Annotated in this window: 104 protein-coding genes, 4 tRNA genes and 2 riboswitches (1 of these 110 running past the window's edge); of the genes, 49 read left to right on the top strand and 59 right to left on the bottom strand. The window is 68.0% G+C overall.

Annotated features, from left to right (window positions below; genetic code table 11):
- The 7 genes from AC07PZ_RS18400 to AC07PZ_RS18370 form a co-directional block, all read left to right on the top strand.
- Positions 1-138, top strand: partial view of a DUF2244 domain-containing protein gene (locus tag AC07PZ_RS18400; protein ID WP_495296798.1) — the end only. 339 nt of this gene lie to the left of the window's left edge; the window shows 138 of its 477 coding nt (coding positions 340-477); its start codon lies off the left edge, out of view; it ends in the stop codon at positions 136-138.
- A gap of 68 nt (positions 139-206) precedes the next feature.
- Positions 207-1,388, top strand: coding sequence for a cytochrome c oxidase subunit II (gene coxB, locus AC07PZ_RS18395; protein ID WP_495296571.1), 1,182 nt, complete (start codon positions 207-209; stop codon positions 1,386-1,388).
- 40 nt (positions 1,389-1,428) lie between these two features.
- Positions 1,429-3,072, top strand: a complete 1,644-nt coding sequence (ctaD, locus tag AC07PZ_RS18390; RefSeq protein WP_495296570.1) for a cytochrome c oxidase subunit I — start codon at positions 1,429-1,431, stop codon at positions 3,070-3,072.
- 13 nt (positions 3,073-3,085) lie between these two features.
- The gene (locus AC07PZ_RS18385; protein ID WP_495296569.1) at positions 3,086-3,196 is read left to right on the top strand and encodes a cytochrome oxidase small assembly protein; all 111 of its coding nucleotides are present in this window, start codon (positions 3,086-3,088) and stop codon (positions 3,194-3,196) included.
- Positions 3,197-3,209: 13 nt separating this feature from the next.
- Positions 3,210-3,845: a cytochrome c oxidase assembly protein gene (locus AC07PZ_RS18380; protein ID WP_495296568.1), complete on the top strand. Its 636-nt coding sequence runs from the start codon at positions 3,210-3,212 to the stop codon at positions 3,843-3,845.
- The gene (locus AC07PZ_RS18375) at positions 3,842-4,051 is read left to right on the top strand and encodes a DUF2970 domain-containing protein (protein WP_495296567.1); all 210 of its coding nucleotides are present in this window, start codon (positions 3,842-3,844) and stop codon (positions 4,049-4,051) included. The genes AC07PZ_RS18380 and AC07PZ_RS18375 overlap by 4 nt, the downstream gene beginning before the upstream one ends.
- Positions 4,052-4,102: 51 nt before the next feature.
- A complete protein-coding gene (locus AC07PZ_RS18370) occupies positions 4,103-4,984 on the top strand; it encodes a cytochrome c oxidase subunit 3 (protein WP_495296566.1) in 882 nt (293 codons plus the stop codon).
- 71 nt (positions 4,985-5,055) lie between these two features.
- Here the strand turns inward: AC07PZ_RS18370 and AC07PZ_RS18365 are convergent, their stop codons facing one another.
- Entirely contained in the window at positions 5,056-5,277 is a 222-nt protein-coding gene (locus AC07PZ_RS18365) for a twin transmembrane helix small protein (RefSeq protein WP_495296565.1), read from the bottom strand.
- A 33-nt stretch (positions 5,278-5,310) separates the two neighbouring features.
- Between AC07PZ_RS18365 and AC07PZ_RS18360 the strand changes: the two genes are divergently transcribed.
- The 5 genes from AC07PZ_RS18360 (at position 5,311) to AC07PZ_RS18340 (ending at position 9,707) form a co-directional block, all read left to right on the top strand.
- On the top strand, positions 5,311-6,177 hold the full coding sequence (locus AC07PZ_RS18360; protein WP_495296564.1) for an SURF1 family protein: 867 nt from the start codon (positions 5,311-5,313) through the stop codon (positions 6,175-6,177).
- The gene (locus AC07PZ_RS18355) at positions 6,164-6,844 is read left to right on the top strand and encodes a redox-active disulfide-containing membrane protein (protein ID WP_495296563.1); all 681 of its coding nucleotides are present in this window, start codon (positions 6,164-6,166) and stop codon (positions 6,842-6,844) included. The genes AC07PZ_RS18360 and AC07PZ_RS18355 overlap by 14 nt, the downstream gene beginning before the upstream one ends.
- A gap of 16 nt (positions 6,845-6,860) precedes the next feature.
- Complete coding sequence (locus tag AC07PZ_RS18350) at positions 6,861-8,087, top strand: COX15/CtaA family protein (RefSeq protein WP_495296562.1); 1,227 nt, start codon at positions 6,861-6,863, stop codon at positions 8,085-8,087.
- A gap of 73 nt (positions 8,088-8,160) precedes the next feature.
- Complete coding sequence (gene cyoE, locus AC07PZ_RS18345; protein ID WP_495296561.1) at positions 8,161-9,075, top strand: heme o synthase; 915 nt, start codon at positions 8,161-8,163, stop codon at positions 9,073-9,075.
- An 8-nt stretch (positions 9,076-9,083) separates the two neighbouring features.
- A complete protein-coding gene (locus AC07PZ_RS18340; protein ID WP_495296560.1) occupies positions 9,084-9,707 on the top strand; it encodes an SCO family protein in 624 nt (207 codons plus the stop codon).
- Positions 9,708-9,770: 63 nt separating this feature from the next.
- Here the strand turns inward: AC07PZ_RS18340 and AC07PZ_RS18335 are convergent, their stop codons facing one another.
- Positions 9,771-10,769, bottom strand: a complete 999-nt coding sequence (locus tag AC07PZ_RS18335) for a Bug family tripartite tricarboxylate transporter substrate binding protein (RefSeq protein ID WP_495296559.1) — start codon at positions 10,767-10,769, stop codon at positions 9,771-9,773.
- 109 nt (positions 10,770-10,878) lie between these two features.
- Positions 10,879-11,820, bottom strand: a complete 942-nt coding sequence (rpoH, locus tag AC07PZ_RS18330) for an RNA polymerase sigma factor RpoH (protein WP_495296558.1) — start codon at positions 11,818-11,820, stop codon at positions 10,879-10,881.
- Between the two features lie 205 nt (positions 11,821-12,025).
- Between rpoH and AC07PZ_RS18325 the strand changes: the two genes are divergently transcribed.
- Entirely contained in the window at positions 12,026-13,003 is a 978-nt protein-coding gene (locus AC07PZ_RS18325) for a zinc-binding dehydrogenase (protein WP_495296557.1), read from the top strand.
- 12 nt (positions 13,004-13,015) lie between these two features.
- Here the strand turns inward: AC07PZ_RS18325 and ftsY are convergent, their stop codons facing one another.
- Positions 13,016-14,302, bottom strand: a complete 1,287-nt coding sequence (gene ftsY, locus AC07PZ_RS18320) for a signal recognition particle-docking protein FtsY (RefSeq protein WP_495296556.1) — start codon at positions 14,300-14,302, stop codon at positions 13,016-13,018.
- 29 nt (positions 14,303-14,331) lie between these two features.
- On the opposite strand from ftsY, the gene AC07PZ_RS18315 reads away from it, so the two are divergent.
- The 7 genes from AC07PZ_RS18315 to pxpA all read left to right on the top strand — a co-directional run bounded on the left by AC07PZ_RS18315 (position 14,332) and on the right by pxpA (position 20,943).
- Positions 14,332-15,828, top strand: coding sequence for a M16 family metallopeptidase (locus AC07PZ_RS18315; protein ID WP_495296555.1), 1,497 nt, complete (start codon positions 14,332-14,334; stop codon positions 15,826-15,828).
- A 14-nt stretch (positions 15,829-15,842) separates the two neighbouring features.
- Positions 15,843-17,189 carry a M16 family metallopeptidase gene (locus tag AC07PZ_RS18310; RefSeq protein ID WP_495296554.1) on the top strand — a complete coding sequence of 449 codons (1,347 nt, stop codon included), beginning with the start codon at positions 15,843-15,845 and terminating at the stop codon, positions 17,187-17,189.
- Between the two features lie 61 nt (positions 17,190-17,250).
- A complete protein-coding gene (locus AC07PZ_RS18305) occupies positions 17,251-17,916 on the top strand; it encodes an RsmD family RNA methyltransferase (protein ID WP_495296553.1) in 666 nt (221 codons plus the stop codon).
- A 45-nt stretch (positions 17,917-17,961) separates the two neighbouring features.
- Positions 17,962-18,462, top strand: coding sequence for a pantetheine-phosphate adenylyltransferase (gene coaD / locus AC07PZ_RS18300; protein ID WP_495296552.1), 501 nt, complete (start codon positions 17,962-17,964; stop codon positions 18,460-18,462).
- A gap of 22 nt (positions 18,463-18,484) precedes the next feature.
- A complete protein-coding gene (pxpB, locus tag AC07PZ_RS18295) occupies positions 18,485-19,138 on the top strand; it encodes a 5-oxoprolinase subunit PxpB (protein ID WP_495296551.1) in 654 nt (217 codons plus the stop codon).
- Positions 19,135-20,154 (top strand): 5-oxoprolinase subunit C family protein, encoded by a 1,020-nt coding sequence (locus AC07PZ_RS18290; protein WP_495296550.1) that lies wholly within the window; start codon positions 19,135-19,137, stop codon positions 20,152-20,154. Before pxpB ends, AC07PZ_RS18290 begins: the two co-directional genes overlap by 4 nt.
- A gap of 48 nt (positions 20,155-20,202) precedes the next feature.
- Positions 20,203-20,943: a 5-oxoprolinase subunit PxpA gene (gene pxpA / locus AC07PZ_RS18285; protein ID WP_495296549.1), complete on the top strand. Its 741-nt coding sequence runs from the start codon at positions 20,203-20,205 to the stop codon at positions 20,941-20,943.
- Positions 20,944-20,987: 44 nt separating this feature from the next.
- Here the strand turns inward: pxpA and AC07PZ_RS18280 are convergent, their stop codons facing one another.
- On the bottom strand, positions 20,988-21,698 hold the full coding sequence (locus AC07PZ_RS18280; protein WP_495296548.1) for an alpha/beta fold hydrolase: 711 nt from the start codon (positions 21,696-21,698) through the stop codon (positions 20,988-20,990).
- A 62-nt stretch (positions 21,699-21,760) separates the two neighbouring features.
- Here AC07PZ_RS18280 and AC07PZ_RS18275 point away from each other — a divergent pair, with 62 nt between their 5' ends.
- The 3 genes from AC07PZ_RS18275 to AC07PZ_RS18265 are packed head-to-tail and all read left to right on the top strand — an operon-like array spanning position 21,761 to position 24,454.
- Positions 21,761-22,441, top strand: coding sequence for a histidine phosphatase family protein (locus AC07PZ_RS18275; RefSeq protein WP_495296547.1), 681 nt, complete (start codon positions 21,761-21,763; stop codon positions 22,439-22,441).
- Complete coding sequence (locus AC07PZ_RS18270; protein ID WP_495296546.1) at positions 22,438-23,376, top strand: nucleoside hydrolase; 939 nt, start codon at positions 22,438-22,440, stop codon at positions 23,374-23,376. Before AC07PZ_RS18275 ends, AC07PZ_RS18270 begins: the two co-directional genes overlap by 4 nt.
- Before the next feature lie 28 nt (positions 23,377-23,404).
- Positions 23,405-24,454, top strand: a complete 1,050-nt coding sequence (locus AC07PZ_RS18265) for an adenosine deaminase family protein (RefSeq protein WP_495296545.1) — start codon at positions 23,405-23,407, stop codon at positions 24,452-24,454.
- On the opposite strand, the gene AC07PZ_RS18260 is transcribed toward AC07PZ_RS18265, so the two are convergent.
- Genes AC07PZ_RS18260 through AC07PZ_RS18240 form a run of 5 tightly spaced genes read right to left on the bottom strand, consistent with a single transcriptional unit; the run spans position 24,411 to position 28,607 of the window.
- The gene (locus tag AC07PZ_RS18260) at positions 24,411-25,190 is read right to left on the bottom strand and encodes a GntR family transcriptional regulator (RefSeq protein WP_495296544.1); all 780 of its coding nucleotides are present in this window, start codon (positions 25,188-25,190) and stop codon (positions 24,411-24,413) included. The two genes, AC07PZ_RS18265 and AC07PZ_RS18260, sit on opposite strands and share 44 nt — an antisense overlap.
- A complete protein-coding gene (locus AC07PZ_RS18255; RefSeq protein WP_495296543.1) occupies positions 25,180-25,998 on the bottom strand; it encodes an ABC transporter ATP-binding protein in 819 nt (272 codons plus the stop codon). Before AC07PZ_RS18255 ends, AC07PZ_RS18260 begins: the two co-directional genes overlap by 11 nt.
- Before the next feature lie 13 nt (positions 25,999-26,011).
- Positions 26,012-26,779, bottom strand: a complete 768-nt coding sequence (locus AC07PZ_RS18250; RefSeq protein ID WP_495296542.1) for an ABC transporter permease — start codon at positions 26,777-26,779, stop codon at positions 26,012-26,014.
- A complete protein-coding gene (locus AC07PZ_RS18245) occupies positions 26,776-27,465 on the bottom strand; it encodes an isochorismatase family protein (protein WP_495296541.1) in 690 nt (229 codons plus the stop codon). The genes AC07PZ_RS18250 and AC07PZ_RS18245 overlap by 4 nt, the downstream gene beginning before the upstream one ends.
- Positions 27,465-28,607, bottom strand: a complete 1,143-nt coding sequence (locus tag AC07PZ_RS18240) for an ABC transporter substrate-binding protein (RefSeq protein ID WP_495296540.1) — start codon at positions 28,605-28,607, stop codon at positions 27,465-27,467. The genes AC07PZ_RS18245 and AC07PZ_RS18240 overlap by 1 nt, the downstream gene beginning before the upstream one ends.
- A gap of 139 nt (positions 28,608-28,746) precedes the next feature.
- Here AC07PZ_RS18240 and AC07PZ_RS18235 point away from each other — a divergent pair, with 139 nt between their 5' ends.
- Positions 28,747-29,019 (top strand): DUF2164 domain-containing protein, encoded by a 273-nt coding sequence (locus AC07PZ_RS18235; protein ID WP_495296539.1) that lies wholly within the window; start codon positions 28,747-28,749, stop codon positions 29,017-29,019.
- Positions 29,020-29,065: 46 nt separating this feature from the next.
- Here the strand turns inward: AC07PZ_RS18235 and AC07PZ_RS18230 are convergent, their stop codons facing one another.
- The 6 genes from AC07PZ_RS18230 to AC07PZ_RS18205 all read right to left on the bottom strand — a co-directional run bounded on the left by AC07PZ_RS18230 (position 29,066) and on the right by AC07PZ_RS18205 (position 35,224).
- Positions 29,066-29,767: a phosphoribosyltransferase gene (locus tag AC07PZ_RS18230; protein ID WP_495296538.1), complete on the bottom strand. Its 702-nt coding sequence runs from the start codon at positions 29,765-29,767 to the stop codon at positions 29,066-29,068.
- Positions 29,768-29,843: 76 nt separating this feature from the next.
- Positions 29,844-30,662, bottom strand: a complete 819-nt coding sequence (locus tag AC07PZ_RS18225; protein WP_495296537.1) for an ATP-binding cassette domain-containing protein — start codon at positions 30,660-30,662, stop codon at positions 29,844-29,846.
- Complete coding sequence (locus AC07PZ_RS18220; RefSeq protein WP_495296536.1) at positions 30,659-31,774, bottom strand: ABC transporter ATP-binding protein; 1,116 nt, start codon at positions 31,772-31,774, stop codon at positions 30,659-30,661. Before AC07PZ_RS18220 ends, AC07PZ_RS18225 begins: the two co-directional genes overlap by 4 nt.
- Positions 31,771-32,658: an ABC transporter permease gene (locus AC07PZ_RS18215; protein ID WP_495296535.1), complete on the bottom strand. Its 888-nt coding sequence runs from the start codon at positions 32,656-32,658 to the stop codon at positions 31,771-31,773. Before AC07PZ_RS18215 ends, AC07PZ_RS18220 begins: the two co-directional genes overlap by 4 nt.
- A complete protein-coding gene (locus AC07PZ_RS18210) occupies positions 32,655-33,632 on the bottom strand; it encodes an ABC transporter permease (RefSeq protein ID WP_495296534.1) in 978 nt (325 codons plus the stop codon). Before AC07PZ_RS18210 ends, AC07PZ_RS18215 begins: the two co-directional genes overlap by 4 nt.
- On the bottom strand, positions 33,632-35,224 hold the full coding sequence (locus tag AC07PZ_RS18205; RefSeq protein ID WP_495296533.1) for an ABC transporter substrate-binding protein: 1,593 nt from the start codon (positions 35,222-35,224) through the stop codon (positions 33,632-33,634). Before AC07PZ_RS18205 ends, AC07PZ_RS18210 begins: the two co-directional genes overlap by 1 nt.
- Positions 35,225-35,322: 98 nt before the next feature.
- Between AC07PZ_RS18205 and AC07PZ_RS18200 the strand changes: the two genes are divergently transcribed.
- Positions 35,323-36,507, top strand: a complete 1,185-nt coding sequence (locus tag AC07PZ_RS18200) for a M20 aminoacylase family protein (RefSeq protein WP_495296532.1) — start codon at positions 35,323-35,325, stop codon at positions 36,505-36,507.
- Here AC07PZ_RS18200 and AC07PZ_RS18195 read toward each other — a convergent pair.
- On the bottom strand, positions 36,488-37,873 hold the full coding sequence (locus AC07PZ_RS18195) for a tetratricopeptide repeat protein (RefSeq protein WP_495296531.1): 1,386 nt from the start codon (positions 37,871-37,873) through the stop codon (positions 36,488-36,490). The genes AC07PZ_RS18200 and AC07PZ_RS18195 overlap by 20 nt on opposite strands.
- Before the next feature lie 179 nt (positions 37,874-38,052).
- Here AC07PZ_RS18195 and AC07PZ_RS18190 point away from each other — a divergent pair, with 179 nt between their 5' ends.
- Positions 38,053-38,613: a murein hydrolase activator EnvC family protein gene (locus AC07PZ_RS18190; protein ID WP_495296530.1), complete on the top strand. Its 561-nt coding sequence runs from the start codon at positions 38,053-38,055 to the stop codon at positions 38,611-38,613.
- Between the two features lie 103 nt (positions 38,614-38,716).
- On the opposite strand, the gene AC07PZ_RS18185 is transcribed toward AC07PZ_RS18190, so the two are convergent.
- The 5 genes from AC07PZ_RS18185 to AC07PZ_RS18165 all read right to left on the bottom strand — a co-directional run bounded on the left by AC07PZ_RS18185 (position 38,717) and on the right by AC07PZ_RS18165 (position 44,122).
- A complete protein-coding gene (locus tag AC07PZ_RS18185) occupies positions 38,717-40,204 on the bottom strand; it encodes an ABC transporter substrate-binding protein (RefSeq protein ID WP_495296529.1) in 1,488 nt (495 codons plus the stop codon).
- 80 nt (positions 40,205-40,284) lie between these two features.
- The gene (locus tag AC07PZ_RS18180; protein ID WP_495296528.1) at positions 40,285-41,142 is read right to left on the bottom strand and encodes an ATP-binding cassette domain-containing protein; all 858 of its coding nucleotides are present in this window, start codon (positions 41,140-41,142) and stop codon (positions 40,285-40,287) included.
- Positions 41,139-42,125, bottom strand: coding sequence for an ABC transporter ATP-binding protein (locus tag AC07PZ_RS18175; protein WP_495296527.1), 987 nt, complete (start codon positions 42,123-42,125; stop codon positions 41,139-41,141). The genes AC07PZ_RS18180 and AC07PZ_RS18175 overlap by 4 nt, the downstream gene beginning before the upstream one ends.
- Before the next feature lie 151 nt (positions 42,126-42,276).
- Positions 42,277-43,161, bottom strand: coding sequence for an ABC transporter permease (locus tag AC07PZ_RS18170; RefSeq protein WP_495296526.1), 885 nt, complete (start codon positions 43,159-43,161; stop codon positions 42,277-42,279).
- A 10-nt stretch (positions 43,162-43,171) separates the two neighbouring features.
- Positions 43,172-44,122, bottom strand: a complete 951-nt coding sequence (locus AC07PZ_RS18165) for an ABC transporter permease (RefSeq protein WP_495296525.1) — start codon at positions 44,120-44,122, stop codon at positions 43,172-43,174.
- A 144-nt stretch (positions 44,123-44,266) separates the two neighbouring features.
- Here AC07PZ_RS18165 and AC07PZ_RS18160 point away from each other — a divergent pair, with 144 nt between their 5' ends.
- Positions 44,267-44,569, top strand: a complete 303-nt coding sequence (locus AC07PZ_RS18160) for a YfhL family 4Fe-4S dicluster ferredoxin (protein ID WP_495296524.1) — start codon at positions 44,267-44,269, stop codon at positions 44,567-44,569.
- 20 nt (positions 44,570-44,589) lie between these two features.
- Here AC07PZ_RS18160 and AC07PZ_RS18155 read toward each other — a convergent pair whose 3' ends face one another.
- The 8 genes from AC07PZ_RS18155 to AC07PZ_RS18120 form a co-directional block, all read right to left on the bottom strand.
- Positions 44,590-44,997, bottom strand: a complete 408-nt coding sequence (locus AC07PZ_RS18155; protein ID WP_495296523.1) for a hypothetical protein — start codon at positions 44,995-44,997, stop codon at positions 44,590-44,592.
- A 58-nt stretch (positions 44,998-45,055) separates the two neighbouring features.
- Entirely contained in the window at positions 45,056-45,706 is a 651-nt protein-coding gene (gene pth, locus AC07PZ_RS18150) for an aminoacyl-tRNA hydrolase (RefSeq protein ID WP_495296522.1), read from the bottom strand.
- 78 nt (positions 45,707-45,784) lie between these two features.
- A complete protein-coding gene (locus AC07PZ_RS18145; protein WP_495296521.1) occupies positions 45,785-46,462 on the bottom strand; it encodes a 50S ribosomal protein L25/general stress protein Ctc in 678 nt (225 codons plus the stop codon).
- A 169-nt stretch (positions 46,463-46,631) separates the two neighbouring features.
- Positions 46,632-47,606, bottom strand: a complete 975-nt coding sequence (locus tag AC07PZ_RS18140; RefSeq protein WP_495296520.1) for a ribose-phosphate pyrophosphokinase — start codon at positions 47,604-47,606, stop codon at positions 46,632-46,634.
- 177 nt (positions 47,607-47,783) lie between these two features.
- Positions 47,784-47,860, bottom strand: a tRNA-Gln gene (locus AC07PZ_RS18135).
- A gap of 69 nt (positions 47,861-47,929) precedes the next feature.
- Entirely contained in the window at positions 47,930-48,799 is an 870-nt protein-coding gene (ispE, locus tag AC07PZ_RS18130; RefSeq protein WP_495296519.1) for a 4-(cytidine 5'-diphospho)-2-C-methyl-D-erythritol kinase, read from the bottom strand.
- The gene (locus AC07PZ_RS18125) at positions 48,796-49,305 is read right to left on the bottom strand and encodes a lipoprotein insertase outer membrane protein LolB (protein ID WP_495296518.1); all 510 of its coding nucleotides are present in this window, start codon (positions 49,303-49,305) and stop codon (positions 48,796-48,798) included. Before AC07PZ_RS18125 ends, ispE begins: the two co-directional genes overlap by 4 nt.
- Positions 49,306-49,319: 14 nt before the next feature.
- The gene (locus AC07PZ_RS18120) at positions 49,320-51,140 is read right to left on the bottom strand and encodes a tetratricopeptide repeat protein (protein WP_495296517.1); all 1,821 of its coding nucleotides are present in this window, start codon (positions 51,138-51,140) and stop codon (positions 49,320-49,322) included.
- Between the two features lie 82 nt (positions 51,141-51,222).
- Between AC07PZ_RS18120 and mutM the strand changes: the two genes are divergently transcribed.
- Positions 51,223-52,038, top strand: coding sequence for a bifunctional DNA-formamidopyrimidine glycosylase/DNA-(apurinic or apyrimidinic site) lyase (gene mutM / locus AC07PZ_RS18115; protein WP_495296516.1), 816 nt, complete (start codon positions 51,223-51,225; stop codon positions 52,036-52,038).
- 38 nt (positions 52,039-52,076) lie between these two features.
- Positions 52,077-53,171 (top strand): A/G-specific adenine glycosylase, encoded by a 1,095-nt coding sequence (gene mutY, locus AC07PZ_RS18110; RefSeq protein ID WP_495296515.1) that lies wholly within the window; start codon positions 52,077-52,079, stop codon positions 53,169-53,171.
- Here mutY and rapZ read toward each other — a convergent pair.
- The 3 genes from rapZ to AC07PZ_RS18095 are packed head-to-tail and all read right to left on the bottom strand — an operon-like array spanning position 53,140 to position 56,597.
- Positions 53,140-54,015 carry an RNase adapter RapZ gene (gene rapZ / locus AC07PZ_RS18105; protein ID WP_495296514.1) on the bottom strand — a complete coding sequence of 292 codons (876 nt, stop codon included), beginning with the start codon at positions 54,013-54,015 and terminating at the stop codon, positions 53,140-53,142. The genes mutY and rapZ overlap by 32 nt on opposite strands.
- Entirely contained in the window at positions 54,012-55,700 is a 1,689-nt protein-coding gene (recN, locus tag AC07PZ_RS18100) for a DNA repair protein RecN (RefSeq protein WP_495296513.1), read from the bottom strand. The genes rapZ and recN overlap by 4 nt, the downstream gene beginning before the upstream one ends.
- Positions 55,701-56,597 carry an NAD kinase gene (locus AC07PZ_RS18095; protein WP_495296512.1) on the bottom strand — a complete coding sequence of 299 codons (897 nt, stop codon included), beginning with the start codon at positions 56,595-56,597 and terminating at the stop codon, positions 55,701-55,703. It lies immediately after the preceding gene.
- 28 nt (positions 56,598-56,625) lie between these two features.
- Here AC07PZ_RS18095 and hrcA point away from each other — a divergent pair, with 28 nt between their 5' ends.
- From hrcA to greB, 4 genes are all read left to right on the top strand, one after another.
- Positions 56,626-57,630: a heat-inducible transcriptional repressor HrcA gene (gene hrcA, locus AC07PZ_RS18090; protein WP_495296511.1), complete on the top strand. Its 1,005-nt coding sequence runs from the start codon at positions 56,626-56,628 to the stop codon at positions 57,628-57,630.
- Between the two features lie 64 nt (positions 57,631-57,694).
- Positions 57,695-57,771 (top strand) — tRNA-Ile (locus tag AC07PZ_RS18085).
- A gap of 70 nt (positions 57,772-57,841) precedes the next feature.
- Positions 57,842-57,918, top strand: a tRNA-Arg gene (locus tag AC07PZ_RS18080).
- Between the two features lie 59 nt (positions 57,919-57,977).
- On the top strand, positions 57,978-58,541 hold the full coding sequence (greB, locus tag AC07PZ_RS18075; protein ID WP_495296510.1) for a transcription elongation factor GreB: 564 nt from the start codon (positions 57,978-57,980) through the stop codon (positions 58,539-58,541).
- Positions 58,542-58,575: 34 nt separating this feature from the next.
- Here the strand turns inward: greB and AC07PZ_RS18070 are convergent, their stop codons facing one another.
- The 4 genes from AC07PZ_RS18070 to AC07PZ_RS18055 form a co-directional block, all read right to left on the bottom strand.
- Positions 58,576-60,831, bottom strand: a complete 2,256-nt coding sequence (locus tag AC07PZ_RS18070) for a RelA/SpoT family protein (protein ID WP_495296509.1) — start codon at positions 60,829-60,831, stop codon at positions 58,576-58,578.
- A 91-nt stretch (positions 60,832-60,922) separates the two neighbouring features.
- Positions 60,923-61,126, bottom strand: coding sequence for a DNA-directed RNA polymerase subunit omega (gene rpoZ, locus AC07PZ_RS18065; protein WP_495296508.1), 204 nt, complete (start codon positions 61,124-61,126; stop codon positions 60,923-60,925).
- Positions 61,127-61,161: 35 nt separating this feature from the next.
- Positions 61,162-61,782, bottom strand: coding sequence for a guanylate kinase (gene gmk / locus AC07PZ_RS18060; protein ID WP_495296507.1), 621 nt, complete (start codon positions 61,780-61,782; stop codon positions 61,162-61,164).
- Between the two features lie 8 nt (positions 61,783-61,790).
- The gene (locus AC07PZ_RS18055; RefSeq protein WP_495296506.1) at positions 61,791-62,705 is read right to left on the bottom strand and encodes a YicC/YloC family endoribonuclease; all 915 of its coding nucleotides are present in this window, start codon (positions 62,703-62,705) and stop codon (positions 61,791-61,793) included.
- A 90-nt stretch (positions 62,706-62,795) separates the two neighbouring features.
- Between AC07PZ_RS18055 and AC07PZ_RS18050 the strand changes: the two genes are divergently transcribed.
- The 5 genes from AC07PZ_RS18050 (at position 62,796) to AC07PZ_RS18030 (ending at position 66,782) form a co-directional block, all read left to right on the top strand.
- Positions 62,796-63,803 carry a serine/threonine protein kinase gene (locus tag AC07PZ_RS18050; protein ID WP_495296505.1) on the top strand — a complete coding sequence of 336 codons (1,008 nt, stop codon included), beginning with the start codon at positions 62,796-62,798 and terminating at the stop codon, positions 63,801-63,803.
- 214 nt (positions 63,804-64,017) lie between these two features.
- Positions 64,018-64,746, top strand: coding sequence for a ribonuclease PH (rph, locus tag AC07PZ_RS18045; RefSeq protein WP_495296504.1), 729 nt, complete (start codon positions 64,018-64,020; stop codon positions 64,744-64,746).
- A gap of 4 nt (positions 64,747-64,750) precedes the next feature.
- Positions 64,751-65,350 carry an RdgB/HAM1 family non-canonical purine NTP pyrophosphatase gene (gene rdgB, locus AC07PZ_RS18040; protein WP_495296503.1) on the top strand — a complete coding sequence of 200 codons (600 nt, stop codon included), beginning with the start codon at positions 64,751-64,753 and terminating at the stop codon, positions 65,348-65,350.
- A gap of 77 nt (positions 65,351-65,427) precedes the next feature.
- On the top strand, positions 65,428-66,603 hold the full coding sequence (hemW, locus tag AC07PZ_RS18035) for a radical SAM family heme chaperone HemW (RefSeq protein ID WP_495296797.1): 1,176 nt from the start codon (positions 65,428-65,430) through the stop codon (positions 66,601-66,603).
- 91 nt (positions 66,604-66,694) lie between these two features.
- Positions 66,695-66,782 (top strand) — tRNA-Ser (locus tag AC07PZ_RS18030).
- Positions 66,783-66,837: 55 nt separating this feature from the next.
- Here the strand turns inward: AC07PZ_RS18030 and AC07PZ_RS18025 are convergent.
- The 5 genes from AC07PZ_RS18025 to AC07PZ_RS18005 all read right to left on the bottom strand — a co-directional run bounded on the left by AC07PZ_RS18025 (position 66,838) and on the right by AC07PZ_RS18005 (position 72,280).
- Positions 66,838-67,020, bottom strand: coding sequence for a hypothetical protein (locus tag AC07PZ_RS18025; protein ID WP_495296502.1), 183 nt, complete (start codon positions 67,018-67,020; stop codon positions 66,838-66,840).
- A 10-nt stretch (positions 67,021-67,030) separates the two neighbouring features.
- Positions 67,031-68,143, bottom strand: a complete 1,113-nt coding sequence (locus AC07PZ_RS18020) for a PepSY-associated TM helix domain-containing protein (protein WP_495296501.1) — start codon at positions 68,141-68,143, stop codon at positions 67,031-67,033.
- Between the two features lie 11 nt (positions 68,144-68,154).
- Entirely contained in the window at positions 68,155-70,605 is a 2,451-nt protein-coding gene (locus tag AC07PZ_RS18015; RefSeq protein WP_495296500.1) for a TonB-dependent siderophore receptor, read from the bottom strand.
- Between the two features lie 134 nt (positions 70,606-70,739).
- A complete protein-coding gene (locus AC07PZ_RS18010) occupies positions 70,740-71,768 on the bottom strand; it encodes a FecR domain-containing protein (RefSeq protein ID WP_495296499.1) in 1,029 nt (342 codons plus the stop codon).
- Complete coding sequence (locus tag AC07PZ_RS18005) at positions 71,765-72,280, bottom strand: sigma-70 family RNA polymerase sigma factor (protein WP_495296498.1); 516 nt, start codon at positions 72,278-72,280, stop codon at positions 71,765-71,767. Before AC07PZ_RS18005 ends, AC07PZ_RS18010 begins: the two co-directional genes overlap by 4 nt.
- A 227-nt stretch (positions 72,281-72,507) precedes the next feature.
- Here AC07PZ_RS18005 and AC07PZ_RS18000 point away from each other — a divergent pair, with 227 nt between their 5' ends.
- Genes AC07PZ_RS18000 through AC07PZ_RS17990 form a run of 3 tightly spaced genes read left to right on the top strand, consistent with a single transcriptional unit; the run spans position 72,508 to position 74,761 of the window.
- Positions 72,508-72,819: a DUF3649 domain-containing protein gene (locus tag AC07PZ_RS18000; RefSeq protein ID WP_495296497.1), complete on the top strand. Its 312-nt coding sequence runs from the start codon at positions 72,508-72,510 to the stop codon at positions 72,817-72,819.
- Between the two features lie 5 nt (positions 72,820-72,824).
- Positions 72,825-74,471, top strand: coding sequence for a PepSY-associated TM helix domain-containing protein (locus AC07PZ_RS17995; RefSeq protein WP_495296496.1), 1,647 nt, complete (start codon positions 72,825-72,827; stop codon positions 74,469-74,471).
- A complete protein-coding gene (locus AC07PZ_RS17990) occupies positions 74,468-74,761 on the top strand; it encodes a DUF3325 domain-containing protein (protein ID WP_495296495.1) in 294 nt (97 codons plus the stop codon). The genes AC07PZ_RS17995 and AC07PZ_RS17990 overlap by 4 nt, the downstream gene beginning before the upstream one ends.
- Before the next feature lie 3 nt (positions 74,762-74,764).
- On the opposite strand, the gene AC07PZ_RS17985 is transcribed toward AC07PZ_RS17990, so the two are convergent.
- A complete protein-coding gene (locus tag AC07PZ_RS17985; RefSeq protein WP_495296494.1) occupies positions 74,765-75,949 on the bottom strand; it encodes a serine hydrolase domain-containing protein in 1,185 nt (394 codons plus the stop codon).
- Between the two features lie 82 nt (positions 75,950-76,031).
- Between AC07PZ_RS17985 and AC07PZ_RS17980 the strand changes: the two genes are divergently transcribed.
- Complete coding sequence (locus AC07PZ_RS17980; protein ID WP_495296493.1) at positions 76,032-76,988, top strand: AraC family transcriptional regulator; 957 nt, start codon at positions 76,032-76,034, stop codon at positions 76,986-76,988.
- A 28-nt stretch (positions 76,989-77,016) separates the two neighbouring features.
- Here AC07PZ_RS17980 and AC07PZ_RS17975 read toward each other — a convergent pair whose 3' ends face one another.
- Positions 77,017-78,915 carry a diguanylate cyclase domain-containing protein gene (locus AC07PZ_RS17975; RefSeq protein WP_495296492.1) on the bottom strand — a complete coding sequence of 633 codons (1,899 nt, stop codon included), beginning with the start codon at positions 78,913-78,915 and terminating at the stop codon, positions 77,017-77,019.
- A 361-nt stretch (positions 78,916-79,276) separates the two neighbouring features.
- Here AC07PZ_RS17975 and AC07PZ_RS17970 point away from each other — a divergent pair, with 361 nt between their 5' ends.
- From AC07PZ_RS17970 to AC07PZ_RS17960, 3 genes are read left to right on the top strand one after another with little or no spacing between them, the layout of a single operon-like run.
- Entirely contained in the window at positions 79,277-81,514 is a 2,238-nt protein-coding gene (locus AC07PZ_RS17970) for an ATP-binding protein (protein ID WP_495296491.1), read from the top strand.
- Positions 81,515-81,532: 18 nt separating this feature from the next.
- Complete coding sequence (locus tag AC07PZ_RS17965) at positions 81,533-81,991, top strand: response regulator (RefSeq protein ID WP_495296490.1); 459 nt, start codon at positions 81,533-81,535, stop codon at positions 81,989-81,991.
- Positions 81,984-84,506: a hybrid sensor histidine kinase/response regulator gene (locus tag AC07PZ_RS17960; RefSeq protein ID WP_495296489.1), complete on the top strand. Its 2,523-nt coding sequence runs from the start codon at positions 81,984-81,986 to the stop codon at positions 84,504-84,506. The genes AC07PZ_RS17965 and AC07PZ_RS17960 overlap by 8 nt, the downstream gene beginning before the upstream one ends.
- Before the next feature lie 33 nt (positions 84,507-84,539).
- On the opposite strand, the gene AC07PZ_RS17955 is transcribed toward AC07PZ_RS17960, so the two are convergent.
- The 5 genes from AC07PZ_RS17955 to AC07PZ_RS17935 form a co-directional block, all read right to left on the bottom strand.
- Positions 84,540-85,013 (bottom strand): aromatic-ring-hydroxylating dioxygenase subunit beta, encoded by a 474-nt coding sequence (locus tag AC07PZ_RS17955; protein ID WP_495296488.1) that lies wholly within the window; start codon positions 85,011-85,013, stop codon positions 84,540-84,542.
- Positions 85,010-86,344 (bottom strand): aromatic ring-hydroxylating dioxygenase subunit alpha, encoded by a 1,335-nt coding sequence (locus AC07PZ_RS17950; RefSeq protein ID WP_495296487.1) that lies wholly within the window; start codon positions 86,342-86,344, stop codon positions 85,010-85,012. Before AC07PZ_RS17950 ends, AC07PZ_RS17955 begins: the two co-directional genes overlap by 4 nt.
- Positions 86,345-86,496: 152 nt before the next feature.
- Positions 86,497-87,972 carry an efflux transporter outer membrane subunit gene (locus tag AC07PZ_RS17945; RefSeq protein ID WP_495296486.1) on the bottom strand — a complete coding sequence of 492 codons (1,476 nt, stop codon included), beginning with the start codon at positions 87,970-87,972 and terminating at the stop codon, positions 86,497-86,499.
- 11 nt (positions 87,973-87,983) lie between these two features.
- Positions 87,984-89,984 (bottom strand): MacB family efflux pump subunit, encoded by a 2,001-nt coding sequence (locus AC07PZ_RS17940; RefSeq protein ID WP_495296485.1) that lies wholly within the window; start codon positions 89,982-89,984, stop codon positions 87,984-87,986.
- A gap of 1 nt (position 89,985) precedes the next feature.
- The gene (locus tag AC07PZ_RS17935) at positions 89,986-91,218 is read right to left on the bottom strand and encodes an efflux RND transporter periplasmic adaptor subunit (RefSeq protein WP_495296484.1); all 1,233 of its coding nucleotides are present in this window, start codon (positions 91,216-91,218) and stop codon (positions 89,986-89,988) included.
- A gap of 277 nt (positions 91,219-91,495) precedes the next feature.
- Between AC07PZ_RS17935 and AC07PZ_RS17930 the strand changes: the two genes are divergently transcribed.
- On the top strand, positions 91,496-93,820 hold the full coding sequence (locus tag AC07PZ_RS17930) for a TonB-dependent hemoglobin/transferrin/lactoferrin family receptor (protein WP_495296483.1): 2,325 nt from the start codon (positions 91,496-91,498) through the stop codon (positions 93,818-93,820).
- Between the two features lie 69 nt (positions 93,821-93,889).
- Here AC07PZ_RS17930 and AC07PZ_RS17925 read toward each other — a convergent pair whose 3' ends face one another.
- The 3 genes from AC07PZ_RS17925 to AC07PZ_RS17915 form a co-directional block, all read right to left on the bottom strand.
- The gene (locus tag AC07PZ_RS17925) at positions 93,890-95,131 is read right to left on the bottom strand and encodes an NAD(P)/FAD-dependent oxidoreductase (RefSeq protein WP_495296482.1); all 1,242 of its coding nucleotides are present in this window, start codon (positions 95,129-95,131) and stop codon (positions 93,890-93,892) included.
- Positions 95,132-95,148: 17 nt separating this feature from the next.
- The gene (locus tag AC07PZ_RS17920) at positions 95,149-95,499 is read right to left on the bottom strand and encodes a RidA family protein (RefSeq protein WP_495296481.1); all 351 of its coding nucleotides are present in this window, start codon (positions 95,497-95,499) and stop codon (positions 95,149-95,151) included.
- A 134-nt stretch (positions 95,500-95,633) separates the two neighbouring features.
- A complete protein-coding gene (locus tag AC07PZ_RS17915; protein WP_495296480.1) occupies positions 95,634-96,548 on the bottom strand; it encodes a LysR family transcriptional regulator in 915 nt (304 codons plus the stop codon).
- 183 nt (positions 96,549-96,731) lie between these two features.
- Between AC07PZ_RS17915 and AC07PZ_RS17910 the strand changes: the two genes are divergently transcribed.
- Together AC07PZ_RS17910 and AC07PZ_RS17905 are read left to right on the top strand one after the other, a co-directional pair.
- A complete protein-coding gene (locus AC07PZ_RS17910; RefSeq protein ID WP_495296479.1) occupies positions 96,732-97,715 on the top strand; it encodes a Bug family tripartite tricarboxylate transporter substrate binding protein in 984 nt (327 codons plus the stop codon).
- A gap of 70 nt (positions 97,716-97,785) precedes the next feature.
- Entirely contained in the window at positions 97,786-99,336 is a 1,551-nt protein-coding gene (locus tag AC07PZ_RS17905; RefSeq protein WP_495296478.1) for an amidase, read from the top strand.
- A 29-nt stretch (positions 99,337-99,365) separates the two neighbouring features.
- Here the strand turns inward: AC07PZ_RS17905 and AC07PZ_RS17900 are convergent, their stop codons facing one another.
- From AC07PZ_RS17900 to AC07PZ_RS17885, 4 genes are all read right to left on the bottom strand, one after another.
- On the bottom strand, positions 99,366-100,106 hold the full coding sequence (locus AC07PZ_RS17900; RefSeq protein WP_495296477.1) for a DUF1643 domain-containing protein: 741 nt from the start codon (positions 100,104-100,106) through the stop codon (positions 99,366-99,368).
- Between the two features lie 573 nt (positions 100,107-100,679).
- On the bottom strand, positions 100,680-102,149 hold the full coding sequence (locus AC07PZ_RS17895; RefSeq protein WP_495296476.1) for an efflux transporter outer membrane subunit: 1,470 nt from the start codon (positions 102,147-102,149) through the stop codon (positions 100,680-100,682).
- A gap of 1 nt (position 102,150) precedes the next feature.
- A complete protein-coding gene (locus AC07PZ_RS17890; protein ID WP_495296475.1) occupies positions 102,151-105,273 on the bottom strand; it encodes an efflux RND transporter permease subunit in 3,123 nt (1,040 codons plus the stop codon).
- A gap of 2 nt (positions 105,274-105,275) precedes the next feature.
- The gene (locus AC07PZ_RS17885) at positions 105,276-106,412 is read right to left on the bottom strand and encodes an efflux RND transporter periplasmic adaptor subunit (RefSeq protein WP_495296474.1); all 1,137 of its coding nucleotides are present in this window, start codon (positions 106,410-106,412) and stop codon (positions 105,276-105,278) included.
- Positions 106,413-106,528: 116 nt separating this feature from the next.
- On the opposite strand from AC07PZ_RS17885, the gene AC07PZ_RS17880 reads away from it, so the two are divergent.
- Entirely contained in the window at positions 106,529-107,206 is a 678-nt protein-coding gene (locus AC07PZ_RS17880; RefSeq protein WP_495296473.1) for a TetR/AcrR family transcriptional regulator, read from the top strand.
- Between the two features lie 3 nt (positions 107,207-107,209).
- Here the strand turns inward: AC07PZ_RS17880 and AC07PZ_RS17875 are convergent, their stop codons facing one another.
- The 3 genes from AC07PZ_RS17875 to bamA form a co-directional block, all read right to left on the bottom strand.
- The gene (locus AC07PZ_RS17875; protein WP_495296472.1) at positions 107,210-108,505 is read right to left on the bottom strand and encodes a D-amino acid dehydrogenase; all 1,296 of its coding nucleotides are present in this window, start codon (positions 108,503-108,505) and stop codon (positions 107,210-107,212) included.
- A gap of 104 nt (positions 108,506-108,609) precedes the next feature.
- Positions 108,610-108,724, bottom strand: a riboswitch (glycine riboswitch).
- Positions 108,725-108,813: riboswitch (glycine riboswitch) on the bottom strand.
- A gap of 57 nt (positions 108,814-108,870) precedes the next feature.
- Positions 108,871-109,200 carry a hypothetical protein gene (locus AC07PZ_RS17870; RefSeq protein WP_495296471.1) on the bottom strand — a complete coding sequence of 110 codons (330 nt, stop codon included), beginning with the start codon at positions 109,198-109,200 and terminating at the stop codon, positions 108,871-108,873.
- Positions 109,201-109,271: 71 nt separating this feature from the next.
- A partial coding sequence (gene bamA / locus AC07PZ_RS17865; protein ID WP_495296470.1) for an outer membrane protein assembly factor BamA occupies positions 109,272-110,768 on the bottom strand: 1,497 nt, incomplete at its 5' end.

Below are 110,768 nucleotides of genomic sequence, written 5' to 3'. Positions count from 1 at the left end.
ATCGAACCCCAGGCGAGCGACCGCTCGCTGATCGAGGTGTCAGGGCAGGGGCGTTCGGTCAGGGTGGGGCGCTACGTGCGCCCCGAACTGCGTGCGGCCCTGGCGCGCGAGATTCGCATGGCGCTACGCGGCGCTTAGCGTGGCGGGGGCCTCCGGCAATGGACGACAAGCCGGTCGGTAAAACGGAAATTGAAGAAGCAAACACGATGAAGAGCATTTGGCGCAACAAGTACAGGCTGTCGAATCTGCTGCTGGCGGCCGGCGCGGCATTCAGCGGCGCGGCACATGCGGTCAACGACCTGCCCGGCGGCCCGTCGGTGCGCCAGTTGAACATGCCGGTCGGGGTCACGAAGATCGCGCAGGAACAGCATTTCCTGCACACCGTGATGATGATCCTCTGCACCGTGATCTTCATCGCCGTGTTCGCGGTCATGTTCTATTCGATCTGGAAGCACCGCAAGTCGGTCGGCCACAAGGCGGCCAACTTCCATGAGTCGGTGGTGGTGGAAGTCATCTGGACCATCGTGCCCTTCCTCATCGTGATCGTGATGGCGCTGCCCGCCACCAAGGTGCTGGTCGCCCAGAAGGACACCACCAACGCCGACCTGACGATCAAGGCCACCGGTTACCAGTGGAAGTGGGGCTACGACTACATCACGGGCGAAGGCCAGGGCCTGGGCTTCATCTCGACGCTCGACAGTTCGCAGCGCGCGATGTCCAACGCCGGTGCCAAGGGCGACATTCCGGCCGACTATCTCTTCAAGGTCGACAACCCGCTGGTGGTGCCGGTCGACAAGAAGATCCGGATCATCACGACGGCCAACGACGTGATCCATGCGTTCGCCGTGCCGCAGTTCGGCATCAAGCAGGATGCGATCCCCGGTTTCGTGCGCGACACCTGGTTCCGTGCCGAGAAGATCGGCGACTACTACGGCCAGTGCCAGGAACTGTGCGGCAAGGAACACGCCTACATGCCGATCCACGTGAAGGTGGTCTCGGCCGCCGACTACACGAGCTGGGTCGACGTCAAGCGCAAGGAGGCCGCGGCCAAGCTGGACGATCCGAACAAGGTCTGGGCATTGCCCGAGATCCTGGCGCGCGGCGAGAAGGTCTACGCGGCCAATTGCGCAGCCTGCCACCAGGCCAATGGCAAGGGTGCGGGCCCGATCAAGCCGCTCGACGGCTCGGCAAAGGTGCTCGATGCCAACCATGCGACGCAGATCGACGTGCTGCTCAAGGGCCAGAACAACGGCGCGATGCCGTCGTGGAAGCAGTTGAGCGACACCGACATCGCTGCCGTGGTGAGCTTCACGAAGAACAGCTGGTCGAACAAGACGGGCCAACTGGTGCAGCCGGCCGAAGTGAAGGCCGAACGGGCGAAGCTGTAAAGCTTTCGACGCCCCGACGTAGAAACAGCAAGGAACAGACATGAGTGCAGTCCTCGACCCCCACGGTCACGCCCACCCCGACCACGATGGCCATGCGCACGACGACCACCATCACGGTGCGCCCGTCGGCTGGCGCCGCTGGGTGTTCGCGACCAACCACAAGGACATCGGCACGCTGTACCTGCTGTTCTCGTTCACCATGCTGATGGTCGGCGGCGTCCTGGCGCTGCTGATCCGTGCCGAGCTGTTCCAGCCCGGCCTGCAGTTGGTGAACCCCGAGCTGTTCAACCAGTTCACCACGATGCACGGGCTGATCATGGTGTTCGGCGCGATCATGCCGGCCTTCGTCGGCTTCGCGAACTGGATGATCCCGCTGCAGATCGGCGCGTCCGACATGGCTTTTGCGCGGATGAACAACTTCAGCTTCTGGCTGATGATTCCGGCGGCCATCATGCTGGTGTCGTCCTTCTTCATGCCCGGCGGTGCGCCGGCTGCCGGCTGGACGCTGTATGCGCCGCTCACGCTGCAGATGGGCCCGTCGATGGATGCCGGCATCTTCGCGATGCACATCCTGGGCGCTTCGTCGATCATGGGGTCGATCAACATCATCGTCACCATCCTCAACATGCGCGCGCCCGGCATGACGCTGATGAAGATGCCGATGTTCTGCTGGACGTGGCTCATCACCGCCTACCTGCTGATCGCCGTGATGCCCGTGCTTGCCGGCGCCATCACCATGACGCTGACCGACCGCCACTTCGGCACCAGCTTCTTCAATCCCGCAGGCGGCGGCGACCCGGTGATGTACCAGCACATCTTCTGGTTCTTCGGCCACCCCGAGGTCTACATCATGATCTTGCCGGCCTTCGGCATCATCAGCCAGATCGTGCCGGCCTTCGCCCGCAAGCGCCTGTTCGGCTACGCGTCGATGGTGTACGCCACCTCGTCGATCGCCATCCTGAGCTTCATCGTGTGGGCGCACCACATGTTCACGACCGGCATGCCGGTGACGGGCCAGCTGTTCTTCATGTACGCGACCATGCTGATCGCCGTGCCGACGGCCGTGAAGATCTTCAACTGGATCGCGACGATGTGGCAGGGCTCGATGACCTTCGAGACGCCGATGCTGTTCGCGGTGGGTTTCATCTTCGTGTTCACGATGGGCGGCTTCACCGGCCTGATCCTGGCCGTGGCGCCGATCGACATCCAGCTGCAGGACACCTATTACGTGGTGGCCCACTTCCATTACGTGCTGGTGGCCGGCTCGCTGTACGCGATGTTCGCCGGCTTCTATTACTGGTGCCCGAAGTGGACCGGCGTGATGTACAACGAGACGCGCGGCAAGGTGCACTTCTGGTGGTCGCTGATCTCGTTCAACGTCACCTTCTTCCCGATGCACTTCCTGGGACTGGCCGGCATGCCACGCCGTTACGCCGACTACCCGATGCAGTTCGCCGACTTCAACGCGGTGGCTTCGGTCGGCGCCTTTGCCTTCGGCTTTGCGCAGGTCTACTTCTTCTTCTTCATCGTGCTGCCCGCCATGCGCGGCAAGGGCGAGCCGGCAGTTGCCAAGCCCTGGGAAGCTGCGGAAGGCCTCGAGTGGGAAGTGCCGTCGCCGGCGCCTTTCCACACCTTCGAGACGCCTCCACGCCTGGACGCGACGGCCACCAAGGTCATCGGTTGAACGGCTGCGCGCGATGACACCTGAACAAAGGAAGAACAACAGGCGCATGGGGCTCACGCTGGCCTCGATCGCCGTGCTGTTCTTCGTCGGTTTCATCATCCGAATGGTGTGGCTCGGCCACTGAGCGGGAGCATCGCATGGGCATCGGCCAACGTATCCGCCGCGAGAACGTCCGCATGGTCGGCAAGCTGGTCGTGGTGGCTGCAGGCATGTTTGCCTTCGGCTATGCGCTGGTTCCGCTGTACCGCGCGATCTGCGAGATGACCGGCATCAACATCCTGGCGCTGTCCGAGCTGGATGTGCCCGGTGGTGCGTCGGGCGGCAAGAACGTCCGCGTTCCGGACAACACCCAGGTCGACATGAGCCGCACCATCACGGTCGAGTTCGACTCGAACGTGCGCGGTCTCTGGGACTTCAAGCCCGCGCAGGCGACGATGCAGGTGCATCCCGGTCAGCTCAACACGGTGATGTACGAGTTCCAGAACGTGCAGAACCGGCGGATGGCGGCGCAGGCGATCCCGAGCTACGCGCCGCAGCAGGCCGCGCCGTACTTCAACAAGCTCGAGTGCTTCTGCTTCAACCAGTACACGCTCGATGCCGGTGAAAAGAAACAATGGCCGGTCGCCTTCGTGATCGATCCGAAGATCTCGAAAGACGTGAAGACCATCACGCTGTCGTACACCTTCTTCGAGGTCGGCGGAAAGACGCCGCCGGCGCCCACCGCCGCGCTGGTGCCGAGCACCGTGCCGCCAACGGGCGAGGCGCGTTCATGAATGCGCCCGACGTGCCGCGCCGCGGGTCTCTCTGGCGAACCGTCAAGGCGGTAGCCTGGGGCTTCTTCGGTGTGCGCAAGAACAGCGCCTACCAGGAGGACATCGCCAAGCTGTCGCCGCTGCACATCGTGGCGGTCGGGCTGGTTGGCGTGCTGCTGTTCGTCGGTGTGCTGATCGTGCTCGTGAAGCTCGCCATCTCGTCCTGACAGAGACATGCCCCACAGATTCGAATCCAAAGAAAAAAGCCAGGAGCTGATATGAGTTCAACCACCCACGGCACCACGCCTTACTACTTCGTGCCCGGGCCGTCGCGCCATCCGGTCATGGCCGCGATCGGCCTGTTCTTCGTGATTCTGGGTGCGGGCCAATGGATCAACGGCCACGAGTGGGGCGCTTATTCGCTCGCCTTCGGCTTGCTGTGGTGGTGGACGGTACTCTATCAGTGGTTCCGCGAAGCGATCGGCGAGAGCGAGTCCGGCCAGTACAGCCACAAGATCGATCTGTCGTTCCGCTGGAGCATGAGCTGGTTCATCTTCTCCGAGGTGATGTTCTTCGGTGCGTTCTTCACGGCGCTGTGGTGGGCCCGGACGCATGCGTTGCCGGCGCTCGGCAGCCTCGACAACGCGTTGCTCTGGCCCGACTTCAAGGCCGTCTGGCCCAGCATGGCGGCCGGCGTGACCGGCTCACCGGCCGACATCGTCGAGCCCTTCCAGACCGTCGGCCCGTTCTGGTTGCCGACCATCAACACGGCGCTTCTGCTCAGCTCGGGCGTGACGCTGACCATCGCTCACCACGCGCTGCGCGCCGACCACCGTGCACAGTGCATCCGCTTCATGTGGCTCACGGTGCTGCTGGGCATCGTGTTCCTCTGCGTGCAAGGCTACGAGTACTACCACCTGTACACCGAGCTGAACCTCAAGCTCAGCTCGGGCGCTTACGGCTCGACCTTCTTCATGCTGACCGGCTTCCACGGCCTGCACGTGTTCATCGGCATGTTGATGCTGCTGTTCATCACGCTGCGTCTGCGCAAGGGTCACTTCACGCCCGAGCGTCACTTCGGTTTCGAGGGCGCAGCCTGGTATTGGCATTTCGTCGACGTCGTGTGGCTCGGTCTCTACGTGCTGGTCTACTGGCTTTGAGCGATCTCCACGGCACAACAAAAAAGCGCCGGAAGGCGCTTTTTTCATGGCGGCTCTGGAATGAGCACGATCTACTTGCCGACGGGGAGCCCGCCCGGGTGGAGGTAGCCCAATTTCCAGCCCAGCAGGATGCAGAGGAACAAAACCACCGACAGGCCGATCCGAACGGTGAGCGCGCGGGCCATGCCGCCGCTTTTGGGGCGCCCCTCGCGCCCGTCTTTCAACATGAAGAACAACGCGCCGGCAAGACTGGCCAGGATGCCCAGGAACGCAAGGGCGACGAGATATTTCATGAAGCTCATTATCGGCCGCCAGGCCCCGAACGCGTGCTGAACGCGAACGCCCCCACGCCAGGGCGCGGCCGCGCACGCTTCTGGATCATCACGGTCGCGGCGGTCGCGACGATTGCCGTCACGGTCTCGCTCGGCCGCTGGCAGTTGTCTCGCGCGGCGCAGAAAGAAGCGCTCCAGGCGGAGATCGACGCGCAGAAGAAGTTGCCGCCGATCCCGCAGAAGGAATTCCTCGGGCTCGAGAAGGGCACCGACGCGCTGCACCGGCCCGTCACGCTGTACGGGCTCTGGCTCGGCTCGCAGACGGTCTATCTCGACAACCGGCAGATGAATGGCGTGCCCGGCTTCTACGTCGTCACCCCGCTGGCGATCGAGGGCAGCGATCAGACCGTGATGGTCCAGCGCGGCTGGATCCAGCGCAATTTCAACGACCGGACGCAACTTGGCGAGGTCACGACGCCCGCCGGCCTCGTCGAAGTCACCGGCCTGGTCGCTCCGCCGCCAGCGCACCTGCTGGACCTCGGCACGGCCCCGCCGCCCGCGGCCGCTGCGTCGGTGCCGATGGCCACGGCGTCCGGTACGCCGAGTGCTGCCGGCACGTCCAGCGCTTCCGGCGCAGCCACTGCGGCGAGTCCCGTGGGGTCTTCGGCCATCCGGCAGAATCTCGACCTGGAAGCGTTCCGCGCCGAAACCAAGCTGCCGCTGCGCACCGACGTCTCGCTGCAGCAGGTCGGCGACGCTTCCGAGGGACTTCAGCGCAACTGGCCCGCGCCCGCATTGGGCGTCGAGAAGCACTACGGCTATGCCTTCCAGTGGTTCGGGATCGCGGCGCTCGTCGTGTTCCTCTATGTCTGGTTCCAACTCATCGCGCCGCGGCGCAAGGCCAACCATGCAAGCTTCTGACGAGCCTCTCGGGCTGACCGTCCACTCGATGCCCTCGCCTTCGCAGGCGCTGGATGGCGCCGAAGGCCGGCGGACGGTGCTCGGGCGCTGGAAGATGATCCTCGTGCTGTTGTGCTGCGCTGCGCCGGTGATCGCGTCGTACTTCACCTATTACGTGGTCCGGCCCGAAGGCCGCAGCGTGTACGGCGAGCTCATCGATCCGCAGCATCCGCTGCCGTCGGTGAACGCGACCACGCCCGATGGCCGCACGGTGCTGCTGTCGTCGCTCAAGGGTCAATGGCTGCTGGTGGCAGTCGCCGACGCGGCATGCGACGCGCTGTGCGAGCAGCAGCTCTATCTGCAGCGCCAGTTGCGCGAAAGCCTGGGTCGCGAAAAGGACCGCATGGACCGTGTCTGGCTGGTCAGCGACGCCGCGCCGGTGCCGCAACGGCTCGACAACGGCCTGCATGGCGCCACCGTGCTGCGCGTACCGGCCGCCGATCTGGCGCAGTGGCTCACGCCCACGTCCGGCCACGCGCTGGCCGAGCACCTGTTCGTCGTCGATCCGCTGGGCAACTGGATGATGCGTTTCCCGGCGCGCATGGACGCAGCGGGCGCGGCCCGGGCCAAGCGCGACCTCGACCGGCTGATGCGCGCGTCGGCGTCCTGGGACGAGCCCGGACGCTGAACACGAGGCACGACGCATGAATGTCCCGTCACCGTACGACCTGACGCCCGTCGCCTGGCTCATGGGCATGGGCGTGTTGATCGCGCTTGGGCCACTGGTCTGGGTATGGCGGCGCAATGCGGGCGCCGGTCCCGCGCGGCGTCTTCATGCGCTCACCGTCCTGACGCTGTTCCTGACCTTCGACCTCACGATGTTCGGCGCCTTCACGCGCCTGACCGATTCCGGCCTGGGTTGTCCCGACTGGCCTGGCTGCTACGGCAATGCCAGTCCGATCGGCGCACGCCACGACATCGCCATGGCGCAGGCGGCCCAGCCGACCGGCCCGGTCACCCACGGCAAAGCCTGGATCGAGATGGTCCATCGCTATCTGGCCACCGGCGTCGGCGTGCTGATCCTCACGCTGGCCATGGCGACCTGGATCGTGCGCCGCCGGCAGCGCCGAGCACCCGCGCGAGCGACGGCTGGCGGCAATGCGGACGCCGCCGACCCCGCGGCGCTCAGCGCCTGGTGGCCGGCCGCGACGCTGGTCTGGGTCTGCCTGCAGGGCGCTTTCGGTGCGCTCACCGTCACGCTCAAGCTCTACCCCGCAGTCGTCACGATGCACTTGCTCGGCGCGATCGTGCTGCTCGTGCTGCTGTGCGTCCAGGCCGTGCGCTATCGCCAGGCCGCTGCCGCGCGCGCGCCTGCAGCGTTGCCGTCGCCGTTGCGCACGCTGCTGGTCGTCACCAGCGTGTTGCTGGCGCTGCAGATCGCGCTGGGCGGCTGGGTCAGCACCAACTACGCCGTGCTGGCCTGCACGCAGTTCCCGACCTGCCAGGACAGCTGGTGGCCCGCCATGAACTTCACCCAGGGCTTCGAGATCTGGCGTGAGCTCGGCGTCACGGCAGCCGGTGTGCCGGTCGATTTCGCCGCGCTCACCGCGATCCACTACGTCCATCGGCTGATGGCCTACCTCGTGTTCGTTGCGCTGGGCGTGCTCGCCTGGCGCCTGCGCCGCGTGCCCGCGCTGCGTGAGCCCGCGGGTTGGCTGGCCGGCCTCGCGCTGTTGCAGCTCGCCACCGGCCTTGGCAATGTGCTGCTCGGCTGGCCGCTGGCGGCGGCCGTGCTGCACACGGGCGGGGCGGCGGCGCTGGCGGTTGTCCTCACCTGGACGCTGTGCGAGAGCCGCCGGGCCCCGGTCAAAGTGTCCCAGCCTGCTGCCGGGCCGCGTGCGTCCGGCTCAGGCAACATCGGAGCCGCATGAGCATGCCGCACCCGACCACTTCATACAACGCACCCGGCAGCGTGCGCGGCAGCCAGGTCTCCGAGGTCCTCCCATGAGCACGCCCGTGCATTCCCCGTCAGCCGCCGTGCCGAGCACGGCCAGCGTGCTGCGCCAGTTCTATGCATTGACCAAGCCGCGCGTCGTGCAGTTGATCGTTTTCTGCGCGCTGATCGGCATGGTGCTCGCCGTGCCCGGCGCTCCGAGCTGGGCCGACGTGCAGCGCGCCGTGCTCGCCTGCATCGGCATCTGGCTCGTGGCCGGCGCCGCGGCCGCGTTCAACTGCCTGGTCGAGAAGGGCATCGACGCCAAGATGAAGCGCACCGCCTGGCGGCCGACGGCGCGCGGCGAGCTCAGCGACCGGCAGGCGCTGATCTTCTCCGCCGTGCTGTGCGCGGCCGGCTCCGCGCTGCTGTGGTTCACCGTGAACCCGCTCACGATGTGGCTCACCTTCGCGACCTTCGTGGGCTATGCGGTCATCTACACCGTGATCCTGAAGCCGCTGACGCCGCAGAACATCGTGATCGGCGGCGCTTCGGGTGCCATGCCGCCGCTGCTGGGCTGGGCCGCCATGACCGACAACGTCGGTCCCGAGGCCTTGATCCTGTTCCTGATCATCTTCCTCTGGACGCCGCCGCACTTCTGGGCGCTCGCGCTGTACCGCGTCGAGGACTACCGCAAGGCCGGCCTGCCGATGCTGCCCGTCACGCACGGCAACGAATTCACGCGGCTGCAGATCCTGCTCTACACCTTCGTGCTGTTCGCGGGCTGCCTGATGCCGTTCGCCTATGGCATGAGCGGCTGGCTCTATCTGGCCGTCGCGGTGGTCGTGAGCCTCGGCTTCTGCGGCTACGCCTTCGCGCTGTGGCGCCACTATTCCGACGCGCTCGCGCGCCGGACCTTCCGTTTCTCCCTGATCCATCTCAGCGTGCTGTTTGCCGCGCTGCTGGTCGACCACTACCTGCTTTGATCCGCATGATGAACAAGCGACAAGCCCTGAAGACCCTGGCAGCCGGCATGGGCTGGATCGCCGCCGCTGCCGTGATGGGCGGCGCACTGGCAGGCTGCAGCGAAGAAGCCAAGCCGAGCTTCAATGCGGTCGACATGACCGGCGCCGACTATGCGAAGGACTTCTCGCTGACCGACGCCGATGGCAAGGTCCGCACGATGGCCGACTTCAAGGGCAAGGTGGTCGTGCTGTTCTTCGGCTACGCGCAGTGCCCGGACGTCTGCCCGACCACGATGACCGAAATGGCGCAGGTCAAGCAGCAGCTCGGCAAGGACGGCGACAAGCTGCAGGTGCTGTTCGTGACGGTCGACCCGGAACGCGACACGCCGACGGTCATGAAGGCCTACATGGAAGCCTTCGACCCGTCGTTCACCGCACTGATTCCCACGCCGGAGCAACTCGTCGCCATGGCGAAGGACTACAAGGCGTACTACAAGAAGGTCGACGGCAAGACGCCCACCAGCTACTCGATGGACCACTCCGCGGCGAGCTACGTCTACGACATGCAGGGCCGCTTGCGGCTCTATGCGCGCTACGGCGCCGGCGTCGCGCCGATGGTGGCCGATGTCCAGACGCTGATCCGGCAAGGCTGAGCGCACGCCGGAACAGCGGCCGGGGCCGCGACGGGCGGTCACCCGGCGGCCGGGTTGCCGGTCTTAATCGGCGCTGATCCCGCGCGCCTTGATCACGCCGCCCAACAGGGCGGTGTCGGCCTTGATCCGGTTGGCCAGCCCCTCGGGCGACGAGCCGACCACCTGCCAGCCTTGCACGAACAGCTTGTCGCGCGCATCGGGCGTGCGCACGATGTCGCCGATCAGCGCGGCCAGCTTGTCGACGATCGGCTTGGGCATGGCCTTCGGTGCGGCGACGGCGTTCCAGATCTCCAGCTGGAAGCCCGGCACGCCCAGCTCGGCCAGGCTCGGCAATTCGGGCACCAGCGTGCTGCGGCCGGCGGATGTCACGCCGATCGCCTTCAGCTTGCCGGCGCGCACCTGCGCCATGGCCGGCGCGGGTGGCAGCAGCGCCCACCGCAACTGGCCGCCGATGATGCCGTTGATCACCTGCGGATAGCCGGGATAGGGCACGTGCACCGACTGGATCTTGAGCTGCCCGTTGAGCAGTTCCATGCCGAGATGGCCGACCGTGCCGACGCCCGGCGTGCCGTAGCTCCAGCTGCTGCCCGAGGCACGCGCGGCGGCCAGGAAGTCCTTGGCCGTCGCGCCCGGCGCATTGGCCGGCGCCGCCAACACCAGCGGCGCGGTGCCGACCAGCGTGATCGGCTGCAGGTCCGACACGGGGTCGTACGGCAGCTTGCTGTTGAGCAGCTTCGCGATGGTCATGTTGCCGTTGATCATCACGCTGATCGTGTGGTTGTCGGTGGCATGCGCCACGATTTCGCCGGCGATGTTGCCGCCCGCGCCCACGCGGTTGTCCACGATCACCGGCTGGCCCAGCGCCTTCGACAGCGGCTCGGCGATCATCCGTGCCGTCAGGTCGGGCGTCGAGCCGCCCGGGAAGCCGACCACGATGCGCAGTGGCCGGTTGGGCCAGCCGTCCAGCGGCGAAGCGGCGAATGCCGGGCCGGCGAGCAGGGCGCTCGCGGCAAGCGCGGTGAAGGAACGGCGGGAAAGACGGCCGAAAGAGCGAGCGGGCATGGAGTTGTCTCTTGGAGTGAATGAGGCGAAAGCGAGCGCACGAGTATAAAAAAAGCCCGGGAGTACCGGGCTTCTTCGGGAGACGGCGAGGCCTGCGCCTCAGCCTGCATCAGGCGTATTCGGCCAGCGCCTTCTTCATCTTCTTCATGGCCGCCACTTCGATCTGGCGAATGCGCTCGGCGCTCACGCCATAGTCGGCAGCCAGTTCATGCAGCGTCATGCCGCCCGAGCCGTCGTCGTTGACCTTCAGCCAGCGCTCCTCGACGATGCGGCGGCTGCGTGCATCCAGCGCTTCGAGTGCGGTCGAAATGCCGTCGCTCGACAGCCGGTCGCGCTGGCGCGATTCGAGCTGTGCGGTCGGTTCCTGCGTGACGTCGGCCAGATAGGCGATCGGACCGAAAGCCTCGTCGCCGTCGTCGGAGGGCGACGGATCGAGCAGCACGTCGCCGCCCGACAGCCGCATCTCCATCTCGAGCACTTCTTCGCGCTTGACGTTGAGCTTCTCGGCCATCTGCGTGACCTGGCTGTCGGTCAGCGTTGCGCGGTGCGTGTCGCCATCGGCGGCTGCATCGTCTGCCTTGAAGCCCTGCTTCATCGAGCGCAGGTTGAAGAACAGCTTGCGCTGCGCCTTGGTCGTTGCGACCTTGACCATGCGCCAGTTCTTGAGGATGTACTCGTGGATCTCGGCCTTGATCCAGTGCATGGCGTAGCTCACGAGCCGCACGCCCTGGTCGGGGTCGAAACGCTTCACGGCCTTCATCAGGCCGACGTTGCCTTCCTGGATCAGGTCGCCATGCGGCAACCCGTAGCCCAGGTATTGGCGGGAAATCGAGACCACGAGCCGCAGGTGCGACAGCACCAGCGCGCCAGCGGCTTCGAGGTCGTTGTGATCGCGCAGCTTGCGCGCAAAACCCTGCTCTTCTTCGAGCGTCAGCATGGGCAGCCGGTTGGCTGCGGAGATGTAGGCGTCCAAATTGCCGAGCGGCGGCACCATCGACCAAGGGTTGGCGACCGCAAGCTGGTTCACAGAGGCTCCAGACAGGTTTGTCATTGGGGAAACTCCTTCGTTGGCGTTCATATTAGCACTCGGTTAGAGGGAGTGCTAAGCTCAGGGTTCCCCCTTATTTCAATCGCGCCGATAGCTTTTTCATGTCGGCCGACTTCCCCCTCCTGGCGCTGCCTTGTCCGGCGGGTTCTCTCCAGGACAGATGGCGCCGGTCCAGCGTCTTTCAACTCGGATTTCATCCCATCCTCCCATGCGCGCAGTCGTTCTCGAATCCTTTGGCCATCCCCCTGACGTGCTCCGGCTGGCGGAACGTCCGCAACCCGAGCCCGCGGCCGGCGAGGTGCGCGTGCGCATGCGGATGTCGCCGATCCACAACCACGATCTGGCCATCGTCCGCGGCGTTTACGGCTACAATCCGCCGCTGCCGGCGACACCCGGCACCGAAGCGGTCGGCGTGGTCGACGCGCTGGGCGAGGGCGTGTCGCAGTTCAAGACCGGCCAGCGCGTCATGCTGGCTGGCGCGAGCAGCGCCTGGGCCGAATATTTCCTGGCGCCGGCCGCCAAGCTGATTCCGGTGCCCGATGCGCTGCCGGACGGCATCGCCTGCCAACTGATCGCGATGCCGCTGTCGGCAGCCATGCTGCTGGAAGACCTCCAGCTGAAGGCCGGCGAATGGATGGTGCAGAACACCGCCAACGGCGCGGTCGGCAAGACCGTCGCGATGCTGGCGCAGGCGCGCGGCGTCAATGTCGTGAACCTGGTTCGCCGCGATGCCGGCATCGCCGAACTGGCCGCGCTGGGCATCGGCAACGCCGTGTCGACCGAGCAGCCGGGTTGGGAAGATCGCGTGAAAGAGATCGTTGGCGGCGCGCTCATCGTGCGTGCGGTCGATTCGATCGGCGGCCGGGCCGCCGACCAGATCATGAACGTGGCGGCGGAAGGCTCGACCCTGGTCTCGTTCGGCGCGATGTCCGGCGAGCCGCTGCAACTGAGCGCGGCCAACCTGCTGTTCAAGCAGGCCACGGTTCGGGGTTTCTGGGGCGCGAAGCGGATGGAGTCGACGCCACGCGCCGACATCGCGCGGCTGATCGGCGAGCTGATGCGCCTCGCCGGCACCGGCGAACTGCGCCTGCCGGTGGAAGCGGCCTTCGACATCGCCGATGCGGCCAGTGCCGCTGCCGCCAGCGCCGTGCCGGGTCGCGCCGGCAAGGTCGTGCTGACGGCCTGACCTACCGCAGCCTCAGCCCAGCAGCGCCTGCGCGAATTCGCGGGCGTTGAAGGTCTCGAGATCCTCGAGCTTCTCACCCACGCCGATGAAGTAGACCGGGATCGGCCGTTCGCGCGCGATGGCGCAAAGCACGCCGCCCTTGGCCGTGCCGTCGAGCTTGGTCACGATCAGTCCGGTCAGTCCCAGCGTGTCGTCGAAGGCGCGCACCTGGGCCAGCGCGTTCTGGCCGGTGTTGCCGTCGATCACCAGCAGCACCTCGTGCGGCGCGGTCGCGTCGGCCTTGGTGACCACGCGCTTGATCTTCTTGAGCTCGTCCATCAGGTGCAGTTGCGTCGGCAGCCGGCCGGCGGTGTCGACCAGCACGACGTCCTTGCCGCGCGCCTTGCCGGCGTTGACCGCGTCGAAGCTCACGGCCGACGGGTCGCCGCCCTCGTTGCTCACGATCTCGACCGTATTGCGATCGGCCCAGACCAGCAGTTGCTCGCGCGCTGCGGCGCGGAAGGTGTCGGCCGCGGCCAGCAGCACCGAGGCGCCTTCGTTCGCGAGGTGCTTGGTCAGCTTGCCGATCGAGGTCGTCTTGCCGGCGCCGTTGACGCCCGCGACCATGATCACCGTCGGCGTGTGCTCGCCGATGACCAGCGGCTTTTCCAGCGGCTTCAGCAGGTCGGCGATGGCGTCGGCCAACAGCACGCGCACTTGCTGGGCATTGGTCGCCATCTGGCTCTTGACGCGGCGGCGCAGGTCCTCGAGCAGGAATTCGGTCGCCTTCACGCCGGTGTCGGCCATCAGCAACGCGGCTTCGAGCTCCTCGTAGAGCGCGTCGTCGATCTGCGCGTTGACGAAGACCGCCTGGATGCCGGTGCCGGTCTTGCGCAGGCCGGTCTTGAGCTTGTCGAGCCAGCTGCGGCGCTCCGGTTCGGCGGGCGGCGGCGGTGCGGTCGGACGCAGCGCGACGGGCGGCGAAACAGGCACGCTGGCCGGCTTCGGCGTTGCGAACGGAGCCGGCACCGCAATCGGCGCCGGAGCGATGGCTGGCGTTGGCGCCGGGGTCGGCGTTGGCACCGTGAACGGCGCCGGCGCCGGCGCGGGCGCCACGGGTGTCGGTGCGGTCACGACCGGCGCGGGTGCCGGCACGGAGGTCGGCGCTGGTGCCGCCGGCTTGCCACCGAACCAGCTCGACGGCGAGAACACCGACTTGGCCGGCGCCGGCGTTTCCTCTGCCGGCGCAGCCGTCTCGGGCGCGGGCACGGGGCTCGCGGGGCTGTCGGGCGGCGGTTTTTTCTTGAAGAAACTGAACATTGGGCGCTTTTTACAATCGGACCCATTCTATGAAACACCCCCTGCCACGCCGCGCGGCGTCCGGTGCAGTGGTCGCCCTGGCGCTCATCGCGTCCGGGTCGCTGCCCGCACTTGCACAGAACCCCCCTCCCATTCCCGTCGCGGCGCCTGCCGCATCCGGCGCGGCGCGGGCCGAGCAGTTCACGCTGGCCAACGGCCTCACGGTGATCGTCCAGCCCGATCGGCGCTCGCCGACCGTGGTGCAGATGCTGTGGGTGCGCGTCGGCTCGATGGACGAGGTCGACGGCACGTCCGGCGTCGCCCATGCACTCGAGCACATGATGTTCAAGGGCAGCAAGACGGTGAAGCCCGGCGAGTTCTCGCGCCGCGTGGCGGCGCTGGGTGGCCAGGAAAACGCCTTCACCACGCGCGACTACACCGGCTATTACCAGCAACTGCCCGCCAACCGTCTCGAAGCGGCGATGCAGCTCGAATCCGACCGCTTCGCCAACAACCAGTGGCCCGACGACGAATTCAAGCGCGAGATCGAGGTCGTCAAGGAAGAGCGCCGCATGCGCACCGAAGACCAGCCGCGCGCGCTGCTCGGCGAGCAGCAGAACGCCGCGGTGTACATCGCGTCGCCGTACCACCGGCCGGTGGTCGGCTGGATGAGCGACCTGGACGCGATGACGCCCGACGACGTGCGCGACTTCCACAGCCGCTGGTACGTGCCCGCCAATGCCGCACTGGTCGTGGCCGGCGACGTCGACGTGGCGCAGGTGCGCGCACTGGCCGAGAAGTACTACGGTGCCATCCCGGCACGGGCGCTGCCCGATCGCAAGCCGCGGACCGAGCCCGAGCAGCGCGGCATCCGCCGCATCGAATACAAGGCGCCGGCCGAGCAGGCCTATGTGTCGCTGGCCTTCCGCATGCCCAAGCTCGAACCGGCGGAATTGATCGCGCCGCCCTGCACGCCGCCGGCGGGTGGCCGCTGCGAGCCGACAGCCACCGACGACGCGCTGGCGCTGGTCGTGCTCTCGGCGCTGCTCGACGGCTACACCGGCGCGCGGCTCGAGCGTGCGCTCATCCAGGGCCCCGACCGGGTGGCCGACTCCGCCGGCTCCTACGCCGGTTTCATCGGCCGCGGCCCGCAGATCTTCGTGCTCGACGGCGTGCCCGCCAAGGGCAAGACGCCGGAGGCGGTCGAGGCCGCGCTGCGTGCGCAGATCGCGCGCGTGGCCAGCGAGGGCGTCGGCGCGGCCGAACTCGCGCGCGTCAAGACGCAATGGGTCGCGAGCGAAACCTACAAGCGCGACTCGGTGATGGCGCAGGCGCGCGAACTCGGCAGCAACTGGGTGCGCGAACTGCCGCTGGACGCGAGCGAGCGCATGGTCGCGCGCCTGCAGGCCGTGACCGCGGCGCAGGTGCAGGCCGTGGCCGCCAGGTACTTCGGCGACGACCAGCTCACCGTCGCGATCCTGCGGCCGCTGCCGCCCGACAAGACCCGCCGGCCCCGCGGCTTTGCCACGCAGGGAGAACTGCGTTGAAGGATCACCTGACGATGACGAAATTCCAGCAACGCGCCGCGGCGGCAGCCCTGGCCTGCGCCGGCCTGCTGTGCGGCCTGAACGCCCAAGCCGCGATTCCGATCCAGCACTGGACGCTGGCCAATGGCGCCAAGGTCTACCTGGCCGCCACCGATGCGCTGCCCATCGTCGATGCGCAGGTCGATTTCGATGCCGGCAGCCGGCGCGATCCAGCCGCGCAGGCCGGCCTCGCCAGCGTGAGTGCGGGCATGGTCGAGAAGGGTGTGCGCGCGAATGGCGCCGATCCGGCGCTCGATGAGAACGCGCTCGGCGAAGCCTGGGCCGACCTGGGCGCGAGCTTCGATGCCGGTGCGGGCTCGGAGCGCACCAGCTTCACACTGCGCACGCTGTCCGATCCGGCGCTGCTCGACAAGGCGGTCGCATTGGCGGCCCGCGAGATCGGCGAACCGGCCTTTCCGGACGACATCTGGCAGCGCGAGCGCGAGCAGATCAACGCGGCCATCCGGGAGGCCGACACCAAGCCCGCCACCGCAGCCGGCAAGGCTTTCGCGCAGGCCGTCTATGGCGCGCATCCCTACGGGCAGGAGACGACCGAAGCGACGCTCGCGCGCATCGACGTGGCGGCGATGCGGCAGCGCTATGCGCAGCTGATCCAGCCCTGCCGCGCCAAGGTCAGCATCGTCGGCAACGTGACGCGTGCGCAGGCCGATGCCATCGCCACGCGGCTGCTGGCGCGCCTGCCGGTGCCTGCGGCCGGTTGCGCGCCGCTGCCGCCGGTGGCCGAGATCGCCCCGCTCACCGCACCGAAGGAAGAGCGCATCCCGTTCGCGTCGGCGCAGGCGCACGTGCTGATCGGCGAGCCCGGCTACAGGCGCAGCGACCCCGAGCATTTCGCGCTCACGCTGGGCAACTACGTGCTGGGCGGCGGCGGCTTCGTGTCGCGGCTGACCGAAGAGGTGCGCGAGAAGCGCGGGCTCGCCTACAGCGTCTACAGCGGCTTCTCGCCGGGCCTGCATGCGGGCGCCTTCCGCGTGGCCTTCCAGACGCGGCCCGACCAGGCCGACGAGGCGGTGCGCGTGTCGCGCGAGGTGTTGCGCAAGTTCGTCGCCGACGGACCGACCGAGGCCGAACTCCAGGCCGCCAAGGACAACCTGATCGGCGGCTATCCGCTGCTGCTCGACAGCAACCGCAAGCTGCTCGGCAACGTCGCCAACATCGCGTGGAACGACCTGCCGCTGGACTACCTCGACACCTGGATCGCGCGCATGAACGCGGTCACGGTGGCGCAGGTCAAGGCGGCGTTCGCGCACAAGCTGCAGCCCGATCGCATGGTGACGGTGGTGGTCGGCGGCAAGCCCTGACGCGCCGATCGTTCGGCGGGCCCTGAGCTGCGGGCCGGCGCTTCGCAGGTAAGCTCGGTTCATGCCCCAGAACCGACCCGCTGCCAAGAAGGCAGCCCAGAAACCCGCAGCGAAGACCCCGGTCCGTGTCGACCGCCGGCCACATGAAGTCCGCATCATCGGCGGCGAATGGAAGCGCACCCGGCTCGCCGTCGCCGACAAGCCCGGCCTGCGCCCGACGCCCGACCGCGTGCGCGAGACGCTGTTCAACTGGCTGGCGAGCCTGGCTGGCGCCGGCGGCGGCGAGTTGCCCGGCTGGCATTGCATCGATGCCTTCGCCGGCACCGGCGCCCTCGGGCTCGAGGCCGCGTCGCGCGGCGCGGCGTCGGTGCTGCTCTGCGAGCAGGACCCGGCGCTGGTCGCGCAACTGCAGACCATCAAGACCAAGCTCAAGGCCGACGCCGTGCGCATCGAACGCGGCAACGGCGTCACCGCGCTGGAGCGCGCCGTGGCCGGCAGCCTGCAGGCCGTGTTCCTGGACCCGCCCTTCGAGAACGCCGCGCTGTATGCGCCTGCCCTGCGTGCCGCCGCGCGCGCCGTGCATGTCGACGGCGCGATCTATCTCGAAGCGCCCCAGCGTTGGGCTGACGACGAACTGGCCGCGCTCGGCCTGGAAGTCTTCCGCTATCTGAAAGCCGGCGCGGTCCATGCGCACTTGTTGCGGCATCGCAGCAATGCGCCTGCATAATTCGCCGCATTGCGGCCGCCCCGGCAGCAGGAACAAGGGAACACGATGTCCAGCGTGATCGCGGTATACCCAGGCACTTTCGACCCCATGACGCTGGGCCACGAAGACGTGGTGCGGCGTGCGACCCAACTGTTTTCCAGCGTGATCGTCGCCGTTGCGGCCGGTCACCACAAGAAGGCGCTGTTCTCGCTGCAGGAACGCATCGAGATGGCCCGTGTCGTCGCCGAGCCCTTCAAGGACCAGGTGCGCGTCGAGAGCTTTTCGGGGCTGTTGCGCGACTTCGTCGTGTCCCGCGGCGGCAAGGCCATGGTGCGCGGCCTGCGCGCCGTGACCGACTTCGACTACGAGTTTCAGCTCGCCGGCATGAACCGCTCGCTGATGCCCGACGTCGAAACGGTGTTCCTCACGCCGAGCGACAAGTACCAGTTCATCTCCAGCACCTTCGTGCGCGAGATCGCGATGCTGGGCGGCGAGGTCGACAAGTTCGTGTCTCCGTTCGTGCAGGAGAAGCTGGCCGCCAAGGTGCGCAGCCTCGGCCGGGAATGATGCCCGCCGTCCGCCGCGCACGATGAGCGCTCCCCGCCTGCACGCCCTGGGCGATGCCGCCCTGCTGTGCGAGCTTCCTGCGCCGGCCACGCTGGCGCGGCAGCAGCAGATCTGGGCGCTCGCCGCCGAAGCCCGCAGTTGGCCCGCCGTGCAGGAGGTGCTGCCGGGCATGAACAACCTCACGCTGATGTTCGACCCGGCCGTCGCCGAGCAGGCCGAACTCGAAATGCAGGTGCTCACGGTCTGGCCGCAGCTGGAGGCCGCGCAGATCGAGGGCCGCGAGATCGTGATCCCCGTCGCCTATGGCGGCGAGCACGGCCCCGACCTGGCCGATGTCGCCGCGCACACCGGCCTCACGCCGGCCGAAGTCGTGCGGCGCCACAGCGGCGGCAGCTACACCGTCTACCTGCTCGGCTTCCTGCCGGGCTTCGCTTTCATGGGCGGCTTGCCGCCCGAACTCGCGACGCCGCGCCGCGCCGAACCTCGCCTGGCCGTGCCGGCGCGCTCGGTCGGCATCGGCGGCGCGCAGACCGGCGTCTATCCGCTGGTGTCGCCCGGCGGCTGGCAGCTGATCGGCCGGACCCCGGTCGAATTGTTCGACCCGAACGCCGCCGAACCCACGCTGCTGCGGCCCGGCGACCGCGTGCGCTTCGTTGCAGAAAGCATCGCGCTGTGATCGTCGTCGTCAAGCCCGGCATGCTCGCGTCCGTGCAGGACCTCGGGCGCCATGGCCACCGCGAACGCGGCATCTGCCCCGGCGGCGCGCTCGACGTGCTGGCGCTCACGCTGGCCAATCGGTTGGTGGGCAACGCCGATGGCGCCGCCGGACTCGAACTCACGATGGGCGGCTGCGAGCTGCGCTTCGAGCAGCCCACGCGCATCGCGCTCGCCGGTGACGATTTCGACGCCCGGCTCGACGGCCGGCCATTGCGTGCGCACTGGAGCGTGCCGGTCGCTGCCGGCCAGACCTTGCGGCTGGGCGGCGCGAATGTCGGGACCGCCAAGAAGGGCCTGCGCAGCTGGCTGGCCGTGGCGGGCGGTATCGACGTCCAGCCGGTGCTCGGCTCGCGCAGCACCGACCTCAAGGCCGGCTTCGGCGGCCATGAAGGGCGTGCGCTGAAGAAGGGCGACCTGCTTGCCGTCGGTGCGCCGCGCCTGGATGCAGCGCAGCTGGCGCGCCGTTCGTTCGGCGTGCGTGCGCCCGACTGGGCACCCGATGCCGCGCCCGCTGAGCCGGCGGGCGCCGAAGAACCGATCGCGCTGCGCGTCATGTGCGGCCCCGAGTTCGAGCAGTTCACCGTCGCCTCGCAGAAGGCGCTGTGGAAGACGCACTGGCGCATCACGCCGCAGAGCAACCGCATGGGCAGCCGGCTCGCCGGCGACACGCCGCTCGCACGGCGGCGCCAGGTCGACATGCTCTCGTCGGGTGTGCTTCCCGGCACGATCCAGGTGCCGCCGTCGGGCCAGCCGATCATCCTGATGGGCGACGCCCAGACGACCGGCGGCTACCCGCGCATCGGCGTCGTGATCCGCGCCGACCTCTGGAAGCTCGCGCAGGCGCCGCTGCTCGGCCTGCTGCGGCTGGTCGAGATCGACGCCGCCGGTGCGCAGGCCGCCTGGGCCGCGCAGCAGCGCTATCTGCGCCAGGTGGCGCAGGGCCTGGCCTCGGCGGGTTGGCCGCCCGCGATCTAGACTTTCCTCCCGTTCCCCGGAACGTTCGAACACCTGGAGCCCACGACCATGCTGATCGACCTCAACGCAGACCTCGGCGAAGGCGCCGGCAGTGACGAAGCGCTGCTCGCGCTCGTCAGCTCGGCCAACATCGCCTGCGGCTGGCATGCCGGCGACGCGGCCACCATGCGCCAGTGCGTGCGCTGGGCCATCGACAACGGCGTGGCGATCGGCGCGCATCCGAGCTTTCCGGACCGCGAGAACTTCGGCCGCAGCACGATGCACCTGCCGCCCGAGGACATCGTGTCCGGCGTGCTCTACCAGATCGGCGCGCTGGCCGCGATCGTGAAGGCCGAAGGCGGCGTGCTGGCGCACGTCAAGGCGCACGGTGCGCTCTACAACCAGGCCGTGAAGGAGCCCGAACTCGCCGCGGCGATCTGCGAGGCGGTGCGGCGCTTCGACCCCAACCTGCGCTTCTTCGGGCTGGCGGGCAGCGGGATGATCTCGGCGGCCGAGCGTGCCGGCCTGAAGCCGGTCGAAGAGGTGTTCGCCGACCGCGGCTACATGCCCGACGGCAGCCTGGTGCCGCGCAGCCAGCCCGGCGCGCTGATCGTCGACGAAGAGCAATCGCTGGCCCAGACGCTGTCGCTGGTGCGCGACCACCAGGTGACGGCGATCGACGGCAGCATCGTGTCGGTCAATGCGCAGACCGTCTGCCTGCATGGCGACGGCGCGCACGCGCTGGCCTTTGCGCGGCGCATCCGCTCGACGCTGGAGCGCGAAGGCATCGCCGTGATGGCGATGGCCTGACGCCCCGCGCGGGCATCGCGGCCTCTCGGGGCCTTTCAGGCAGTCTAGGCCGGCTGCACAAACCGGGCAAGCCAGCGGTTGAGCGCCGCGTTCACTTCCGCCGGCTTTTCCATCGTCAGCATGTGGCCGCATTGCGGCACCCAGGCCAGCTCGGCGTGCGGCACCAACGCGGCGATCTCTTCCGAGCATTCGGGCGGCGCGAGCTGGTCGCCGTCGCCGCACAGCACCAGCACCGGGCAGCGCAGCTGCGGCAGGTGCAGGCGCGCATCGGGCCGCTGCATCACGGCGCGGTTCTGTCGCACCAGCTGTTCGGTGCCGGCGTCGAGCACCTGTTCGACATAGGCGCGCACCAGCGCCCGGTCGGCGGCCTGCGCGAGATGCAGCGCGAAGCCGGCGTTGAGCTCGATCACGCTGCGCGCTTCGCCACGTTCGAACACCTCGATCGCCGATTCGCGCAGCTTGTGCATCTCCGGCGTCTCGGGCCGGGCGCTGGTGCCCAGCAGCGCGAGGCCCACGACGCGGTCGGGCGCCTGGCGCGCGGCTTCCATCGCGACCATGCCGCCCATCGACGCGCCGCAGAGAACCAGCGGCCCGTCGTGTTCCGCGAGCACGGCGGCGGCCATGGTCTCGATGCGGTCGTTGCGTTGGCTGGCGTCACTCACGCGCGCTTCCAGCGCGGGCGGCAGGGCGGGGATCTGGGCTTCCCAGAGGCGGGCGTCGCAGGCGAGGCCGGGGAGGAGAACGAGTCGTGTCATGCGGGGGATTCTGCGGGAACCGGACGCGCCGGCGGGGTGACCGGGGACAATAGCCGACAGCCATGCCCATACAACCATCCACCGACCTCATCCTGATCCGCCACGGCGAAACCGACTGGAACCGCGAACTCCGCTTCCAGGGCCACATCGACGTTCCCCTCAACGGCACCGGCCATGAACAGGCGCGCCGCCTGGGCCTGCGCATGGCGGGCGAGAAGGTCGACGTGCTGCTCGCCAGCGACCTGCTGCGCACCCAGCAGACCGCGGCGCCCGCGGCGCAGCAGCTGTCGCTGGAGGTCATCACGCAGGCCGCGCTGCGCGAGCAGAACTTCGGCGTGGCCGAAGGCCTGCGCGCCGACGACATCCGCGCGCTGCATCCGCGCGCCTGGGAAGACTGGCTCGAATTCCGCGCCGACCATGCGATGCCCGAGGGCGAGTCGGCGCGCCAGTTCCACACGCGCATCATCGCGGCGCTCGGCCGCATCGCCGGCACTTACACCGGCCAGCGCGTGATGGTGGTGACGCACGGCGGCGTGCTCGACATGGTGTGGCGCACGGTGCATGGCCTCGGTCTCGACGGCCCGCGCCGCAGCGACATCCCGAACGCCGGCTTCAACCGCATCCGCATCGCCGACGCGGCCGAGCCGGCGGCCATCGAGATCGTCGAATGGGCCGACACGCGGCACCTGGCCGACATGCCGCCGCAGCCGAGCTACGACCAGAGCCGGCACCTGAAGAAATGACGCAGCGCGTCTGGATCGACACCGATCTCGGCTTCGACGACCTGGCCGCCGTGCTCACGGTCGCCGGGTCGGCCGGCTGGTCGATCGACGGCATGTCGCTGGTCGCCGGCAACGCACCGCTCGACGTGGTGATCGACAACGCGCAGCGCGCTGCGGCCTGCTTCGGCTGGCGCTTCGCGATCCATGCGGGCAGCGACAGGCCGCTGGTCGGCGAGCTGGTCACGGCGCAGAACATCCTGGGCGACGACGCGATGGCGTCGGCCGGGCGCAGCCTGCCGACGGCGCGCGCCACGCTGGCGTCCTCCGATGCGGTGGCTGCGCTGGCCGCGCATCTGGCCGGCGCGGCCGAACCCGTCACGCTGCTCGCGCTCGGCCCGCTCACCAACGTGGCGCGCCTGCTGCAGGCGCAGCCCGCGCTGGCATCGCGCATCGGGCGGCTGGTCTGGATGGGCGGCAGCGCCGGGCCGGGCAACCACACGGCCGCGGCCGAGTTCAATGCGGGCGTCGATCCGGAGTCGATCAACGTCGTGCTCGATGCCGGCCTGCCGCTGCAGATGGTCGTGCTCGACGCCTGCCGCCAGGTGCGCGTGCATGCGCACGACGCCGACACGCTGCGCGCGATCGGCACCGAGCGCGCCGCGCTGCTGGCCGACCTGCTGCTGGGCTACGTGCGCATCGCGAGCCCGGACGGCAGCCTGCCGATGTCGCTGTACGACCCGACGGCCGCCGCCGCGCTGGTCGCGCCCGAATCCATGGCCTTCCGTGCCGCGCACGTCGTCGCCGAGTGCGACGGCACGCACACGCGCGGCATGACCGTGGTCGAGTGGCGCGTGCCGCGGCGCGCCACGGCCAATGCGCAGGTCGCGAGCGTGGCCGACGAGGCCTTGGTGCGGCGCACCGTGCTCGACGCGCTGGCCGCCGCAGCACGCGACTGAGCCACCGAGTTATTGAAAGTCCATTGCCATGACACGAGCGCTCCACGATTTCTGCCACGCGATCCCCAAGGTCGAGCTGCACTGCCACCTGCTCGGCACGGTGCGCCACGCCACCTTCAAGATGCTCGCGCACCGCGCCAATGCGCCCTTGAGCGATGCCGAGATCGACGCCTTCTACATCCGCGGCGAGAAGCCGGTCGGTGTGCTGAAGGCGCTGCGCGCGCTCGATTCGCACCTGCTGCGCACGCCCGACGACCTGCACCGCATCACCTACGAATACCTGCAGGACGCGGCTGCGCACAACGTGCGCTACGCCGAATTCTTCTGGAACCCGACCGGCACGGCCCAGCAGTCGAAGATGGCCTACCCGGTCGCGCTCGACGCCATCGTGCGCGCGATCCACGACGCGCAGGCCGACCACGGCATCACCGGCCGGCTGATCCCGTCGATCGACCGCGAAGCCTCGCCGGCCGCTGCGCTCGAGATGGTCGGCTGGGTCGCAGCCGCGCCACGCGAGGAGGTGGTCGGCATCGGCATCGACTACAGCGAGATCGACCATCCGCCCGAACTCTTCGTCGACGCCTATGCGGTGGCGCGCCGCGCCGGCCTCAAGACCACGGCGCATGCCGGCGAATTCGGCATGCCCTGGACCAACGTGCGCACCGCGGTCGAGCTGCTGAAGGTCGACCGCATCGACCACGGCTACACGATCGTCGATGCGCCCGACTTCGCGCGGCAGTGCGCCGACGCGGGCATCGTCTTCACGGTGGTGCCGACCAACTCCTTCTACCTGCGCACACTGCCGCCCGAGCGCTGGGCGCTCGACCATCCGATCCGCCGCATGCCGGGGCTCGGGCTGCGCGTGCATCCCAACACCGACGACCCGACGCTGCACCTGGTCACGCCGACCGGCGCCTGGATGAAGATGGTGGCCGACTTCGGCTTCTCGATCGACGACCTGCGCGGCTTCATGCTGAACGGCATCGACGCGGCCTGGGTCGACGACGCCACGCGTGCCGATTGGCGGCAGGCGTTCACGGTCGAGTTCGACCGCCTGAACTCTGCGCTGCAGCCGTAGCGCGCTGGCGGCTGCGCGGCGCTGGGGCCTGCGCCGGCGTGTAGTGCTGCGCGTAGAGCTCCAGCACGATGTCCTTCACGCCCTCGACGTGCGCCGCGACGGCGCGTGCCGCCTCTTCGGGCTCGCCGCGCCGGCAGGCCGCGACGATCAGCCGGTGGTCCTCGTTCGAGCTCCGGTTGAAGCCCGCGAGCGACAGCTGCATGAAGGACATGCGCTGGATGTGCCCCTGCAGCATCGCGAGGATCTGCTTGGACAGCGGCTTGTCCGCGGGCCCGTAGAGCAGGCCGTGGAAGCGGGCGTTGAGCTCGCTGAAGGCCCAGGCATGGTCGGCGTCGTCCATCTGCGCGACCAGGCTGTCGGCCTCGTCGAGTTCGGCCGCGCTGAGCAACGGCGCGGCGGTGCGCATGAGGTGCGGCTCGACCATCATGCGCAGCTCGAAGGCGTCGCGCAGCTGGCCCAGTGTGAGTTCCTTGACGATCGCGCCGCGGTTCATCAGCAGTTCGACGAAGCCGTTGGCTTCCAGCGTGCGCAGCGCCTCGCGCACAGGGATCTTGCTCACGTGGAACAGGTCGGCCAGCTCGTCCTGGCGCAGCGCGCGGCCCGGGCCGAGCATGCCGCGCACGATGGCTTCCTGCAGCAGCCGCACGATGTCGTCGGTGGACAGCCGCCCGCCCGCCGCTTCGCGGTGGGCGCGGGCGAGCTGGCCCAGCGGCGTCTCGGCGGGGCTAGCGGCCATGGCCTTCGTGGATCTTGTCGCGGATGAAGCCGCAGATCTCGTTGAAGAGCGGCGTCTCCTGCATCTCGGCGCGGCGCGGCCGCGGAAAGGGCACGCGGATGTCGGCCACGATGCGCGAGGGCCGTGCGTTCATCACCAGCACGCGGTCCGACAGGAACACCGCCTCGCGGATGCTGTGGGTGATGAAGATCGCGGTCTTGCGCACCTCGTCCCACAGCTGCGCGAGCGCGATGTTCATGTCGTCGCGGGTGATCGCGTCGAGTGCCGAGAAGGGCTCGTCCATCATCAGCAGCTGCGGGTCGTTGATGAGCCCGCGGCAGATCGCCACGCGCTGGCGCATGCCGCCCGACAGCTCGGCCGGCCGCTTGTCGCGGAAGGCCCACAGGCCGGTGAGCTGCAGCAGCCGTTCGGCCTCGGCCATGTAGCTGGCGACCGGCCGCTTCTGCGTGCGGATCGGGAACAGCACGTTGTCGAGCACGCTCTTCCAGGGCAGCAGCGTCGCGTCCTGGAACACGTAGCCGAAGTCGCGCCGCGGTGCCGTGACCGGCGTGCCGTTCACGAGGATGCGGCCTGCGCTCGGCGTCTCGAGTCCGCCGATCATCGACATCAGCGTGCTCTTGCCGCAGCCGCTCGGGCCGACCAGCGTGACGAAGTCGCCTTCGTCGACATCGAAGTCGGCCTGTTCGACCGCCTGCACGTCGCCGCTGCGGGTCGAATAGGTCTTGCGCGTGGCCTGCACCGACACGTAGCTGCGGTCGCGGTCGCGCGCAATGCTGCGGGGCTGCAGCCAGGAGGGGGAATCGGTCATTGAAACGGTCATGTCATGCGCCGAAGAGGCGCTGGGTCCAGCGTTCGAGCAACGCGACCAGGCCATAGAACACCAGCCCGAACGCGCACAGCACGACGATGGCCGCGAGGATCAGCGAGGTGTCGGCCTGCGACGACGCGAACAGGATCAGGTAGCCGAGCCCGGCCTGCGAGGTGATGAACTCGCCGACGATCACGCCGATGATCGCGAAGGTGGTCGCGATCTTCATGCCGCTGAACACGTAGGGCAGCGCGTGCGGCAGCCGCACCGAGATGAAGACCTGCCAGCTCGACGCGGTCAGCGCGCGGCACAGCCGCAGCAGCGACTTGTCGACGTGGTCGAGCCCGGCCAGCGCCGCGATCACCACCGGGAAGAAGCTGATGAACACCGAGAAGGTGAGCCGCGACTGGAAACCGATGCCGAGCCAGACGATGAAGAGCGGCGCCAGCGCGATCTTCGGTATCAGCTGGAACAGCACGACGTTCGGGTACAGCATGCTGCGCATCAGGCCCGAGGCGCTGAGCAGCGCGGCCAGCGCGACGCCGAGCACCGACGCGATCGCGAAGCCGGCCACGCTTTCCCAGACCGTCGGCCAGGCGTGCTGCATCAGCAGCGGGAAGGTTTCGACCAGGCGCTGCGCGATCGCACTGGGCGCGGGCAGCAGCACTTCGCGGATCGCGAAGGCGCGCACCGCAACCTCCCACACCGCCAGCGTGCCGAGCGCGAACAGCAACGGCAGCACGATGCGCCGGAAGACGCTGTCGTCGGCGTTGGCGTTCATCGCGGGGCCACTTCGTCGAGGCCGTCGAGCATCTCGACCATCTGCTGCGTGGTGCTGGTCCAGCCGAAGAACTTCTCGATGTTGAACACGCTGGCGTCGAAGATCGACTGCGCGCCGGCCTGCAGCGTGGCGTCGGACACCATCACCGCGAAGAACTCGCGATGGAAGGCGTCGCGCACCGCGGTCTCGACGCAGACGTTGGTGTTCACGCCGACGAAGACCAGCGTCGTGATGCCGTGCGCGCGCAGCAGCATCTCGAGATTGGTGCCCGCGAAGGCGCTGTAGCGCGGCTTGTGGACCACCGGCTCGTCGGGCAGCGGCTGCAGCGCGTCGACGATCGCGTGGTCCCAGGTGCCGCGGATCAAGAGCTCGCTGCCCGGATGGGCGCGCATGTACTTCAGCGGGTTGGACTTGTGCCACATCGGCGACTTGCGCGTGCCGGTCTCGGCAAGGTTCGGGCTCCAGCCGTTCTGCGCGTGCACGACCATCATTCCGGCGCGGCGCGCGGCCTGCAGCACGCGTGCGGCCCGTTCGATGACCGGCGGCGAGCCCGACACGTCGAAGCCCGCCAGGTCGAGATAGCCACCGGGCGACAGGTAGCCGTTCTGCATGTCGATGACCACCAGCGCGGTCTCGGCCAGCGTGGCCTCGAGCGGCTCGGGCCGTGTGGGGAGCACCAGGTTCATCAGGCTCCGACCATCTTGGCGTAAGGCGCGACGTTCTTGCGGATCACGTCCCATTCGGCAGCGCTGAGCTTGATCTTGCCGACGAAGCGGTTGGTCGCCAGGTCTTCGGGACGCAGCGGCTTGGCATCGGCGGTCAGCGCGCCGGCCTTGGCGGCCAGCGAGATCATGCCGGCCAGCTTCGGGATGCTGCTGTAACCCATGCCGTTGTCGATCGCCTCGGGCGCGACCATCGTGGCCTGCGCCAGGCCTTGCGACAGCACCGCGTTCTCCTTGCCGCCCTTGGCCAGGCCGATCTCGGGCTGCGCCTTGTAGAGGATCTCGAGCGAGGCCTGCGGATTCTTCAGCGTGTAGACCACCGATTCCAGGATGCCGTCGACCATCGCCTGGCACAGGCCCGGGTCGGCATCGATCGTTTCCTTGCGCGCGATCACCTGCGCGGCGTAGAGCTCGATGCCCGACTTGGCCCAGGGGATGAAGCGCGTCTTCACGCCCAGCGAGTCGAGCACCGGAATGCTCGACGAGCCGATGGCGGTGATCGCGTCGACCTGCTTGTCCATCAGGGCGCGTTCGATCAGGCGGGCGTCGAGCTGCTGGCGCGTGACCTTCGTCAGGTCGATGCCGGTCTTGGCGGCGTAGGCGGCCCAGTAGGGCGACTCGGCCGAGGTGGCGACCGTGCCGACGCGCTTGCCTTCGAAGTCCTTGGGTGCGTGGATCGGCGAATCGGCCAGCACCAGGTTGCCCATCAGCGAGTCGTAGCCGACGGTGGCGATGGCCTGCAGCGGCAGGCCGCGCGCCATGTTGACCAGCGTGCCGCCGAAGAACACGACGCCGAAATCGAACTGCTTGTTGCCCACGGCCTGCGCCGCGGCGACCGAGCCGTTGCCGCGCGACACGGTCAGGTCGATGCCGCGCTTCTTGAAGTAGCCGAGTTCCTTGCCGACCATCGGCCAGTAGTTGGAGCCGTTCACGACCCACGGCAGCGTGATGCTCATGGCGCGGGTCTGCGCAAAGGCGGGCGCGCCCAGCAGGCTGCCGGCGGTCGCGGCGCCAGCGGCCTGCAGCAGGCGGCGGCGCGACAGGGAAGAGGCTGCCGACGACGAGGTTGAGACAGGCGACAGGGCGGATGCGCGGATTTGGGGCATGAAGGACTCCAGGAAACGCCGGTGCCTCGCGCTACTTCACCGCGATGCACCAAAACGTATACGAAAAAAGATACGCAAAGTAGTGCATGGCCTGCAAGCAGGTTGCGTACCAAGCGGGTGCGCAGGCAGACTGGCGGACATGACCATCGAGATTTCCAAGGAAGCCCGCCAGCAGGCGGTTTCGTCCATCGAGCGCTATTTCCGGGAGAACATGGAAGAGCGCATCGGCAACATCGCGGCGGGTGCGCTGCTCGGCTTCTTCCTGGAAGAGGTCGGTCCGCTGGTCTACAACCATGCGGTGGCCGAGGTGCAGGAGCGGCTGCAGGCGCGCATCTCGGAGATCGACATCGAGCTGCACGAAGAGGCGTTCACCTACTGGCAGAAGTTCGACCGCATGCGCAAGCCGCGCTGATTGCGCACTGCGCCGCACTGCCGGCAAGCGGCAGCCCGGCGGACGTTCAGGCGCGTTCGACCCAGCCGTCCGGCACCGCCTGCAGCAGCGGGCTCTCGAACACGCCGACCATGCGGGCGGCGCGCTCGGCGCCCAGCGTGTCCTTCCAGCGATGGCCCTGCAGCATCGCGACGCCGCAGGCCAGCACCTCGGCGCCGATGTCTTCCATCAGCGTCCAGGGCGCCTTCAGCGTGCTGCCGCTGCTGACCGCATCGTCCACCAGCACCACGCGCTTGCCCTGCACCAGCGGCAGCAGGTTGGGGTCGAGGTACACGCGCTTGCCCGGCGTGGGCGTGGTGATCGACTGCACCGCGCCCGACAGCGCCTCGTCGTACCAGAACTTGCGCGAATAGCCCATCGGCACGTAGCGCGCATGGCCCAGATGGCGCGCGACCACGGGTGCGAAGGTCAGGCCCAGCGTCGGGATGCCGACCACCACGTCCGGCTTGAACGGCGCGAGGCGCTCGGCCAGCATGCGCCCGAGCGTCTCGATGACTTCCAGCGAGGCCTGGTTGCAGATCAGCGAGGCCACCGCGTGCGTCGGTTCGCTGGCGAGCTGGCGGATCGGCAGCACCAGCACGCGGCCATCGGGCAGCCGTGCGGGGTAGCCATGGCGCCAGGGCGCGGCTGTGTCGGACGCGGCGGCCGTGTCGGCGTCGACGATGCGCTGCCAGTAGTCGGTCGTTGCTTCGGTGAAATGCGGGGTCATGCGGTCGGGTGGGGAAGGCGGCGGCGCGCGAAAGTCGCGGCGCGGGCGCGCAGTGTACTGAGGCGCATGCGAAGTTTCAGCCCGACTGGCGCGACGGGTCGGGCACCGGCGTGGCGGCGAGCAGCTTCTGCGTGTAGGCATGCTGCGGTGCGTTCAGCACCGTGTCGGCATCCCCCGTCTCGACCATGCGGCCCTGGTACATGACCATCACGCGGTCGGCCATCGCGCGCACCACGCCGAGGTCGTGCGTGATGAACAGGTAGGCCAGATTCTTCTCGCGCTGCAGGTCGGCCATGAGCCGCAGGATCTGCGCGCGGATCGACACGTCGAGCGCCGACACCGGCTCGTCCGCGACGATCACCGCCGGGTTCGAGGCCAGTGCCCGCGCGATGCCCACGCGCTGCCGCTGGCCGCCCGACAGCTCGTGCGGCAGCCGATCGCGGAAGTGCGCGGGCGGCAGCCCGACCTGCTCGAGCAGCGCGTCGATCTCCTTCGCGGCCTCGCGGCCCGACAGGCCGCGGTGGTAGGTCAGCGGCAGCGCCACGCTCTGGCCGATGCTGCGGCGCGGGTTCAGCGAGCCGCCGGTGTCCTGGAACACGACCTGCACCTCGCGCCGGAAGTCGCGCCGGGCCGTGCCCTGCTGCTGCGCGATGTCCTGGCCCTTGTAGAAGATCGCGCCTTCGCTGGGTGCGGTCAGACCGAGCAGCATGCGGCCCAGCGTGGTCTTGCCGCTGCCGCTCTCGCCAACCAGCGCGAGCACTTCGCCGGGCCGGATCTGCACCGACACGCCGTCGACGGCGCGCTGCATCGCCTTCGCGCGGAACAGGCCGCCGCTGGCGCGCACCGGGAACAGCCGGCTCACGTCGCGCGCTTCGAGCAATGGGAGATCGCTCATGGCATGGCTCCCTCGCCGCTTCCGGTAGAGGATTGGGGAGAGGGCTGGGGTGAGGTGGCGACAGCCGACCAGGCATGCGCGGCCAGCGCTTCGTCGCTGCGCAGGCAGCGGTCGCTGCCGGCCCCGTGCACAGCCCCATCCACGGCCCCATCCACGGCACCCTGCAGCTTCAGCGGCGGCCCGGCCGCATCGCACAGGCCCGGTTGCGCGATCGGACAGCGCGTGTGAAAGCGGCAGCCGCGCGGCCAATGGCCGGCGACCGGCACGCCGCCGGGAATCGAGAACAGCGAACGCGCACGCGACTGCGGATTCAGGATGCTCTTCAGCAGCCCCTGTGTGTACGGATGCCGCGGCGCGGCGAACAGTGGCGCCACGTCGTTGCTCTCGACCAGCTCGCCCGCGTACATCACGTTCACCTGCTGGCAGGTCTCGGCCACCACCGAGAGGTCGTGCGTGATCAGCAGGATGCCGAGGTCGAGCTCCTTGCGCAGCCGGGTGAGCAGCTTCAGGATGCCGGCCTGCACCGTCACGTCGAGCGCGGTGGTCGGTTCGTCGGCGATCAGCAGCGCGGGCCGCATCGCCAGCGCCGCCGCGATCAGGATGCGCTGGCGCATGCCGCCCGACAGCTCGTGCGGATACTTGCGCGCCACCTGCGCGGCGTTGGGCAGTTCCATCAGGTCGATCAGCTCGATCACGCGCGCGTCGAGGCCGTCGGTGCGGCCGTGCGCACGCAGCGGCTCGGCGATCTGGCGGCCGACCGGCATCAGCGGGTCGAGGTAGCTGGTCGGGTCCTGGAACACCATGCCGACCTGCGCACCGCGCACGCGGCGCAGCTCGGCCGGCGGCAGCGTCGCCAGGTTGCGGCCGTCCAGCAGCACCTGGCCGTCGCCGACCTGCGCGTGTGGCGACGGAAACAGGTTCATCACCGCGAAGGCGGTCATCGACTTGCCCGAACCCGATTCGCCGACCAGGCCCACGGCCTCGCCGCGCCGCACGTTGAAGGACACGTCCCTGACCACGCGCAGCGCGGGCGACGCGCCGCGGCGGATGTCGACCGACAGGCCGCGCACGTCGAGCAGCGCGTCGCTCGCTGGGCGCACGGGTGCGTTCATCGGCCTTCTCCCCGCGGGTTGAGCGCGTCGTTGAGCGCATCGCCCAGCATGTTGAACGACAGCACCGTGAGCGCGATCGCCAGCCCCGGAAAGGCCGACATCCACCAGGCGCTGCGGAGGTACTGCTGCGCGTCGTTGAGCATCGCGCCCCACGACACGTGATTCGGGTCGCCGAGGCCGAAGAAGCTCAGGCTGGCCTCGATCAGGATCGCCATCGCGATGTCGAGCGAGCCCAGCACCACGATCGGCGCGGCCACGTTCGGCAGGATCTCGCGCACGATGATCGCGCCGCTGCCCATGCCGGCCACGCGCGCCGCGTCGACGAACTGCGACTGGCGCAGCGTCGCGACCGAGGCGCGCACCACGCGCGCGAGCTGCGGCCACGACAGCGCCGCGATCACCACGATCATCTTGAACACGCTGGTGCCGAACAGCGCGATGACGATCAGCGCCACGACGAAGCGCGGCAGCGTCTGGAAGAACTCGGCCACGCGCATCAGCAGCGTGTCGATCCAGCCGCCGAAGTAGCCGGCGAGCGCACCGACGATCACGCCGACGATGACCGCGAACAGCGCACTCGCCACGCCGACGGTCAGCGAGATGCGGGTGCCGTAGAGAACGCGCGCCCAGACGTCGCGGCCGAGGTCGTCGGTGCCGAGCCAGTGGGCCGGCGACAGCGGCGGCAGCAGCGCGTCGTTGCCGCCGCCCAGCGGGTCGTAGCCCGTGACGAACGGGGCGAACAGCGCCGCCGCGACCAGCAGCACGAGAAAAGCCAGCGCGAGCACGGTGGCCGTGCGGCGCAGCAGCCGCTGGCGGAAGCCGGCCTTGCGCAAGGGCGTGCCGACCGGCGGCACGGCGATGGGCGCCATGGATGTGTCGCTCATGAACGTTCGATCCGCGGGTCGATGAGCCGGTGCAGGATGTCGGTCAGCAGGTTCGCGATGACGACCGTGGCCGACACCATCAGCAGGATCGCGAGCATCACCGGGTAGTCGCGCTTGGAGATCGATTCGTACAGCAGCCGGCCGATGCCGGGCCAGGCGAACACGGCCTCGATCAGCGCCGAGCCCGCGAGCACGAAGCCGACGTTGTAGCCAATGACCGTCAGCACCGGCGCCGCCGCGTTGCGCAGCGCATGCACCACGACCACCGTCCATTCGCCGGCGCCGCGGGCGCGCGAGGCGAGGATGAAGTCGGCGCCCATCACCTCGAGCATCGCGGCGCGCGTGATGCGCGTGATCAGCGTCAGGTAGCGCAGCGACAGCGCGAAGGCCGGCAGCACCAGGTAGCGCAGGTGTTCGACGAAGCCTTCCCAGCCCGGCGCCACGCCGCGCACCGGGTTGTTGCCCTGCGAGGGGAACCAGCCGAGCCCGATCGCGAACACCAGGATCAGCAACTGGCCGAGCCAGAAGTCCGGTATGGCATAGCCGGCGGACGAGGCACCCTGGATCACCGAATCCGCCAGGCTGCGGCCCGGCCGCGAGGCCGAACGCGCGGCCACGATGCCGAAGGCGATGCCCAGCACGCTGGCGAAGGCGAGCGCGGTCAGCGTGAGTTCGAGCGTGGCGCCGAGGCGCTCCAGGATCAGCGTCGCCACCGGCTGCTGGTTGGCGAAGGAATAGCCGAAGTCGCCCTGCATGACCTTCGACAGGTAACGCAGCAGTTGCACCCAGATCGGCTGGTCGAGGCCGAACTCGCGGCGCATCTGTTCGAGGTATTCGGGCGGCGCCGGAAAGTCGCCGACCAGCAGCGTGATCGGGTCGCCCGGCGTGAAGGCGATCAACAGGAAGTTGAGCACCACCACCGCCAGCAGCAGCGGTATCGCATGCAGCAGGCGGCGCAGGATGAACGACGGCATCAGTCGAGACGCTTGACGCCGGCCCACTGGTCGCGGGCATCGAGGGCCGGGAACATGCCGGTCAGCTTCTTCGTGGCGGTGTCGACGGTTTCCTCGTCGAACAGCACCAGCGTCGGCAGGTCCTCGTTGAGGATCACCTGCAGCTCCTTGTAGAGCCTGGCGCGCACCTCGCGGTCGGCCGCCGTGGCGGCCTGGCTCAGCAGGTCGTCGACCTTTGGGTTGGCGTAGCCGCTCGCGTTGGTGTTGGGCGCGGTGCCGGTGTAGGTGTTGTAGAGCCGCGTGTAGCCGATGGCCGGATCGCCCGCGGAGAAATAGGAGCCGAGCGTCAGGTCGAAGTCCTTCTTGGCGAACACGCGGTCGTAGTAGACCGAGCGTTCCAGCGGCTCGAGCTTCACCTCGAGGCCGATCTGGCGCAGGTTGTCCTGGATGATCTGCGACTGAGCGCGCATCTGCGCACGGCTCACGTCGAACGGCATGCGCACGGTCATCGTGCCGGCCGCGACGCCGGCCTTGGCCAGCAGGGCCTTGGCGCGCGCCGGGTCGAGCGGGAATTTCTTCGCGTAGCCGACCTCTTCGTTGAACAGCCACTTGAAGCCGTCGCCGAACGCGCCCGCGCCGGGGCGCGCGATGCCGTTCATCACCTGCTTCACCAGCCGCTGCCGGTCGATCGCGAAGGCCAGCGCATGGCGCGCGTCCTTCTTCGCGAACAGCGGCGACTGGGTGTTGAACATCATGAAGTAGACCGCCGGAATGTTGACGCCGCGGCGCGGCGCCAGGCTCTTGTCGGCCAGGATGCGCGGCACCTCGGGCTTGGGTGTGTAGAAGTCGAGCAGCTCGTCGATCTCGCCGGCCTGCAGCGCGGGCACGCGGTTGGCCGCCTGCGGAATCACCTGGAAGATGATCGATTCTAGGAAGGGCTTGTCGCCGTCCCAGTACTGGTCGTTGCGCACGAGCCTGATGCTGGCGCCGCGCTTCCATTCGGCCAGCTTGAAAGGGCCGGTGCCGACCGGCTTCTGATTGGCCGGGTTGGCGCCGATGTTGCTGCCCTCGTAGATGTGGCGCGGCAGGATCGGCGCGTCGAACACCGTCATCTGCGACAGGAAGGGCGCGTACGGTTTCTGCAGCTTGACGACCACCGTGCCGGCGTCGGGTGCGTCGACTTCGATGCCCAGGTTCTTGAACACCGGCGCGGCACGCGGATGCAGCTTGCCGATGACTTCGAGCAGGCTGAACTTGACGTCGGCACTGGTGAAGTCGCGGCCGTCGTGCCACTTCACGCCCTTGCGCAGCGTGAAGCGGTAGGTCTTGCCGTCGGGCGTCACGGTCCAGGCCGTAGCCAGCGAAGGCTTCGGGTTGTATTGCGGATCGAGCCAGACCAGGCCTTCGAGGATCTTGGCGGCCACGTCGCCTGCCGCGAAGTCGGTGGTGGTGCCGAGGTTCAGCGTCGGCGGATCGGCGTCGATGCCGAGCACCGCCGTGCCCTTGCCGGTGGCGGCGCGGCCGTAGCGCGTGGTGGCGAGGCCGCCGGCCAGCGCGAGCGCACCCAGGCTCAGTTGGCGGCGGTTCAAAAGGAGGGTGTTGTTGTGCGTCATCGAGGGGATTCCTGCGCGATGGGGTTTTGCCCGGATTATTGGCACGGAGAATGCAGGATTCGTTCCCGCACCCTCTGTTTTCACGAGAAAGCCACCCGATGATTTCCGTTCCCATCCTTCCCGGCATTGCGGCCAGCACCGGAGAGATGGTCGGCCTGCGCCGCCAGATCCATGCGAATCCGGAACTTGGCTACGAGGAGTTCGACACCGGCGATCTGGTGGCCGAACGGCTGGCGCGCTGGGGGTATGAAGTGCACCGCGGGCTCGGCGGCACCGGCGTGGTCGGCACGCTCCAGGTCGGCAGCGGCGGCAAGCGGCTGGGCCTGCGCGCCGACATGGACGCGCTGCCGATGACCGAGACCACCGGGCTGCCGTACGCGAGCCGGCATCCGGGCCGCATGCACGCCTGCGGCCACGACGGCCACACCGCCACGCTGCTGGCCGCAGCGCAATTGCTTTCGGTGACGCGCGGCTTCAACGGCACGCTGAACCTGATCTTCCAGCCGGCCGAAGAAGGCTTGGCGGGCGCGAAACGCATGGTCGAGGACGGCCTGTTCGAGCGCTTTCCCTGCGACGCGGTCTACGCGTACCACAACGAACCCGGCTTCGCGGCCGGGCAGTTCGGCTTCCTGCCGGGCGTGATCTACAGCTCGTCGGACACGGTGGTCATCACGGTCGTCGGCAAGGGCGGCCACGGCGCGATGCCGCACACCACGGTCGACCCGATCCTGGTCAGCGCGCACCTGATCCTCGCGCTGCAGACGCTGGTGTCGCGCGAGGTCGACCCGAACGACATGGCGGTCGTCACCGTCGGCGCGATGAACGCGGGCAAGGCGCCCAACGTGATCCCGACCAGCGCCGAGCTGCGGCTGTCGGTGCGCGCGCGCCGGCCCGAGGTGCGCGCCTTCCTGCGCGAGCGCATCACTGCGATGGCGCACGCGCAGGCGGCCGTGCACGGCGCGACGGCGACGGTCGACTACCAGTGGAAGGTGCCGCCCTGCATCAACGACGAGGCCGCGACCGATTTCGCGCGCCGGCTCGCGCTCGAATCGATGGGCGAGAAGGCGCTGATCCCCGACATGGCGCCGCTGCAGGCCAGCGACGATTTCGCCTTCATGCTGAACGCGGTGCCCGGCAGCTATTTCATCGTGGGCAATGGCGACGGCAAGCCCGGCAGCGGCCCGGGCTGCATGGTCCACAACACCGGCTACGACTTCAACGACGAGATATTGCCGAGCACGGCCAGCTACTGGGTCACGCTGGTCAATGCGTACCTGAAGTGAGTGCCGTGAGCGAAGTGAGCGACGCCGGCAGGCCGAGCGCCGCATAGACGGCCGCGGTCTGGCGGCGCAGCCGCTTCGATTCGGGCTGGCCGTTGAGCTGCTGCTGCAGGATGCCCTGCGCGCCCGTCAGCGTGGCTTCGGTGCCGCTGCGGACCAGTGCGTCGAGATACACCTGCTCGAAGAGGTCGCGCTGCGCGTGGCTGCCGCCGATCTCGATCAGCCGCGGCAGCGCCATCCCCAGGCCGTCGATGGCGGCGGCGAAGTCGCCGTGCGCATGCGCACGCAGGCCGTGCGCGGCGGGCACGCAGACACGTTCCCAGGCAGCCCGCGTCGATGCGGGCGCGCGGGGCGCGAAGTCCGCGATGTTGCGCAGCAGCGTGTCGGCTTCGGCACGGCCCGCGCGTGCGAGCCCGTAGAGGTACTGCAGGTCGAGGAAGGGCAGCACGTGGTCGTCGAGGCGGCGGCTCAGGTAGTTGCCCAGGTCGGCCCAGCGCTCGCCGACGTCGATGCCCGCGAGTTCGAAGCGGGCGAGCAGCGACACCGCGCCGATCTGGTCCTGCGTGTAGTCCTTGACCACGCCCCAGATCTGCCGGTCGTACACCGCCAACGCCTCGGCGTCGCGGCCCAGGTCGATCAGGAACAGCGCGACGTGCCACCAGTTGTGCGTGACCATGAAGGAATTGAGCCCGACCCAGGTGTCGCTCACGCCCTGCATGAACGCCAGGCCTTCGGTCAGGCGGCCTTCGGTGAGCATCACGTGGCCCAGCGCATGGTGCGCCCATGGCTCCTTGCGGCACATGCCGATGGCGCGCCGCGCGCTCGCCTCGGCGTCGCGCATCAGGTGGCACTGCTCGTAGCCGAATGCGGCCATGCCGTGCAGGTAGGGCACGTCGGCCGCGGCCGGCAGCGCCGCCAGCGCGAGCCGCAGCATGCCCGGGCAATCGCCGGTGTTGAAGCAGTGGTACTGGCCGAGCTTGAGCGACACGAGATCGCGCGGATGCTCGCGGGCCTGCTCCTGGTGCAGCGCGATCGCGCCTGCGATGTCGCCGTCGGCCCAGGCGGCAATGGCGGCGATGAAGCGGCGCTCGCGCGGCGTGGCGCGGGCGGCACCGGCCTGCGCACGCTGCAGGTAGGGGCGCGCGCCGGGCACTGCGTCGCGCGACTCCGCGAACATGTGCAGCGCCGCGCCGTAGGCCTGCACGATCGGGCTCATGTCGTTGTCGATGAGCGGCAGCAGGTTGGCGGCGCGGGCTTCGGTGGAGATGAAGCCCATCACGAAATCGTCGACGAGCGGCAGGCTGGCGGGGTCGTCGAGCGTCAGCGGGTTGCCCAGGCTGTCGACGTGAGAAGGGGAGAAGCGGTCCATGTCCTGATCCTGCCATGGAGCCGCGCTCGCTTCAAACCTAACGTGGGTTGGCCGCCTGCGCCAGAAAATCCCTCCGTCCGACACGGCGGGGTGGATGCCGAAGCGAAATCGAGGCAGTCTATGGCCCCATGAACCTGCCTCTTTCGCCCCTTTCCTTTTCCAGCAACCGCCGCCTTCAGATGGCGGTCCTGGCCCTGTCGCTCGCGGTTCTCGCGGCCTGCACGACGACTCCGCTGCCACCGATGCCGCCGCTGCGTCCGATGACGCCGGTTGAGACGCCGCCACCTCAAACTTCCATATCACCATCGCCCGCGGCGTCATCTGGCGTGGTCGTGCAGCCGCTGGCGCAACAGCCATCGGGCATGTCGTCGCAGCTCTTCGTCGCGCCGGCCAGGGGGCCACGGCTGGCGCGTTTCGATGGCGACAAGAACAAGGGTGTCGACTTTGCCGGGAGCCCCGGCGAGCCGGTGGCCGCATCGCGGGCCGGCCGCGTGGTGCTGGTCAGCAGCGCGCTGCCAGGCTACGGGACGATGATCGTCGTCAAGCACGACGACGACTTCATCAGCGCCTATGCGCAGATCGGCACGGCACTGGTCAAGGAGGGGGACGAGGTCCAGCAGGGCCAGCGGATCGCCGACATGGGCCCGGGCGCCAGCGGACGCACCGAGCTCCATTTCGAGATCCGCAAGCAGGGCACGGCGGTGGATCCGGAGCCCTACATCGACGGCCGCATTCGATAGCAGCCGTCCGATGCGAACCAGGCGCCGTCAGCGGGGCGCCTGGTGGACGCGGTACACGGCGCGGCACGACGCCAGTGGCTGGCGCCGCCGCGAGCCGGAACACTTACCAGGACAGCGCAGCCAGGTCGTTCGCGAAGATCGGCAGTTCCTTCCAGAGGCCCTTCACGTTCTTCTTGGCGATGGTCGGGAACTGCGGCTGGAACAGGAAGCCGTTGGCCGCGTCGGTCGCCAGGATCTTCTGCGCCTCGCCTAGCAGCTTGTTGCGCTCGGCCGCGTTGCCGGTGTTCTTGATCTTGTCGAACAGCGTGCTGAACTCCTTCGACTGGTAGCCCCAGTAGTAGTCGGCCTTGGCGTAGTTGCCGAGGTCGAAGGGCTCGACGTGCGAAATGATCGACAGGTCGTAGTTCTTGTTGCCGTAGGTGCCGCTGAGCCACTGCGCCCATTCGACGTTCTGCACCTTCACCACGATGCCGATCTTGGCCAGCTGGGCGACCACCATCTCGCCGCCCTGGCGGGCGTACGGCGGTGGCGGCAGCGTCATCGTGAGTTCGAGCGGCAGCTTGACGCCGGCTTCGGCCAGCAGCTTCTTGGCCTTCTCGACGTCGAAGGGGTTCACGCCGGTGGTGTCGACATAGCCGGCTGCGCCGGGCACGTAATGGCTGCCGATCGGCGTGCCGAAGCCGTCGGCCGCGCCTTCGATGATGGCCTTGCGGTCGATCGCGGCCAGGATCGCGCGGCGCACGCGCACGTCGTCCAGCGGCTTCTTCGCGTTGTTGATCGCGAGGATGGTCTTGGCGCGCGAGCCGGCCAGGATCACCTGGAACTGCGGGTTGTTCTTGAACTGGGCCACGACGCGCGTGGCGATGCGCGGGAAGGCGTCCACGTCGCCGGCCAGCAGCGATGCGGCCTGCGCGGCCGGGTCGGAGATGAAGCGGAAGGTGATCTTGTTGAGCTTGGCGAAGCTGGGGTTGCGGTAGCCATCCCACTTGCTCAGCGTGAGCGATGCGCCCTTGTTGTAGGCGTCCAGCTTGTACGGGCCCGTGCCGATCGGCTTGGCGGCGTTCGTGTCGGCGCTCTTGGGCTCGACGATGACGGCGGTCGGCTGGCCGAGCAGGAAGGGGAAGTCGGGGTCGATTTCCTTGTTGAGCAGCACGACCGTGTAGTCGTCGATCACCTGCACGCCGATGTTGGCGAACGTGCGCTTGTCCTTGTTCGTGCTCTTCTCGCCGCCGGCGCGGTCGAAGCTGAACTTCACCGTCTGCGCGTTGAAGGGTTCGCCGTTCTGGAACTTGACGCCCTTGCGCAGCTTGAATGTGTAGGTCTTCAGGTCGGGCGAGATGTCCCAGCTCTCGGCCAGCAGCGGCGTGACGCTGCCGTCGGCGTTGATCTTGGTCAGCGTCTCGTAGATGCTGTAGAGCGTGACTTCGCCGATCGACGCAGCCGCCGACGCCGTCGGGTCGAGACCGGTCGGCTCGAGCGTCATGCCCAGCACCATAGAGTCCTTGCGGCTCTGCGCGAAGACGGTGCCCGGCAGCGCCATCGGCAAGGCGGCCAGGGCGGCGGAGGTGAGTACGGTGCGGCGTTTCAACATATCGGGACTCTCCAGAGGATGTAGGGCAAAAAAACGACTCACATCATGCGCGACGCCGGGGCATCGCGACAAGCATTTGCTTACACGGGCGACAGCGCCGCCAGGGCGCGCGCCGGCGGCTCTGCGCGTGGCACCGCGGCCAGCAGCGCCTGCGTGTAGGGGTGCTCCGCATGGGCGAACAGGTGTTGCGGATCGCCGCGCTCGACCACCAGCCCGCGGTGCAGCACGCAGACTTCGTCGCACAGGTGGTTGACCACCGCGAGGTCGTGGCTGATCAGCAGGTAGCTGATGCCGAACTGCTGCTGCAGGTCCTGCATCAGGTTGAGCACCTGCGCCTGGACCGACACGTCGAGTGCGCTGACCGGCTCGTCGGCCACGATCAGCTTGGGCCGCGTGATCAGCGCTCGCGCGATCGCGATGCGCTGGCGCTGGCCGCCCGAGAACTCGTGCGGGTACTTGTCGAGGTCGGTGGTGCGCAGGCCGACGGCCGACAGCGATTCGGACGCGCGCGCGCGTTGCTCGGCACGGCTCGTTTCGGCCAGCGCCTCGAGCGGCTCGGCAACGATGCGGGCGACGGTCTGGCGCGGGTCGAGCGAACCATACGGGTCCTGGAACACCATCTGCAGATCGCGCCGCGCGGCACGCAGGTCTTCGCGCGACAGCTTGTGCAGGTCGCGGCCTTGCAGCTTCACGCTGCCGGCGGTCGGCTGGTCGAGTGCCATCACGAGTCTCGCGATGGTCGACTTGCCCGAGCCCGATTCGCCGACGATGCCCATGCTGCGACCGGGCTGGACGCTGAAGCTCACGCCGTTGAGCGCCTTCACCCGGGCTGGTGGCGAGAACAGCTTTTCGCGCGGCAGGTCGTAGTGGCGCACGAGGTCGGTGACTTCGAGCAGCGGGGCGGCGGGGTTCGCCGCGGTGTGGGTGGCTGCGCTCATGCCGTGGCGCCTTCCGCTTCGAGTTCACCGAGGCGGATGCAGCGCACCTCGTGGTCGTGCGGCAGCGGCGTGGCTGGCGGCCGCGTCACGTGGCAGGCCTCGATCGTGTACTGGCAGCGGCCCGCGAACGGGCAGCCGGCCGGCATGTCGACCAGTTCGGGCACGCTGCCGCGGATGGTCGCAAGCCGCACGCCACGCGGCGCACCCAGCGCCGGCCGCGCCGCGAACAGGCCCTGGGTATAGGGATGCGCGCGTTCGGCGAAGACCGCAGCGGTCGGGCCGTTCTCGACCACGCTGCCGCCATACATCACGAGCATCTTCGAGACGCTCTGTGCGATCACGCCGAGGTCGTGCGAGATCAGGATCAACGCCATGCCGCGCTCGGCCACCAGGCTCTGGATCAGGTCGAGGATCTGCTTCTGGATCGTCACGTCGAGCGCGGTCGTCGGTTCGTCGGCGATCAGCAGGTCGGGTCCGCAGGCGAGCGCCATCGCGATCCCGATGCGCTGGCGCTGGCCGCCGGAGAACTGGTGCGGATAGGCATCGAGCCGTGAGGCCGGGTCGGGAATGCCGACGCGTTCGAGCAGCGCCAGCACTTCCTTGCGCGCCGCCGCGCCGGTGAGGCCGCGGTGCAGGCGCAGCGGCTCGCCGATCTGGCGCGAGATGGTGTGCACCGGGTTCAGCGCCGTCATCGGCTCCTGGAAGATCATGCCGATGCGGTTGCCACGGATCTTGCACATCTCGCGCTCATTGAGACCGACGATTTCGGTGCCCGCGAAACGGATGCTGCCGGTGACCTTGGCGCTCGACGGCAGCAGGCCCATCAGCGATTGCACGGTGATCGACTTGCCGCAGCCGGACTCGCCCACGATGCCCAGGGTTTCGCCGCGCTCGAGGGAAAAGTCGATGCCGCGCACGGCTTCGGCCGGCCCGCGTTGCGTCTGCAGGCCGATGTGGAGGTCGTTGACTTCGAGAAGAGACATAGATATCAGCTCCCTGTTCCGCAACGTATCGTTTTGGCGGAAGCCATTCGTGAAACACCGCAGAACCGGCTTTGCCGGGCCGCTGGTGTTGCCCCCTGCAAGGGGGTTGGCGGAGCGACACGCAGTGCGCGAAGACTGGGGGTGTGCATATTCAGCGTGCGCGGGCCAGGCGTGGATCGAGCAGGTCGCGCAGGCCGTCGCCCAGCATGTTGAGGCCGAGCACCGCCAGCGCGATCGCCAGGCCGGGGAACACGGCGAGCAGCGGCGCCTGGAACATCATCGTCTGCGCCTCGCTGAGCATGCGGCCCCACGACGGCTGCGGCGGCTGCGTGCCCATGCCGAGATACGAGAGGGCGGCTTCCGCCAGGATCGCGATCGCGAAGCGGATGGTGATCTGCACGATCAGCACGGCCGAGATGTTGGGCAGCACGTGCTGCATCGTGATCGAGAACCCGCCCTTGCCGCAGGCGCGTGCGGCGGCGATGTACTCGCGCGACCAGATCGCGTTGGCCGACGCCCGCGTGATCCGCGCGAAAGTCGGGATGTTGTAGATGCCGATGGCGATGATCGCGTTCACGATGCCGGCGCCGAACACGGCCGTCATCATGATGGCCGAGAGGATCGCGGGGAAAGCCAGCGTGAAATCGGTGAAACGCATGATCGCTTCTTCGATCCACCCGCGACGCGCCGCCGCCAGTAGGCCGAGTGCGGTGCCGACGGTCAGGCCGATACCGACCGCGATCACGCCGACCAGGATCGACGCGCGTGCGCCAACCAGCAGCAGGGACGCAACGTCGCGACCGAAGGTGTCGGTGCCCAGCCAGTGCGCAAGGCTCGGTCCTTGCAGCTTGCTGGGCATGTCCATCTCGTAGGGCGACCAGGGCGTCCAGACGAGCGAGACGGCTGCAGCCAGCACCAGGAGCACCGTCAGGACGCCGCCGAAAACGAAACTGCGGTGCCTGAGGGCACGGTGCCAGAAACCGGGAATCTTCAAGGCCGCTGACGTTGGCGCGGCGGTCGTGGGGAGTGCGCTCATAGCGGGAAATTCATATGTCGCTGGCCTTGATGCGGGGATCGATCACCGCGTAGAGCACGTCGACCACGAAATTGACGATCACGACCATGGCTGCCAGCAGCATCACGCAGTTGCGCACCACGATCAGGTCGCGGTTGCTGATGGCCTGGAAGATCAGCCGGCCGAGGCCGGGAAGATAGAACACGTTCTCGACCACGATGGTGCCGGCCAGCAATTCGGAGAACTGCATGCCCATCACCGTGATCACGGGAATCATGGCGTTGCGCAGCACGTGGGTCCAGAGCACGGCCCGCTGCGACACGCCCTTGGACCGCGCCGTGCGGACGAAGTCCTCGCGCATGATCTCGAGCACTGCCGAGCGCGTGATGCGTGCAAGGATCGCCGCCTGGACCACCGCGAGCGACAACGCCGGCAGCAGCAGCGCCTTGAGTCCGGCGAACACGCCGTCGCCCCAGCCGTCGAAGCCGCCGGCCGAGAACCATTGCAGTTGCACCGAGAACACCAGGATCAGCAGGATCGCGAACCAGAAGTTCGGGATCGCGATGCCGACCTGCGTCAGGCCCATCAGGCCGACGTCACCCATCTTGTTGTGGCGTGCGGCAGCGGTCACGCCGACCAGCAGCGCGAGCACGGTGGTGAGCACCATCGCCATCATGGCGAGCGGCACGGTGAGTGCCAGGCGTTCGAGGATCAGATCGAGAACCGGCGAACTGTAGGCATAGCTGTCGCCGAGGTTTCCGGTGAGCAGGCCGCCGATCCAGTGCCAGTAGCGTGTCCACGCGGGTTGGTCGAGTCCCAGCTTGGTGGCCAGGGCCGCGACCGCGTCGGGGGACGCGTCGGGGCCCATGAGCATCTGCGCGGCATTGCCGGGCAGGATCTCCAGGACGAGGAAAACAATGATCGATGCGCCGATCAGCGTACCGATCAGCGTCGCAAAGCGCTTGAATAAAAACAGACTCATGGGGCGGGGCGCAGCATAACGCTTTTGATGCAATGAGCATGCCCGCTGCGGCGGGTAAATGCACAAATTGGTGCATTTTCCGGGCGGAGGAGGGGCTTAGGCGTTTGGGAACGCGTCGGAAGAGCGCCCGACCGATAATCGGGCATGGCCCTCATGATCACCGACGAATGCATCAACTGCGATGTCTGCGAGCCGGAGTGCCCGAACGACGCGATCTACATGGGCGCTGAGATCTACGAGATCGATCCACACAAGTGCACCGAATGCGTGGGGCATTTCGATGAGCCTCAGTGCGTGCAGATCTGCCCGGTCGCCTGCATTCCGGTGAATCCGGGGTATGTCGAGACGCGCGAGACGCTGCTCCAGAAATTCGAGCGATTGACTGCGGCCAAGTCGGAAGTTGCTGGTGACGCGTCAGCGGCGACGGCAGTTTCGCGCCCTGCCTAGTCTGTTCCCGCGCATTTCCCTCAGGTCTCTTTGGCGCTGGACGCCTTGGTCTTTTTCTTTGCGCCGGTGCCGGGCCCCTGCGCGGTGAAGTCGTTCGAGGCGGGGTGTTTCTTCTTGCCGCTCACCTTCGATTTCGGTGCTGCAGGCGTTTTCGGCGGCTTGGCCTCGGATGGTTGGGCGATCAGCACCGCCTGGCGGCCCGCAGTGGATCGTTCGAGCTGAAGCCGCTCGTTGGCCATGCGATCAGCTGCGGATTGCGCACGCCGGGCGGCCATGTCGGCGTCGCGTTGTTGTCCGCTGTCGCGCCGATCGTCCATCGGCATGGGTTCGCCGCCCTCGCAGGGATGATCGGTGTAGGTATTGCCGCAGCGCCATGTTCCCGCTGTGGCTGGAACCGTGAAGAGGGCGGCGAAGAGAAATGTCAGCAAGACGGCGTATCGGTGGGCAGGCATCTCGTCGGCATCTCTCTTTCGCGCATGGGGATTACTAGACGTCGGTTGGCGGCGCGTCGCTCGCCGCCGGCTCGCGTCGCGGTGGCTTGGGGCGCGGTGGCTTGGGGCGCGGCGGCTTGCTCGTGTGGATGAGCAGCGTCGCTTTCTCCATTTCGCCGGCCATCAATGCCGGCACCGCGTGCAGCGTGCGAATGATCGCGTCGTCGATCGCTTCGCGTTGCTCCTTGAGAGGTTTCTTCAGAACCCAGTGGATCACTTCGGACTTGACGCCGGGGTGGCCGATGCCGAGCCGAAGCCGCCAGTAGTCCGCAGTTCCCAGTTGGGCGTGGATGTCACGCAGGCCGTTGTGGCCCGCATGGCTGCCGCCGAACTTGAGCTTGGCCTGGCCTGGAACGACGTCGAGTTCGTCGTGCACGACGAGGATTTCTTCCGGCGCAATCTTGAAGAAGCGTGCAAGCGCCGCGACCGATTTGCCGGACAGGTTCATGAAGGTCTGCGGCTCGAGCAGCCAGATCGTCTGGCCATGGACGTTGGCGCGCGCCGCGAGTCCGTGATAGCCGCGTTCGGGCACGAGCGAGAGCTTGAGATCACGCGCGAGCGCATCGATCCACCAGAAGCCCGCGTTGTGCCGCGTGGCATCGTAGTCAGGGCCCGGATTTCCGAGGCCGACGAACAGCTTGATCATGGCGGGGATTATCGGATGGCACCAAAGAAAACGGCCCGCACGAGGCGGGCCGTCGAACTGCGCAGGCAGAGAAGTGAATTACTTCTTGGCAGGCGCCTTTGCTGCGGGGGTCTTGGCTGCGGTCTTGGCAGCAGGCTTGCCGCCCTTGCCAGCCGGTGCTGCAGCCGCTTCTTCGACCTTCGGTGCTTCTTCTTCAACGACCGGCGAGGTGGCCGAAGCCAGCACGACGTTCTGCTTGCCGTGGCTGACCCACTTCACGCCGCGCGGCAGCTTGATGTCCTTCAGCGTGATCGTGCCGTTCTTCTTCAGGCCCGACAGGTCGACTTCGATGAACTCAGGCAGTTCGGCCGGCAGGCCGTTCACTTCCAGTTCGGTCAGCACGTGGTTGACCAGGTTCAGGTCGATCTTCACGGCGTCGGACTCTTCTTCACCCTTGAAGTGGAGCGGCACCTTCATATTCATGCGGGTCTTGGCATCGACGCGTTGGAAGTCGATGTGCTGAACCAGCTGGCGGAACGGGTGGTACTGCACGTCGCGCAGCAGCACCTTGCTCACGGCGCCGTCCACTTCCATCTCGAGGATGGATGCGTGGAAGGCTTCCTTCTTCAGGGCGTGCCACAGCGCGTTGTGATCGATTTCGATCAGCTGGGGTGCGGCTTCACCACCGTAGACGATACCGGGCGTCTTGCCCGAAATGCGGAGACGGCGGCTCGCACCCGTGCCCTGCTTGGCGCGCTCAAAAGCGACGAATTTCATAGTTAACTCCTTGGAGCGAAGGCTTCTTGCCGTTTCGCTTCTTGAGCGCCGACCGCGACCAGTGCGGCGCCGGTTTCAAAATGACCTCCCTGGGGAGGCCGGCTTTTTGCCCGGACAGGGCTTGCGGGTCAGCGAGGCATTGCCCCGCGCGACGACCCGCAATGCCATCTCAGAAGAGATGGTCCTGGTCCGAGAACAAACTCATCACCGACTCGCCCTTCGCAATGCGCTGGATCGTCTCGGCGATCAGCGGTGCGACGGACAGTTGGCGGATCTTTCCGCAGCCTGCGGCACTGTCGGAAAGAGGAATCGTGTTGGTGACGACAACTTCGTCGAGCGCCGGACCCTTGGCGATGCGCTCGATGGCCGGGCCGGAGAAGATCGCGTGCGTGCAATAGGCGTAGACCTTCTTGGCGCCGCGTTCCTTGAGCACTTCGGCGGCTTTGACCAGCGTGCCGGCGGTGTCGATCATGTCATCCATGATCACGCAGTTGCGGCCTTCGATCTCGCCGATCACGTTCATGACCTCGCTCACGTTCGCCTTCGGGCGGCGCTTGTCGATGATCGCGAGGTCGGTGCCAAGCTGCTTGGCCAGCGCCCGGGCACGAACCACGCCGCCGACGTCGGGCGACACCACGATCAGGTCTTCGTAGTTCTTCTGGCGAAGGTCGCCGAGCAGCACCGGCGAGGCGTAGATGTTGTCGACCGGAATGTCGAAGAAGCCCTGGATCTGGTCGGCGTGCAGGTCCATCGTGAGCACGCGCGAGACGCCCACGGTCTGCAGCAGGTTGGCCACGACCTTGGCCGAGATCGGCACGCGGCTCGAGCGCGGACGACGGTCCTGGCGTGCATAGCCGTAGTAGGGAATCACGGCGCTGATCCGCTCGGCCGATGCGCGCTTGAGCGCGTCGACCATGATCAGCAGTTCCATCAGGTTTTCGTTGGTCGGTGCACAGGTCGACTGGACGACGAACACGTCGCGAGCCCGCACGTTCTGGTTGATCTCGACAGTGACTTCACCATCCGAGAAGCGACCGACGCGCGCCGCACCGAGCGTGGTGCCGAGGTTCTTGGCGATTTCTGCGGCGAGACCAGGATTGGCATTGCCGGTGAAAACCATGAAGTCAGGATGTTGGGCCTGCATGTGTGTGTCCAGCAATGCGATTGACTCTTCAGGGAGTCACCAGTGTTCTCGTCGTCTTCACGGCCAGGTGGCTGCGAATCTCGTGGGTCTCACGGCAGTCGTGCCGTGATTTCGTGAATGCAGCAGAGGCTGCACCTCATCAAGAAGAACAGCCCCTGTGGGCTGTTCTTCGTGTTTTGGCAGGGGAGAAAGGATTCGAACCTTTGCATGCTGGAATCAAAATCCAGTGCCTTAACCAGCTTGGCGACTCCCCTACACGGGTCACCGGCCAAGGCCGATAACCGATATACGTCGCGTCGAACCGCCTGAGCGATCCGACTTTTCTAGACTGCCCAGCCCGCCAGGGGATGAACATCCAGATTGCTGCATCGGCGAACCTGCCAACCCTCGGGGGGCGGTGCGAGATTCGCGCTCTGCCGCGATTTCCTCCATGCTGCAAAGACTGCACTTCCAGAGCCGGTCATTCTCGCATCGAAACCCTGGGATCCGAGCCATTCGATGGCATCGGTGACCGCGGGGCAAAGCCGTTGCGCAACCGGCTGCAGATCGTTGCGACCGAAGCTGAACACTGTGTGTTCGTCTTCAGATTTTTGCTCTGCAGCAAAGCCCGCAAGTATAGCAGCGGAAGTTGAGCGCTGTAAATCGGGCGATGAAAAAATTAGGCGGGTATCGAGGCCTTCGTTTGGTTTCACGACGACAAAGTCCGCTCTTGCCAGGTCGATCGGCGTGATGCGCTCACCAATGCCTTCGACCCATGCATTGCGTCCGCGCAGGAAGAACGGGACATCGGCACCCAGCGCCAGGCCGATTTCTTCGAGCTTGCTGAGCGGCAACTGCAGGTTCCAGAGGCGGTTCAGGGCCAGCAGGCAGGTCGCCGCATCCGACGATCCTCCGCCCATGCCGGCCTGGGACGGCACGTGCTTGGCGATGCCGATGTGCGCACCCTGGTTCTTTGCCGCGAAGGCTTGCAGCGCACGCGCTGCGCGCAGTATCAGATCGTCTTCCGGGAGTGGCGTCGTCAGATCTTCGCGACTCAGCAGTCCGTCGTTGCGCAGTTCGACGTGCAGGGTGTCGCACCAGTCGATCAGCATGAAGACGGATTGCAGCAGGTGGTAGCCGTCTGCGCGCCGCCCGGTGATGTGCAGGAACAGGTTCAGCTTGGCAGGCGCCGGCAGGTCGTAGATCGCCTTCATTGCCGCTCGAAGATGACGCGCAATTCCGCTTCCGGTTGCGGTGACTCGCGCGTGGCCTGCAGTCGGCCCTGCGCCACCTGGCTCAGATTGGGGCGCCAACCGGGCACGGCCTCGTCGCGTCCGGCAAGCCAGCCGAACAGCGCCGGTACCGGGATGGCCGCACCGGTCGCGGCCTGGATCAGGGCGTCGAGCGACGCGTATCGCTTCATGTCGCCGCCGCTGAGCAGCTGCGCCTGGTCCGGCGACCATCGAAGCACGGCGAGGGTGCTGCCGATCGGGCTCGTCAGGGTCAGCTCGCCGGCCTCGGGGGCGCCAGTCAGTTCGAAAAGGGCCGCAAAGCTTTGCACGGGTTCGCTGTCGATGCGCAAGGACAGGCGCCCGGTCCATGCCTGTGCGTCGGGTGAACGGACGACCGGTGCGTGGGGTGCGGCACAGCCGGCCAGGACCAGCATGGCCGCGGTGGCTGTGGCGAGCGCCAGACGCCGCCCGCTGCGCGGCGCGATCACTGCTGCGGCGATCGTCACAGCTTCACACGCAGGCGCTTGAGTGTCTCCTGCAGCGTCTCGTTCTCGGCGTCTGCCAGCACGGCTTCCTTCCAGATGCCGATGGCGCGATCGCGCTGGCCCGCCGCCCAGAGAACTTCGCCGAGGTGCGCGCCGATTTCCGGGTCCGGACGGCGCTTGTAGGCGTCCTCGAGGATCCGGATGGCTTCGGCACTGTTGCCCATCCGGAATTCGACCCAGCCGAGACTGTCGGCAATGAAGGGGTCCTGCGGCGCCAGTTGCACCGCCTTGAGGATCAGCGTGCGCGCTTCATCAAGGCGCTCCTTTCGATCGGCCAGCGAGTAGCCGAGGGCGTTGTACGCGTTCTGGCTGTCCGGACGGATCGCAATCAACCGGCGCAGCAAGCGCTCCATCTCGTCGAGGCGATTGAGCCTCTCGGCCATCATTGCCTGGTCGTAGATCAGTTCGGTGTCGTCCGGCGTTGCGGCGCTGGCTTGCGCGAGCATGTCGTATGCGACCTGATATTGCTTGGCGTCGCGCAGCAATTGCACATCGGCCTGGAACTTCTGCTTGCGGTCGTCGGCGTTGCGTTCGGGCAGGCTGCGGATGAGTTCCCGCGCCTGTTGCAGCTTGCCCTGGCGCGCCAGCAGCGCGGCACGGCGCATTTGCGTTGCCACCAGGTCGTCCGACCCATCGATTCGCGCGAGCCAGCTTTCCGCCTCGGTGAAGTCCTTGCGGCGCTCCGCCAACTGGGAAAGCATCAGGTATGCCTGCGTCAGTCCGCGCTTGCGGTCCTCCGGCGTGCCTTGCTGGTTCGCCAGATCGACGTAGCGCTTCAGCGAGCTCTGAGCCTGTGCATCCTGCCGAGCCTGCATTTGCAGGCTGGCGAGCAACAGCCACGGGTCCGGCAGATCCGGATTGGCGGAGGTCACTGCAGCGAGCTCCGCGCTTGCTTCCGCATAGCGGCGGTTTTCCGCCAGCACCCGTGCGTAGGCCACTCGCAATTCGGGCGTTGCCTTCGGCGTTGCGAGGTATCGCTTGACGATCGGCTCAGCCAGCGGCTGCGTCGGGTCCATCAATTCGAGCGCGAGCAGCGCCGGTCCATCGGACGTCGGATCGGCGGATTGCCCCTTGATCGCCGCTTCCAGGGCACCGGTGGCGTCGCCGGCGGACAGGCGCAGCCGACCCACCGTGGTCCAGGCGACGCCGGCAGTCGTCGGATTCGCAAGATCGTCGGCCAGCGCCTGCTCGACGACGGAGGCCGCCAGTTTCTTGTCCGTTGCGCGCGCATAAGTGCGTGCAACCACGGCCATCAGCAGTGGCCGTTCCGGCAGCGGGGTGGCTGCCACCAAGGCACGCAGCGGCTCGGCCGTGTCGCCGATGCGGTTCAAGGCGATCAGGATCTGGAGTTCGAAGCGGCCCGCATCGCGTGATCCGGGAACGGCCTCGCGCCAGGCGCGCGCAGCCGCCAGTGCGGCATCGCCGGAGCGCGATTGCAGTGCGATCTCCACGGCGCGCTGGAACAGCGTCTCGTCACGCGCCTTGCGCGCCGCGTCGAGCACCAGCGCGTAGCCCGCACCGGGATCACCCGAACGCACCGACAGTTCGCCAACCAGGATTTCGTAGAACAGCGTGGCATCCATTGCGGACGGCCGCAACGGCTCTTCGGGCGCCTTGGGTACGACGGCTGCGGCCGGCGGCGGCCGGACGATGGGCGCTGGACTCGTCGGCTCAGCGGCTGGCGGTGTGGCTGCGGGCCCCTGCGCATGGACGGAAAGTGCCATCGCAGCAAGGGAGATGGCCGCCGCAAGGCGGAGTCGGCGAGGCGGGAAGGTCATTGAACTCATAATAATCCAAGGCTTTTGTGAGAGCGTGGCGCGTGCGTCAGGTTCCCGCGCGTTTTCGTGTCACGCTTGTTCCATGCCCGAATTACCCGAAGTTGAAGTCACGCGACGCGGTTTCGCCGAGCGCATCGCGGATGCACGCATCGATGCGGTGCGTGTCGGCAAGCCGTTGCGCTGGGCGCTGGCGGTCGACCCTGCGTCGTTGGTCGGGCGTGTGGTGCGCAGCGTGCGACGTCGCGGCAAGTACCTGCTGGTCGATCTCGACGCCGGTCTGCTGCTGATGCATCTGGGCATGTCGGGCAGCCTGCGCTTCGACGCGGCCTTGCCACCGGCCGGCGCGCACGACCATTTCGACCTCGTCACCAGCCGCGGCACATTGCGGCTCAACGATCCGCGGCGCTTCGGCGCGGTGGTCTATGTGGAGGACGAGGGCTCGCCGCTCGCCATCAAGCTGCTCGGCGGCCTGGGCATGGAACCGTTGGGCGATACCTTCGATTTCGATGCCTTCCATGCGGGGCTGCGCCGGCGTCACGCGGCAATCAAGCAGGTGCTGCTGGCCGGTGACGTGGTGGTTGGCGTGGGCAACATCTATGCGTCCGAAGCGCTGTTCCTTGCGGGCATCCGTCCGACGCTGGCCGCGTCGCGCATCAGCCGGCCACGCGCGCTGAAGCTGCATGCCGCCATCCGCGACATCCTGGCGCGCGCGGTGGAACGCGGCGGCAGCACGTTGCGCGATTTTTCCAACATCGATGGTCAGAGCGGCTACTTCCAACTGGATGCGATGGTCTACGGCCGTGCCGCTGCGCCTTGTCGTGTGTGCGCGACGCCGATCCGCCAAGTCCGCCAGGGTCAGCGCTCGACCTTTTTCTGCCCCGTGTGCCAGAAGTATTGAGACGCCGTTTGTGCAACCCATGACAGCTTTCCCAACCCATGCGGACTGACTCTCCCGCGGCCGCCCATGTGCTGCCCGCCTCATTTGCCGAACGCATCGTGCGCTGGCAGGCCAGCCATGGCCGCAGCGAGCTGCCGTGGCAGAACACGCGCGACCCTTACCGCGTCTGGCTGTCCGAGGTGATGTTGCAGCAGACGCAGGTGTCGACGGTGCTGGGCTACTTCGCGCGCTTCCTCGCGCGCTTTCCCACCGTGGCCGCACTTGCCGCCGGCAGCGAGGACGAGGTCTTCGGCCTCTGGAGCGGGCTAGGTTACTACAGCCGCGCGCGCAACATGCACCGTTGCGCACAAGAGGTCGTCGCGCGTTTCGGCGGCGAGTTCCCGCGCACGGCCGCGGAACTGACGACCTTGCCCGGCATCGGGCGTTCGACCTCGGCGGCGATCGCCGCTTTCTGCTTCGGCGAACGCGTCGCGATCCTCGATGGCAACGTGAAGCGCGTGCTCACGCGCGTGCTTGGTTTCGAAGGCGACCTGTCGTCGGCCGCGCAGGAGCGCGCGCTGTGGGACATCGCGACCCGATTGCTGCCTGCCGAGCCCGGCGACGCGATGTCGGGCTATACGCAGGGCGTGATGGACCTGGGCGCCACGGTTTGCGTGCCGCGCCGGCCGACCTGCATGTTGTGCCCGGTGAACGACGTCTGCGGTGCGCTACGCCAGGGCGCGCCCGAGAAATTCCCGGTCAAGACGCGCAAGCTCAAGCGCAGTTCGGAGTCGCTCTGGATGCTGCTGGCCGAGGACGGGCAAGAACGCATCTGGCTCGAGAAGCGGCCGGCGAAGGGAATCTGGGCCGGCCTCTATTGCCTGCCGGTGTTCGACAGCCGGGATTCTTTGCTCCAAGCGCTGGCGCCGAGCGCGCGCGGTACTGCGTGCGACGCGCAGGCCTTCGTCCACGTGCTGACGCACAAGGACCTGCACCTGCATCCGGTGGTGGTGTCTATCGATGATGCAGCGCGCGCGGTACCGGCCGGCGAAGAAGGCGGCTGGTTTGCCGATGCCGACTGGACATCGCTCGGCCTGCCGGCGCCGGTGCGCAAGCTGCTGCTCAGCCGGCGTCCAGTTCTCGGTGCCGCTTGAGCGTGGCCCAGCGCGCGCCGAATTCCCTCGCCAGCTGTTCGACCAGGAACACCGAGCGGTGCTGGCCGCCGGTGCAGCCGATGGCCACCGTCACATAGCTGCGGTGATCGCGTGCCAGCGCATCCAGCCAGCGGCCCAGGAACAGCTCGATGTCCTCGTACATGCGCGCCACGTCGTCGTGTTCGCGCAGCCAGTCGATCACCGGCTGGTCGCGTCCCGTGAGCGAGCGCAGCGTCGGCACGTAGTGCGGGTTGGGCAGCATCCGCACGTCGAACACGTAGTCCGCATCGAGCGGCACGCCACGCTTGAACGCGAAGGATTCGAAGACCAGCGTCAGCGCGCTTTCCGGCGCTGAGATCAGCGACTTCACGTAGCTCTGCAACTGTGCCGGCCGGATGATGCTGGTGTCGATCACGTCCGCCCGATCACGCAGGTCGGCGAGAAGTTCGCGTTCGAGTTCGATCGCGTGCACCAGCACGCGGTGCTGCTCCGGCACGTCGGTGCGGCCTTCCTGGCGTGACAGCGGATGGCGCCGCCGCGTCTCCGAGTAGCGCCGCACGAGCGCGTCGGTCGTGGCGTCCAGGAAGAGAGAGCGCAGCGAAATGCCATCCTGGCGCAGACGCTCCAGTTGCTGAGGCACCATGGGCAGCGAGATGCCGCTGCGCACATCCATGGCGATGGCCACGCGCGTGCCTTGCTGTTGCTGCTGCAGCGCGATGAACGGCGACAACAGTTCCGGCGGCAGGTTGTCGACGCAGTAATAGCCGGCATCTTCCAGCGCATGCAGCGCCACGGACTTGCCGGAGCCCGACATACCGGTGATCAGTACGAGTTCGAGATTCATGATGTAGCGGCGTCCGTGGCCTGCCGGCCCAGCATTTCGCGTGCATGGGCCAGTGTGGTGGACGAGATCCGCTCGCCGCCAAGCATGCGGGCGAGCTCTCGCACGCGGGCTTCGTCGTCGAGCGCCGAGACGCCGCTTTCGGTCCGCGGGCCGCCCGCGCTGCTGCGTTGCGCGGTCTGCTGCTTGGCGACCAGCAGGTGATGATCGGCACAGGCCGCCACTTGCGGCAGGTGCGTGACGGCCAATACCTGGCGGTCGCGGCCGAGTTGCTGCATCAGGCGTCCGACCGTTTCGGCCACTGCGCCGCCGACGCCGGAATCGACCTCGTCGAAGATCAGTGTCTGCGCGGTGCCGAGCTGGCTGGTCGTGACGGCGATGGCCAATGCGATGCGCGAGAGCTCGCCGCCCGACGCCACCTTGCCGATCGGCCGCGGCGTGCTTCCGCTGTGACCGCTGACGAGGAACGACACGTCTTCCAGTCCCGCGCGGCCCGGCTGCGTGAGTGGCTGCAGCGCCACCTCGAACCGGCCGCCCTGCATGCCCAGGCCTTGCATCGCGCGCGTGACCGCTTGCGAGAGCTTCGGCGCCGCCTGCTGGCGCGCCTTGCCGACCGCCTTGGCTTCCTTCTGATAGCGCTGCGATGCGTTCTGTTCGGCTTTTTCCAGCGCTGCGAGATCGCTCTGGGCATCCAGCGTCTGCAACTCCGCCTGCCAGCCTGCAAGCAGTGCCGGCAGGTCGGCCGGCGTGCGCTTGTAGCGCCGCGCCAGCGACATCCACGAACCCATGCGCTCGTCGAGTGCGGCCAGTTCGCGCGGGTCCGCATCCGCGTGCCGCAGATAGCCGTGCAGCGAGTGCGCTGCGTCGGCGGCCTGCGCGACGCTGGAAGCCAATACTTCGCCGAGCGCCTTGAATTCGGGTTCGATCCGTTCGCAGTCCTGCAGCAGCGAGACGGCGCGCGCGAGCGAGGCGAGCGCGCCGTTCTCGTCGTCTTCCAGCGCGCTGCGAGCCGCTTCGGCAGCGTCGATCAGCGACTGTGCGTTCGACATGCGCGTGTGATTGGTGGAAAGTTCGTCCCACTCGTCGACGCCTGGAGCGAGCTTGGCCACTTCGCCGATCTGCCACTGAAGCCGTTCGCGTTCACGCAGCAGCGAATCCTGCGCCGCGCGTGCCGTGTCGAGCGTCGACAGCGTTTGGCGCCATGCATGCCAGGCGACATCGAGTGCGTCTGTCGCGATACCGGCGTAGGCATCGAGCAGGCCACGTACGGCGTCGGGGCGCGTCAGGCTTTGCCAGGCGTGCTGGCCGTGGATGTCCAGAAGCTGGTCGCCCAGCGCGCGCAACTGCGTCGCCGTGGCGGCACTGCCATTGATCCAGCCGCGGCTGCGGCCTTGCAGGTCCACGGTCCGCCGCAGCAGCAGGGCGTCGCCGGTCTCGAAGCCGCCTTCGTCGAGCCACGCATCCAGCGTGGGATCGGCGTCGAACTCGGCGCTCACGTCCAGCCGCTCGGCACCTTCGCGCACCGAACCCGCATCGGCCCGGTTGCCGAGGGCCAGTTGCAGCGCGTCGATCAGGATGGACTTGCCGGCTCCCGTTTCGCCCGTGAGGACGGTAAAGCCGGTCGACAGGTCGAGGTCGAGTGTGCGCACGATCACGAAGTCGCGCAGTGCAATGCGTCGCAGGGCCATTCAGGAACCTCCTTCGTTCCAGTGCAGCTTCTTGCGCAGCGTGTCGAAGTAGCTCCAGCCCTTGGGATGGAGAAAACGCGCGCGGTAGTCCGAGCGCCGCACGACGACGCGGTCGCCGATCTCGACCGATGCGAGGGACTGCATGTCGAAATTGGCACTGGCGTCGCGGCCGGATACCAGTTCGATCGTGATCTCATCCGCGTCCGGCAACAGGATCGGCCGGTTGGACAAGGTGTGGGGCGCGATGGGCACGAGTATCCAGCCGGGAATCGACGGATGCATCAGCGGGCCGCCCGCCGACAGCGCATAGGCCGTCGAGCCGGTGGGCGACGCGATGATCAGGCCGTCGGCGCGCTGGTTGGCCACGAAATGGCGACCGACCGACACACGCAACTCGACCATGCCGGAGGTCGCGCCGCGGTTGACGACGACGTCGTTCATCGCCAGCGTGTCGAACACGCAGTGGCCGTCGCGCATCACATGGGCGTGCATGAGGCTGCGGTGGTCTTCCTCGTATTCGCCGGCCAGCATCGGCGTGAGCGTCGACTGGTAGTTGTCGAGCGGGATGTCGGTGATGAAGCCGAGCCGTCCGCGGTTGATGCCGATCAGCGGAACGCCATAGGGCGCCAGCAGCCGGCCGATGCCGAGCATGGTGCCGTCGCCACCGACCACGAGGCCGAGGTCGCAGCGCTCGCCGATTTCCTTGACGCTGAGCGCTTCGTAGGGGCCAACTTCGGCATCGCTGGCGGCCGAACGCTCGACGAACACGCGACAGCCACGCGATTCAAGAAAGCTGCCGATCTCTTCCATGACGCCGTCCTGCGCCCCGGCTTGGGCGCGCGCGCCGGAAGCCTGGTACTTGCCAATGAGTGCGACATGCCGGAAGCGGGGGATCATTCATAAATTACAACACTAAAATCTGACCATGCTGGACGACCGCGCCAAGTTGCTGCTCAAGACATTGGTCGAGCGGTACATCGCCGAGGGGCAACCCGTCGGGTCACGCACGCTCTCCAGATCCGCAGGGCTCGAACTCTCGCCGGCAACCATCCGCAATGTGATGTCCGACCTGGAAGCGCTGGGTCTGATCACCAGCCCGCACACCTCCGCCGGACGTATTCCGACCGCGCGGGGTTACCGGCTCTTCGTCGACACCATGCTGACCGCGCAGCGCGACCAGTTTCCGACGCAGAGTCTCGCGCCCGATCAGCCGCAGAAGGTGATCGCGAATGCGGCCAATCTTCTGTCGAGCCTGTCCCAGTTCGTTGGTGTGGTGATGGCGCCGCGCCGCGCTTCGGTGTTTCGGCAGATCGAGTTTCTTCGCCTGTCCGACCGCCGGTTGCTGGTGATCATCGTGTCGCCCGATGGCGATGTGCAGAACCGGGTGATCTTTCCGGAGGTCGACTATTCGCAGTCGCAGTTGGTCGAGGCGTCCAACTACATCAACGCGCACTACGCGGGCCTGTCGATCGAGCAGGTGCGCGATCGGCTGAAGTCCGAGGTCGAGCAATTGCGCGGTGAGATTGCTTCGCTGATGCAGGCGGCGGTCGAGGCGAGCTCCGAGGTCATGACCGCCGCGCAGGACGAGGTGGTGATCGCCGGTGAGCGCAACCTGCTGGCCGTGACCGACTTTTCGAGCGACATGGGCCAATTGCGCCGGGCCTTCGATCTGTTCGAGCAAAAGGCGCAGATCATGCGATTGCTCGATGTGTCCAGCAAGGCCGAAGGCGTGCGCATCTTCATCGGCGGCGAGAGCCACGTGGTGCCATTCGAAGAGCTGTCGGTCGTCAGTGCCAACTACGAAGTCGATGGCCAGGTGGTCGGCACGCTCGGCGTGATCGGGCCGACGCGCATGCCCTACGACAAGATGATCCAGATCGTCGACATCACCTCGCGGCTCGTGACCAACGCGCTCAGTTATCGTAAATAGTGGACATGCCGGGCGTTGCCCCCCGGCTTTGCTGCGAGCGGCCTACTAGAATCTCGGGCTGCGCGGGCCGTTAGCTCAGTTGGTTAGAGCAGCGGACTCATAATCCGTTGGTCGATGGTTCAAGCCCATCACGGCCTACCACGCAGAAATTTCAAGAAGATTTGGCGAGTTTTCGGGAAGCCCCAAAAAACACGCTATAATTTGAAGCTCAGCGGCTGTAGCTCAGTTGGATAGAGTACTTGGCTACGAACCAAGGGGTCGTGGGTTCAATTCCTGCCAGCCGCACCATATGGATACCCCCAGAATCGCAAGGTTCTGGGGGTTTTTCATTTCCGGAGTTTCATTCGATGAGCAAGGCGTTCACCAAGGAAACCGATGCCGACGAGGATGACGACGGCGCAGGCGGTGGCCTGCCGGCGTTGCCAGCCGGCAGCAAGAACTACATCACCCCGCAGGGTTACGCGCGCCTGCGTGACGAACTGCTGGCCCTGATGGACGTCGAGCGGCCGAAGGTGGTCGAGGCGGTTCATTGGGCGGCAAAGAACGGCGACCGTTCGGAGAATGGCGACTATCTCTACGGCAAGAAGCGACTGCGTGAAATAGATCGCCGCATCCGCTTTCTCACCAAGCGCCTGGAAATTGCCGAGATCACCGACCCATCGGTCCATCACGGGCGCGACCAGGTGTTCTTTGGTGCGACGGTGCGTTATGCCGATGAAGCCGGCGATGAACGCACGGTGACGATCCTCGGGATCGACGAGGCTGAAAGCGCGCGCGCGCAGGTGAGCTGGATTTCGCCGATTGCGCGTGCGTTGCTCAAGTCGCGTGAGGGCGACGTGGTGAAGCTGGTCACGCCCGCCGGCGTCCAGGAGGTTGAAGTGCTGGCCGTCAACTACCCGGCCGCAGCCTGAGGATTCGTCGAACAGGGCGCGTGTATGGCGCCGGTCAGGGCGCCGGCACGACGCGGTTGGCCGAGAGTACCGATGGCGAGCGTTTGACCGCCCGGAGCGCGGCCTCGAGGTGCGACTTGTCGCGCACCGCGATCACGAAACGCAGGTCGGTCGAATCCTGAGGCGTTTCTTCGGTCATCTCGACATGCGTGATGTCGGCCTCGGCATCCGCGAGTGTCGACGCCACGCGTGCCAGCACGCCCTTGTCGTTCCGCACGGTGATGACCACGCCGGTTTCGAAGGTGCGGACCGGGTCGTCTGCCCATTCGACCGCGAAGAAGCGTTCGCTGTCCTTGTAGTGAAGCCGCTGGCCGACGCCGCAAGTCTCCGTGTGCACGACAAGGCCTTCGCCGTGACCCAGGTAGCCGACGATCGCATCGCCCGGCACCGGTCGACAGCACAACGCAAACCGAACGGAGGAGTTCTCGCTGCCGTCGAGAGTGACTGCGCCCTGTGACACGGTCTCGTGCGCCGTGAAGCGCTCGCGGCTCAGCAGCAGGGCGTCGGGCTTCTCGCCAAGTTCCGAAAGCAATGCCATCAACCGTTTCGCGACGATGCTCGCGACCCGTTTGCCGAGGCCGATGTCCGTCAGCAACTCGCCGCGGGTGCGGCTGCCGGTGAAGCGCAACAGCTTTTCCCACAGCGTCTGATGTTCCGCGTCGTCGGCCGGCAGCTTGCTCAGTCCCTCCGCGCGCAGCGCCTGTGCCAGCAGTTTTTCGCCCAGGCCTTCCGATTCGACATGCGCGAGCGTCTTGAGATAGTGGCGGATCTTCGAGCGCGCGCGGCCGGTACGCACGAAGCCCAGCCAGGCCGGGTTCGGCGTCGACACCGGCGCCGTGATCACTTCGATCACGTCGCCATTCTTCAGCTCGGTGCGCAGCGGCACTTGATCGCCGTTGATGCGCGCGGCCGAAGCGTGGTCGCCGATATTGCTGTGGATCGCGTAGGCGAAGTCGACCACCGTGGCGCCGCGTGGAAGCGCCATGATCTGGCTCTTGGGCGTGAACACATAGACGGCATCGGGAAACAGGTCGACCTTGACGTGGTCCCAGAACTCCGCGGCATCCCGCGTCTCGTCCTGAATGTCCAGCAGCGACTGCAACCACTTGGTGCCCAGGCGGTCGCTGTTGGCCGCACTGGGTTCGGACGCCTTGTACAGCCAATGGGCCGCGACGCCGGATTCCGCGACGACGTGCATGGCTTCGGTGCGTAGCTGGAATTCGACGTTCACGCCTGCGGGACCGACCAGCGTCGTGTGCAGCGACTGATAGCCATTGAGCTTGGCGATCGCGATGTGGTCCTTGAATTTCCCCGGCAAGGGCTTGTACATCTGATGCAGGATGCCGAGCCCCGTGTAGCAGGCGATCACGTTCGGCACGATCAACCTGAAGCCGTAGATGTCGGTGACTTGCGCGAAGCTGAGCCGCTTTTCCTCCATCTTGCGATAGATGGAATACAGCGTCTTTTCGCGGCCGGCGATGCGTACGTTCATGCCGGCGGCGGTGAAGGCGGTCTCGAGTTCGCGCTGCACTTTCTGGATCAGATCGCGTCGGCGTCCGCGGGCCTTGGCAACAGCCTTGGCGAGGATGGCATAACGCCATGGTCGCAGGTAGCGGAACGAGAGCTCCTGCAGTTCGCGGTACGTCTGGTTCAGTCCGAGGCGATACGAGATCGGGGCATAGATTTCCAGCGTTTCGCTGGAGATGCGGGCCCATTTCTCGCGAGGTGCGTCGGACAGCGTGCGCATGTTGTGCGTGCGGTCCGCAAGCTTGACCAGGATCACGCGAACATCGCGTGCCATGGCCAGCAGCATCTTCCGGAAGGACTCGGCCTGGTTCTCTTCGCGTGTATCGAACTGGAGCTTGTCCAGCTTGGTCAGGCCGTCGACGAGTTCCGCAACGGGTGCGCCAAAGCGTTCGATCAGCTCGGACTTGGTGACGCCGCAGTCCTCGATCGCGTCGTGCAGCAGGGCGGCCATCAGCGCCTGGGCATCGAGCTTCCATTCGGCGCATTGCGCTGCGACCGCGATCGGATGCGTGATGTAAGGCTCGCCGCTGTTGCGCAGCTGGCCGAGGTGCGCCTCATCGGCGAAACGATAGGCGCGCCGGACGAGATCGGTGTCTTCCGGACTCAGATAGTCGAGCCGGGCCGTGAGCGCTGCAAAACTTGCGGCCGCGGCATTGAGCGCCGCCGGACTGGGGCGGGGCGTGCCGCGAAGGGCGTTGGACTGGGGCTTGGCGACCGCGCTCATGTCTGCCACTTTAGCGTGGCTCTGGTGAAGGGGTATTCAGGGATAAAAAAAGCACCGCGTTGCGGTGCTTTCTGTTGTGGGGCTGCGTCAATCAGCCGGGCACTTTCTTGAGCATTTCGATGCCGATCTTGCCTTCTGCAATCTCGCGCAGCGCGGTCACGGCCGGCTTGTTCTTGCTCTCGATCTTGGGCGCATGGCCCTGGCTCAGCATGCGCGCCCGGTACGTGGCGGCGAGCACGAGTTGAAAACGGTTGGGGATGTGCTCGAGGCAGTCTTCGACGGTGATGCGGGCCATAGGTCTTTCGCGTGAGTGCTGTGAACGGGATGTCGTCAGGGAATGTTCAGCGCGGCAAAGGTATCTGCACGAGCTCGGCGCTGGGCCGAATACCGGAGCCGCTGAGCGTGGACGATGGCCTTGAGGTCAAAAAGCGCCCGCTCAAATAACTCGTTGATTATAACGAAGTCGAATTCGTTGGAGCGCGCCATCTCCGTCGCGGCATTCTGCAGGCGCAGTTCGATGACGGCGGCGCTGTCTTCGCCGCGGCGCTCGAGCCGCGAGCGCAATTCTTCCCAGCTCGGCGGCAGGATGAAGATCAGCACCGCGTTCGCAAACGTCTTCCGGATCTGGATGGCACCCTGGAAGTCGATTTCGAGGATCACGTCCGCGCCCTGCGACACGCGTTCCTCGATCGCCTTCTTCGACGTGCCGTAGCGCTGGCCATGCACATGGGCCCATTCGACGAACGCATCGGCCTCGACCAGTGCGTCGAACTCGGGATGCGAAGCGAAGAAATACTCTCGTCCGTGCTTTTCCTGCCCACGCGGCGGCCGGGTGGTGTGCGACACCGAGGGTTGAACCGCCGAGTCGAGTTCCATGAGAGCCTTCACGAGGCTCGATTTGCCCGCCCCGCTGGGCGCTGCGACGACGAAGATGTTGCCTGGGTAGTCCATGGGTTGCTCTATTCGATGTTCTGGACCTGCTCGCGCATCTGTTCGATCAGCACTTTCATGTCGACGCCGATTCGCGTGAGTTCGAGCGCTGCCGACTTCGAGCCCAGCGTGTTCGCTTCGCGGTGCAGTTCCTGGATGAGGAAGTCGAGCCGTTTGCCGATCTCGCCGCCCTTCTTGACCAGGCGCCCGATCTCGTCGAGATGCGATCCGAGGCGCGTGAGTTCTTCCGCCACGTCGATGCGGATCGCGAATGCGGTCGCTTCGGTCAGGGCGCGGTCCTGCGCCGCCTCGGGCAGCGTGCCGCCGGTCAGTCCCATGGCTTCTTGCCAACGTTCCAGGAACCGCGTGCGCTGCTGTTCGACCAGTTGCGGCACCAAGGGCCCGGCCTGGGTCGCGAGCTTGTGCAATTGCGCGAGGTGGTCGTTGAGCATCGTCGCAAGACGGGCGCCTTCACGCTCTCGTGCCGCCATCAGGCTGGTGAGCGCTTTCTCCGTCACTTCGAGGAGGGCTCCGCTCCAGTCGCCGCGTGCCGTGGTGTCGCCGCCGGCCAACCGCAGTATGTCGGCGACGCTCAGCTCGCGTGCGCCGGGCAACCACGCGCAGATGCCGTCCTGCAGGCCGTTCAGGCGCTGCAGAAGCTTGGTCGAAGGTTCTGCGATGCCGGCCTGCGCCGTGCTTTCGATGGCCGCGCGGAGCTCGACCTTGCCGCGCTTGAGCTTGGCCGTGAGCAGCTCCCGCAGGGCGGGTTCATGCTGCCTGAGCTCTTCAGGCAGCTTGAACGTCAGGTCGAGAAACCGGCTGTTGACCGATCGGATTTCGATGCCGAGACGGGCCGTGGAGACTGGCCTGGACTCGGTGTCGGGGGGGCTTGCAACGGGGCCGTTTTGGCCGCTGGCATAGCCGGTCATGCTGTAAACTGGCATTTCGCCTCGCTGAGATGTGTTTGCATGCGCCGAGGCGACGGCGCTGCGTTCGCTTGCCGACCCATCGCCTTCGGGCGAAACTCCCTGATTATGTCAAAGGTCAAGCCGTCGCCCTTGCTGCCGGAAACGGTCATCGGCGGCTACCGTGTCGTGCGGCGGCTTTCGTCGGGTGGTTTCGGGGTGGTTTACCTGGCCATGGACCCGCATGATCAGCCGGTCGCCATCAAGGAATATCTTCCGGCATCGCTCGCTTCGCGCGAGCCGGGGCAACTGGCGCCACAGGTTGCATCCGAGAAGGTGTCGCTCTACCGACTCGGGCTGAAAAGCTTCTTCGAGGAAGGCCGATCGCTGGCCCAGATCTCGCACGCCTCGGTGGTCAGCGTGCTCAATTTCTTTCGCGAGAACGAAACCGTCTACATGGTGATGAACTACCTGGAAGGCGCCACGCTGCAGGACTTCATCGTGACTGCGCGCGACCTCAAGAGACCGAAGGTCCTGCGCGAGTCGACCATCCGGTCGCTGTTCGACGAGATCCTGCGCGGACTGCGCATCGTCCATCAGCACAAGATGCTGCACCTGGACATCAAGCCCGCCAACATCTTCGTGACCGACGACGACCGCGCGGTGCTCATTGACTTCGGCGCCGCGCGCGAGGTGCTGTCCAAGCAGGGCGACTTCGTGCGCCCGATGTACACGCCGGGTTTTGCTGCGCCGGAGATGTACCGGCGCGACTCCTCGATGGGCCCCTGGACCGACATCTACGCGATCGGCGCGTGCATCTATGCCTGCATGCTTGGCCATCCGGCCGCGGATGCGCCTCAGCGCCTCGACAAGGACCGGCTGGGCCTGTCGCTTTCACGGCTGCGCGGCGTTTACTCGGACGACATGATCGAGACGGTCGAATGGTGCATGGCGCTCGATCCGCTGGCGCGGCCGCAATCGGTCTTCGCGCTGCAGAAGGAGCTCGGTCGCGAGGGCGAGCGCCGCTACACCAAGCTGTCGGTCAGCGAAAAGGTGCGGCTGTCGATCGACAACATCCGGTCGAGCGAGCGCAAAGCCTTGCCGAAGACCGTCGTGCCGACCACGCGCGCGATCTGAGATCCGATGCAGTGGACAATGGCGATGCCGTCCCGACCAAGGTAATCCATGGAAGCGCCCTCGCTTTCATCATCCCGGCCAGAATCCGATCGACAGCGATCGCGCCGGTCTCGACGACAAGGCCTCCGCGTCGGCCGCCGAGGGCAGCGGTGCTGCTCGCGGAGCGGCTGAGCGCCGGGCCAGAATTCCTTCAACCGTTTTCCTCTCAACTTCCATGACAGCTTTCATCCGAAGCGGCGACCGTGCCGTCGACCAGTTGCGCACCGTGCGCATCACCCGCGGTTTCACCATCCACGCCGAAGGCTCCGTGCTCATCGAGTTCGGCCAGACGCGCGTGCTCTGCACCGCTTCTGTCGAAGAAAAGGTGCCTCCGCACAAGAAGGGCAGCGGCGAGGGCTGGGTCACGGCCGAATACGGCATGCTGCCGCGCGCCACGCACACCCGCAGCAGCCGTGAAGCGGCCAAGGGCAAGCAGACCGGCCGCACGCAAGAGATCCAGCGCCTGATCGGCCGCTCGATGCGCGCCGTGTTCGACCTGCAAGCGCTGGGCGAGCGCACCATCCACCTCGATTGCGACGTGCTGCAGGCCGACGGCGGCACGCGCACCGCGGCCATCACCGGCGCCTTCGTGGCGGCGCAGGACGCGGTCGACAAGCTGCTGGCCGCCGGAAAGATCGCCGCGTCGCCGATCCGCGGCCACGTTGCTGCGATCTCGGTCGGCATCGTGCAGGGTACGCCGCTGCTCGATCTCGAATACATCGAGGATTCGGCCTGCGACACGGACATGAACGTCGTGATGACCGGTGCCGGCCATTTCGTCGAGGTGCAAGGCACGGCCGAAGGCGCGGCGTTTTCGCGCGCCGAGATGGACGTGCTGCTCGGCCTGGCCGAGAAGGGCATCGGCGAACTCATCGCGCTGCAGACGCAGGCGCTGGCCGGGTGACGCCATGAAGCTCGTTCTCGCATCGAACAATGCCGGCAAGCTGGCCGAACTGCAGGTGCTCTTCGCGCCGCTCGGCGTCGATCTCGTGCGCCAGTTCGAGCTCGGCGTGGGCGAGGCCGAGGAGCCGTTCCGCACTTTCGTCGAGAACGCGCTGGCCAAGGCGCGCCACGCCGCCGCCGCCACCGGCCTGCCGGCCATCGCCGACGATGCCGGCCTGTGCGTCGATGCCTTCGGCGGCCTGCCCGGCGTCGACACGGCTTACTACGCGACGCAGTTCGGCTACCCGAAGGGCGACGCCAACAACGTGCGCGCGCTGCTCGAACAGATGGCGCAGGTCGACAACCGCCGCGCCGCGCTGGTCAGCACGCTGGTCGCCCTGCGCAGCGCGGACGATCCGGAGCCGCTCATCGCGGTCGGCCGCGCGGGCGGCGAGATCGCGCGGGAGCCGATCGGCGGCAACGGCTTCGGCTTCGATCCCGTGATGTTCCTGCCCCAGTTCGGCCAGACCTTCGCGCAACTGCCTGCCGACGTGAAGAACGCCAACAGCCACCGCGGCCAGGCGGCGCGCGCCATGCTGGCGCTCATGCGGGAACGCTGGCTGTGAGCGTGATCGTCCCGATCGTCAGTGCGGGCGAGGGCGAGAGCAGCGGTGCCGCGCACGCCAACGACGTGCTGCACCTGATGCGGCCGGGGCCACTGCAACTCAGCGCATTGCCTCCGCTGTCGCTCTATGTGCATCTGCCGTGGTGCCTGCGCAAGTGCCCATACTGCGACTTCAATTCGCACGAGTGGCGTGCCGGCGGCGACGCGCTGCCAGAGCAGCGCTACCTCGATGCGCTGGTCGCCGACCTCGACGCCGCGCTGCCGCTGATCTGGGGCCGCACCGTCCACACCATCTTCATCGGTGGCGGTACGCCGAGCCTGTTCTCGCCCGAGGCGATCGACCGTCTGCTGGGCGACCTGCGCGCGCGTCTCAAGCTCGCGCCGGACTGCGAGATTTCGCTCGAGGCCAATCCCGGCACTTTCGAGCGCGATCGCTTTCGCGCCTACCGCGCGGCGGGCGTCACGCGGCTGTCGGTCGGCGTGCAGAGCTTCAACGACACGCACCTGAAGGCGCTGGGCCGCGTGCACGATCGTGCCCAGGCCATCGCGGCCGTCGAGGAGGCCGCGAGCGCCTTCGACACCTTCAACATCGACCTGATGTACGCGCTGCCGGGCCAGACGCCGGCGCAGCTCGACGAGGACCTCGACCAGGCGCTGGCGTTGCAGCCGCCGCACCTGTCGGTCTATCACCTCACGATCGAGCCGAACACCTACTTCGCGAAGTTCCCGCCGGTGGTGCCCGAAGACGACACGGCCTACGCGATGCTGGACCGCCTGACCGAGCGCACCGCGTTGCAGGGCTTCGAGCGCTACGAAGTGTCGGCCTATGCGCGCGAGGGCCATCGCTGCGCGCACAACCAGAACTACTGGCAGTTCGGCGATTACCTCGGCATCGGTGCCGGCGCGCACAGCAAGCTGAGCTTCGCGCACCGCGTGGTGCGGCAGGTGCGCTTTCGCGATCCGGGCCGCTACATGGACAACGCCCTGGCCGGCGCAGCGGTATCGCAGAGCGACGAGGTACCGCTCGCCGATCTGCCGTTCGAGTTCATGCTGAACGCGCTGCGCCTCACCCAGGGTTTCTCGTTGGCACAGTTCGGCGAGCGCACGGGGCTGGCGATCACGTCGATCCAGCGTGGCCTGGATGAGGCCGAGCGCAAGGGCCTGCTGGCGCGCGATCTGCGCCACGTGTGGCCGACCGAGCGCGGGCTCGACTTCCTGAGCGATCTGCAGACGATCTTCCTGCCGGACGCGTAGGACGGGGCGTGGGGCGGGCGTCGCGGCGGGGCATCCGGCCAAGGCTAGAATCGCCAGCCTGCTTGCTGCAACGCAACGGTGAGCAGCTTCCGGAGATTTGGGTGAGTGGTTTAAACCAGCAGTCTTGAAAACTGCCGACGGGCAACCGTCCGTGAGTTCGAATCTCACAGTCTCCGCCAGTTGAACTTCGCCCCATCGAGCGTATGCGGCCACCTCGGGCCCCCGTTCACTCCCTCACCGGTCTGTCCGCCGACAAGCAAAAAAGACGACCACGGCGAGCGGTGTCGCCGTGGCCGCCCAGGCAAGCCACTGCCAGACACCGGTTCCCAGCAATGCCGACAGCAGGCCGAAGCACATCAGTGCCGCCAGAAGCAGCGGCATTCTCCAGACGTGAACCGGACGAATCGGATCGTTCACTGAAAAGTCCTCAAGACGTCGGCCGCCTGGCAAGCCACAGGTAGATGCCGCTGCCCAGCAGCACCAGCATCATCACGTCGAGGCCGGCCCAGATCATCTTCAGCGGCAAGCCGCCGTAGTCGCCGAAGTGCAGCGGCCTGGAGATCTGCAGTGCCGTCAGATACCACGGCGGCTGCGGCAGGCGCACCAGCGCACCGGTCCTGGCGTCGACCAGGGTCGGCGTGAACAGCCTCGACGTCAGTTGCGTCGTGCCGATGGCCCACACCAGGTAGTGGTGCGGGCTGCCCAGGTCGCCGTCCGGGTATCGCACGCTGCGGATACGCATGTCCGGCAAGGCGCGCGAGACCGCCATGACGGCCGCCTGCACCGAGCTCGTACGCTCCGGCATGGCCTGCCCCTTGTAGGGCTGCAGGGCCTCGGCCAGCGCCGCTTCGCGCCAGCGGTCGTAGAACGGATCGGCAACCTCGTTCATCGCGCCGGTCGCTCCGACCACGAGAACCCAGGCGAGCGTCGACATCCCCAGCAGGTTGTGAAGATCAAGCCAGCGGATGCGTGGCCCGCGCCTGCGCCGCAAGGTGCCGAATGCCAGCTTCTGCGTGTAGGGGCTGTAGAGCACCACGCCGGATACCGTCGCCAGCAAGAGCAGCAAGGCCATCGCGCCGAGGAACAGTTCGCCCGGCAGGCCGAGCAGCAGGTCCTTGTGCAGCCGCAGCAGCACGCCGGTGAGCGTCGGGCGGCCGGGCGTGGTCTGCGCGTTGGCGGGCAGCGGCCGGCCGGTGCGCGAATCGAACTTCAGCACCCGGTCGAACTTGCGCTCTGCCAGATAGGACGGCGCCAGCGCGATCCACACCTCGGGCCGATCGTCCTCCAGGCTGATCCAGCGAACCGTCTGCCCCGGAAACAGGCCGGCCGGGCTGCGCGCCGCATCGACCATCGCGTCCAGGTCGGCCACGGGCGCCGCGACGGGTTCCTCGACGGCTGCCGTACCGTTGAGCCAATGGGTGATCTCGTCGCCGAACACCAGGGGCAGGCCGGTCAGGCACAGGACGAAGAGGAACACGGTGCAGACCAGACTGCTCCACCGATGCAGCCACTGCCAGCGCCGAAAGCTCTGTGCCGACACGGCGCCGCCGCTCAGAAGTCGAAGGACGCGGACAGCTGGACGGTGCGCGGCGTGCTCTGCACCAGGTAGCTGTCGATGGCCGATGCCCAGTAGCTCTTGTTGGCAAGGTTCTGGATGTTCAGGCGGATGGTGGTCGGCGTGCCGCCCCAGTTGGTTCGGTAGCGCGCGCCGGCGTCGTAGCGCGTCCAGCCCGGAATCGCCTGCGCATTGGCGGTGTCGATGTATTGGGACGCGGTGTGGATGGAGCGGGCCGACAGCGTCAGGCCCGGTACCGCGGCGATATCCCATTCGACGCCGAGGTTCAACTGCACCTTGGGTGCGCCGGTGACCCACTTGTCGTCGTTGGTGCCGCCGGCGGTGTGGGTCTGCCGCGCGTTGGCCAGCGCCAGGCCGCCGAGCAGCCGCACGCCGCGCGCCACTTCGCCGAAGCTGTTGAGCTCGATGCCGCGGGTGCGCTGTTCGCCGTCGACCGAATAGACCAGCGTGGCGGGGTTGACGATGCCGTTGGGCGTCTTCAGCTGGTAGAAGCCGAGGGTGGTCGCGATGCCGTTGAAGTCGGTCTTGACGCCCGCCTCGTACTGCTTGGAGACATAGGGCGCGAAGACCTGGCCCACGTTGCTGGTGCCGGCCGTGGCGGTCGGGCCTTGCTGCAGGCCTTCGATGTAGTTGGCGTACAGCGACACGTTGTCGGTCGCCTTGAAGATCACGCCCGCGCCCGGCGTGGTGACCGAACGGTCGTAGCTGGCCGTGGTGGCGCCGGTGGCGGCGCTGAAGCTGGCCGAACGCACGTTCTGCCTGCGCAGGCCGAGGGTCAGCTGAACACGTTCGTCCAGCATCGACAGCGTGTCGGCGACGGCCACGCCGGAGTTGTCGGCCGAGCCGGTCTGCGGCACCGCATTCGGGCCCGGCAGGCCGGCGATGCTGGGTGCCGCGATGAACACCGGGTCGTAGATGTTGGTGCTGGTCAGCGCCAGGTTGCTCAGGGTGATGCCGTTGCGCACCCGCAGGGCCGACGTCGACACCGTCCAGCGGTGCTGCACCGGGCCGGTGTCGAAGCGCCCGCGGATGCCGGCCTCGGCCGTCGAGCTGTCGCGGTACAGCGGCCAGTAGACCTGGCTCTGGATCAGGTTGCCTTTGGCGGACTGCAACTGCGAGTTGGAAAACAGCTCGGCCTCGTCGAAGTGCGATGCGCCGACACCCGCGAAGACCGTGAGGTCGGGCGTGATGTCGTACTCGCCGTGCAGGGCCACGGTGCGCGAGCGGGTGTTGTCGTAGGACCAGCGCTGCTGCCAGTTCTGTCCCGACTTGGGCGGCGCAGGGATGGCGAAGCCCGACGCCACATAGATGGTGCGCGAGGGCGAGTCGGCATCGTTGCGGCGCATGCCGATGTCGGCCGACAGGCGAAGCTGGTCGCCGCGGTAGTCGAGCGCGAGCGCGCCCATCGCGGTTTCCTTCTTCTGCTGGTCGGTGGCGGTGTCGCCGTCGCTGTAGACGCCGTTGAAGCGAATGCCGAAGCGGTTGTCTTCGCCGAAGCGGCGACTGACGTCGGCCTGCACGCCGAGCTGCGAGTCCGACACATAGCCGGTGGTGATCCGGGTCAGCGGCACGTCGCTGGCGCGCTTGGGCACCTGGTTGATGCTGCCGCCCACGCCGCCGATCGGCCCCAGGCCGTTCAGCAGTGCGTTGGCGCCGGAGAGCAGTTCGAGCCGTTCGAGCGACTCGACGCCGGGCGACATCAGGCCGTAGAGGCCGCCGTAGGCCGCATCGAGCGCCTTGACCTTGTTGCCGCGCACCGCAAAGTCCGTCATGGCGTCGTTCCCCGGATAGATCGCGCGGAACGACGGGTTGTTGTCGGCCAGGTCGGCGATGGAGCGCGCCTGCTGGTCCTGGATGGTCTGTGCGGTGTAGGTGATGAGGTTGAACGGCGTGTCCATGAAGTCCCGGTTGCCCAGCAGGCCGACCCGCCCGCCGCGCGCCACCTGGCCGCCGGCATAGGGCTTGGGCAGGTCGTTGGGCAGCTCGGCGCTGGCGGTCACGGTGACCGACGCCAGGGTTGCCTCGGACGGCGGGCTGCCCGACGCGCCGGTGGCGCCGGCCTTGCGCAAGGTGTATTCGCCGGTGCCGTCGCGCAGGGCTTCGAGCCCCGTGCCGACGAGCAGCGCGCGCAGGGCCTCGGCCGCACCGATCCGGCCGCTGACGCCCGGGCTGCGCAGGCCGGCCGTCAGCTCGGCATTGACCGCGATCTGCAGGCCGGCCTGTCGTCCGAAGCGGCTCAGCGCCTGGTCGAGCGTGCCGGGCTGGATGTCGAAGCTGTAGACCTGCGCGCCGGCCGGCGTGCCGGCCTGGGCCCATGCGGACGGCGCGGACATGACGCCGCCTGCGCCGAGCGCCGCGCACAGCAGCGCGGAGGCCACCGGCGAGCGCCGGAACGTTGAAAGGGAGGGGTTGCGACGGGTCGCCATGCTGCGGATTCCTCTTGCGGTTGCTTGTGTGTTGGACAGAGGCTTGGCAAGCACGCAAAAGAATGGTCCCGCCTGGCTTCTGAACACAAAGCCGCACGAGACCGAAAAAACTGCCGATTTTTTTGAGGGCCGGCTCAGCGGGCCGCGACCGTGACCCAGAAGCGCGTCAGCCGGGTGACCCGAACCGGCAGCCGGCGCTCCAGCGAATCGAGGATCTGCTCGGTCGGGTCGCGCCCGTCGAGCGGCCACGCGCCGGTGATGCGCAGGCCGGCGACTTCGGGCGCGCAGCGCAGCCGGCCGGGGCGATAGCGGTCGAGTTCGGCGATGAAGCGCCCCAGGGGCATGCCTTCGGCGGTCAGGGTTCCTTCGGTCCAGGAGGCGTCGGCCTCCTGCAGCGCCTCGGGCGTGTCGATGCGGTCCGCGGTGAAGCGGGTCTGCCGGCCGGCCGGGATGCGCGTCGGCTGCAGGCTGTCGCCGCGCGCATGGCGGATGTCGACCGCACCCTCGCTGACGCCCAGCGCGGTGACGTCCCCGCCCTGCGCATCGCGGCGAACGGTGAAGCGCGTGCCGACGGGCGTGAGCGTGCCTTCCTGCGTGGCCACGACGAACGGCCGGCCCGCGGCGTCGTGCGCGGTGGCAATCATGATCTCGCCGCGGTGCAGGACCAGCCGACGCTCCCGTGCCGTGAAGCGGAGGTCGAGCGCGGTGCCGGTGTTCATCATCAGCGTGCTGCCGTCGGCGAGTTGCGCGGTACGGCGCTCGCCGGTGCCGGTGCGCATGTCGGCCAGCGTGCCGCCGATGCGGTCACCCAGCGAGAACGGGTCCTGCGCCAGGTACAGGGCGGTGCCGCCCGCGCCGACCCACACCAGCGTCTTGATGGCGCGGCGCCGTGCCGACAGCGCATCGGCGCGACGCAGGGTGGCGAGCGCCATTCCGGGCTCGACGGGCGCGGAACCGCCGTGCATCTGGTTGCCCATGGCCTGCAGGCGCTGCCAGGCGCGCGCATGGTCCGGATGCGCCGCGTGCCAGCGTGCGAACGCCGACGGGTCGTGCGACTCGCGCACGCCGGATGCGACCTGCACATACCAGGCGATGGCCTGCTGCACGATGTCGTCGGGCAACGCATCGCCCCGGTCCGGCGCGACGGCATGCTGCGTGCTCATCTTGCCGACGGCGGATACAGCGCCTTGTAGCACTGGGCCAGCGCGCGGGTCATGGCCTTCTGGACCACGTTGACGGTGATACCCAGCGCGTCGGCGATCTGCGGATAGGTCTGGCCGCCGAGTTGCGAGAGCAGGAAGACTTCCCGCGTCTGCGCGGGCAGGCCGTCGAGCAGGCGCGAGATCTCTTCCAGCGTTTCGAGGATCAGGCAGCGGTCCTCGGGCGACGGCGCCAGCGCTTCGGGCCGGGCGGCGAGCGTTTCGAGCCAGGCCTGTTCGAGCGCCTGGCGGCGCCAGTGGCTGGCCACCAGGGCGCCGGCAATGGTCGTCAGATAAGCGCGGGGCTCGCGGATGTCTTCCTGCGCGCGTTTGCCCAGCACCCGGATGAAGGTGTCCTGCGCCAGGTCGGCAGCATCGAAGGCATTGCCGAGCTTGCGGCGCAACCATGCCTGCAGCCAGCCGTGATGGGCAAGGTAGAGGGACTCGACGGAGGAGGGGGTAGCGAGATCGGGCACGCTGGCGGTGCTGCGGCACCTTGATTGTCGTTGGGCAATGCAAATGCGAATTTGTCGCAATTATTATTGTCGAAATTTGACGAAACCGGGGCGGTGGATCGCCGACACCGGACATCCCATGTCCGGCTTCTCCCGTCTGATGACCTGCCTATAATGAGACTGGTTCTCATTTGGACCGAAATCCTCTTCTCTTTTTTTCCCTGCCCCGCACCTTGCGCGGCGTTTCCATGTCAGTCCTGGACAGTTCCCCTCTTCACGCCCGCCTGCTGTCTCGGCTGTGCGCCGTCGGCCCCTTGCTCTCCCGTATCGTCGCCGCGCTGTTCGGCGGCTATGCGCTGGCCGCGCTGACCAGCGTCGCGACCCTGGCATTGCCGATGGCGCGCAGCGAGGCGGTGCTGACCGGCATGCTGTCGAGCTTCGCGGTGTATGCCGGCGCGGTGGTCTGGGTCTTTGCCGTGCGTTCCGCGCGGCGTGCCTGGGCCGGATTGCTGGTCGCGGCCCTGCCGCTGGCGCTGGCGGCATGGACGGTGTGGAAGTGACCGGCATGGCTGAATCGAACAAGGCCGGCGAGTCGCTGGACGCAGGCAGCCCGGCATCCGCCCCCAAGAAGACCGCCAAGCCAGCCAAGCCGCCCGGCATCCGCCAGACGATGTCTGACCTGCACATCTGGGTCGGCCTGCTGGGCGGGTGGATCCTCTACGCCATGTTCCTCACCGGCACGGTGAGCTACTTCAAGGAAGAGATCTCGCAGTGGATGCGGCCCGAGGTGCCTGCGCAGGCGCACCAGCCCGATGCCGCGGAACTCGCGCCTCGGCTGGTCGCGACCATGGCGCAGTTGGCGCCGCAGAGCCCGCAGTGGAGCATCGGCCTGCCGGACGATCGCAACAACACGGCCGATGCGTTCTGGCGCGCCGGCAAGCGCTTCGAAAGCGCGGTCTTCGACCCGGCGACCGCGCAGAAGATCAGCGTGCGCGATTCGAACGGGGGCGAGTTCTTCTACCGCTTCCATTTCCAGCTGCACTACCTGCCCGTGCTGTGGGGCCGCTGGGTGGCGGGGCTGTGCGCGATGTTCATGCTGGTCGCCATCGTCAGCGGCGTCATCACGCACAAGAAGATCTTCATCGACTTCTTCACCTTCCGCGGCGGCAAGGGCCAGCGCTCGTGGCTCGACGCGCACAACGCGCTCTCGGTGTTCGGGTTGCCCTTCCACCTGATGATCACCTACACCGGGCTGGTCACGCTGATGTTCATGTACGTGCCCTGGGGTGGCGACATGGCCTTCAAGGGCGCGCAGACGCGCCAGGCGATGCAGTCGGAACTCAGCGCCTTCGTGCCCGCAGGTCCGCCGAGCGGCGAGAAGGCGGCGCTGGCGCCGGTCGCCGACATGGTCCGGCAGGCGCAGGCGCGCTGGGGCCGCGACGGCGTCGGGCGCGTCACGGTCAACAACGGCGGTGACGCGGCCGCTCGCGTGGTCGTGGTGCGCAGCGACGGCGCGCGTGTCTCGACCAGTCCGCAGTACATGCTGTTCGACGGCCCGAGCGGCCGTCTGCTGCAGACCAAGGACAGCGTCGGTGCAGCCGCCGAGACGCGCGGCGTGATGTACGCGCTGCACCTGGGCCGCTTTGCAGACACCACGCTGCGCTGGCTCTACTTTCTGGTCAGCCTCGCCGGCACGGCCATGGTCGGCACCGGCCTGGTGATGTGGACCGTCAAGCGTCGCGCCAGGCTGCCGGACCCCGCGCGCCCGTACTTCGGGTTCCGGCTGGTCGAGCGGCTCAACATCGCCTCGATCGCCGGTCTTTCCGTCGCCATGGCCGTGTTCTTCTGGGGCAACCGGCTGCTGCCCGACGGGCTGGCGGCGCGCAAGGACTGGGAGATCAACGTGTTCTTCATCGCCTGGGGACTGACGCTCGCCCATGCGGTGCTGCGCCCTGCGAAGAAGGCCTGGGTCGAGCTGTTCTGGCTCGCCGCGGCGCTGTTCGTGCTGCTGCCGTTTCTCAACGCGGCCACCACCGGGCGCGGCCTGCTGCACAGCATCGTGCAGCGCGACTGGGTGTTCGCCGCGATCGATCTGAGCTTCGTGGCCTTTGCCGGCCTGCATGCGTTGCTGGCGGTTCGCACGCATCGCCATCAGCCCAAGGCCCGGCCTGCGCGCCGTGCCGCGCTGCGCACCGCGGAGGCGGCACCATGAGCCATTGGCCGATGCTTCTCCTGTGCGTCGCCGCCTTTGCCTGCCTGGCGCTTGCCATGGAGCGTCACCAGGAGGATCTGTGGGGCGAGTCGCTGGCGCCGGCCGTGACGCGGGTCCTGCGCCGGGCCGGCTGGACGCTGCTGGCCGCATCGCTCGCCTTCGCCCTCGTGCAGCCGATGTGGGCTGCCGGCCTGGTGGCCTGGTTCGGCTGGCTCAGTGCGGCGGCGGGCATCGTGTTCGCCGCGCTGCTTCTGGCGTCGCGCGTCCGCAGCCAGCGCGGCCGCGGCTGACGCTCACGCCGTCAGGCAGCGCCGCAATTCCTGAACGGCCCGCAGCGTGAGCTGCATCGCCACGGGATCGATCGGCAGGGCTTGCGACGACAGCTTGGCGACGACCAGGCGATTCGTGCGGTCGACGAACAGATGCTGGCCGTGGATGCCCATCGCGAAGAGTGTCTGCACGGCACCATCGATCGCATACCAGCCGCTGCGGTAGTGCATCGGCAGGCCCGCGAAGCCGGTGGCGAATTCCCCCTGATCCCAGGCTGCGCGATCGGCGTGCTGGCGGATGTCTTCGAGCCAGCTGGCCGGCACGACGTCGCGCGTACCGCACCGGCCGTCATCCGCCACCAGCTGGCCGACGCGCGCCAGGTCGCGCACCGTGGCGCAGAAGCCGCCCGTGCAGCGCGGCGCGCCGCGGCTGTCGACCGTGATGAAGGCGCCGTCTTCGGCTCCCATCGGTTGCCAGAGCAGTTCGCTCGCGAGGGCTGCGAAAGGCCGCCCGGTCACGCGCTCGATCAGCAGGCCGAGCAGGTCGGTGTTCGCCGACACATAGCGGAACGGGCCGCCATGCGCGCCGTGGGTCGCCGTTCCCTCGCGGAAGAAGCTGGCGAGGTCGCTCGGCGTGCCGTGGGGCGAATTGGGTTCCCAACTGGTTGCGGCGCGATAGGCGTCCAGTGCGGGGCCTTCGATGCCGACGCCGGTGCGCATGTCCAGGAGCTGCCGCAGCGTTGCGTCACCGAATGCCGTGGCCGCCAGCTCGGGCGCGACCGTGCCGACCGTGACGTCGACGTCCAGTTCGCCATGGCCTGCCAGGACGCCCACGACCAGCCCGACCACGGACTTGGTGGCGGACATCAGGATGTGTGGCGCGTGAGGCGTGAGACCGCCGTCGTAGCGCTCGCACACGACGTGGCCGTCGTGCAGCACGACGAAGCCGTCGGTGCAGGTGGCGCGCAGGAACTGGTCGAGGTCGAGCGTGCCGCCGTCGCGCGTGCGCAGCTGGAAGCCATCGAGCGGCGTGGTGCGATCGGGCAGCGGTTGCACGCGGCCGGGCGCGTTAGGGATGTCGGCGCAAGGCACCAGCGCGCGCAGGTTGCGGAAGGCCCAGGTGCTGTGCGGACGTTCGCGCCAGTTGGACAGGTCGGCCTGGGGAAGGGCAGCAGTGGCGTCGGAGGCGGGCGAAGAAGTGTCGGTCATGGTCCGGATGGCGTGTGGTTGTGCGTGATGCCCGAAGTCTAGGGAGCCGAGGCAGGATGATCTATGCTGAAGAAGCTCAATCTTGTTCGAGATCGTCCGCATGGATCCGCTGACCCAGACACTTGCATTGCTCCACCCCCGAGGCCTCGCCTGGAAGCTCGCCGAATGCGCAGGTGACTGGGCCATTCGCTTCCCGGCCAATGACGGCGTGGTGTTCTGCCTGGTGGCCAGCGGCGGCTGCGGGCTTCAGGTGCCGGGGCACGACGAGCGTCGGCTTGGCGAAGGCGACTTCTTGCTGCTCACCGGGCCGCCCGTCTGGACGCTGTCCGACGGCCAGCCGGTCGCGCCGATCGACCTGCCGACCTCGGCCCGGCGCAGCGGCTCGGAGGGCATCGTGCGGCGCATCGGCACCGCGGGTGCCGGTTCGGTCACGCGCCTGCTGGGCGGCTACTTCAGCTTCGGCGATGCCAATGCAGGTCTGCTGCGGCCATTGCTGCCTTCGGTCGTCCAGGTGCATTCACCGGAAGCGACGGCGGGCCGGCTGCGCGCCGTGCTCGACCTGATCGGCGACGAGGTGGCATCCGAGCGCGCCGGCCGCACGCTGATGCTCGATCGGCTGCTCGAAATCATGCTGGTCGAGGCGATCCGGCATGGCGCCCTGGCGGCCGACGCGGCCGATGCGGGCCTGCTGGCCGGCCTTGCCGATCCGCAGGTCGCGCCGGCATTGCGCGCCATGCACGCCGACGTGCAACGGGCCTGGACGGTGGCGCAGCTTGCCGAGATGGCGGGGAGTTCGCGCTCGGTGTTCGCGGAACGCTTCCGAAGCGTCGTCGGTCTTGCGCCGATCGACTATCTGCTGCAGTGGCGCATGGCGCTCGCCAAGGACGCGCTGCGCGCCGGACGTGCCCGGCTGTCGGAGATCGCCTTCGCGTGCGGCTACCAGTCGACCAGCGCCTTCAGCACGGCGTTCAGCCGGATCGTCGGCCGGCCTCCGGCGCGTTATGCGGCCGAGATGGCCGCCGAGCCGCCCGCCCGCTGACGGACGTCGCCGGCCGCCGATGGCCCGCTCAGCGCAGCAGCCGCGCCGGTTCGGACTGCGGCATGCCGGCGTCGTCCAGGTCGTCGGCAAAGGTGTAGGCCGGGCCCGAGCGCTGCTGCTTGCTGTGGTACATCGCGTAGTCGGCCGCGCGCAGCAGGCTGGCGAGCGTGTTGCCGTCGTTCGGATAACGGGCGATGCCCAGGCTCATGCCCACCGTGACGCTGCGACCTTCGTAGTCGACCGGCAGCGTGCTCACCTCGATCATGCGGGTCGCCATCGCGGCGAGCGTTTCGCGCGTCGGGCTGCCCATCACCAGCACCGCGAACTCGTCGCCGCCGAGCCGCGCCACCACGTCGGCCGCGCGCACCTGCTGGCGCAGCCGCTGCGCCATCGCGATCAGCACCGCATCGCCGGCCGCGTGGCCGTGCGCGTCGTTCACGCCCTTGAAGCCGTCGAGGTCGAGCAGCATCAGCGCGAAGGGCTGCTCCTTGCGCAGCCATTCCTCGCCGCGGCTCTGCAGGCCGGCGCGGCTGGTGGCACCGGTCAACGCGTCGGTGCCGAGCGCCTCGACCAGTTGCTGCGTGCGCGCGGTCAGCGCCTGTTCCGAGCGCAGGACCAGCCGCAGCCGCGATGCCATCGCCACCGCGAACACGATCAGCTCGGCCACCAGCGCCGCTTGCGACACGTTCATCTGGTTCGGCGCCCAGGCGATCCAGCCCCAGCTCGCCACCACGATCGCGCCGACGCCTGCCAGCAGCATCGCGACGCCGAAGAAATAGAGCACGGCCGGCCAGTAGCGCCGCCGCACGGCGACCAGCGCGCCGATCACCAGCACCACGGTCGACGCCACCACCGATATCTGAACGAGGCGGAAGGTCCACAGCGGGTACGCGCCCCAGTTGGCATACGGAATGGCCAATGCGAGCGTGAGCGTGAAGGCCTGCACCAGCCGGTCGAGGCGCGGCGCGAAGTGGCGCAGCCGGAGCAGGCGGCGCCCGAACTGCAGCTTGCAGATCGCCCAGAGCGCCGGCCCGGCCGTGTAGGCCACGCCGGCGGCTTCGGGCCAGTGGGCGAAGGGGTAGCGCAGCGCATGGCCGTTGATGCTGGCCAGTGCGAGCAGCCCGCACACGCACGACAGCATGTAGTACGCATACAGCGCTTCGCCGAACACCAGCAGCAGCACGAGGCCATAGACCGTCAGGCCGAGCAGCACGCCGTAGCTCAGGCCGTCGAACATGCGCTTGTCCTGGGTCGATTCCAGGTAGTCCGCCGGCTTCCAGATCGACACGTCGTAGATCCGGGCAAAGGTGGATTCCACGCGGAAGTACGCGGTGTAGGTGCGCGCGTCCGGCAGCCGGAAGATCCAGGCCATCTGTTCCGACGCGGCGGGCCGCGTGGCCCACGGATGGCGCATGCCGGTGACCACCGGCGGCGCCACCGCATGGCCGTCCGCGTCGAACGGGCCGTAGAGCTGCAGGTCGTGCGTCGACACCGTGGGCACCAGCATCAGCCATTCGTGCGGTGCGTCGGCGGGGTCCGCCAACTGCAGCTGCAGCTTGAACCACAGCACGCGATCGGACTCCTTGCCGACCAGCGGGTTGTCCGGAAACGCGAAGCGCGCCTGGTTCTCGGGCGCGCGCACCTGGTCGATCGTCAGCTTGCGCGTCGTGTCCTCGAAGAACTGCAGGTGCCGGACGGCCGCCAGCCCGCCGGGCAGGTGCGAAACGCGCAGCGGCTCGGTGCGCGGATCGGCCTGCTCGGCCTGCTGCGCATCGGCCATGATCGGCAGCAACATGCTCAGCAAGCCCAGCCAGGCCGCGAGCAACAGCCGCCATGCCGGTCCGGCCGACGGATGGCGGAGCAGGGGTGCCCGGGCGCGGCGCGTTGCAGCAGGGCTGCCGGCGCAGTTCAGAAAGCGGTACATCATCCGGATGTGCGGCAGGTGACGTGGTCTCGAAAGGCAGGGATTGTCGTCGTTGCGCGGATCGGCTTCGAAAGCTCTGAAATCGGTCCGATGGCGCAGCCCGCCGCGATTCTCGCGGAGCGCCCGATCTGCCCTGCACGACGCATCCGCCGTCCGCGATGTCCTACCGACGAACCGGCGCGCATCGACGGTGAGGATGCGGCGGCGTCATGCCGTGATGTAGGACGACGCCCACAAATGCCTCTCCGGGGCGCTGGCATCATCGGCCACAGCGTCGGTGATCGCTTTCCGTGTTTTTGGGGCGGCGTGCACGGCGCAAAGCCTTCGCCTCTTTCGTCCCGCTCATCTTCCCTTTGCCGTAACCGTGCCTGTGTCGTCCGCATCGCCTGATGCGCCTCTCCCGCCCAAGGATGCCCTGGCCGACCTGTCGGCCTGTGATCTCGAGCCCATTCGCGTGCCGGGCGCCATCCAGCCGCATGGCCGGATGCTGGTGCTGAACGCGGCCAGCCTGGCGCTCGAAGCCTGCAGCGACAACTGGCCCGATGACCTGCTCGGTGCTGCCGTCGATTGGCTGCCGCGCGCGGCGCTGGCCGGGCTGGTGCCGGGCGCGCCGGCCGTGTCGCTCGGCGCGGCGCGGATCTCGGCGCACGCGTTCGACGTGTCGGCGCACCGGCAGCAGGATCACGTGCTGGTCGAGTTCGAGCCGGCGCTGCCCTCGGCCGGCAATGAAGCACCGATCTACACGCTCACCCGCGTCTTCCTGCCCCGGCTCCAGGCGGCGGCGTCCATGGCCGAGCTCACGGCCCTGACTGCCACCGAGATGCGGCGCCTGACCGGTTTCGGCCGCTGCCTGATCTACCGTTTCGACGACGAAGGCCACGGCGAAGTGCTCGCCGAAGAGCGCGAGCCCGACTACGACAGCTACGCCGGCCACCACTTTCCGGCGGCCGACATCCCGCAGCAGGCCCGCGAGCTCTACCTGCTCAACCAGTTCCGCCTGATTCCCGACGCCACCTACACGCCGGTGCGCCTGCGCGCGATGGAAGGCCGTGCGCCCGTCGCTCCGGTCGACATGTCGCAGGCGCTGCTGCGCAGCGTGTCGTCGGTGCACCTGGAATACATGCGCAACATGGGCACGCTGGCGTCCATGTCCGTGTCGATCGTGGTCAACGGCCGGCTCTGGGGCCTGATTTCCTGCCACGACCACGCGCCGCGCTTCCTGTCGCTGCCGACGCGGCTCGCCTGCGAGCATCTCGGCCAGTTGCTGGCGCTGCAGATCCAGTCGAAGGAGGCCAGCCGCGGGGTGGCCGAGCGGCTCGAACTGCGCCAGCTCACGCTGGAGATCGTGGCGCACCTGGCCGACAGCGACGGTACGCTGCAACGGCTCATCACCGAGCCGTCGCTGCTGCTGCGCGTGGCGCGGGCCACCGGCGCCGCGGTCGTGCTCGACGACCAGGTCTGGACCGTGGGCGACACGCCGCCGGACGACGATGTCCAGGCGCTGTCGCAGTGGATCGTCGGACTGGGCGTCCAGGTCTACCAGAGCGACTCGCTGGCGCGGCATTTCCAAGGCGCCTCGGCGCAGGCCGGCACCGCCGCCGGGGTGCTGGCCGTGTCGATCTCGCAGGTCCACCGGCATCTGATCCTCTGGTTCCGGCCCGAGATCGTCCGCACCGTGACCTGGGCCGGCAACCCACAGAAACCGCGCATGCAGGACGACGGGCGCATCCATCCCCGGCACAGCTTTGCGAGCTGGGCCGAAGAGATCCGCGGCCGCTCGAACCCGTGGTCGCCGGCCGAGGTCGGCGCGGCGGGCGAACTGCGCCAGGCGCTGATCGGCATCGTGCTGCGGCGCGCCGAGGAGCTGGCCGAGGTCGCCACCGAACTCGGCCGCGTGAACAAGGAACTGGAAGCCTTCTCGTACACCGTGTCGCACGACCTGCGTGCGCCGATGCGGCACATCGCCGGCTATGTGGACCTGGTCGTCGACACCGAAGGCAAGCTGCTGTCGGAGCGCGCGCATCGCTACCTCACGCACGTGAAGGAGGCTGCGGCCTTCGCCGGCCAACTGGTCGACGCGCTGCTCGACTTCTCGCGCATGGGACGCTCGGCGCTCAAGCGGCGCGGTGTCGACACGGCCGGGCTGGTCGAGGCACTGGTGCGCGAGATCGCACGTCAGGAACCGACGCGCGAGATCGCCTGGACGATCGAGCCCGGCCTGCCGGTGCTCTTCGCCGATCCGCTGCTGCTGCAGGTCGCGGTGCGCAACCTGCTGGGCAATGCCGTGAAGTACTCGCGCGGCCGCACACCCGTGCGCATCGCCGTGCGGGCCGTGCGTCGCCCGGAAGGCGATGGCCTGGAGGTGCAGGACAACGGCGTCGGTTTCCAGATGAAATATGCGGACAAGCTTTTCGGCGTTTTCCAGCGCCTGCACCAGGCTGAAGAATTCGAAGGTACAGGCATTGGCCTGGCCAACGTGAAGAGGATCGTCGAGCGCCATGGAGGAACCGTGTGGGCTCAAGGCGAATTGAACCAGGGTGCGAGCTTCGGCTTCATCCTTCCGAGGGCGGTGGCCGAAGCACCGCCGCCCGCGGCGACCTGAACGACGGAACAGAAGAACATGCTCAAGCCCATCCTGCTGGTCGAAGACGACAAACGCGATCTCGAACTCACCCTGATCGCACTGGAGCGCAGCCAACTCGCCAACGAGGTGGTGGTGCTGCGCGATGGCGCGCAGGCGCTCGAATACCTGCAGCGCGAAGGCGATCACGCCGAGCGTGCCGAAGGCAATCCGGCGGTGATCCTGCTCGACCTGAAGCTGCCCAAGGTCACCGGCCTCGAAGTGCTCGAAGCCGTGCGTGCCAATGTGGCGTTGCGCAGCATCCCGGTCGTCATGCTCACGTCGTCCCAGGAAGAGTCGGACGTGCTGAAGAGCTACGAGCTGGGCGTCAACGCCTACGTGGTCAAGCCGGTTGAGTTCAACCAGTTCGTCTCGGCGATCGCCGAGCTGGGCGTGTTCTGGGCCGTGCTCAACGAGCCGCCGCCGGGTTCGCTCAAGGCATCCCGGCGGCATGACTAGAGAGCCGGTGGCGGCGCCGCAGCGCGCGCTGAAGGTCCTCCTGCTGGAGGACTCGCGCTTCGACGCGGAACTGCTGCAGATGGCTTTGGCCGCCTCGTATCCCCAGGCCGTGTGCGAGTGGGTGCGCGACGAACAGCGCTTCGTCGACGCGCTGGCGCAAGGCGGCTTCGATCTCGTTCTGTCCGACCACGAGCTGCCGGGCTTCTCGGGCCCGCTCGCGCTGGACATCACGCGCCGCATGGCGCCCGACCTGCCTTTCATCTTCGTTTCCGGCGTGATCGGCGAGGACAACGCGGTCGAACTGCTCAAGCGCGGTGCCACCGACTACGTGAGCAAGGGCCGGCTCGAACGCCTGCCCGTGGTACTGGAGCGCGCGCTGCGTGAAATCGACGCCCGCGTCGCGCGGGAGCGCGCCGAGCATCGGCTGCGCGACGCGGACACGCGCTACGGGCGCGTCGAGTCGCGCCGTGTCGCGCTCGTCGAACTGGGCGACCGCATCCGGGACCTGGACGAACCCGGCGACCTGGCCTATGCGGCGGCGGAGATCCTCGGGCGCGAGCTGAACGTCGACCGTGCGGGCTACGGCATGGTCGACAAGGTGGCTGAGACCATCACGATCGAGCGCGACTGGACCGCGCCGGGCGTGGCCAGCCTGGCCGGCATGCTTCATTTTCGCGACTACGGTTCCTACATCGAGGAGCTGCGGCGCGGCATCACGGTGAGCTTCGCCGATGCACGCACCGACCCGCGCACGCGCGAAAGCGCGGACGCGCTGATCGCCATCACCGCGCGCGCCGTCGTCAACATGCCGCTCGCGGAAAAGGGCGGCCTGGTCGGCCTGCTGTACCTCAACCACGGCAGCGTGCGCGAATGGTCGCTGGAGGAGCTGGCCTTCGTCCGTGAGGTCGGCGAGCGCATCCAGGCCGCCATCGCACGGCGCGAGGCGCAGATCGAACTGCAGGCGCTCGCGGCGTCGCTGGAGCGCCAGGTCGAAGAGCGCACCTATGAGCGCGACCGCACCTGGACGCTGAGCCAGGACCTGCTCGGTGTCGCGAACGACCGCGGCTATTTCGAGAGCTTGAATCCCGCCTGGGAAAGCGTGCTCGGCTGGAGCCGTGAGGAGATCCGCGCCACGCCCTTCCTCAATTTCGTGCATCCGGCCGATCTCGCGGCCACCGAGGCCGAGGTGTCGCGGCTGATGAACGGCGAGCGCACCAAAGGCTTCGAGAACCGATACCGAACCAAGCTCGGCGTCTATCGCTGGTTGTCCTGGACCGTGGTGCCGGACCGCGGGTTGCTCTATGCGGCCGCGCGCGACATCACCGAGCAGAAGGAACGCGCCGCCGAACTCGAAACGGCCCGCGAGCAGTTGCGGCAGAGCCAGAAGCTGGAAGCCGTCGGCCAGCTCACCGGTGGCGTGGCGCACGACTTCAACAACCTGCTGCAGGTGATCTCGGGCAACCTGCATCTGCTGGCGCGCAGCTGCGGCGACGACGCGCGCCAGCAGAAGCGTGTGGCCGCTGCGCTGGCCGCGGTGCAGAAGGGCGCGCAGCTGTCGAGCCAGTTGCTCGCCTTCAGCCGGCGCCAGGCACTCGCGCCCAAGCCGATCGACGTCGGCGAGCTGTGCCAAGGCATGGAAGAACTGCTGCGCCGCACGATCGGCGAACAGGTCGAGGTGCGCATCGCGCGGCCCGACGATCTCTGGACGGCCTACGTCGACCCGGCGCAATTCGAGAACGCGGTCCTCAACCTCGCCATCAATTCGCGCGACGCGATGAAGGGCGGCGGGCGCCTGGCGATCGACGTCGAGAACCGCACGCTGGACCACGCCGACGCCGTGCTCGGCCGCGGCAAGGCCGGCAGCGAGTACGTGATGATCGCGGTGAGCGATACCGGCAGCGGCATGCCGCCCGAGGTGCTCAAGCAGGTGTTCGAGCCCTTCTTCACGACCAAGCCGGTGGGCAGCGGCACCGGGCTCGGGCTGTCGATGGTGTACGGCTTCGTCAAGCAGTCGGGTGGTCACATCGACATCGACAGCGAAGTCGATCGCGGCACCACCGTCAAGATCTTCCTGCCACGCAGCGCGCGCGAGGCCGAGCCGGTGGCCGACGTGCCGGCCGAGGTCGTGCAGGGCGGCACCGAGACCGTGCTGGTGGTGGAGGACAACGCCGCCGTGCGCATCACCGTGGTCGAGATGCTCGCCGAGCTCGGCTACCGCACGCTCGAGGCCGAGGATGCGGCGACCGCACTGTCGATCCTGCAGCGCGGCGCGGCCGTCGACCTGCTCTTCACCGACGTCGTGATGCCGGGCAAGCTCAAGAGCATCGAGCTGGCCGAGCTGGCACGGCACACGCATCCGCGGATCGGCATCCTGTTCACCTCGGGCTACACGCGCGACCTGGTGGTGCAGGGCGCGCTGCTGGAGGCGCGCGCCGAACTGCTGACCAAGCCGTATGCGCGCGATACGCTGGCGCGCAAGATCCGGTCCGCGCTGAGCGCGCAGGAAAGCGCCTGACGCCGTGCACCCGCCGCGGCGCGAGGCTGCGGCTCAGATGAACAGCTGGATCATCGGCAGCGCACGGCCCGGGTCGAGCAGGTCGATGCGCTTCTCGCGGATCGCGAAGCCGGCCGGCGTGCGCAGCAGGCGGTGGCCGCAGGTGCCGGCCAGCATCACCTGCGCGCCGCCGCGCGCCTCGATGTAGAGGAAGGGCGTGCGCAGCACGATCTCGCCGGTCGCCGTGTCCTCGTGCGTCACGCGCGGTGCCTGCAGCACGTGCTGGCAACTGCTGCCCGGATGCTGCGAATGCGCGCGCGGATTCTTGAGGCGGTCGACACGCAACTGCAGCAGCAGCCGGTCTTCATAGGCGATCGAGTTGTGCGACCACGGATCGGTCTGTGCCGCACCCTTCAGCGGCACCCAGTAGTGGCCGTCTTCCGTGAACATCGCCAGCCAGTCGTCGAAGCGGCCCGCATCGAGCAGCGCGGCCTCCTCGACGACGAAGTCGCGCGGGTCGGCGCTCATCGCGGAACCTCCGCGTCCGGCGCCATGTGCTTCGCCCAGGCGCGGAACTGGTTGCGCATCAACAGCTCGTTGGTGCCGTTGGTGGTCTGCGTGGTCGGCGCGTCCGGCGCCTGCTCGCCGGCGACGTGGCCGCGGTGCAGGCTGACCCAGTCGTTGCCTTCGGCGCGCAGGCCGCGCTGCATGCTCTCGAACAGATGCACGTCGTCGTGCGCCACCACCGACATGGGCGAGAACACCAGCCGGTTGTAGTTCATCGCGCGCTGCAGCAGCAGGTCGGGTGCGCCGGCCGCGCGAAAGCTCCAGGCCTCGATCAGCGTGCGGTCGGCGGCCAGCGGACGGATCACGCGGATGGCCTGCGGCGAGCCCTTGACCGACAGGCTCGGGAAGAACACCGAGTTCTGTGGCGAGCGCTGGAGGATCTCGGTGGCGCGTGCCTCGCCGTGCGCGCTGCGCATCGCGGCTTCGTAGTCGGCCAGCTGCGCGTAGTTCGAGTGGATGCTGAAGTGGATGCCCAGCACGCTGTGCCCGTTGGCGAACACGCGCCCGCCCATCCGGTCGAAGAAGTCGTAGCCGGCGCCGAACGGCAGGATCTGTTCCATCGCCATCGGCTTGGGTTCGTCCGGCGCATGGCCTTCCCACAGCGCCTTGGCCGCCTGCGTGGCCGACTCGTGCGCGGACATCGGGTGCACCGTGTCGTTGATGTTCTCCAGGTACATCTTCCAGTTGCAGTGGATGACGTTGCGGATCACGCCACCGGCCACGCTCAGCCGACCTTCGGGCGAGCGGTCGACCATGTTGTCGAGCGCGCCGAGCACCTCGCCGAAGTAGTCCTTGAAACCCGTGCCGCGCGACGCGATCCGGGCGAACACGAAGTCGCGGTAGACCGCGACCGCGGCGAGCGCGACCAGCCCGCGGCCGGACTCGCATTCGGCCAGCCGCGTGCCCTCGTAGCCCTCGCGCAGCGGCATGCCGAGCGGCGCGCCGTCGAGCTTGTAGGTCCAGGCGTGGTACGGGCAGCGAAAGAAGCGGCCGGCATTGCCGTACTCGTCGCTGACCAGCTGGCTGCCCTTGTGGGCGCAGCGGTTGTAGAACACGCCGATGCCGCCGTCGGCCTGGCGCACCATCATCACCGGCCGGCCGGCGAGTTCCAGCGTGCGGTAGTCGCCGGCGGCCGGCACCTCGCTCGCGTGGCCGACATAGAGCCAGGCGTTGGCGAAGAAGCGTTCCTGCTCCAGCGTGAAGAGTTCGTCGCTGAGGTAGACGTCGCGGTGCACGCGGTCGTCCTGCACAAGGGCCTGGATGGCGTCGGGCCGGTCGCGGTAGGAGGTCATGCGTGCGCTGCAATGGCGTCGGTCCGCCCGTGGGCGGCGGCCCGCACCTCGCATGAAGGTTGAATCGTTTAGATGTCAATCATCCTAGCGCCGCGTCGCGGCGGTGGCAACCGCGCACGCGGCCGAATGGCGCACGTTGGCGCCCGGCCGGGTCAGACCGCGCCGCCCATCGCCTTGTAGAGCGTCGCCTGGTTGGTGAGCTGCGACAGCCGGTTCTCGGCCCACGCGACTTCGGCGCTGCGCCGGCTTTCCTGCGCGTCGAGCCACACGCTGAGCGCGACCGCGCCGTTGCGGTAGCGCACCTCGTAGAGCTGCTCGATCCGGCGCGAGGCGGCGAGCGCCTCGGCCAGCAGCGCGCCCTGGCGTGCGAGCTCGGTGCGCGCGGACAGCGCGTTCTCGACGTCCGACAGCGCGCTGTAGAGCGTCTGGCGGAAGCTGGTCACGGCGCTGCGGTACTGCACCTGCGCGATCGCGTTGTTCAGCTTCATGCGGTCGACCTGCAGGAAGGGCAGCGTGAGCCCGGCGCCGAGCAGGCCGTAGGGATTGGCCAGCACGCTGCCCAGCGCCGTGCTCGCGCCGCCGAGCGCACCGGTCAGCGTGAGCGCCGGGTAGTAACTGGCGCGCGTGGCGTCGGCGTCGGCCAGCGTCTCGCGCAGGCGCAGCTCGGCCGCGCGCAGGTCGGGCCGGCGTGCGAGCAGTTCGGCCGGCAGGCCGGCCGCCACCTCGGGCAGCGGCTGCGTCGGCAGGCGCTGCGGTTCCGCGGGCAGCGCGGTCGCCAGCGCGGCCGGCGTGGGCGCCGCATCGAACAGGATCGCCAGCGCATTGCGCGCCTCGACCCGTTGCTGCTGCAGCGCCGAGAGCGTGGCGCGCTGGCTCACGACGTTCTTTTCGGCTTCGCCGGTTTCCAGTGCCGACACCGCGCCGGCCTGGTATTGCGCATCGACCAGCTGGCGCGTGCGCTCGGCGTAGGCGACGCTGGCCTCGCCGCTCTCGATGCGCTGGTTCAGGTAGCCCAGTTGCCAGTACAGGCCGGCGACCGTGCCGGCCAGCGTCGCGGCGGTGCTGAGCCGGTCCTGCTCGGTCGCCTCGGCTTCCCAGCGCGCCGCGTCGGACAGGCTGGCGAGCCGGCCCCACAGGTCGACCTCGTAGCTCACGGACACGCTCGCCGCCTGGCTGCCGGTGGCGTCGTGCGGTCGGCCGAAGCTGCGTTGCCGCTGGCTCGACACGCTGGCGCTGACGGTCGGGCGTTCGTTGCTCTCGGCCAGGCCGGCTTCCAGCCGCGCCTGCCGCACCTTGAGCGCCGCCACCGCGAGGTCGTTGTTGCGCACGAAGGCGGCATCGACCAGCGCGCTCAGTTGCGCATCGCCGAAGCGTGTCCACCAGCGGTCGGCGGCTGCCGTCTGGGCGGCGCCGTCGGGTTGTGTGTGCTGTGTGGGCGTGCCGGCCTGCGACCATTGCGCGGGCAGCTCGAGGCTCGGCGCGACGTAGGGCGTGCGCGTGGCACTGCAGCCGGCCAGCAGCAGCGCCAGCGCCATCACGGCCGGTATCGCCATCGGGGCGGACGGCACGCCGGCGCTTCGGCCATGCGCGTGCGGCCGTGAAGAACTGTGCGAGGAAGAAAGATTCATGTGCAGATCCATCAGTCGCGCGCGAGCGCCTCGATCGGGTCGAGACGGGCGGCGCTGCGTGCCGGCAGAAAGCCGAAGACGATGCCGATCAGCGTCGAGCAAAGGAAGGCGGTCAGCATCGACGTGGCCGAGAACGCCATCGTGAAGTCCTTGCTGAACGCCGAGAAGAGGGCACCGAAGCCGAGCGCGCACAGGATGCCGAGCACGCCGCCGCACAGGCAGACCAGCACCGCCTCGATCAGGAACTGCTGCTGGATGTCGCTCTGGCGCGCGCCGACCGCCATGCGAACGCCGATCTCGCCGGTGCGCTCGGTCACGCTCACCAGCATGATGTTCATCACGCCGATGCCGCCGACCAGCAGCGAGATCACCGCGATCGACGACACCAGCAGCGTCAGGGTCTGCGTGGTGCTCTCGATGGTCTGGCGGATGCTGTCGGTGTTGAGCACGTAGAAGTCGACGCGGCCATGGCGGCGTTCCATGAACTGGTTGATGCCCTGTTCGGCCGCGGCCATCGGCGTCTCGTCGTTCACGCGCACGGTGATGCTGCGCAGGTAGCCCTGGCCAACCAGCCGGCGCATCGCGGTGGTGTAGGGGATGAACACGTTGAGGCTTTCGCTGTTCGGCCCGAACGCGCTGTCCTTCTTGGCCGTGACGCCCACCACGTACACCGGCATGCTGCCCAGCAGCAGCACCTGGCCGACCGGGTCGGTGTTCGGGAACAGCTTCTTGCGCGTGTTGTCGTCGATCACCGCGACCTGCGCGTAGCTGCGCTCCGCGTCGTTGCTGAAGGCCGTGCCCTGCGCGAGTGCGAGGTCCTTCACGCGGAAGTACTGCTCACCCACGCCGCTGACCGTGACCGACGCGTCGATGCTGCGGTACCGCGCCGTGAGCGAGCTCTGGATGTTCGGCGTGACGCTGTCGACGTAGCTCTGCTCGGCCAGCGCCTCGGCGTCCGACGGCAGCAGCGTCTGGATGCGGGCCGAGCGCGGGTCGCCGAAGCCGGTGCCCGAGAAGATCTCGATCGTGTTGGTGCCGATCGAGCTGATGTTGGCCAGCACCTTCTGGCGCGACCCTTCGCCGAGCGCGACCACCGACACCACCGACGCGATGCCGATGATGATGCCGAGCATCGTCAGCAGCGTGCGCAGCCGGTGCGCGTTCATCGCCAGCAGCGCCATGCGGAAGGCCTCGGCGAAGCGGTCGGCCCAGGCGCCGATGCGCCAGCGCGGCGGTGTGCGCAGCGGTGCGAGCGCAGGCGGCGTCACCTGCGGCGCGTCGGGGTCGGTGCGCGTGTCCGAGATGATCTCGCCGTCGCTGATCTCCACGATGCGCTGCGCGCTGCGGGCCACGTTCATGTCGTGCGTGACGATGACGATGGTGTGGCCCTGGGCATGCAGCTCGGCGAGGATCTTGAGCACCTCGGCGCCGGCATGGCGGTCGAGCGCGCCGGTCGGCTCGTCGGCCAGGATCACGCTGCCGCCGTTCATCAGCGCCCGCGCGATCGACACGCGCTGCTGCTGGCCGCCCGACAGCTTGCCCGGCACGTGGTGCGTGCGGTCGCCCAGGCCGAGCCGCTCGAGCAGCGCCCGTGCGCGCGTGCGCCGTGCGCCCCGCGCTCCGCCCGCATAGACCGCGGGCACCTCGACGTTGCCCTGCGCCGTCAGGTCCGACAGCAGGTGGTAGCGCTGGAAGATGAAGCCGAAGTGCTCGCGACGCAGCGCGGCCAGCGCATCGGCATCGAGCGCGCCGACCGCATGCCCCGCCACGCTGTAGCTGCCGCGCGTGGGCCGGTCGAGGCAGCCGAGGATGTTCATCAGCGTCGACTTGCCCGAGCCCGACTGGCCGACGATCGCGATCATCTCGCCGGCCCGGATGTCGAGCCGGACGTCCTTCAGCACGGCGATGGTCGATTCGCCCGCGGGGAACTCGCGCCACACGCCGGACAGCGACAGCAGCGGCGCGTCCGCACGACCCGTGGCGCCGGTGTCGTCCTTGTGCATCCCGTCCATCTCAGAATCCCGGCGGCGGACGCATGCGGCCGGGGCCGCCGGCCGCTGCGGCCGATGGGGCGCCCGACGCCGTGCCCAGCACGACGCGCTCGCCTTCCTGCAGGCCGTCGAGCACCTGGGCGGTGACGTTGTTGTTGATGCCGATGCGCACCCGGCGCGGCTGCGCCAGGCCGTCCGCGCCGATCACGCTCACGCCGAAGCTGCCGTCCGGTGCGCGCGCGCTCAGCGCGCCGACCGGGATGGTCAGGGCGCCCTTCGCTTCGCCGCGCACGATGTAGACCATCGCCGTCATCGAGATGCGCAGCTTGCGGTCCGGGTTGGGCACGTCGAACAGGCCGTTGTAGTAGATCGCCGTGGCGCTGGTCGTGCTGGTCGACGTGGTGCTCGACGACGAGGTCGAGCTGGTGGTGCTCGAACTGCTGATGCTGTCGGTGGCCGGCTCCACCGTGCGCAGCACCGCCTGCTGGCGCTTGTCGGGTTCGCCCAGGATGGTGAAGTAGGCGCGCTGGCCCGGCTTCACGCCGATCACGTCGGCTTCGGAGATGGAGGCCTTGACCGTCATGGTGTCGACCTGCGCCACGATGATGATCGTCGGCGTGGTCTGGTTCGCGTTCACGGTGGTGCCTTCCTGCGTGACCAGCGCCACGACCTGGCCGTCGATCGGCGACACGATGCGCGTGTAGCCCAGGTTCACGCGTGCGGTGTCGACGGTGATCTTCGCCTGGTCGATCTGCGCCTTCAGCGCTTCGACGCTGGCCTGGCTGGTCTTGAAGGTCGCCTGTGCGGTTTCCAGGTCGGCCTGGGCGCTGGCGTCTGCCGCGCGCATCTGCTGCTGGCGCCGCAACGCCAGTTCGTTCTGCGCGAGCGTGGCTTCGGACGAGCGCAACTGCGCCTTGACGTTGGCCAGTGCGGCCTCGGCGGTGCGCAGTGCGTTCTGCTGCGTGAGCGAATCGATCTCGGCGACCAGCTGGCCCTTCTGCACGTCGTCGCCGAGCTGGACCTTGAGCGACTTGACCTGCCCCGACACCTGCGAGCCGACGCTGACCTGCTTGAGCGCCTGGAAGGTGCCGTTGGCGAGCACCGTGTCCTCGATGTCGGCCCGCGTCACGGGCGCGGCGATGTAGGCCGGTGGCGGCGGTCGGAAGAACAGGAGCCGGTAGCCGGCAAAGGCTGCGGCAAGAAGGACTGCCGCGATGAGGACGAGGCGAACCGGGTGCTTGAAGAAGGCGGGCATGGGGGAAGGACAGCGAAGACGGCGAAGACAGCGGATCGGCCGCGAGTATCCGGGTGGTGGACGGCGCTGTGATGTGAGGCAGGTGAAGACCGCGTAAACCCGGTGGACGAATTGCCATGACGGGGGTACGGACTGCACGCCGGGTTTGACAATTTGTCACGAGTCGCCGATAGTCCGCGGCCCGGGCCAACCATGCCCGGTTTCAGCCAGCGAGGAAGGGGCACCCCAGCGTGCGCAGCCCAGCGAGCAGTCCAACCCACTGTCGCCAGGCTTCAATGTGAATCTCCCCAATTCCTCCCCATTTCTCCTACGTCCCCTTTCGCTGTTCATCGCCATCGGCTTCGGCTTCGCCGGTTCGGCCCTGGCGCAGCAGGCGCCCGCAGCCGCCGACGTCGTGGCACAGAGCACCGACACGCAGAACACCACGCTGCCCACCACGACCGTCGAGGGCCGCCGCGAGAAGCCGGAGGCGGGCACCCACACGGTCATCGGCACCGACGACATGACGCGCGAAGGCGTGAAGGACGTGGCCGGCATCGTGCGCTATCAGCCGCTGGTCACCGCGCCTTCCGCCGCCGCAGGCTCGGGCAACGTGTGGGACGGCTCGGGCTACACCGGCTACAACATCCGCGGCATCGAGGGCAACCGCATCGGGCTGGACGTCGACGGCATCTCGATGCCGGAGGCCGCACCCAAGCCCGACGGCGCCACGCTCAACAGCTTCGGCATCGGCCGCGACTACTTCGATCCGGAGATGTTCCGCGAGGTGCGCATCGACTCCGGCACGTCCTCGTCCGGCCAGGCCGGCGGGCAGGGGCTGGGCGGCAACGTGTCGTTCATCACCAAGTCGCCCGAGGACTACCTGAAGAACGGCATCACTTCGTTCTACGGCTACAAGCTGGCCTATCAGTCGGTCGACAACAGCTGGCTGAACGCCTTCACCGGTGCGCAGCGCTTCGGCGACGTGCAGGCGCTGATCGTCTATGCGCGGCGCGACGGCCACGAGACCGAGAACAACGGCAGCGCCCCGGCCTATCCGGTCGACTGGCATTCGAATGCGCTGCTGGCCAAGTTCGTCTGGGACGGCAACCGGACGCACCGCTTCGTGCTGACCATCGACCACTACGACCGCAAGGACGACAACGACTTCAGCACGAAGACGACCACCACGTACCCGAAGGGCCAGCAGCAGACCGCCGAGACCGAACGCACGCGGGTGAGCCTGGACTACGGCTTCACGCCCGACGCCGGCAGCATCGCGCTGTTCGACCGGCTCGACGCGCGCCTCTATGTGCAGGACGCCCGCATCGAGGACGAGACGCAGGTCCCCGTCTACAGCACGCTGTACTCGCGTGACATCTTCACCGGCTTCTACAACAAGAGCGCCGGCGCGGCCGTCAATGCGACCAAGGCCTGGGGCGCGCACAACTTCAACTACGGCCTGAGCTTCGAGAGCACCGAGACGCGCCGGCCCTGGTCCGAAGTGCGGACCACGCTGAGCACCGGCGCCGTCACCACCGGCTCGAAGAACCGCATGCCGGACACCGACGTCGACAAGTTCACCGCGCATCTGCGCGACGAAATCGGCTTCGACCTGGGCGGCCATCGCGCCACGCTGACGCCCGGCGTGAATGTCGAGCACCGCACCACCACGCCGAAGAACCTCTCGACCTACGTGACCGCGCTGCCCGCCGCGAGCTCGGAAATCGCCAAGGAAACCGAGACCTTCGCGACGCCGAGCCTGAGCCTGGCCGTCGAGATGACGCCCGGCTTCGACGTGTACGGCCAGTACAGCCGCGGCACGCGCATCCCGTCGGCGTCCGAGAAGTGGGGCACCTACGACTCGTTCAGCTACACCGGCACCGGCGCCGGCTATGCGGTGCTCGGCAATCCCGACCTGAAGAAGGAAACCAGCAATGCCTTCGAGTTCGGCGTGCGCGGCACGCCCGCCGCCGGCGTGACGCTGCATGCCTCGGCGTTCTACACGCGCTACCGCAACTTCATCGAGTACGAGTCGCTGCCGTACGCGTCGTATGCGGCGGAGTTCCCGACGGCGACCTACGGCCTCTACCGGCCGGAGAACATCGGCCGCGCGACCATCTCCGGCGTCGAGTTCTCGAGCCGCTTCGAACTGGGCGAGTTCAGCCGCGCCGCCTCCGGCTACAGCATCGCCCTGGCCGCGGGCGTGGCGCATGGCAAGGCCAACAACACCGACACCGGCAAGAGCGGCGACCTGGCCTCGGTCGGGCCGGCCAAGGGCACGCTGACGCTGGCCTACGACGATCCGGGCAAGCGCTTCGGCGTGTCGGCCGCGGCCACCGCCGTGAAGGGCAAGCAGGCCAGCGGCGACGTGATCGCCAGCAGCACCACGACCTACTTCCGTGTGCCGGGCTACGGCCTGCTCGACCTCGCCGCCTACTGGAACGTCAGCCGCAACGTGACGCTCAACCTGGGCCTGTTCAATGTGTTCGACCGCAAGTACTGGGACTACGCGTCGTCACGCAGCCTGGCGCTGGGCACGACCGCCACCGCGCTGGCCGACATCGAGCGCCGGACCATGCCCGGCCGCACCGTGGCGGTCAGCATGAACGTGAAGTTCTGATCGCCTGACGCGGGCGCGCTGCGCCTGCGGGCCGAGTTCGCTACGGCGGCGTCCGGCTCCGGCCGACGCTCAGGCGCCGAAGCGGCTCGGCAGGTAAGGCGCCGGATCGATGTACGGCGTTTCGCCGTGCAGCATTTCCGCGAGCAGGCGCCCGCTGGCCGGCCCGAGCGTGAAGCCCTGGTGCGCATGGCCGAAGTTGAACCACAGCCCTGCATGGCGCGGTGCCGGCCCGATCACCGGCTTCATGTCGACCGTGCAGGGCCGCGCGCCGAGCCAGGGCGGGTCTTCCAGCGGTGCGCCGAGCGCCAGCAGTTCACGCGTGCTGTGCTCGGCACGCACCAGCTGCACCGGCGTGGCGGGCGCATCGTGCCGCGCGAATTCGGCGCCGGTCGCGATGCGCAGGCCGCGCGACATCGGCGACAGCGCCACGCCGCGCTCGGCGTCGAGCATCGGCACGACCAGCCTTGTCTCGGTGGCGTAGTGGCGGTGATAGCCGCGCTTGACGAACAGCGGCAGCCTGTAGCCGAGGCGTTGCGTGAGCGTGCCGGCCCACGGGCCGAGCGCGACCACCGCATGCGCCGCCGTCACGCTGCCGTCGTCGGTCGCGACCGACCAGCCGTGGGCGCCGCGCTGCAGCGTCATCGCGTCGCCGTGCACGAAGCGGCCACCGCGGCGCAGGAAGAGCCTTGCATAGCGCGCCACCAGTTCGCCCGGATCGCTCACCGACCAAGGGTCCTGCCAATGGATGGCACCGGCCATCGGCGCATGCAGCGCGGGTTCTGCGCGTGCCAGCGCCGCACCGTCGAGCAGTTCGGCGGCCAGCCCGTGGTGCTGCGCCAGCGTGCGCGCCGCGGCTGCGGCGGCATCGAAGGCGGCCTGCGACCGGTAGGCCTGCCGCCAGCCGCGCTTCTGAACGAGTTCTTCGGCACCGGCCGGCGCCATCAGCGCCGCGTGTTCGCTGAGGCAGTGGGCGATCAGTTTTTCGTAGGCCTGCGCCACCACTGCATGGCGCGCGGGCGCCGAGTGGTACCAATAGCGCACCAGCCGCGGCAGCAGCGGCCAGAGCGCGTCGGCGTGGTAGTGCACGTCGTTGCCGACGCCCGCTGCAACCCGCAGCAGCGTGGCGATGTCGCGCGGAAACGCATAGGGTTCCACCGCCTCGCGCTGGATCAGCCCGGCGTTGCCGTAGGAGGTTTCGCGGCCCGGCATCTTGCGGTCGACCAGCGTGACCGCATGGCCGCGCTGCTGCAGCGCGAGCGCGGTGCCGACGCCGACCATGCCGGCGCCGAGAACGACGATGTCGGTAGCCATGGCGTCGGCAGCCGCGTTCAGGCGCGCGTCGCGGCGATCACCGAGATCTCGATGCGCGCGGGCGCAACGAGTTCGGTGCAGACGGTCGCGCGCACCGGCAGCGGTGCCTTGAAGCGCGCGCCGTAGGCCACGTTGAAGGCAGCGAAATCTTCCTTGTGCGTGAGGTAGACCGTGGCCGACACCACGTCGTCCAGCGTGAGGTCGACGGTCGCGAGCGTCGCGGCGATGCGGTCGAGCGTGAGTGCCGTCTGTGCCGCGATCCCTTCCGGGATGCTGCCGTCCTCGGCGAAGGGCAGTTCGCCGGCGAGGAACACGAGGCCGTGGGCAACGCGGATCTTGGAGAAGGGCAGGGCGGCAGGAGCGGACATGATGGTCGGAGGTTGAAGCATTGAAGACGGGGCTGATCGACGTGCCCCGGATTGTCCGGCGCGGGCACGATTCTGGTGGGATGACGGCATCGCAATAAATCGAATGGTCGATTGCCTTTCGGGCAACGCCTGGCTCAGGCGGGTGCCTTGATCGCTTCCGTCAGGTACTGCACGAAAGCCTTGCCGGCCTCGGGCAAGGCACGGCCGGCCAGCGTCTCGACCTCGAGGTAGCGCTCGTTCATCTCGCGGTCGCGCAGCGGGATCGCCACCAGCGCATGGCTCAGCAGCCGGGTACGCAGCGACAACTCGCCGTAGAAGGCGACGCCGCCGCCGCCCGCGGCCGCGAAGCTCACCAGCGCATCCGCGTGGTTGCTGGTCAGGGCCGTCGTGTAGTGGAGCCCCTGGCGGCTGCAACTGGTGTCGAGCAACTGGCGCACCGAGCTGCTCTTGAGCGGCAATGCCAGCGGATACGCGACCACCTGGCTCAGCGACAGCTGGCGCTGGCCCGCGAGCGGATGGTCGTTGGCCAGCACCGCCAGGATCGGGCTCGGATGGCGCAGTTCCAGGCGGATGCCGGGCTCGGGCACCGAGCTCAGCGTGATGCCGATGTCGGCCTCGCCATCGCGGATGCGCCGCGGAATGTCGCTTTGCGAGCAGACATCGAGATGGAACTGGATGCCGGCGTATTTCTCTCGAAAGCGGGCGATGACTGTGGGCACGAAGTCGAAGGCAAAGCCTTCGGCACTCGCGACGCGCACCGAGCCGCTGCGCAGCCCGCGCAAGGCGGCGATGTCGCCGGTCACGCGCTCGATGTCCTGCTGGCTGCGCTTGGCGTGCGCGGCCAGCAGCTCGCCGGCGGCGTTGGGCACCATGCCGCGCGCCCGGCGCTCGAACAGCAGGGTGTCGAGTTCGCTCTCGAGCCGCGCGACTTGGCGGCTGACGGCCGACGGCGCCACGTTGAGCTTGAGCGCGGCTTCCTTGATCGAGCCGGTGCGGACCACTTCGAGGAAGTAGCGCACGGCGTTCTCTTGCAACACATGGCTTGGCATCGGATTTCCTGGTGGTGCGTCTCCGGATCGGAGGCGGAAGACATGATCGATCGATTGCGTTTTTGGCAATCAATTATTCCAAACATCGCGCTTGTTGCATCTGTCTTCGAACCCTAGCATGCGTCTGGAACAGGGGTCGCCGCGTGGCGACCTTTCCATCCACTCGTCGCCTTCCACACCGCCATGAAGCTCTCCGCCATCCTGACCAGCCTCGCGCTGACCTGTTGCCTGAGCGCCGCCGCTCTGCCCGCGAGCGCGGCCGATGGCGGCTTTCCCGCTCGGCCGATCTCGCTCGTGATTCCGTTCCCGCCGGGCGGCGCGACCGACGTGCTGGGCCGCGTGATCGGCCAGCGCATGAGCGCGGCACTGGGCCAGCCCATCGTCATGGAGAACCGTGCCGGCGCCGGCACCATCATCGGCGCGAGCTACGTGGCTAAGTCGGCACCCGACGGCTACACGCTGCTCGTGAGTTCCGGCACGACCTTCACGGTCAACCCGGCGATCCGCAGCAACCTGCCCTACGACCCGGTCAAGAGCTTCGAGCCGATCGGCATCGCGGGCCGCACCGGCTTGATCCTGCTGGCCAACAGCGATGTGCCGGTGAAGACCGTCAAGGAGTTCGTCGCCTACGTGAAGGCGGCGCCCGGCCGCTATGCCTACGGCTCCTTCGGCAGCGGCACAACCTCGCAGTTCGCGGGCGAGACCATCCTGAACGCCGCGGGCCTCAAGATGACGCACGTGCCCTACAAGGGCAGCGCGCCGGCCATGACCGACCTGATGGGCGGGCAGATCCCGTTCACCGTCGACACCGTGTCGGCCGCCGTGCCGCAGCTCAGGAGCGGCAAGATCAGGGCGATCGCCGTGACCGCCGGCAAGCGCTCGGCGCTGCTGCCCGATGTGCCGACCATGGCGGAGAGCGGCTACCCGGACGTCAACATGGACACCTGGCTGATCGTGGCTGCGCCGCGCGGCCTGCCCGCCGACGTGAAGGCGAAGCTCGAGAAGGCGCTGGCCGTGTCGATGGCCGATCCGGCGACGCGCGAGAAGCTGGTCGCGCAGGGCTTCGAGCCGGCCTACAGCACCGCCGCGGCCGCGAGCGAACTCATCAACCGCGAGCTGCCCGCGATGCGCGCGCTGGCGGTCCGGGCGAACATCACGGCCGATTGATTCCTTCGCCGATGGCCGTGCATCGGTCCATCGGCCACATCAGCCACATCAGATCCAGCCCTCATCTCCCATGTCCCACTCTCCTTCCGCCGCCGGCACCACGCTGGTCGAGCAATCCGCCGTCGAACTGCGCCGCCTGATCGGCAGCAAGGCGGTGTCGCCCGTCGAGCTGCTCGAAGCCTGCATCGCGCGCATCGAGGACCTGAACCCCCACGTCAATGCGGTCACCGCTACCGCCTTCGAACGCGCCCGCGGCGAGGCGCAGGCGGCCGAGCGTGCCGTCATGGCCGGCGAGCCGCTCGGCCTGCTGCACGGCTTGCCGCTGGGCGTGAAGGACCTCGAGCCCACCGAAGGCCTGCTCACCACCTGGGGCTCGCCGATGTTCCGCGACCACGTGCCGGCGCAGGACATCGAATTGGTCGCGCGCCTGCGCCGGGCCGGTGCGATCGTCGCGGGCAAGACCAACGTCCCCGAGATGGGTGCGGGTGCGAATTCGCGCAACGCGGTCTGGGGTGCGACCGGCAATCCCTTCGATCCGAACCTCAATGCCGGCGGCTCGTCGGGCGGCTCCGCCGCGGCGCTGGCCTGCGACATGCTGCCGGTCTGCACCGGTTCCGACACCGGCGGCTCGCTGCGCATTCCGGCGGCGAAGTGCGGTGTGGTGGGCTTTCGCCCGTCGCCCGGCATCGTGCCGAGCGTGCGCAAGCCGCTGGGCTGGACGCCGATCTCGGTGGTCGGCCCGATGGGCCGCACCGTGGAAGACGCCTGCCTGCAGATGGCCGCGTCGGCCGGCGTGCATGCGGGCGATCCGCTGAGCTATCCGCTCGATCCGCTGTCCTTCCTGGTGCCGCAGCGAACCGACCTGGGCCGGCTGCGCGTGGCCTGGACCGAGGACTTCGGAACCTGCGCGGTGGACGACGGCATCCGCGCCACCTTCCGCCGCAAGATCGCGTCGATGCGGCACCTGTTCGCGCGCTGCGACGAGGTGCGCTTCGACCTCGGCGAGGCGCACCGCTGCTTCGACGTGCTGCGCGCCGAAGCCTTCGTCGCCGGCATGCACGAGGCCTACCAGCGCGATCCGGAAAGCCTGGGCGTCAACCCGCGCGCCAACTACGAGATGGGTGCGCGCATGAGCCTGCTGGACAGCGCCTGGGCGCAGGCCGAACAGACGCGGTTGCTCAAGCGCTTCCAGGCCACCTTCGCCGACTACGACCTGGTGCTGTCGCCGACCACGCCGGTGTCGCCGTTCCCGTGGACGCAGCCCTACGCCGACACCATCAACGGCGAACCGCAGGCCAACTACTACCGCTGGCTGGCGCTGACCTACGTGGTCACGCTGACCACGCATCCCGCGCTGTCGCTGCCCTGCGGGCGCGACCATCGCGGCATGCCTTTCGGGTTGCAGATCACCGGCGCCTTCCGGGCCGACCACGCGGTGCTGGGCGCCGCGCATGCGATGGAGCAGGCGTTCGCGGCCGATGCCGAACTGCGCCGGCCGCGGCCCGACCTGGCGGCTTTGCGCGCGGCCGTGGTGTCACCGGCGCTGCGCTCGATCGTCACGGCACCGCCGGTGTTCCGTGGCGATGCGGGCCCGGCGGCCCTGGCGACCGCCGCGGTCTGAACAGACGGCCTCCGAGGGCTCCGCTGCCCTCAGCAGGGAATCCAGGGTCGCATGTCCTGGGTCGGCAGCACGCGGTGCTTGCCGCGGCCGAGCGGGTGCAGCGGATGGCCGCCGATGGTCGTGCCCAGGCACAGCAACGGCAGGCCGGACGCCGTGAGCAGGCCCATGGCGGTCTTCATGCAGCTCTCGAATTCCGGCATGCGGCCGATCAGTCCGCCCCAGCCGACCAGCACGGCGCTGGCCTTGCCCAATTCTTCGGCGATGTAGCGCGCGTTGCGGCGCATCGCCTGGCGGTGGATCTGCGCCTGCTCCGGGTCCGCGGGTTCCTTCAGCCAGGCCAGTGCGCCCTTGGGGTCCGCGCTGTGGGCCGGGATCAGGCCGACGATCACCATGCCGCCGTAACCGTTGTGGCTGGCCACCTGCGCGACGAGGCGGTCGATCAGGTCGTCGGAGCGGCTCGGGTTGAGGATCACGACCAGCAGCATCGGACGTTCTTCGTCCCACACGCGGGTCAGGGTGTAGCGGAACTGCTTTTCCAGATCGGTCGAGAAGATCGCGGAGCGCTTGCGGATGGTCATCCGGGCGGGCGCCTGGGGACGGTCGGGGAATGAGCGGGCTTCGACCAGGCGGAAGGCATGCGCCTCCTTGTGGGCCGGCCGGGTGAGGGTCGCCGCCGCGGGAATCGCAGCCACCGAACGCACCACCTTGCGCGCATCCACTCTGCGCAAGTCGTCGAGTTCGAACTTGAACTCCCGATGGAAATCGAGCATCACACTCTCTCCTCGTGGGGGGCCGCCGCCGGCTTGGTCGGTGGCGTTGTCTCCGGCGGCGTTGCGTTGCCGACAGCCGATTGGGGTACGTAGGTCACGGGTACCGAGCGCCGCACGGCCATCTCGACCCGGCGCTTGGACGCCAGCATGTGAAAGCCGCAAAGCGTGCAGCGGTACAGCCGCAAGCCCGGAACCGGTACCAGGCGCATCCAGAACGAGCGCGGCACTCTCACGAGATACTCGTAGCCGCATCCGCATCTTGAAAACAAAAGTTTCACAGTTGCCTTGTTTGTTACACCTAGTTTTGTTGTGCCGCTTGTAGGATGAATTAACCGTTACGTTTTTTTGCAATTGGCACATGTCGACTCACGATGGGCGACGGACGACCGCGTGCGCGGCGATGGCCGAAATTGCGAAGAGACGGAAGAAGAGGGGAGAAGGGAGTGCGATGCGCCGCGGCTTGGACGGGCAGGTCGCCGCGGCGCCGCGCCGCGCAAAGGCGCACTCAGGGGAGCAGGTCCAGCAGCTTGCCCAGCAGCCGGCCCAGCATCAGCAACGCATGCCAGAGCGCCCTCAGGGCGTCGAGGAAGTCCATGGCGCCGATTCTCCCAGCGCCGCGCCGCCGCCGAGCACGCGGTACAGCAACACCTGGTTGGCCAGCGCGGTCTGGCGCGCCGTGACCAGCGTCTGCTGGGCGCTGTAGAGCGTGCGCTGCGAATCGAGCGCGTTGAGGAAGGTGTCGACGCCCTTCGTGTAGCGCGCGTTCGACAGGTCGTAGCTGTCCTGCGCGGCGCTCACCAGGTCGGTCTGCGCCGCCAGTTGTTCCTGCATGGTGCCGCGCCGCGCGAGCGCGTCCGCCACTTCCTTGAAGGCGGTCTGGATGGCCAGTTCGTAGCTCGCCAGGTAGCCCTTCTGCTGGGCCTCGGCGTAGGCCACGTTGGCGCGGCCGGCGCCGCCGTCGAAGATCGGCAGGCTCAGTGCGGGCGCCAGCGACCAGACCGTGGCGCCGCCGCTCAGCAGCGTCGACAGTGCCGCGCTGGCCACGCCACCGGCGGCGGTCAGCGTGAGCGACGGGAACAGCGCGGCGCGCGCGGCACCGATGTTCGCGTTGGCCGACTTCAGCTGGTGCTCGGCCTGCAGCACGTCCGGGCGCTGCAGCAGCACGCTCGACGACACGCCGGCCGGCACGTCGGCGACCCAGTCGGCGCCGCCGGTCGGCAGCGCGTCGGGCAGCAGCGCATCGTCGACGCGGCTGCCGACCAGCAGTTCGAGCGCATTGCGATCCTGCGCGACCGCGGTCGTGTAGCTCGCGACGTCGGCGCGCGCCTGCTGGTAGACCGTCTCGGCCTGCCGCACGTCGACGCGCGAGGCCACGCCGGCTTCGAGCCGCTTGCGCGTGAGCGTCATGGAGCGCTCGGCGCTTTCCATGGTGCGTTGCGCGATCGCGCGCTGGCTGCCGTCGGCGGCGTAGGCGATCCAGGCGGTCGCGGTCTCGGCGATCAGGCTGATGCGGGTGGTGCGCGCTGCTTCCTCGGTCGCCAGATAGGTCTCCAGCGCCGCGCCGGTCAGGCTGCGCACGCGGCCGAACAGGTCGACCTCGTACGAACTCACGCCCAGGTTGGCCGTGTAGCTCTGCGTCTGCACGGTGGTGTTGCTGCTGCCCGAGGTCGACGACAGGCTGCGCGCACGGCTGCCGCTCACGCCGGCGTCGACCGTGGGCAGCTGGGCTGCCTGCTGCACACGGTACTGCGCGCGTGCGGACTCGATGTCGGCGAGCGTCTTGCGCAGGTCGCGGCTGTCGGCCAGCGCCTGTGCGATGACCTTGCGCAACCGGTCGTCATGCACGAAGTCGCGCCAGGCGAGATCGGTGGCGGCCGTGCCGGCCGACCCGGCAGCGGCCTTGGCATCGGCCGGCGCATAGGCGGCGCCGCTGGGCCAGGTGGCCGGCACCGGCGCCGCCGGCTGCTGGTAGGCGGGCGCCATCGTGCCGCAGGCGCCGAGCAGCGTGCTGATCGCGAGTGCGATGAGGGTGTGGGATCTCATGTCAGTTTCCTTGGGCGGCGGCTTCGGTGCGGCCGCCGAACAGCTTGCGCACCAGCACGAAGAACAGCGGCACGAAGAAGATGGCGAGCAGCGTGGCGGTGAACGTGCCGCCCACGATGCCGGTACCGATCGAAATGCGGCTGTTGGCGCCGGCGCCGCTCGACAGTGCGAGCGGCATCACGCCCGCGATGAAGGCCAGCGAGGTCATCAGGATCGGGCGCAGCCGCAGCCGCGCGCCTTCGATCGCCGAAGCCACGAGGCCGGTGCCGCGCTGGTAGGCCGCTTCCGCGAACTCGACGATCAGGATCGCGTTCTTCGCGGCCAGGCCGATGGTGGTGAGCAGCGCGACCTGGAAGTACACGTCGTTCTCCAGCCCGCGCAGCGTGGCACCGAGCACCGCGCCGATCACGCCGAGCGGGATCACCAGCAACACCGAGAACGGCACCGACCAGCTTTCATACAGCGCCGCCAGGCACAGGAAGACCACGAGGATCGAGATCGCGTAGAGCTGCAGCGTCTGCCCGCTGGCCAGGCGCTCCTGGTAGGACAGGCCGCTCCAGGCGTAGTGCGTGCCGGCCGGCAGCTGGTTGGCCAGCGTCTCCATCCGGTCCATCGCCGCACCGGAGCTCTGGCCGCTGGCGGCCGAGCCCTGGATCGCGTACGAGGCCAGGCCGTTGTAGCGCGCCAGGCTCTCGGGGCCGTAGGCCCAGTGCGTGGTCGCGAAGGAGGAGAAGGGCGTCATCGCATCGGTGCTGCCGCGCACGCGCCATTGCGCCAGGTCCTCGGGCTTCGAACGGAAAGGCGCGTCGCCCTGGATGTAGACCTTCTTGACGCGGGCGCGGTCGATGAAGTCGTTGACGTATGTGCCGGCCCAGGCCGAGCTCAGCGTGTCGTTGATGTCGGCGAGCGACAGGCCGAGCGAGAAGGCCTTGGCCTGGTCGACGTCGACCTTGAGCTGCGGCGTGTCTTCCATGCCGCCGCTGCGCACCGCGCTCAGCTGGCTGTCCTTGGCGGCCGACGTCAGCAGCGTGTTGCGCATCGTCTGCAGCTTGGCACGGTCGGTGCCGGCGTCGGCCTGCAGCTGGAACTCGAAGCCATTGGACTGGCCCAGGCCCTGGATCGCCGGCGGGTTCAGCGCGAAGATCTGCGCGTCGCGCACCTTCGACAGCGCCTGCGTGGCGCGGCCCGAGATGGTGTCGGCCCGGTTGGCCGTGCCGCTGCGCTCGCTCCAGTCCTTGAGCGCGACGAAGGCCATCCCCGCGTTCTGGCCGCTGCCGCTGAAGTTGAAGCCCGAGATGGTGAAGACGGCTTCGGTGTTGTCCTTCTCCTCGGTCAGGAAGTGCTTCTCGACCTCTTTCGCGACTTCCATCGTGCGCGCCACCGAGGCGCCGGCCGGCAGCGTGAACTGCACCATCGCCTCGCCCTGGTCCTCGGTCGGCAGGAAGCCGGTGGGCAGGCGCATGAACAGCACCGCGAGCGCCGCGATGATCACGCCGTACATCAGCATCCAGCGCAGCGGCGCCTTCAGCAGTTTCGCCACGCGGCCTTCGTAGCGGCCGAGCATCTTGTCGAAGCTGCGGTTGAACCAGCCTGCGAAGCCGCGCGCGCCGGCGTCGTGGTCGTGCGGCTTGAGCAGCGTGGCGCAGAGCGCCGGCGTCAAGGTCAGCGCGACCACCACCGACAGCACCATCGACGCGACGATCGTGATCGAGAACTGCCGGTAGATGACGCCGGTCGAGCCGCTGAAGAAGGCCATCGGCAGGAACACCGCCGACAGCACGGTCGCGATGCCCACCAGTGCGCCGGTGATCTCGCCCATCGACTTGATGGTCGCCTCGCGCGCCGACAGGTGCTCCTCGCGCATCAGCCGCTCGACGTTCTCGACCACCACGATGGCGTCGTCCACCAGCAGGCCGATCGACAGCACCATGCCGAACATCGTCAGCGTGTTGATCGAATAGCCGAACACCGACAGCACGCCGAAGGTGCCGAGCAGCACCACCGGCACCGCGATCGCCGGGATCAGCGTGGCGCGCCAGTTCTGCAGGAAGACGAACATCACGACCACCACCAGCGCGATCGCCTCGAACAGCGTCTTCACCACTTCCTCGATCGAGATGCTGATGAACTTGGTGCTGTCCTTCGGGTAGGCGACCTGGTAGCCGTCGGGCATGCCGTGCTGCAACTGCTGGACCATGGTGCGCACGCGCGTCGCGGTTGACAGCGCATTGGCGCCGGGTGCGAGCTGCACCGCGAGCCCCGAGGCCGGATGGCCGTTCAGGCGCGTCACGTTGTCGTAGCTTTCGCTGCCGAGTTCGACCCGTGCCACGTCGCCCAGCTTGACCACCGCGCCGGTGGTGTCGTGCTTCACGACGATGGCGCGGAACTGGTCGGGCGTCTGCAGCTTGGACTGCGCGGTGACGGTCGCGTTGAGCTGCTGGTTGGCGGCGGCCGGGATCGCGCCGATCTTGCCGGCCGACACCTGCGTGTTCTGCGCCTCGATGGCCGACTGCACGTCGGACGGCATCAGGCTGTAGGCCGCGAGCTTGGTCGGGTCGAGCCAGATCCGCATAGCGTACTGCGCGCCGAACACCTGCACGCCGCCCACGCCGTCGACACGCGCGATCGGGTCCTGCAGGTTGCTCACCAGGTAGTCGGCGATGTCGGTGGCGCTGGCCTTGTCCTTCTGGTCGTAGAGCGCGACGATCATCAGGAAGTCGGTCTGCGACTTGGTGACGGTGACGCCGAGCTGCTGCACGGCGGTCGGCAGCCGCGTGAGCGCCTGCTGCACCTTGTTCTGCACCTGCACCTGCGCCGTGTCGGGGTTGGTGCCCTGTTTGAAGGTGACGTTGATGGACGCCGTGCCGGCCGAGCTGCTGGTCGATGCGAAGTACAGCAGCCCGTCCAGGCCCGTGAGCTGCTGTTCCAGGATCTGCGTGATGCTGTTCTCGACGGTTTCCGCCGAGGCGCCGGTGTAGGTAGCCTGGATGCGGATCGTCGGCGGTGCGACGTCCGGGTACTGGGAGACCGGCAGCGTGGTGATCGACAGTGCGCCGGCCAGCATGATGACGATCGCGATGACCCACGCGAAGATGGGCCGCTTGACGAAGAACTGGGCGAGCATGCTCAGCGCTCCGCAGTCTTCGGCGTGGCCTGCAGGTCGACGTCGACGGCCTTCACCGTGTCGCCGGCCTTCACCTTGTTCAGGCCCTGCACCACCAGCCGGTCGCCCGCGGCCAGGCCGCTGGAGATCAGCCACTTGTCGTCGATCGCGCGCTGCGTCGTGACGGTGCGGCTCTCGAGCTTGTTGTCGGCGGTCAGCACCAGTGCGGTGGCGTCGCCCTTCGGGTCGCGCGTGACGCCCTGCTGCGGCGCGAGCACGGCGGCGGGGTCGATCGCCTCGTCGAGTACCGCACGCACGAACATGCCGGGCAGCAGCGTGCCGTCCGGGTTCGGGAACTCGGCGCGCAGCGTCACCGAGCCGGTGGCCTCGTCGACCGCGATCTCGGTGAACTTCAGCTTGCCCTTGCGGGCGTATTCGGAGCCGTCCTCCAGGAGGAGCTTGGCGTCGGTGCTGCCGGCGCGCATACCGTCCTTGGCCAGCGTGCGGCGCAACTGCAGCAGCGCGGCGCTCGACTGCGTGAGATCGACGTACATCGGATCGAGCGTGCGGATGGTGGCGAGCGCCGTGGTCTGGGCGGCCGTGACCAGCGCGCCCGGCGTGACGCTCGACTTGCCGATGCGTCCGGAGATCGGAGCGCGGATCTGGGTGTAGTCGAGGTTGATGCGCGCGCTGGCGAGGGACGCCTTCTGCTGCGCGACGGCGGCCAGTGCCTGCTGGTAGGCGGTGGCGGCGTCATCGGCGTCCTGCTTCGACACGCCCTCGATCTTCAGCAGGTCCTTGTAGCGTTCATCCTTCAGGCGCGCGGCGGAAACGGCGGCCTCGGCATTGACCAGCGTGGCCTTGGCCTGATCGAAGGTCGCCTGGTAGCTGGCGGGGTCGATCTGGTAGAGCACCTGGCCGGCCTTGACGTTGCTGCCTTCTTCGAACAGCCGCGCCTTGATGATGCCCGCGACCTGCGGGCGTACCTCGGACGACAGTGCCGACGACGTCCGCCCCGAGAGCTCGGTCTTCAGCGCGACCGGTTCGGTCTTCAGCGTGACGACGCCGACTTCCACCGGTCCGGGTGCCGCGGCGGGCGGTTTCTGGGTGCAGGCGCCGATCAGCAGCGACATGGCGAGCAGGACGGGTAAGGTTTTCATGGAGATGCCGTCGGAAGAATCCGGTCCGAATTGAGTGTGAACGTTCATTCTCAAATATAGTCGATACCCTCACGTGTCCGCCAAGTAAAGAAATTGTGAAAACCGAAAAAGCTTCGATGTCCACACGGCCCGCCAAGCCGTTGCGCGATGAGATCCGACGCGACGAGATCGTGGCCGCCGCGCGCGCCTGCGTGGTCCGCCATGGTTTCCACGCGGCCAGCATGCAGCAGATCGCCCAGGAAGCACGGATGAGCGTCGGCCAGATCTACCGCTATTTCGCCAGCAAGGAAGCGATCGTCCATGCGATCGTGGAGCGGATCGTGTCGCAGCGCATCGCCTGGATCGCCAGCACCGGCCGGCAGATGGACCTGCCGCAGGTGCTGGCCTCGCGGATGTTCGACGAGTCGCCGTCGGAGGCGGATGACCGCGTGCTGCTGCTCGAGGTCACGGCAGAGGCGGCGCGCAGCCCCACGGTGGCGGCGATGGTGCGCGCCGCCGACCGCCGGCTGCATGCCCAGGCGCTCGCCACCGTGCGGCTCGACCATCCGTCGCTGACCGAGACCGAAGCCGCTGCGCGCGTCGAGTTCATGGCGGTGCTGGCCGAAGGCACGGCTTTCCGCCGCGTGACCGACCAGCCGGCCAATCCGGAGGTTCTGGCGGCGCTCTACCGCGAGGTGATCGAGCGGCTGCTTCCCGGTGCCCAGGCACCCGAAGCGCGCGAATCGGAATCGGCCGAATCCGCACCGCCCGCCGCGGCGACCGGTGCGGGCGCCAGGCGCAAGCCCAGGCGCTGAACCTCAGGCGGCGCGAAGCGCGAGAGGCCGGCCATCGCGCGCCGGCAGGCCGGTGAATGCGAAGTCGACGTCCGGCATCTGGCCGCTCACGATGTCCGCGATCGCGCGGCCCGAACCCGCCGAGTGTGTCCAGCCGAGCGTGCCGTGCCCGGTGTTCAGGTACAGGTTGTCGATGCGCGAACGGCCGATGTAGGGCACGTTCGACGGCGTCGCGGGACGCAGGCCGGTCCAGTACTGCGCATCGCGGCCATCGGTCATTTCGGGGAACAGTTCGCGCACGCGTCGCACGATGGCTTCGCAGCGCACCACGTTCAGGTGGGTGTCGTAGCCGTTCAGCTCGGCCGTGCCGGCGATGCGCAGCCGGTCGCCCAGCCGGGAGAACACCAGTTTGTATTCGTCGTCCGTGAGGGACACGCCGAAAGACTTGGACGGGTCGAGCACGGGCAGCGTCACCGAATAGCCCTTGGCCGGATAGATGTTCAGCGAGATGCCCAGCTGCCGCGCGAAGCCGGCACTGAATGAACCCATGCACAGCACGAAGCGGTCGGCCGAGAGGTCGCGCACCACGCCGTCGCGGTCCGCCACGCGCACCGCCTGCAGCGTGTCGCCGCGGCGGTCGATGCCGAGGATGCGCGTGTCGTAGAGAAACTCCACGCCGGCGCCCGCGCAGCGTCGCGCGAGTTCCTGGGTGAAGCGATGCGCATCGCCGGATTCGTCGCTCGGCGTCATGCTGCCGCCGACGATGCGGTCGCGGCATTGCGCGAGCGCGGGTTCGATCTGCACGCATTCCTCGGGGGTCTTCATGTCGAGCTCGCAGCCGTACTCGCGCATCACGCGCGCCGGCGCCTGCGCCGCATCGAATTCGGCCTGGCTCGTGTAGAAGTGCAGGATGCCCTGCGTGCGCTGGTCGTACTGCAGGCCGGTGTCGGCGCGGAGCTGCTGCAGCGTGGCCCGGCTGTAGAGGCCGAGGTTCACGATCTGGCGGATGTTGTGGCGGGTGCGTGCGGGCGTGCATTCGCGCAGGAAGCCCAGGCCCCAGAGCCATTGGCGCACGTCCGGCCGCAGGCGGAACAGCAGCGGCGAATCTTCCTTGCCGAGCCACTTCAGCACCTTGAGCGGAGCGCCCGGATTGGCCCAGGGTTCGGCGTGCGACACCGAGATCTGTCCGCCGTTGGCGAAGCTGGTTTCAAGGCCGGCCGCGGGCTGGCGGTCGATGACGGTGACGTCGTGGCCGGCCTGGCGCAGGAACCAGGCGGAAGTGATGCCGGTCACGCCGGCGCCGAGAACGATGATTTTCATGAGGACCTCTGGAGGCTGTCGTACGAGCGAACGAGAGGTCAGGGTCCGTCGCCGCGACTGACTGCGGGCGTGCGGGCACGAGACGATGGGCCATGCCCTCTCGCGCCGCTCCCGCTGTCCTTGGTACCTGAGAGATTCAGGCGCGCCTTGCGACGCGCCCTTGCTCCTTCGGTGGAAGCCGCGCCGGTGGGGCGGGCTTCACTCTCCAGTGTCGGCTGTGAATCGGAACCAGTATCGGGCCTGAGCGTGTATGGGAGGTTGCGCCTTCGGCGGCATGCGCGGGGCATGCACTCTCCTGGATCCGGCGGCGAGTTTAGCGAGGCGGGCATGGCGCGGTCAACCCGGTGTCCTCTGTGCCGAGAGGCCTACCAGTGCCGCGGGCCGGGTCCGGGGCCGCCATGGTGCCCGCCGATGCCGAACAGAAGGCCGACGCCGACGGCAGTCAGCACCGTTGCCACGGGATCGATGTAGTACGCGGGTGCCTGCACGTAGGCCACGGGCGCGGCGTACACGGGCGCCGGGTATGCCACGGCATACGCCGGCGCGCCTGCGGCCACCACCACGCCGGGCTCCGGCACCACATAGGTCGGGGCCGTGCCGGCTGGCGCGGCGGTCTGGGCCTGCGCCGCCACCGTGCCCGCGGCCAGGGCGAGTGCCAGGACTGCGGCTGTCGATCTGCGGAAAGAAAATGTCATGTCGAACTCCTTGAGAGACGAAAGTGAGGATCACCGTCGATCCGGGAGGATTTACGGAGAAAGTGTGTCCGTCAGAACGCCGTGCCGATCTGGAACTGGAAGCGCTGCGTGCGGTCCGCCACGATGCCGTTGGCGTCGTCCGCGCGCTGGTACTTGATCGGGATCGCATAGGCCAGCCGCAGCGGACCGAGCGGCGAGATCCAGCTGATGCCCAGGCCGACCGAAGCGCGCAGCGCCTGCTGCGCCTTCCATTGCGCGTCGGTCATGGACGCGGTGCGCGACGCGAACACGTTGCCCACGTCGAAGAAGCTGTAGAGCCGCAGCGTGCGGTCGTTGCCGGCGCCGGGGAACGGCGTGCTCAGCTCCATGTTGAAGATCGCCTTCTTGGTGCCGCCGAGCGCGCCGTCGGTCACGGTGTCCAGCGGGCCGAGCGAGTTCTGTTCGAAGCCGCGGATCGAGCCCAGGCCGCCCGCATAGAAGTTCTTGAAGATCGGGTAGGTCGTGTCGCCCAGCGCGCGGCCATAGCCCAGCACGCCGTTGAGCGCCAGCGTGTACTGCTTGCTCAGCGGGAAGTACTGCTGGTATTGGTAGTTGGACTTGAGGTAGCGGACGTCGTTGCCCACGCCCAGCTCGAAGTTCGCACTCTGCAGGCGGCCGCGCGTGGGCGTCAGCGCGCTGTCGCGGTCGTCGCGCGACCAGCCGACCGTGAACGGAACGCTGGTGATGCCGTCGCGCGCGCAGACCACGCTCGGCACGGTGCCGGTGCACTGGAAGTAGTCGAGATAGGCCTGCGGCGTGGCCGTATAGACCGAGACGCCGTCCACCGTCGTGTACTCGCCGTTGGTTCCGGGCTTGAAGGTCGTACGTTCCAGGCCGACGCCGAAGTACACCGTGTCCAGTTCGCTGAAGGGCACGCCGAACTTGACCGATGCACCCTCGGTCGTGAGCTTGTAGTTGCCGTCCGCTTCGTAGTACGGCCGGGTGACCGAATGGAAGACGTTGATCGTCCGCGAGATGCCGCCGGTGGTGAAGTACGGGTCGGTGGCCGTCATCGACACGGTCTGGTAGTACTTGCTCGTGTTGACCTGCAGGCCCAGGTAGTTGCCCGTGCCGAAGATGTTTTCCTGGGTGATGCCGAAGGTCAGCGAGATCTTGTCGGTGCTGGAGTAGCCCGCGCCGATCTGCAGCGTCCCGGTCGGCTTCTCCTTGACGTCGATCATCAGGTCGACCTGGTCGGGCGAGCCCGCCACCTCCTGCGTCTCCACGTTCACGTCCGTGAAGAAACCCAGCCGGTCCACCCGGTCGCGCGACAGCTTGATCTTGTCGCCGTCGTACCAGCTCGCCTCGTACTGACGGAATTCCCGGCGGATCACTTCGTCGCGCGTGCGGTTGTTGCCGCCCACGCTCACCCGCCGCACGTACACCCGCCGCGACGGCTCGCCCTGCAGCGTCAGCGTCACCCGGTTGTTCACCCGATCGATCTCCGGCACTGCCTGCACCCGTGCGAACGCATAGCCGAAGGTCCCGAAATAGTCCGTGAACGCCTTCGTCGTGTCCGTCACCTGCTC

The organism is Variovorax sp. GW821-FHT10B04 (assembly GCF_059415645.1).
The sequence above is the reverse complement of the archived record's forward strand: the minus strand, read 5'-3'. Positions and strand labels throughout refer to the sequence as shown.

Coding starts and splice junctions, on each gene's coding strand:
- AC07PZ_RS17940 (WP_495296485.1), bottom strand. CDS start 89,984: ATGGACGGGATGCACAAGGACGACACCGGCGCCACGGGTCGTGCGGAC.
- AC07PZ_RS17880 (WP_495296473.1), top strand. CDS start 106,529: ATGTCCACACGGCCCGCCAAGCCGTTGCGCGATGAGATCCGACGCGAC.
- rpoH (WP_495296558.1), bottom strand. CDS start 11,820: ATGACAAACCTGTCTGGAGCCTCTGTGAACCAGCTTGCGGTCGCCAAC.
- AC07PZ_RS18185 (WP_495296529.1), bottom strand. CDS start 40,204: ATGTTGAAACGCCGCACCGTACTCACCTCCGCCGCCCTGGCCGCCTTG.
- ctaD (WP_495296570.1), top strand. CDS start 1,429: ATGAGTGCAGTCCTCGACCCCCACGGTCACGCCCACCCCGACCACGAT.
- AC07PZ_RS18335 (WP_495296559.1), bottom strand. CDS start 10,769: ATGCCCGCTCGCTCTTTCGGCCGTCTTTCCCGCCGTTCCTTCACCGCG.
- AC07PZ_RS18050 (WP_495296505.1), top strand. CDS start 62,796: ATGTCAAAGGTCAAGCCGTCGCCCTTGCTGCCGGAAACGGTCATCGGC.
- AC07PZ_RS18260 (WP_495296544.1), bottom strand. CDS start 25,190: ATGGCCGCTAGCCCCGCCGAGACGCCGCTGGGCCAGCTCGCCCGCGCC.
- AC07PZ_RS18140 (WP_495296520.1), bottom strand. CDS start 47,606: ATGCAGGCCCAACATCCTGACTTCATGGTTTTCACCGGCAATGCCAAT.
- AC07PZ_RS17960 (WP_495296489.1), top strand. CDS start 81,984: ATGACTAGAGAGCCGGTGGCGGCGCCGCAGCGCGCGCTGAAGGTCCTC.
- AC07PZ_RS17885 (WP_495296474.1), bottom strand. CDS start 106,412: ATGAAAACCTTACCCGTCCTGCTCGCCATGTCGCTGCTGATCGGCGCC.
- AC07PZ_RS18325 (WP_495296557.1), top strand. CDS start 12,026: ATGCGCGCAGTCGTTCTCGAATCCTTTGGCCATCCCCCTGACGTGCTC.
- AC07PZ_RS18070 (WP_495296509.1), bottom strand. CDS start 60,831: ATGAGCGCGGTCGCCAAGCCCCAGTCCAACGCCCTTCGCGGCACGCCC.
- AC07PZ_RS18015 (WP_495296500.1), bottom strand. CDS start 70,605: ATGGCGACCCGTCGCAACCCCTCCCTTTCAACGTTCCGGCGCTCGCCG.
- AC07PZ_RS18385 (WP_495296569.1), top strand. CDS start 3,086: ATGACACCTGAACAAAGGAAGAACAACAGGCGCATGGGGCTCACGCTG.
- AC07PZ_RS18145 (WP_495296521.1), bottom strand. CDS start 46,462: ATGAAATTCGTCGCTTTTGAGCGCGCCAAGCAGGGCACGGGTGCGAGC.
- AC07PZ_RS18265 (WP_495296545.1), top strand. CDS start 23,405: ATGACACGAGCGCTCCACGATTTCTGCCACGCGATCCCCAAGGTCGAG.
- AC07PZ_RS18315 (WP_495296555.1), top strand. CDS start 14,332: ATGAAACACCCCCTGCCACGCCGCGCGGCGTCCGGTGCAGTGGTCGCC.
- AC07PZ_RS17925 (WP_495296482.1), bottom strand. CDS start 95,131: ATGGCTACCGACATCGTCGTTCTCGGCGCCGGCATGGTCGGCGTCGGC.
- hemW (WP_495296797.1), top strand. CDS start 65,428: ATGCGGCCGGGGCCACTGCAACTCAGCGCATTGCCTCCGCTGTCGCTC.
- recN (WP_495296513.1), bottom strand. CDS start 55,700: ATGGCCCTGCGACGCATTGCACTGCGCGACTTCGTGATCGTGCGCACA.
- AC07PZ_RS18230 (WP_495296538.1), bottom strand. CDS start 29,767: ATGACCCCGCATTTCACCGAAGCAACGACCGACTACTGGCAGCGCATC.
- mutM (WP_495296516.1), top strand. CDS start 51,223: ATGCCCGAATTACCCGAAGTTGAAGTCACGCGACGCGGTTTCGCCGAG.
- AC07PZ_RS17890 (WP_495296475.1), bottom strand. CDS start 105,273: ATGCTCGCCCAGTTCTTCGTCAAGCGGCCCATCTTCGCGTGGGTCATC.
- gmk (WP_495296507.1), bottom strand. CDS start 61,782: ATGGACTACCCAGGCAACATCTTCGTCGTCGCAGCGCCCAGCGGGGCG.
- AC07PZ_RS18310 (WP_495296554.1), top strand. CDS start 15,843: ATGACGAAATTCCAGCAACGCGCCGCGGCGGCAGCCCTGGCCTGCGCC.
- cyoE (WP_495296561.1), top strand. CDS start 8,161: ATGAGCACGCCCGTGCATTCCCCGTCAGCCGCCGTGCCGAGCACGGCC.
- AC07PZ_RS17910 (WP_495296479.1), top strand. CDS start 96,732: ATGAAGCTCTCCGCCATCCTGACCAGCCTCGCGCTGACCTGTTGCCTG.
- AC07PZ_RS18280 (WP_495296548.1), bottom strand. CDS start 21,698: ATGACACGACTCGTTCTCCTCCCCGGCCTCGCCTGCGACGCCCGCCTC.
- coxB (WP_495296571.1), top strand. CDS start 207: ATGAAGAGCATTTGGCGCAACAAGTACAGGCTGTCGAATCTGCTGCTG.
- AC07PZ_RS18175 (WP_495296527.1), bottom strand. CDS start 42,125: ATGTCTCTTCTCGAAGTCAACGACCTCCACATCGGCCTGCAGACGCAA.
- rpoZ (WP_495296508.1), bottom strand. CDS start 61,126: ATGGCCCGCATCACCGTCGAAGACTGCCTCGAGCACATCCCCAACCGT.
- AC07PZ_RS17905 (WP_495296478.1), top strand. CDS start 97,786: ATGTCCCACTCTCCTTCCGCCGCCGGCACCACGCTGGTCGAGCAATCC.
- AC07PZ_RS17975 (WP_495296492.1), bottom strand. CDS start 78,915: ATGATGTACCGCTTTCTGAACTGCGCCGGCAGCCCTGCTGCAACGCGC.
- AC07PZ_RS18235 (WP_495296539.1), top strand. CDS start 28,747: ATGACCATCGAGATTTCCAAGGAAGCCCGCCAGCAGGCGGTTTCGTCC.
- AC07PZ_RS17875 (WP_495296472.1), bottom strand. CDS start 108,505: ATGAAAATCATCGTTCTCGGCGCCGGCGTGACCGGCATCACTTCCGCC.
- rapZ (WP_495296514.1), bottom strand. CDS start 54,015: ATGAATCTCGAACTCGTACTGATCACCGGTATGTCGGGCTCCGGCAAG.
- AC07PZ_RS18055 (WP_495296506.1), bottom strand. CDS start 62,705: ATGCCAGTTTACAGCATGACCGGCTATGCCAGCGGCCAAAACGGCCCC.
- AC07PZ_RS18305 (WP_495296553.1), top strand. CDS start 17,251: ATGCCCCAGAACCGACCCGCTGCCAAGAAGGCAGCCCAGAAACCCGCA.
- AC07PZ_RS18375 (WP_495296567.1), top strand. CDS start 3,842: ATGAATGCGCCCGACGTGCCGCGCCGCGGGTCTCTCTGGCGAACCGTC.
- AC07PZ_RS17950 (WP_495296487.1), bottom strand. CDS start 86,344: ATGACCTCCTACCGCGACCGGCCCGACGCCATCCAGGCCCTTGTGCAG.
- AC07PZ_RS18270 (WP_495296546.1), top strand. CDS start 22,438: ATGACGCAGCGCGTCTGGATCGACACCGATCTCGGCTTCGACGACCTG.
- AC07PZ_RS18275 (WP_495296547.1), top strand. CDS start 21,761: ATGCCCATACAACCATCCACCGACCTCATCCTGATCCGCCACGGCGAA.
- AC07PZ_RS18195 (WP_495296531.1), bottom strand. CDS start 37,873: ATGGACCGCTTCTCCCCTTCTCACGTCGACAGCCTGGGCAACCCGCTG.
- AC07PZ_RS18160 (WP_495296524.1), top strand. CDS start 44,267: ATGGCCCTCATGATCACCGACGAATGCATCAACTGCGATGTCTGCGAG.
- AC07PZ_RS18365 (WP_495296565.1), bottom strand. CDS start 5,277: ATGAAATATCTCGTCGCCCTTGCGTTCCTGGGCATCCTGGCCAGTCTT.
- AC07PZ_RS18210 (WP_495296534.1), bottom strand. CDS start 33,632: ATGCCGTCGTTCATCCTGCGCCGCCTGCTGCATGCGATACCGCTGCTG.
- AC07PZ_RS17990 (WP_495296495.1), top strand. CDS start 74,468: ATGAGCCATTGGCCGATGCTTCTCCTGTGCGTCGCCGCCTTTGCCTGC.
- pxpB (WP_495296551.1), top strand. CDS start 18,485: ATGAGCGCTCCCCGCCTGCACGCCCTGGGCGATGCCGCCCTGCTGTGC.
- ftsY (WP_495296556.1), bottom strand. CDS start 14,302: ATGTTCAGTTTCTTCAAGAAAAAACCGCCGCCCGACAGCCCCGCGAGC.
- AC07PZ_RS18370 (WP_495296566.1), top strand. CDS start 4,103: ATGAGTTCAACCACCCACGGCACCACGCCTTACTACTTCGTGCCCGGG.
- AC07PZ_RS17985 (WP_495296494.1), bottom strand. CDS start 75,949: ATGACCGACACTTCTTCGCCCGCCTCCGACGCCACTGCTGCCCTTCCC.
- AC07PZ_RS18180 (WP_495296528.1), bottom strand. CDS start 41,142: ATGAGCGCAGCCACCCACACCGCGGCGAACCCCGCCGCCCCGCTGCTC.
- pxpA (WP_495296549.1), top strand. CDS start 20,203: ATGCTGATCGACCTCAACGCAGACCTCGGCGAAGGCGCCGGCAGTGAC.
- mutY (WP_495296515.1), top strand. CDS start 52,077: ATGCGGACTGACTCTCCCGCGGCCGCCCATGTGCTGCCCGCCTCATTT.
- ispE (WP_495296519.1), bottom strand. CDS start 48,799: ATGAAGGCGATCTACGACCTGCCGGCGCCTGCCAAGCTGAACCTGTTC.
- AC07PZ_RS17920 (WP_495296481.1), bottom strand. CDS start 95,499: ATGTCCGCTCCTGCCGCCCTGCCCTTCTCCAAGATCCGCGTTGCCCAC.
- AC07PZ_RS18120 (WP_495296517.1), bottom strand. CDS start 51,140: ATGACCTTCCCGCCTCGCCGACTCCGCCTTGCGGCGGCCATCTCCCTT.
- AC07PZ_RS18350 (WP_495296562.1), top strand. CDS start 6,861: ATGAATGTCCCGTCACCGTACGACCTGACGCCCGTCGCCTGGCTCATG.
- AC07PZ_RS18170 (WP_495296526.1), bottom strand. CDS start 43,161: ATGAGCGCACTCCCCACGACCGCCGCGCCAACGTCAGCGGCCTTGAAG.
- rph (WP_495296504.1), top strand. CDS start 64,018: ATGACAGCTTTCATCCGAAGCGGCGACCGTGCCGTCGACCAGTTGCGC.
- AC07PZ_RS18340 (WP_495296560.1), top strand. CDS start 9,084: ATGAACAAGCGACAAGCCCTGAAGACCCTGGCAGCCGGCATGGGCTGG.
- greB (WP_495296510.1), top strand. CDS start 57,978: ATGAGCAAGGCGTTCACCAAGGAAACCGATGCCGACGAGGATGACGAC.
- AC07PZ_RS18000 (WP_495296497.1), top strand. CDS start 72,508: ATGTCAGTCCTGGACAGTTCCCCTCTTCACGCCCGCCTGCTGTCTCGG.
- AC07PZ_RS17895 (WP_495296476.1), bottom strand. CDS start 102,149: ATGAGATCCCACACCCTCATCGCACTCGCGATCAGCACGCTGCTCGGC.
- AC07PZ_RS18250 (WP_495296542.1), bottom strand. CDS start 26,779: ATGAACGCCAACGCCGACGACAGCGTCTTCCGGCGCATCGTGCTGCCG.
- AC07PZ_RS18255 (WP_495296543.1), bottom strand. CDS start 25,998: ATGACCGATTCCCCCTCCTGGCTGCAGCCCCGCAGCATTGCGCGCGAC.
- AC07PZ_RS17915 (WP_495296480.1), bottom strand. CDS start 96,548: ATGCCAAGCCATGTGTTGCAAGAGAACGCCGTGCGCTACTTCCTCGAA.
- AC07PZ_RS18205 (WP_495296533.1), bottom strand. CDS start 35,224: ATGACGCACAACAACACCCTCCTTTTGAACCGCCGCCAACTGAGCCTG.
- rdgB (WP_495296503.1), top strand. CDS start 64,751: ATGAAGCTCGTTCTCGCATCGAACAATGCCGGCAAGCTGGCCGAACTG.
- AC07PZ_RS17955 (WP_495296488.1), bottom strand. CDS start 85,013: ATGAGCGCCGACCCGCGCGACTTCGTCGTCGAGGAGGCCGCGCTGCTC.
- AC07PZ_RS17935 (WP_495296484.1), bottom strand. CDS start 91,218: ATGCCCGCCTTCTTCAAGCACCCGGTTCGCCTCGTCCTCATCGCGGCA.
- AC07PZ_RS18380 (WP_495296568.1), top strand. CDS start 3,210: ATGGGCATCGGCCAACGTATCCGCCGCGAGAACGTCCGCATGGTCGGC.
- AC07PZ_RS18165 (WP_495296525.1), bottom strand. CDS start 44,122: ATGAGTCTGTTTTTATTCAAGCGCTTTGCGACGCTGATCGGTACGCTG.
- AC07PZ_RS18190 (WP_495296530.1), top strand. CDS start 38,053: ATGGCGGTCCTGGCCCTGTCGCTCGCGGTTCTCGCGGCCTGCACGACG.
- AC07PZ_RS18010 (WP_495296499.1), bottom strand. CDS start 71,768: ATGAGCACGCAGCATGCCGTCGCGCCGGACCGGGGCGATGCGTTGCCC.
- AC07PZ_RS17995 (WP_495296496.1), top strand. CDS start 72,825: ATGGCTGAATCGAACAAGGCCGGCGAGTCGCTGGACGCAGGCAGCCCG.
- AC07PZ_RS18355 (WP_495296563.1), top strand. CDS start 6,164: ATGCAAGCTTCTGACGAGCCTCTCGGGCTGACCGTCCACTCGATGCCC.
- AC07PZ_RS17965 (WP_495296490.1), top strand. CDS start 81,533: ATGCTCAAGCCCATCCTGCTGGTCGAAGACGACAAACGCGATCTCGAA.
- AC07PZ_RS17870 (WP_495296471.1), bottom strand. CDS start 109,200: ATGACATTTTCTTTCCGCAGATCGACAGCCGCAGTCCTGGCACTCGCC.
- AC07PZ_RS18200 (WP_495296532.1), top strand. CDS start 35,323: ATGATTTCCGTTCCCATCCTTCCCGGCATTGCGGCCAGCACCGGAGAG.
- AC07PZ_RS18220 (WP_495296536.1), bottom strand. CDS start 31,774: ATGAACGCACCCGTGCGCCCAGCGAGCGACGCGCTGCTCGACGTGCGC.
- AC07PZ_RS17900 (WP_495296477.1), bottom strand. CDS start 100,106: ATGCTCGATTTCCATCGGGAGTTCAAGTTCGAACTCGACGACTTGCGC.
- AC07PZ_RS18095 (WP_495296512.1), bottom strand. CDS start 56,597: ATGATCCCCCGCTTCCGGCATGTCGCACTCATTGGCAAGTACCAGGCT.
- AC07PZ_RS18245 (WP_495296541.1), bottom strand. CDS start 27,465: ATGAACCTGGTGCTCCCCACACGGCCCGAGCCGCTCGAGGCCACGCTG.
- AC07PZ_RS18240 (WP_495296540.1), bottom strand. CDS start 28,607: ATGCCCCAAATCCGCGCATCCGCCCTGTCGCCTGTCTCAACCTCGTCG.
- pth (WP_495296522.1), bottom strand. CDS start 45,706: ATGATCAAGCTGTTCGTCGGCCTCGGAAATCCGGGCCCTGACTACGAT.
- hrcA (WP_495296511.1), top strand. CDS start 56,626: ATGCTGGACGACCGCGCCAAGTTGCTGCTCAAGACATTGGTCGAGCGG.
- AC07PZ_RS18215 (WP_495296535.1), bottom strand. CDS start 32,658: ATGAGCGACACATCCATGGCGCCCATCGCCGTGCCGCCGGTCGGCACG.
- AC07PZ_RS17945 (WP_495296486.1), bottom strand. CDS start 87,972: ATGAATCTTTCTTCCTCGCACAGTTCTTCACGGCCGCACGCGCATGGC.
- AC07PZ_RS18225 (WP_495296537.1), bottom strand. CDS start 30,662: ATGAGCGATCTCCCATTGCTCGAAGCGCGCGACGTGAGCCGGCTGTTC.
- coaD (WP_495296552.1), top strand. CDS start 17,962: ATGTCCAGCGTGATCGCGGTATACCCAGGCACTTTCGACCCCATGACG.